This is a genomic window from Streptomyces sp. NPDC029151 (assembly GCF_055564315.1).
Genome location: NZ_JBVHWQ010000012.1, coordinates 106337 through 221679, shown reverse-complemented (window position 1 = coordinate 221679; position 115343 = coordinate 106337). Strand labels below are relative to the sequence as shown.

Annotated in this window: 95 protein-coding genes and 1 tRNA gene; 35 read left to right on the top strand and 61 right to left on the bottom strand. The window is 72.7% G+C overall.

Annotated features, from left to right (window positions below; translation table 11 throughout):
* Positions 1 to 167 precede the first annotated feature (167 nt).
* Entirely contained in the window at positions 168 to 2693 is a 2526-nt protein-coding gene (locus ACZ4VF_RS34015) for an ATP-dependent Clp protease ATP-binding subunit (protein WP_467930843.1), read from the bottom strand.
* 430 nt (positions 2694 to 3123) lie between these two features.
* Here ACZ4VF_RS34015 and ACZ4VF_RS34010 point away from each other — a divergent pair, with 430 nt between their 5' ends.
* Positions 3124 to 3795: an SCO3374 family protein gene (locus ACZ4VF_RS34010; protein WP_467930842.1), complete on the top strand. Its 672-nt coding sequence runs from the start codon at positions 3124 to 3126 to the stop codon at positions 3793 to 3795.
* Here ACZ4VF_RS34010 and ACZ4VF_RS34005 read toward each other — a convergent pair.
* The 10 genes from ACZ4VF_RS34005 to ACZ4VF_RS33960 all read right to left on the bottom strand — a co-directional run bounded on the left by ACZ4VF_RS34005 (position 3774) and on the right by ACZ4VF_RS33960 (position 13038).
* Positions 3774 to 4109 (bottom strand): histone-like nucleoid-structuring protein Lsr2, encoded by a 336-nt coding sequence (locus tag ACZ4VF_RS34005; protein ID WP_467930841.1) that lies wholly within the window; start codon positions 4107 to 4109, stop codon positions 3774 to 3776. The two genes, ACZ4VF_RS34010 and ACZ4VF_RS34005, sit on opposite strands and share 22 nt — an antisense overlap.
* A gap of 203 nt (positions 4110 to 4312) precedes the next feature.
* Positions 4313 to 4846 carry an amino-acid N-acetyltransferase gene (locus ACZ4VF_RS34000; RefSeq protein ID WP_467930839.1) on the bottom strand — a complete coding sequence of 178 codons (534 nt, stop codon included), beginning with the start codon at positions 4844 to 4846 and terminating at the stop codon, positions 4313 to 4315.
* A 9-nt stretch (positions 4847 to 4855) separates the two neighbouring features.
* Positions 4856 to 5278, bottom strand: a complete 423-nt coding sequence (locus ACZ4VF_RS33995) for a BlaI/MecI/CopY family transcriptional regulator (RefSeq protein WP_467930891.1) — start codon at positions 5276 to 5278, stop codon at positions 4856 to 4858.
* Positions 5279 to 5474: 196 nt separating this feature from the next.
* Positions 5475 to 5651 carry a hypothetical protein gene (locus ACZ4VF_RS33990; RefSeq protein ID WP_467930838.1) on the bottom strand — a complete coding sequence of 59 codons (177 nt, stop codon included), beginning with the start codon at positions 5649 to 5651 and terminating at the stop codon, positions 5475 to 5477.
* Between the two features lie 1109 nt (positions 5652 to 6760).
* On the bottom strand, positions 6761 to 7414 hold the full coding sequence (locus ACZ4VF_RS33985; RefSeq protein ID WP_467930890.1) for a hypothetical protein: 654 nt from the start codon (positions 7412 to 7414) through the stop codon (positions 6761 to 6763).
* Positions 7415 to 7574: 160 nt separating this feature from the next.
* Positions 7575 to 8372 carry a type III pantothenate kinase gene (locus ACZ4VF_RS33980; RefSeq protein WP_467930836.1) on the bottom strand — a complete coding sequence of 266 codons (798 nt, stop codon included), beginning with the start codon at positions 8370 to 8372 and terminating at the stop codon, positions 7575 to 7577.
* A gap of 5 nt (positions 8373 to 8377) precedes the next feature.
* Positions 8378 to 9355 carry a carboxylating nicotinate-nucleotide diphosphorylase gene (gene nadC / locus ACZ4VF_RS33975; protein ID WP_467930835.1) on the bottom strand — a complete coding sequence of 326 codons (978 nt, stop codon included), beginning with the start codon at positions 9353 to 9355 and terminating at the stop codon, positions 8378 to 8380.
* Between the two features lie 25 nt (positions 9356 to 9380).
* A complete protein-coding gene (locus ACZ4VF_RS33970) occupies positions 9381 to 11078 on the bottom strand; it encodes an L-aspartate oxidase (RefSeq protein ID WP_467930834.1) in 1698 nt (565 codons plus the stop codon).
* Positions 11075 to 12067, bottom strand: coding sequence for a pantoate--beta-alanine ligase (gene panC / locus ACZ4VF_RS33965; RefSeq protein ID WP_467930832.1), 993 nt, complete (start codon positions 12065 to 12067; stop codon positions 11075 to 11077). Before panC ends, ACZ4VF_RS33970 begins: the two co-directional genes overlap by 4 nt.
* Complete coding sequence (locus ACZ4VF_RS33960) at positions 12064 to 13038, bottom strand: Rossmann-like and DUF2520 domain-containing protein (protein ID WP_467930831.1); 975 nt, start codon at positions 13036 to 13038, stop codon at positions 12064 to 12066. The genes panC and ACZ4VF_RS33960 overlap by 4 nt, the downstream gene beginning before the upstream one ends.
* 183 nt (positions 13039 to 13221) lie before the next feature.
* Here ACZ4VF_RS33960 and ACZ4VF_RS33955 point away from each other — a divergent pair, with 183 nt between their 5' ends.
* Complete coding sequence (locus ACZ4VF_RS33955) at positions 13222 to 14448, top strand: threonine aldolase family protein (RefSeq protein ID WP_467930830.1); 1227 nt, start codon at positions 13222 to 13224, stop codon at positions 14446 to 14448.
* Here the strand turns inward: ACZ4VF_RS33955 and ACZ4VF_RS33950 are convergent.
* Complete coding sequence (locus ACZ4VF_RS33950) at positions 14445 to 14651, bottom strand: hypothetical protein (protein WP_467930828.1); 207 nt, start codon at positions 14649 to 14651, stop codon at positions 14445 to 14447. The genes ACZ4VF_RS33955 and ACZ4VF_RS33950 overlap by 4 nt on opposite strands.
* A gap of 164 nt (positions 14652 to 14815) precedes the next feature.
* On the opposite strand from ACZ4VF_RS33950, the gene ACZ4VF_RS33945 reads away from it, so the two are divergent.
* A complete protein-coding gene (locus tag ACZ4VF_RS33945) occupies positions 14816 to 15919 on the top strand; it encodes a DUF5937 family protein (protein WP_467930827.1) in 1104 nt (367 codons plus the stop codon).
* A 572-nt stretch (positions 15920 to 16491) separates the two neighbouring features.
* Here the strand turns inward: ACZ4VF_RS33945 and ACZ4VF_RS33940 are convergent.
* Both ACZ4VF_RS33940 and ACZ4VF_RS33935 read right to left on the bottom strand, forming a co-directional pair.
* The gene (locus ACZ4VF_RS33940; protein ID WP_356151294.1) at positions 16492 to 17163 is read right to left on the bottom strand and encodes a response regulator transcription factor; all 672 of its coding nucleotides are present in this window, start codon (positions 17161 to 17163) and stop codon (positions 16492 to 16494) included.
* Between the two features lie 51 nt (positions 17164 to 17214).
* On the bottom strand, positions 17215 to 18420 hold the full coding sequence (locus tag ACZ4VF_RS33935) for a sensor histidine kinase (protein WP_467930826.1): 1206 nt from the start codon (positions 18418 to 18420) through the stop codon (positions 17215 to 17217).
* A gap of 118 nt (positions 18421 to 18538) precedes the next feature.
* On the opposite strand from ACZ4VF_RS33935, the gene ACZ4VF_RS33930 reads away from it, so the two are divergent.
* The gene (locus ACZ4VF_RS33930) at positions 18539 to 19828 is read left to right on the top strand and encodes an SAM-dependent methyltransferase (protein ID WP_467930825.1); all 1290 of its coding nucleotides are present in this window, start codon (positions 18539 to 18541) and stop codon (positions 19826 to 19828) included.
* Between the two features lie 25 nt (positions 19829 to 19853).
* Here the strand turns inward: ACZ4VF_RS33930 and ACZ4VF_RS33925 are convergent, their stop codons facing one another.
* Positions 19854 to 21005: an NADH-quinone oxidoreductase subunit D gene (locus ACZ4VF_RS33925; RefSeq protein ID WP_467930824.1), complete on the bottom strand. Its 1152-nt coding sequence runs from the start codon at positions 21003 to 21005 to the stop codon at positions 19854 to 19856.
* A gap of 31 nt (positions 21006 to 21036) precedes the next feature.
* Here ACZ4VF_RS33925 and ACZ4VF_RS33920 point away from each other — a divergent pair, with 31 nt between their 5' ends.
* Together ACZ4VF_RS33920 and ACZ4VF_RS33915 are read left to right on the top strand one after the other, a co-directional pair.
* Positions 21037 to 21552, top strand: a complete 516-nt coding sequence (locus ACZ4VF_RS33920; protein ID WP_467930822.1) for a PH domain-containing protein — start codon at positions 21037 to 21039, stop codon at positions 21550 to 21552.
* The gene (locus ACZ4VF_RS33915; protein ID WP_467930821.1) at positions 21549 to 22886 is read left to right on the top strand and encodes a PH domain-containing protein; all 1338 of its coding nucleotides are present in this window, start codon (positions 21549 to 21551) and stop codon (positions 22884 to 22886) included. The genes ACZ4VF_RS33920 and ACZ4VF_RS33915 overlap by 4 nt, the downstream gene beginning before the upstream one ends.
* An 86-nt stretch (positions 22887 to 22972) precedes the next feature.
* On the opposite strand, the gene ACZ4VF_RS33910 is transcribed toward ACZ4VF_RS33915, so the two are convergent.
* Both ACZ4VF_RS33910 and ACZ4VF_RS33905 read right to left on the bottom strand, forming a co-directional pair.
* Positions 22973 to 24274, bottom strand: coding sequence for a hypothetical protein (locus ACZ4VF_RS33910; protein WP_467930820.1), 1302 nt, complete (start codon positions 24272 to 24274; stop codon positions 22973 to 22975).
* Positions 24275 to 24371: 97 nt separating this feature from the next.
* Positions 24372 to 25499, bottom strand: coding sequence for an alpha/beta hydrolase (locus tag ACZ4VF_RS33905; protein WP_467930818.1), 1128 nt, complete (start codon positions 25497 to 25499; stop codon positions 24372 to 24374).
* A gap of 225 nt (positions 25500 to 25724) precedes the next feature.
* Here ACZ4VF_RS33905 and ACZ4VF_RS33900 point away from each other — a divergent pair, with 225 nt between their 5' ends.
* The 6 genes from ACZ4VF_RS33900 (at position 25725) to ACZ4VF_RS33875 (ending at position 30972) form a co-directional block, all read left to right on the top strand.
* Positions 25725 to 27539, top strand: coding sequence for a phosphatidylglycerol lysyltransferase domain-containing protein (locus tag ACZ4VF_RS33900; protein ID WP_467930816.1), 1815 nt, complete (start codon positions 25725 to 25727; stop codon positions 27537 to 27539).
* A gap of 137 nt (positions 27540 to 27676) precedes the next feature.
* The gene (folP, locus tag ACZ4VF_RS33895; protein ID WP_467930815.1) at positions 27677 to 28651 is read left to right on the top strand and encodes a dihydropteroate synthase; all 975 of its coding nucleotides are present in this window, start codon (positions 27677 to 27679) and stop codon (positions 28649 to 28651) included.
* Positions 28648 to 29184 (top strand): nuclear transport factor 2 family protein, encoded by a 537-nt coding sequence (locus ACZ4VF_RS33890; protein WP_467930814.1) that lies wholly within the window; start codon positions 28648 to 28650, stop codon positions 29182 to 29184. The genes folP and ACZ4VF_RS33890 overlap by 4 nt, the downstream gene beginning before the upstream one ends.
* Before the next feature lie 227 nt (positions 29185 to 29411).
* Positions 29412 to 29771, top strand: a complete 360-nt coding sequence (gene folB, locus ACZ4VF_RS33885) for a dihydroneopterin aldolase (protein ID WP_467930812.1) — start codon at positions 29412 to 29414, stop codon at positions 29769 to 29771.
* The gene (gene folK, locus ACZ4VF_RS33880; RefSeq protein WP_467930811.1) at positions 29768 to 30379 is read left to right on the top strand and encodes a 2-amino-4-hydroxy-6-hydroxymethyldihydropteridine diphosphokinase; all 612 of its coding nucleotides are present in this window, start codon (positions 29768 to 29770) and stop codon (positions 30377 to 30379) included. The genes folB and folK overlap by 4 nt, the downstream gene beginning before the upstream one ends.
* Before the next feature lie 104 nt (positions 30380 to 30483).
* Positions 30484 to 30972 (top strand): DUF3180 domain-containing protein, encoded by a 489-nt coding sequence (locus ACZ4VF_RS33875; protein WP_467930809.1) that lies wholly within the window; start codon positions 30484 to 30486, stop codon positions 30970 to 30972.
* A gap of 52 nt (positions 30973 to 31024) precedes the next feature.
* Here ACZ4VF_RS33875 and folE read toward each other — a convergent pair whose 3' ends face one another.
* From folE to dacB, 6 genes are all read right to left on the bottom strand, one after another.
* A complete protein-coding gene (folE, locus tag ACZ4VF_RS33870) occupies positions 31025 to 31630 on the bottom strand; it encodes a GTP cyclohydrolase I FolE (protein WP_467930808.1) in 606 nt (201 codons plus the stop codon).
* A 151-nt stretch (positions 31631 to 31781) separates the two neighbouring features.
* Positions 31782 to 33821 carry an ATP-dependent zinc metalloprotease FtsH gene (gene ftsH / locus ACZ4VF_RS33865; protein WP_467930888.1) on the bottom strand — a complete coding sequence of 680 codons (2040 nt, stop codon included), beginning with the start codon at positions 33819 to 33821 and terminating at the stop codon, positions 31782 to 31784.
* A gap of 195 nt (positions 33822 to 34016) precedes the next feature.
* The gene (hpt, locus tag ACZ4VF_RS33860) at positions 34017 to 34577 is read right to left on the bottom strand and encodes a hypoxanthine phosphoribosyltransferase (protein WP_030342680.1); all 561 of its coding nucleotides are present in this window, start codon (positions 34575 to 34577) and stop codon (positions 34017 to 34019) included.
* 112 nt (positions 34578 to 34689) lie between these two features.
* Positions 34690 to 35745: a tRNA lysidine(34) synthetase TilS gene (gene tilS / locus ACZ4VF_RS33855; protein WP_467930806.1), complete on the bottom strand. Its 1056-nt coding sequence runs from the start codon at positions 35743 to 35745 to the stop codon at positions 34690 to 34692.
* A gap of 192 nt (positions 35746 to 35937) precedes the next feature.
* Positions 35938 to 37038 (bottom strand): zinc-dependent metalloprotease, encoded by a 1101-nt coding sequence (locus ACZ4VF_RS33850; protein WP_467930887.1) that lies wholly within the window; start codon positions 37036 to 37038, stop codon positions 35938 to 35940.
* A gap of 213 nt (positions 37039 to 37251) precedes the next feature.
* Complete coding sequence (dacB, locus tag ACZ4VF_RS33845) at positions 37252 to 38796, bottom strand: D-alanyl-D-alanine carboxypeptidase/D-alanyl-D-alanine endopeptidase (protein WP_467930886.1); 1545 nt, start codon at positions 38794 to 38796, stop codon at positions 37252 to 37254.
* Between the two features lie 124 nt (positions 38797 to 38920).
* Here dacB and ACZ4VF_RS33840 point away from each other — a divergent pair, with 124 nt between their 5' ends.
* Complete coding sequence (locus ACZ4VF_RS33840; RefSeq protein WP_208036714.1) at positions 38921 to 39412, top strand: inorganic diphosphatase; 492 nt, start codon at positions 38921 to 38923, stop codon at positions 39410 to 39412.
* 115 nt (positions 39413 to 39527) lie between these two features.
* Entirely contained in the window at positions 39528 to 41180 is a 1653-nt protein-coding gene (locus ACZ4VF_RS33835) for a threonine/serine exporter family protein (protein WP_467930805.1), read from the top strand.
* Positions 41181 to 41189: 9 nt separating this feature from the next.
* On the opposite strand, the gene ACZ4VF_RS33830 is transcribed toward ACZ4VF_RS33835, so the two are convergent.
* Positions 41190 to 42194 (bottom strand): DedA family protein, encoded by a 1005-nt coding sequence (locus tag ACZ4VF_RS33830; RefSeq protein ID WP_467930884.1) that lies wholly within the window; start codon positions 42192 to 42194, stop codon positions 41190 to 41192.
* Between the two features lie 160 nt (positions 42195 to 42354).
* Positions 42355 to 43119 (bottom strand): MerR family transcriptional regulator, encoded by a 765-nt coding sequence (locus ACZ4VF_RS33825; RefSeq protein ID WP_467930804.1) that lies wholly within the window; start codon positions 43117 to 43119, stop codon positions 42355 to 42357.
* A 112-nt stretch (positions 43120 to 43231) separates the two neighbouring features.
* Here ACZ4VF_RS33825 and ACZ4VF_RS33820 point away from each other — a divergent pair, with 112 nt between their 5' ends.
* Positions 43232 to 44515, top strand: a complete 1284-nt coding sequence (locus ACZ4VF_RS33820; protein ID WP_467930802.1) for an ion channel protein — start codon at positions 43232 to 43234, stop codon at positions 44513 to 44515.
* A gap of 21 nt (positions 44516 to 44536) precedes the next feature.
* Entirely contained in the window at positions 44537 to 45943 is a 1407-nt protein-coding gene (locus tag ACZ4VF_RS33815) for a glutamate decarboxylase (protein WP_467930800.1), read from the top strand.
* Here ACZ4VF_RS33815 and ACZ4VF_RS33810 read toward each other — a convergent pair.
* The 4 genes from ACZ4VF_RS33810 to ACZ4VF_RS33795 all read right to left on the bottom strand — a co-directional run bounded on the left by ACZ4VF_RS33810 (position 45940) and on the right by ACZ4VF_RS33795 (position 49649).
* The gene (locus ACZ4VF_RS33810) at positions 45940 to 46593 is read right to left on the bottom strand and encodes a PadR family transcriptional regulator (protein ID WP_467930799.1); all 654 of its coding nucleotides are present in this window, start codon (positions 46591 to 46593) and stop codon (positions 45940 to 45942) included. The two genes, ACZ4VF_RS33815 and ACZ4VF_RS33810, sit on opposite strands and share 4 nt — an antisense overlap.
* 24 nt (positions 46594 to 46617) lie before the next feature.
* On the bottom strand, positions 46618 to 47157 hold the full coding sequence (locus tag ACZ4VF_RS33805) for a DinB family protein (protein ID WP_467930798.1): 540 nt from the start codon (positions 47155 to 47157) through the stop codon (positions 46618 to 46620).
* Between the two features lie 119 nt (positions 47158 to 47276).
* Positions 47277 to 48737 (bottom strand): aldehyde dehydrogenase family protein, encoded by a 1461-nt coding sequence (locus tag ACZ4VF_RS33800; RefSeq protein WP_467930796.1) that lies wholly within the window; start codon positions 48735 to 48737, stop codon positions 47277 to 47279.
* 87 nt (positions 48738 to 48824) lie between these two features.
* A complete protein-coding gene (locus ACZ4VF_RS33795; RefSeq protein WP_467930883.1) occupies positions 48825 to 49649 on the bottom strand; it encodes a helix-turn-helix domain-containing protein in 825 nt (274 codons plus the stop codon).
* Positions 49650 to 49993: 344 nt separating this feature from the next.
* On the opposite strand from ACZ4VF_RS33795, the gene ACZ4VF_RS33790 reads away from it, so the two are divergent.
* Positions 49994 to 50491 (top strand): ATP-binding protein, encoded by a 498-nt coding sequence (locus ACZ4VF_RS33790; protein WP_467930795.1) that lies wholly within the window; start codon positions 49994 to 49996, stop codon positions 50489 to 50491.
* A 124-nt stretch (positions 50492 to 50615) separates the two neighbouring features.
* Here ACZ4VF_RS33790 and ACZ4VF_RS33785 read toward each other — a convergent pair whose 3' ends face one another.
* Complete coding sequence (locus tag ACZ4VF_RS33785) at positions 50616 to 50885, bottom strand: DUF397 domain-containing protein (protein ID WP_467930794.1); 270 nt, start codon at positions 50883 to 50885, stop codon at positions 50616 to 50618.
* A 640-nt stretch (positions 50886 to 51525) separates the two neighbouring features.
* Here ACZ4VF_RS33785 and ACZ4VF_RS33780 point away from each other — a divergent pair.
* Positions 51526 to 52044, top strand: a complete 519-nt coding sequence (locus ACZ4VF_RS33780; RefSeq protein WP_467930793.1) for a hypothetical protein — start codon at positions 51526 to 51528, stop codon at positions 52042 to 52044.
* Between the two features lie 162 nt (positions 52045 to 52206).
* Positions 52207 to 52722: a DUF4232 domain-containing protein gene (locus tag ACZ4VF_RS33775; RefSeq protein WP_467930791.1), complete on the top strand. Its 516-nt coding sequence runs from the start codon at positions 52207 to 52209 to the stop codon at positions 52720 to 52722.
* A gap of 1029 nt (positions 52723 to 53751) precedes the next feature.
* On the opposite strand, the gene ACZ4VF_RS33770 is transcribed toward ACZ4VF_RS33775, so the two are convergent.
* Positions 53752 to 54861: a DUF2786 domain-containing protein gene (locus ACZ4VF_RS33770; protein WP_467930790.1), complete on the bottom strand. Its 1110-nt coding sequence runs from the start codon at positions 54859 to 54861 to the stop codon at positions 53752 to 53754.
* A 137-nt stretch (positions 54862 to 54998) separates the two neighbouring features.
* Between ACZ4VF_RS33770 and ACZ4VF_RS33765 the strand changes: the two genes are divergently transcribed.
* Positions 54999 to 55760, top strand: a complete 762-nt coding sequence (locus tag ACZ4VF_RS33765) for a Clp protease N-terminal domain-containing protein (RefSeq protein WP_467930789.1) — start codon at positions 54999 to 55001, stop codon at positions 55758 to 55760.
* A 160-nt stretch (positions 55761 to 55920) separates the two neighbouring features.
* Positions 55921 to 57618 (top strand): bifunctional 3'-5' exonuclease/DNA polymerase, encoded by a 1698-nt coding sequence (locus tag ACZ4VF_RS33760; RefSeq protein ID WP_467930788.1) that lies wholly within the window; start codon positions 55921 to 55923, stop codon positions 57616 to 57618.
* A gap of 19 nt (positions 57619 to 57637) precedes the next feature.
* Here ACZ4VF_RS33760 and ACZ4VF_RS33755 read toward each other — a convergent pair whose 3' ends face one another.
* The 13 genes from ACZ4VF_RS33755 to bldG form a co-directional block, all read right to left on the bottom strand.
* Positions 57638 to 61303: an AfsR/SARP family transcriptional regulator gene (locus ACZ4VF_RS33755; protein ID WP_467930786.1), complete on the bottom strand. Its 3666-nt coding sequence runs from the start codon at positions 61301 to 61303 to the stop codon at positions 57638 to 57640.
* A gap of 441 nt (positions 61304 to 61744) precedes the next feature.
* Positions 61745 to 62638: a glycosyltransferase family 2 protein gene (locus ACZ4VF_RS33750; protein ID WP_467930785.1), complete on the bottom strand. Its 894-nt coding sequence runs from the start codon at positions 62636 to 62638 to the stop codon at positions 61745 to 61747.
* 218 nt (positions 62639 to 62856) lie between these two features.
* Positions 62857 to 62933 (bottom strand) — tRNA-Thr (locus ACZ4VF_RS33745).
* 107 nt (positions 62934 to 63040) lie between these two features.
* Positions 63041 to 64696, bottom strand: a complete 1656-nt coding sequence (locus tag ACZ4VF_RS33740) for an alpha/beta hydrolase (RefSeq protein WP_467930784.1) — start codon at positions 64694 to 64696, stop codon at positions 63041 to 63043.
* A gap of 234 nt (positions 64697 to 64930) precedes the next feature.
* On the bottom strand, positions 64931 to 66136 hold the full coding sequence (locus ACZ4VF_RS33735) for a DNA polymerase III subunit delta' (protein WP_467930782.1): 1206 nt from the start codon (positions 66134 to 66136) through the stop codon (positions 64931 to 64933).
* Between the two features lie 321 nt (positions 66137 to 66457).
* Positions 66458 to 69775 (bottom strand): dTMP kinase, encoded by a 3318-nt coding sequence (gene tmk, locus ACZ4VF_RS33730; RefSeq protein ID WP_467930781.1) that lies wholly within the window; start codon positions 69773 to 69775, stop codon positions 66458 to 66460.
* A gap of 439 nt (positions 69776 to 70214) precedes the next feature.
* Complete coding sequence (gene topA, locus ACZ4VF_RS33725) at positions 70215 to 73052, bottom strand: type I DNA topoisomerase (protein WP_467930779.1); 2838 nt, start codon at positions 73050 to 73052, stop codon at positions 70215 to 70217.
* 257 nt (positions 73053 to 73309) lie between these two features.
* Positions 73310 to 73507: a hypothetical protein gene (locus ACZ4VF_RS33720; RefSeq protein ID WP_467930777.1), complete on the bottom strand. Its 198-nt coding sequence runs from the start codon at positions 73505 to 73507 to the stop codon at positions 73310 to 73312.
* 488 nt (positions 73508 to 73995) lie between these two features.
* Positions 73996 to 75516 carry a DUF7059 domain-containing protein gene (locus ACZ4VF_RS33715; protein WP_467930776.1) on the bottom strand — a complete coding sequence of 507 codons (1521 nt, stop codon included), beginning with the start codon at positions 75514 to 75516 and terminating at the stop codon, positions 73996 to 73998.
* Positions 75517 to 75577: 61 nt separating this feature from the next.
* On the bottom strand, positions 75578 to 76207 hold the full coding sequence (locus ACZ4VF_RS33710; RefSeq protein WP_467930775.1) for a small secreted protein: 630 nt from the start codon (positions 76205 to 76207) through the stop codon (positions 75578 to 75580).
* Positions 76208 to 76438: 231 nt separating this feature from the next.
* Positions 76439 to 78844, bottom strand: coding sequence for a sodium-translocating pyrophosphatase (locus ACZ4VF_RS33705; RefSeq protein WP_467930774.1), 2406 nt, complete (start codon positions 78842 to 78844; stop codon positions 76439 to 76441).
* Between the two features lie 286 nt (positions 78845 to 79130).
* On the bottom strand, positions 79131 to 79562 hold the full coding sequence (locus ACZ4VF_RS33700) for an ATP-binding protein (protein WP_467930772.1): 432 nt from the start codon (positions 79560 to 79562) through the stop codon (positions 79131 to 79133).
* A 182-nt stretch (positions 79563 to 79744) separates the two neighbouring features.
* Positions 79745 to 80086 carry an anti-sigma factor antagonist BldG gene (gene bldG / locus ACZ4VF_RS33695; RefSeq protein WP_014674042.1) on the bottom strand — a complete coding sequence of 114 codons (342 nt, stop codon included), beginning with the start codon at positions 80084 to 80086 and terminating at the stop codon, positions 79745 to 79747.
* A gap of 79 nt (positions 80087 to 80165) precedes the next feature.
* Here bldG and ACZ4VF_RS33690 point away from each other — a divergent pair, with 79 nt between their 5' ends.
* Positions 80166 to 82649: a DEAD/DEAH box helicase gene (locus ACZ4VF_RS33690; protein WP_467930771.1), complete on the top strand. Its 2484-nt coding sequence runs from the start codon at positions 80166 to 80168 to the stop codon at positions 82647 to 82649.
* Positions 82650 to 82801: 152 nt separating this feature from the next.
* On the opposite strand, the gene ACZ4VF_RS33685 is transcribed toward ACZ4VF_RS33690, so the two are convergent.
* The 7 genes from ACZ4VF_RS33685 to ssd form a co-directional block, all read right to left on the bottom strand.
* Positions 82802 to 83269 (bottom strand): Rv3654c family TadE-like protein, encoded by a 468-nt coding sequence (locus ACZ4VF_RS33685; protein WP_467930770.1) that lies wholly within the window; start codon positions 83267 to 83269, stop codon positions 82802 to 82804.
* The gene (locus ACZ4VF_RS33680; RefSeq protein WP_467930882.1) at positions 83250 to 83639 is read right to left on the bottom strand and encodes a TadE family type IV pilus minor pilin; all 390 of its coding nucleotides are present in this window, start codon (positions 83637 to 83639) and stop codon (positions 83250 to 83252) included. The genes ACZ4VF_RS33685 and ACZ4VF_RS33680 overlap by 20 nt, the downstream gene beginning before the upstream one ends.
* A gap of 40 nt (positions 83640 to 83679) precedes the next feature.
* Positions 83680 to 83880: a DUF4244 domain-containing protein gene (locus ACZ4VF_RS33675; RefSeq protein ID WP_467930768.1), complete on the bottom strand. Its 201-nt coding sequence runs from the start codon at positions 83878 to 83880 to the stop codon at positions 83680 to 83682.
* Positions 83881 to 83968: 88 nt separating this feature from the next.
* Positions 83969 to 84751: a type II secretion system F family protein gene (locus tag ACZ4VF_RS33670; protein WP_467930767.1), complete on the bottom strand. Its 783-nt coding sequence runs from the start codon at positions 84749 to 84751 to the stop codon at positions 83969 to 83971.
* A gap of 94 nt (positions 84752 to 84845) precedes the next feature.
* The gene (locus ACZ4VF_RS33665; protein ID WP_467930880.1) at positions 84846 to 85691 is read right to left on the bottom strand and encodes a type II secretion system F family protein; all 846 of its coding nucleotides are present in this window, start codon (positions 85689 to 85691) and stop codon (positions 84846 to 84848) included.
* A gap of 221 nt (positions 85692 to 85912) precedes the next feature.
* Positions 85913 to 87103 (bottom strand): TadA family conjugal transfer-associated ATPase, encoded by a 1191-nt coding sequence (locus ACZ4VF_RS33660; protein WP_467930766.1) that lies wholly within the window; start codon positions 87101 to 87103, stop codon positions 85913 to 85915.
* Entirely contained in the window at positions 87100 to 88206 is a 1107-nt protein-coding gene (gene ssd, locus ACZ4VF_RS33655) for a septum site-determining protein Ssd (RefSeq protein WP_467930765.1), read from the bottom strand. The genes ACZ4VF_RS33660 and ssd overlap by 4 nt, the downstream gene beginning before the upstream one ends.
* A 591-nt stretch (positions 88207 to 88797) precedes the next feature.
* Here ssd and ACZ4VF_RS33650 point away from each other — a divergent pair.
* A complete protein-coding gene (locus ACZ4VF_RS33650; protein WP_467930763.1) occupies positions 88798 to 89628 on the top strand; it encodes an HAD family hydrolase in 831 nt (276 codons plus the stop codon).
* Positions 89629 to 89986: 358 nt separating this feature from the next.
* Here the strand turns inward: ACZ4VF_RS33650 and ACZ4VF_RS33645 are convergent, their stop codons facing one another.
* Positions 89987 to 90811 carry a Fic family protein gene (locus tag ACZ4VF_RS33645; protein WP_467930762.1) on the bottom strand — a complete coding sequence of 275 codons (825 nt, stop codon included), beginning with the start codon at positions 90809 to 90811 and terminating at the stop codon, positions 89987 to 89989.
* Between the two features lie 100 nt (positions 90812 to 90911).
* On the opposite strand from ACZ4VF_RS33645, the gene ACZ4VF_RS33640 reads away from it, so the two are divergent.
* The gene (locus ACZ4VF_RS33640) at positions 90912 to 91892 is read left to right on the top strand and encodes an ATP-binding protein (protein ID WP_467930761.1); all 981 of its coding nucleotides are present in this window, start codon (positions 90912 to 90914) and stop codon (positions 91890 to 91892) included.
* Between the two features lie 29 nt (positions 91893 to 91921).
* On the opposite strand, the gene ACZ4VF_RS33635 is transcribed toward ACZ4VF_RS33640, so the two are convergent.
* Positions 91922 to 93187, bottom strand: coding sequence for a polysaccharide deacetylase family protein (locus ACZ4VF_RS33635; protein WP_467930760.1), 1266 nt, complete (start codon positions 93185 to 93187; stop codon positions 91922 to 91924).
* Positions 93188 to 93527: 340 nt separating this feature from the next.
* On the opposite strand from ACZ4VF_RS33635, the gene ACZ4VF_RS33630 reads away from it, so the two are divergent.
* From ACZ4VF_RS33630 to ACZ4VF_RS33605, 6 genes are all read left to right on the top strand, one after another.
* Positions 93528 to 95966, top strand: coding sequence for a SulP family inorganic anion transporter (locus ACZ4VF_RS33630; RefSeq protein ID WP_467930758.1), 2439 nt, complete (start codon positions 93528 to 93530; stop codon positions 95964 to 95966).
* Between the two features lie 92 nt (positions 95967 to 96058).
* On the top strand, positions 96059 to 98014 hold the full coding sequence (gene acs / locus ACZ4VF_RS33625) for an acetate--CoA ligase (RefSeq protein ID WP_467930757.1): 1956 nt from the start codon (positions 96059 to 96061) through the stop codon (positions 98012 to 98014).
* A 247-nt stretch (positions 98015 to 98261) separates the two neighbouring features.
* Entirely contained in the window at positions 98262 to 99710 is a 1449-nt protein-coding gene (nhaA, locus tag ACZ4VF_RS33620) for a Na+/H+ antiporter NhaA (protein WP_467930756.1), read from the top strand.
* A 78-nt stretch (positions 99711 to 99788) separates the two neighbouring features.
* A complete protein-coding gene (locus tag ACZ4VF_RS33615) occupies positions 99789 to 100277 on the top strand; it encodes a phage holin family protein (RefSeq protein ID WP_467930755.1) in 489 nt (162 codons plus the stop codon).
* Complete coding sequence (locus ACZ4VF_RS33610) at positions 100274 to 101197, top strand: alpha/beta fold hydrolase (protein ID WP_467930754.1); 924 nt, start codon at positions 100274 to 100276, stop codon at positions 101195 to 101197. The genes ACZ4VF_RS33615 and ACZ4VF_RS33610 overlap by 4 nt, the downstream gene beginning before the upstream one ends.
* A 138-nt stretch (positions 101198 to 101335) precedes the next feature.
* The gene (locus ACZ4VF_RS33605) at positions 101336 to 101515 is read left to right on the top strand and encodes a hypothetical protein (protein WP_467930752.1); all 180 of its coding nucleotides are present in this window, start codon (positions 101336 to 101338) and stop codon (positions 101513 to 101515) included.
* 16 nt (positions 101516 to 101531) lie between these two features.
* On the opposite strand, the gene ACZ4VF_RS33600 is transcribed toward ACZ4VF_RS33605, so the two are convergent.
* The 3 genes from ACZ4VF_RS33600 to nth all read right to left on the bottom strand — a co-directional run bounded on the left by ACZ4VF_RS33600 (position 101532) and on the right by nth (position 104614).
* Complete coding sequence (locus tag ACZ4VF_RS33600; protein ID WP_467930750.1) at positions 101532 to 102731, bottom strand: MarP family serine protease; 1200 nt, start codon at positions 102729 to 102731, stop codon at positions 101532 to 101534.
* 13 nt (positions 102732 to 102744) lie between these two features.
* Entirely contained in the window at positions 102745 to 103440 is a 696-nt protein-coding gene (locus ACZ4VF_RS33595) for an NUDIX hydrolase (protein WP_467930879.1), read from the bottom strand.
* A gap of 88 nt (positions 103441 to 103528) precedes the next feature.
* Positions 103529 to 104614 (bottom strand): endonuclease III, encoded by a 1086-nt coding sequence (gene nth / locus ACZ4VF_RS33590; protein WP_467930749.1) that lies wholly within the window; start codon positions 104612 to 104614, stop codon positions 103529 to 103531.
* A gap of 362 nt (positions 104615 to 104976) precedes the next feature.
* On the opposite strand from nth, the gene ACZ4VF_RS33585 reads away from it, so the two are divergent.
* The gene (locus tag ACZ4VF_RS33585) at positions 104977 to 105651 is read left to right on the top strand and encodes a Crp/Fnr family transcriptional regulator (protein ID WP_014674022.1); all 675 of its coding nucleotides are present in this window, start codon (positions 104977 to 104979) and stop codon (positions 105649 to 105651) included.
* Between the two features lie 166 nt (positions 105652 to 105817).
* Positions 105818 to 106675, top strand: coding sequence for a nucleotidyltransferase domain-containing protein (locus ACZ4VF_RS33580; RefSeq protein ID WP_467930748.1), 858 nt, complete (start codon positions 105818 to 105820; stop codon positions 106673 to 106675).
* 218 nt (positions 106676 to 106893) lie between these two features.
* Here the strand turns inward: ACZ4VF_RS33580 and ACZ4VF_RS33575 are convergent, their stop codons facing one another.
* From ACZ4VF_RS33575 to ACZ4VF_RS33560, 4 genes are all read right to left on the bottom strand, one after another.
* A complete protein-coding gene (locus ACZ4VF_RS33575; RefSeq protein ID WP_467930747.1) occupies positions 106894 to 107724 on the bottom strand; it encodes an MBL fold metallo-hydrolase in 831 nt (276 codons plus the stop codon).
* Complete coding sequence (locus tag ACZ4VF_RS33570; protein WP_467930745.1) at positions 107721 to 108662, bottom strand: NUDIX hydrolase; 942 nt, start codon at positions 108660 to 108662, stop codon at positions 107721 to 107723. Before ACZ4VF_RS33570 ends, ACZ4VF_RS33575 begins: the two co-directional genes overlap by 4 nt.
* Before the next feature lie 71 nt (positions 108663 to 108733).
* Positions 108734 to 109198, bottom strand: coding sequence for a RidA family protein (locus ACZ4VF_RS33565; RefSeq protein WP_467930744.1), 465 nt, complete (start codon positions 109196 to 109198; stop codon positions 108734 to 108736).
* On the bottom strand, positions 109195 to 109365 hold the full coding sequence (locus ACZ4VF_RS33560) for a DUF4177 domain-containing protein (RefSeq protein WP_467930743.1): 171 nt from the start codon (positions 109363 to 109365) through the stop codon (positions 109195 to 109197). Before ACZ4VF_RS33560 ends, ACZ4VF_RS33565 begins: the two co-directional genes overlap by 4 nt.
* Before the next feature lie 107 nt (positions 109366 to 109472).
* On the opposite strand from ACZ4VF_RS33560, the gene bagA reads away from it, so the two are divergent.
* Entirely contained in the window at positions 109473 to 110450 is a 978-nt protein-coding gene (gene bagA / locus ACZ4VF_RS33555) for an ATPase BagA (RefSeq protein WP_467930742.1), read from the top strand.
* Positions 110447 to 111772, top strand: coding sequence for an ATPase BagB (gene bagB, locus ACZ4VF_RS33550; RefSeq protein ID WP_467930740.1), 1326 nt, complete (start codon positions 110447 to 110449; stop codon positions 111770 to 111772). Before bagA ends, bagB begins: the two co-directional genes overlap by 4 nt.
* Positions 111773 to 111987: 215 nt before the next feature.
* Here the strand turns inward: bagB and wblA are convergent, their stop codons facing one another.
* Positions 111988 to 112326 carry a transcriptional regulator WblA gene (wblA, locus tag ACZ4VF_RS33545; protein ID WP_356151450.1) on the bottom strand — a complete coding sequence of 113 codons (339 nt, stop codon included), beginning with the start codon at positions 112324 to 112326 and terminating at the stop codon, positions 111988 to 111990.
* A 504-nt stretch (positions 112327 to 112830) separates the two neighbouring features.
* Here wblA and ACZ4VF_RS33540 point away from each other — a divergent pair.
* Positions 112831 to 115191 (top strand): transglycosylase domain-containing protein, encoded by a 2361-nt coding sequence (locus ACZ4VF_RS33540; protein WP_467930739.1) that lies wholly within the window; start codon positions 112831 to 112833, stop codon positions 115189 to 115191.
* The last annotated feature ends 152 nt before the right edge of the window (positions 115192 to 115343 follow it).

Genomic DNA, 115343 nt, shown 5'->3' with positions numbered 1-115343 from the left:
CGCGCTCGGTGTCCCCGCGCACCATGACCGGGAGCCGGTTCCCCGTCTCGCGCGATGCCCGGTTCCTCCCGCAGGCGGACGTCTCCCCGCTCCGCCCCCGTGAACGCCGGAAGGGGCCGGTGCCCGAAGGCACCGGCCCCTTCCCGGTCGGCTGAACCGCCGGAGGCTTACGCGTCCTTGCTCAGGTTGGGCCCGGCCCCACCCGCGGCCTGCTCGATCGGCGGGACGTCGGGCAGCGCCGCCTTCTCCTCGCCGCGGAAGGTGAAGGTCTGGGAGTCACCCTCGCCCTCGGTGTCCACGACCACGATGTGACCGGGGCGCAGCTCGCCGAAGAGGATCTTCTCTGACAGCGAGTCCTCGATCTCGCGCTGGATCGTACGGCGCAGCGGCCGGGCGCCCAGCACGGGGTCGTACCCCTTCTTGGACAGCAGTTCCTTGGCGGACTGGGACAGCTCGATGCCCATGTCCCGGTCCTTCAGGCGCTCGTCCACCTTGCCGATCATCAGGTCGACGATCCGCAGGATGTCCGCCTGCGTCAGCTGCGGGAAGACGACCACGTCGTCGACGCGGTTGAGGAACTCGGGGCGGAAGTGCTGCTTCAGCTCGTCCGACACCTTGTTCTTCATGCGCTCGTAGTTGGTCTTCGTGTCACCCGAGGCGGCGAAGCCCAGGTTGAAGCCCTTGGAGATGTCCCGGGTGCCGAGGTTGGTCGTCATGATGATGACCGTGTTCTTGAAGTCCACGACCCGGCCCTGGGAGTCGGTCAGGCGACCGTCCTCCAGGATCTGCAGCAGCGAGTTGAAGATGTCCGGGTGGGCCTTCTCGACCTCGTCGAAGAGGACGACCGAGAACGGCTTGCGGCGCACCTTCTCCGTCAGCTGGCCGCCCTCCTCGTAGCCCACGTAGCCGGGGGGCGAACCGAAGAGACGCGACACCGTGTGCTTCTCGCTGAACTCCGACATGTCGAGGGAGATCAGCGCGTCCTCGTCACCGAAGAGGAACTCGGCGAGCGCCTTGGACAGCTCGGTCTTACCGACACCGGACGGGCCGGCGAAGATGAACGAACCACCCGGACGCTTCGGGTCCTTCAGACCGGCACGGGTACGGCGGATCGCCTTCGACAGCGCCTTGACGGCGTCGTCCTGGCCGATGACCCGCTTGTGGAGTTCCTCCTCCATGCGGAGCAGGCGGGAGGACTCCTCCTCGGTCAGCTTGAAGACCGGGATGCCGGTGGCCGTGGCGAGGACCTCGGCGATCAGCTCGCCGTCGACCTCGGCGACGACGTCCATGTCGCCGGCCTTCCACTCCTTCTCCCGCTTCGCCTTGGCGGCCAGGAGCTGCTTCTCCTTGTCGCGCAGGGAGGCGGCCTTCTCGAAGTCCTGCGAGTCGATCGCGGACTCCTTGTCCCGGCGGACGGCGGCGATCTTCTCGTCGAACTCGCGCAGGTCCGGCGGAGCGGTCATCCGGCGGATGCGCATCCGGGAGCCGGCCTCGTCGATCAGGTCGATCGCCTTGTCCGGCAGGAAGCGGTCCGAGATGTAGCGGTCGGCCAGGGTGGCCGCCTGGACCAGGGCCTCGTCCGTGATGGAGACGCGGTGGTGCGCCTCGTAGCGGTCGCGCAGGCCCTTGAGGATCTCGATGGTGTGCGGCAGGGACGGCTCGGCGACCTGGATGGGCTGGAAGCGGCGCTCCAGGGCCGCGTCCTTCTCCAGGTGCTTGCGGTACTCGTCCAGGGTGGTCGCACCGATGGTCTGCAGCTCACCGCGGGCCAGCATCGGCTTCAGGATGGAGGCAGCGTCGATGGCGCCCTCGGCGGCACCCGCACCGACCAGCGTGTGCAGCTCGTCGATGAACAGGATGATGTCGCCGCGGGTGCGGATCTCCTTGAGCACCTTCTTCAGGCGCTCCTCGAAGTCACCGCGGTAGCGGGAGCCGGCGACCAGGGCGCCGAGGTCCAGCGTGTAGAGGTGCTTGTCCTTGAGGGTCTCGGGCACCTCGCCCTTGACGATGGCCTGGGCGAGGCCCTCCACGACGGCGGTCTTGCCGACGCCGGGCTCACCGATCAGCACCGGGTTGTTCTTGGTACGGCGGGAGAGCACCTGCATGACCCGCTCGATCTCCTTCTCGCGCCCGATGACCGGGTCGAGCTTGGACTCACGAGCGGCCTGGGTGAGGTTCCGGCCGAACTGGTCCAGGACGAGGGAGGTCGAGGGGGTGCCCTCGGCGGGGCCGCCCGCGGCGGCGGTCTCCTTGCCCTGGTAACCGGAGAGCAGCTGGATGACCTGCTGCCGCACCCGGTTGAGGTCTGCACCCAGCTTGACCAGGACCTGGGCGGCGACGCCCTCGCCCTCGCGGATCAGGCCGAGCAGGATGTGTTCCGTGCCGATGTAGTTGTGGCCCAGCTGAAGGGCCTCGCGGAGCGACAGCTCCAGGACCTTCTTGGCACGGGGGGTGAAGGGGATGTGCCCGGACGGGGCCTGCTGGCCCTGGCCGATGATCTCCTCCACCTGCTGGCGGACCGCCTCAAGCGAAATGCCGAGGCTCTCCAGGGCCTTAGCGGCGACACCTTCGCCCTCGTGGATGAGACCCAGGAGGATGTGCTCGGTGCCGATGTAGTTGTGGTTGAGCATCCGGGCTTCTTCCTGAGCCAGGACGACAACCCGCCGCGCGCGGTCGGTGAACCTCTCGAACATCGTTAATCGCTCCTCAGAGCGGTCAGGCAGTGGGGGGAACTTCCCCTCCCTGTCCTTCCGCAGCTTAGTCCCGCAAGCGGGGACCGCTCATTCCAACTGCCGACACCGTCGATGGCCTCCTGACCCGTGACGCCGACATCTGCTCCAACCCGATGGTGCGAGACGATGTTCCCGCAGGCCAGGCAGTTACCCCAGTCGCCAGTACGCCGATGGCGAACGTGAGACGGCCTTTCCTGCGTGTCGCCCCCTCCCACTAGGCATGTCTTACCCGCAGGGACTGACACTCCATGCGGCGCGCACCGGTTCCCTCCGCTATGGGCGAACAACCTTGCGCCTCTCCGGACCCCCGAGCGCCCCCTTTTCCGGCACCGTGCGCAGTCGACAGTGCACCCAGCGTAACCCGGTGGGGGTTCGTGGGGTTGGACGGGGCATGGCCCGCTCGGTCCCCATGACCTCCACGGTCCCCCTTCCCCGCCGGCCCGTCGATCCGGACGCACCGGCCGCCGCTGATTCCTCCGCCGGCCCCGAGGCCCGGGTCCGGCACTGGTACGAGAACGATCTGGGCTGGCCGACAGTGCCCGGCCCGCCGGGACGGCCGCCGCGGCTGCTCACGGGGGTGCTGTTCGACGTGCTGGACGTTCCGGCCGAGGCGGGCGCAGGGGCGCTCCGGCATCTCGCACCGGGCTCACCGGTGGCCCTTCGGGGCGACCGGATGGAGCTGCTGGTGGCCGCGGGCAGCGCGGAGGAGCTGCCGGGGCTGCTGGACTGGCTGGAGTGGGGCGCCCTGCCCCTGGACCTGCGGGTGCTCGGGGCGGGCGGCTCGCTGGAGGCGCCGAGGCCGCCCACCGGGCCGGCCGCGGCGCCCGGGTCCGTGCAGGGGGCCGCCGTGTGGCTGCGGCCCCCCGGGCCGGGGCGCGGGGTCGAGGCCTCGCTGCCGGCCATGCCGGCCGGACCGGCCACTCCCGTGGGGCGCGAGGGGAGCGCCCCCGATCTCGTACGACTGGTGGACACGGTGGCAGCGCGGTGCCACCGGGTCCGGCTGCGGCGCGTGCGCGCCGGGCACCCCGCCGACCGGCGGGATCAGCCGTTGGCCTTCTCGTAGGCCTCGCGGATGGACGCCGGAACGCGACCGCGGTCGTTGACCTCGTAACCGTTCTCCTTCGCCCAGGCGCGGATCGCCGCGGTGTCCTGGTTGCCGCCGGAAGCGGCACGCGTCTTTCCACGACCACCGGAAGCACGGCCACCGGTACGCCGGCCGCCCTTCACGTAAGGATCAAGAAGGCTGCGCAGCTTGTCCGCATTGGCAGTCGTGAGATCGATCTCGTACGTCTTGCCGTCCAGCGCGAACGTCACGGTCTCGTCCGCCTCGCCGCCGTCGAGGTCGTCGACAAGAAGGACCTGAACCTTCTGTGCCACCGCATTTCCTTTCATCGATAACGTTGAGGACCAGGGGTGTGCGGCGTCCGCCGTTTCGCCGCCCCTGTTATATGCAGTACTGCAGTACGTCGGAAAGCAAACCGCTTTTGCCGGAAAAACACAAACCCTCGGGAGTGGACCAGCGGAGCGCCCACCTCCGGAAACATGCGCGTTTCGGACATAGGGAACCGGGGCAATGGCGATCACAGATGCAGAAGCATCCGACTGTTGCCCAAGGTGTTCGGCTTCACTCGTTCGAGACCCAGGAACTCCGCGACGCCCTCGTCATAGGAACGCAAGAGCTCCGCGTAGACATCGGTGTCGACCGGCGTCTCGCCGATCTCCACGAAGCCGTGCTTCCCGAAGAAGTCCACTTCGAAGGTCAGGCAGAAAACGCGCCGAACGCCGAGCCAACGCGCGGTCTGGAGCAACTTCTCCAGCACCTGATGTCCGACGCCGGCGCCCTTGAGGCCGGGCTTCACCGCCAGCGTGCGGACTTCCGCGAGGTCCTCCCACATGACGTGCAGCGCGCCGCAGCCGACCACCTCGGCGTTGTCGTCGCGTTCCGCGACCCAGAACTCCTGGATGTCCTCGTAAAGCGTGACGGTGGCTTTGTCGAGCAGGATGCGGTCGCGGGCGTAGGCGTCGAGGAGGCGGCGCACGGCGGGGACATCGCTGGTCCGGGCCCGGCGGACGGTGATGGCTTTTGCGGGGACTTCGGGACGCTCTGCTGACATGAGCGGACGCTATCGCCCGTCCGCGCCCTCCGCCGAGCCGGGGTTCTCCTCTCGGCGGGCATCCGGGGCTTCCTGCCGACGGGCTTCGGGGGCTTCCCGGGTTTCTTCCGGTCCCTGCACGATGCGTACGGCGTCCCTGAGGGCCTGGCGCTGTTCCTCGCTCATCATGCCGAAGAAGGCGACGAGTGCGGCGGCGGGGTTGTCGCTCTGCGACCAGGCGTCGTTCATGAGGGCGGCGGCGTACGCGGCGCGAGTCGACACGGCTTCATATCGATAGGCCCGGCCTTCCGCCTCGCGGCGCACCCAGCCCTTCTGATGGAGATTGTCCAAAACCGTCATCACGGTGGTGTACGCGATGGAGCGTTCCTGCTGGAGGTCTTCCAGGACTTCTCGAACGGTCACCGGGCGGTTCCACTTCCACACCCGCGTCATGACCGCGTCTTCGAGTTCTCCCAATGGGCGAGGCACACCTCAGAACAATAGTGGGAGATCCCGGCAATGGCGTGCCGGACGTGCACTAGGACCACAAACGCGAACAAAAAGGGCGTACGACCCGGGGGTGGCTCACCCGGTCACGCCCCTCGGGGACCGCCCGGTCACGCCCGCTCAGCAACCGCTCGTAAGTCGCTCAGGCATCGCCCGCGGAGGTCTTGGGAGCGGCCTCCGCGCGCGCGAGGGCGGCGTCGACGGCCGCGTCCTCCTTGGCCTTGGCGGCCCCGCCCTGGGTCTTCACGATCACCCTGACCACACCGATGAAGAACACGGCCATGACGACCGGGGGCACGAGCGCGGAGACATAGTCCATGCCTCCAGAGTAGCCAGGCCGAAAGCCCCGAAAGGTACGGGGTGCACCCGATCGCCGAAGCCCGGGAGGCCACACGGGTGAGCGGGCCGGCACACCCGGCCGACGGGGCACGGGGAGCCGTGCGGCGGGTCGGTCGGTGCGGCTGGTCGACGGAACCTGCGGGCGTCGTGCGGTGGGTCGGCCGGGGCGACTGATCGACGGGGCGCGGGGAGTCGTGCGCGGGCCGGCCGGTGCGGCTGGGTGACGGGGCGCGGGGAGCCGTGCGGCGGGGCGACCGATGCGGCTGGGCGACGGGCGCGGGGAGTCGTGCGGTGGGCCGGCCGGTGCGGCTGGGTGACGGGGCGCGGGGAGCCGTGCGGCGGGGCGACCGATGCGGCTGGGCGACGGGCGCGGGGAGCCGTGCGGCGGGGCGACCGATGCGGCTGGGCGACGGGCGCGGGGAGCCGTTCGGTGGGCCGGCCGGTGCGGCTGGGAAGCCATGCAGCGGGTCGGCCGATGCCGGGGCGACGGGGCGCGGGGAGTCGTGCAGCGGGCCGGCTGGTGCGGCTGGGCGACGGGGCCCGGGGAGCCGTGCGGCGGGCCGGCCGGGGCGACTGATCGACGGGGCGCGGGGAGCCGTGCGGCGGGCCGGCCGGGGCGACTGATCGACGGGGCGCGGGGAGCCGTGCGCGGGCCGGCCGGTGCGACTGGCCGACGGGGCCCGGGGAGCCATGCGCGGGCCGGCCGGTGCGACTGGCCGACGGGGCCCGGGGAGCCATGCGGCGGGCCGACCGGTGCGACTGGCCGACGGGGCCCGGGGAGCCATGCAGCGGGGCGACCGATGCGGCTGGGCGACGCAACCTTCGGGAGTCGTGCGGTGGGTCGGCCGGTGCGGCTGGCCGACGGGCCCGGAAAGCTGCACGGCGGCCGACCGGTGCGACTGATCGACGGGTCGCGGGGAGCCGTGCGGTGAGCCGGCCGTTGCGGCTGGCCGACGGGGCCCCGGGAAGCCATCCAGCGGGCCGACCGGTGCGACTGATCGACGAACCCCGGGAAGCCACACGGCGGGTCGGCCGGTGCGGCTGGGCGACGGAACCTCGGGGAGGCGTGCGGCGGGCGTCCGGCGGGGGCTAGCCCGCGGCCAGGCGGCGGGACTCCGGGTCGGACGGCGGGGCCGGCTTGCGGCGGGGGAAGACCTCGCCCGGGGTGGGGATGGGGCGCCTGGGGGCGGGGCGCTCCCCGGGGGCGGGGGCCGGCTGGGGGCCGGGCTTCTCCGCGGGCTCCTGCGGGGCCCTGGACGGCTCCTCGGCCTCGCCCTCGCCCTGGCGGGCCCCGGGGTCCCCCGCGCCGCCCGCAAGGGCCAGCAGGCGGGTCCGCGCGGGCGGTACGGCGGGCGCCGGCACCTTGCGGGCGCCCTGCGCGAACCGGGCCCTTACGTCCTGCTCGGCCAGCGCCCGGCAGCGGTCCAGCAGGGCCGCAGCCGCGGGGTTTCCGCGCAGCGCCCGCAGTGCGGCGAGGTCGTCCGGCGTCGGCCGGTGCCCGGCGCCGAGCGCCTCCTCCAGCAGGCCCAGGTAGCCGGTGGCGGTACCCGGCAGGGCGGCCCGGTAGCGGCCCAGGTCGGCCACCAGGAAGGCGCGCAGCCTGGCCCCCTCGCACATCGCCTCGTCGAGCGACTCGGCGAGGCGGAAACAGTCCTGCACGTCCTCGGCGGAGGCGTGGCCGGGGTGGAGGGCGAGGGCGAGGGCGCGGCGGAGCACACGCAGCTCCTCCACGCCGAACGCCATGCCGCCGCGGGATCCGTATGGCGTGGGCATGCGGCGACGCTACCGAACTAATCGGACAAAACTGACGAATCCGGATGTTGTTTCGCCGCGTGTCGCTCCGGGTTTCCCTCGTCCGGTGTCACCGCGGAAGACCGGCGCCCGTCCGGGCGCCGGCCGTCCCTCACAGCCGCGACACGTTCCGCTCGTAGACCAGGCGCAGCCCGATCAGCGTCAGCCACGGCTGGTGCTCGTCGATCACCGAGGACTCCCCCAGCACCACCGGTGCCAGCCCGCCCGTGGCGATCACCGTGACGTCGTCGGGGTCGTCGGCCAGCTCCCGGGCCATCCGGCCGACCACCCCGTCGACCTGCCCGGCGAAGCCGAACACGACGCCGGACTGCATGGCCTCCACGGTGTTCTTGCCGATCACGTTCCGCGGCCGGGCCACCTCGATCTTCCGCAGCTGCGCGGCCCTGATGCCGAGGGCCTCCACCGAGATCTCGATGCCGGGGGCGATGACCCCGCCGACGTACTCCCCGCGCGCGGAGACCGCGTCGAAGGTGGTCGCCGTGCCGAAGTCGACGACGATCGCCGGGCCGCCGTACAGCTCGTTCGCCGCGACCGCGTTGATGATGCGGTCGGCGCCGACCTCCTTGGGGTTGTCGAACTGGATCGGCACGCCCGTCTTCACACCCGGCTCCACGAGGACGGCGGGCACGTCGCCGTAGTACCGCCGGGTGACCTCGCGCAGTTCGTGCAGGACCGACGGGACGGTCGCGCAGATCGCGATGCCGTCGATGCCGTCGCCCAGTTCCTCGCCGAGCAGCGGGTGCATGCCCATCAGGCCCTTGAGCAGCACCGCCAGCTCGTCCGCCGTCCGGCGCGCGTCCGTGGAGATGCGCCAGTGCTCGACGATGTCCTCGCCGTCGAACAGGCCGAGGACGGTGTGCGTGTTGCCGACGTCGATCGTGAGCAGCATGGCCGTTACTCCGCCTCGCGCAGGTCCAGGCCGATGTCCAGGATCGGCGAGGAGTGCGTGAGCGCGCCCACGGCCAGGAAGTCCACGCCGGTCTCGGCGTACGCGCGCGCGGTGGCCAGCGTCAGCCGGCCGGAGGCCTCCAGCAGCGCCCGGCCGCCGACGATGCCGACGGCCTCCTCGCACTCGCCGGGGGTGAAGTTGTCCAGCAGGATCAGGTCGGCGCCCGCGTCCACGACCTCGCGCAGCTGGTGCAGGGTGTCGACCTCCACCTCGATCGGCACCTCCGGGAAGGCCTCCCGTACGGCCTTGAAGGCCTGTGCGACGCCGCCGGCGGCGACCACGTGGTTGTCCTTCACCAGGGCCGCGTCCGAGAGCGACATGCGGTGGTTGACGCCCCCGCCGCAGCGGACGGCGAACTTCTCCAGCGAGCGCAGGCCCGGGGTCGTCTTGCGGGTGTCGCGCACGCGCGCCTTGGTGCCCTCCAGCACGTCCGCCCACGCGCGCGTGGCGGTCGCGATGCCGGACAGCCGGCACAGGATGTTCAGCGCGCTGCGCTCCGCGGTGAGGAGGTCACGCGTGCGCGTGGTGACCGAGAGCAGCTTCTGCCCGGCCTCGATCCGGTCGCCGTCCTCGACGTGCCGCTCGACCTCGAACTCGTCCGTGCAGACCACGGAGAGCACGGCCTCGGCGATCCGCAGGCCGGCCACGACGCCCGCCTCGCGCGCGGTGAAGTCGGCGGTGGCCACCGCGTCCTCGGGGATGGTCGACACGGTCGTCACGTCCACGCCGCCGTCCAGGTCCTCCTGGATGGCGACGTTGGCGATGTCCTCGACTTCCACGGGGTCGAGTCCGGCAGCGGCCAGCAGCTCGGCGAGCGCGGGGTCGAGCCCGCACTCCGGATACTCCTCGTCGTTCTCCGCGCCGCAGGCGCAGCCGTCGCCGCAGCCGCCGGTCGGGACGAGGGGAAGGTCGTCGGTGCTCACGTCTGTCACTGCTCCTGGGGCGCTGTTACCGGATGGGAGGGAAGTCTGCGGTGTCGGTGGTGCGGACGGCCAGCGACCGGTCCGGGTTGAGCCGTACGACGATGTGGCGCCGCCAGCGGGTGTCGTCCCGCTCGGCGCGGTCCTCGCGCCAGTGGCAGCCGCGGGTCTCCTCGCGCAGCCGGGCCGCGGCGACCAGGACCCGGGCCACGCACAGGAGGTTCGTCGCCTCCCAGGTGTCCACGCCGGGCTCGGCGGTCTTGCCGTTCTCCTGGAGCGCGTCGCGGGCCTCGGCGTGCAGCTTCTGGAGCTGGTCCGCGGCCCTGGCGAGGGACTCCTCGGAGCGCAGCACACCGGCGCCCTCGGTCATGATCCGCTGGATGGCGAACCGGGTCTCGGGGGCGAGCAGCGGGTGCGCGGGCTTCCCGGGGTCCGGGACCGGTGCGGGCACGCGCGCGTGGAGGCTGTCGTCCGCGTGGGCGGCGGCGATGTCGGCGGCGATCCGCTCGGCGTACACCAGCCCTTCGAGGAGGGAGTTGGAGGCGAGCCGGTTGGCGCCGTGCACGCCGGTGCAGGCGACCTCGCCGCACGCGTACAGGCCGGGCACGGTGGTCCGGCCGCGGGCGTCGGTGCGGACGCCTCCGGAGGCGTAGTGGGCGGCCGGGGCGATCGGGATGGGCTCGGTGACCGGGTCGATCCCGTGGGCCCGGCAGGCGGCCAGGATGGTCGGGAAACGGTGCTCCCACATGTCCGCGCCGAAGTGCCGTGCGTCGAGGAACATGTGCTCGGCGTCCTGCTCCAGCATCCGCCGCAGGATGCCCTTGGCGACGATGTCGCGCGGCGCCAGCTCCGCCAGCTCGTGCTGTCCGACCATGAAGCGCACGCCGTCGGCGTCGACCAGGTGGGCGCCCTCGCCGCGCACCGCCTCGGAGACGAGCGGCTGCTGCCCCTCGGCATCCGGGCCGAGGAAGAGCACGGTCGGGTGGAACTGCACGAACTCCAGGTCGCTGACCTCGGCGCCCGCGCGCAGCGCCAGCGCCACGCCGTCGCCGGTCGACACCGACGGGTTGGTGGTCGCGGAGAACACCTGGCCCATGCCGCCGGTCGCGAGGACCACCGCGGGGGCGTGCACGGCGCCCACGCCGTCGTGCTGGCCCTCGCCCATCACGTGCAGGGTGACACCGGCCGTACGGCCCTCGGCGTCCGTCAGCAGGTCCAGCACCAGGGCGTTCTCGATGGTGCGCACCCCGCGCGCGTGGACGGCCTCGACGAGCGCCCGCGAGACCTCCGCGCCGGTCGCGTCGCCGCCCGCGTGCGCGATCCGGCGCCGGTGGTGGCCGCCCTCGCGGGTGAGGTGGATGTCGCCCTGGTCGTCGGTGTCGAAGTGGGCACCGGTGGAGATCAGCCGCCGTACGGCGTCGGGGCCCTCGGTGACGAGGATCCGTACGGCCTCCTCGTCGCACAGGCCCGCGCCCGCGACCAGGGTGTCGCCCAGGTGCTGCTCGGGGGTGTCGCCCTCGCCGAGCGCGGCGGCGATGCCGCCCTGCGCCCAGCGGGTGGAGCCGTCGTCCAGGCGGGCCTTGGTGACGACGACCGTGCTGAGGCCGGCCGCCTCGCAGCGCAGCGCCGCGGTCAGGCCGGCCACACCGGAGCCGACGACGACCACGTCCGCGGAAATGGCCCAGCCGGGCGCGGGTGCGTGCAGTCGTATGCCTGTGCTGGTCACGAGGCGGCTCCGAAGGTGAGAGGGAGGTTGTCGATCAGCCGGGTCGTGCCGACCCGGGCGGCGACGGCGAGGACGGCCTCGCCAGTGAAGTCGTCGCCGATCTCCGTGAAGTCGGCGGGGTCGACCAGCGCGAGGTAGTCCAGCCGCAGGGGCGGGTCGAGGCGGACGGCCTCGTCCAGCACCTGGCGGGCGGCGGCGCGGACGGCCGCGGGGCCGCCGGGCGCGGCGGTGGCCACCGCGTGCGCGTCGGCCGCAGCGCGGGACTCCCCTATGGCGCTCAGCGCCTCGGCACGCGCACGCGTGGAGGGCACTTCGCGGGCCCGCGCGCGCAGCGCCTCCTGCGCGGCGTGCCGGTCCCGGCCGGCGAACAGCGCGCGGGACAGCGCGAGCGCGGTACGGCGCTCGTCCGGCGAGAGGTAGCGGTTGCGGCTGGACAGGGCCAGCCCGTCCTCCTCACGCACGGTCGGTACGGCGACGATGTCGACGCCGAAGTTCAGGTCGCGCACCATGCGCCGGATCAGGGCCAGCTGCTGGGCGTCCTTCTGCCCGAACAGGGCGGCGTCGGGGCGGGTGAGATGCAGCAGCTTGGCGACGACCGTGAGCATCCCGTCGAAGTGCCCGGGCCGCGAGGCCCCTTCCAGGCGTTCGCCCATGGGGCCCGCGGAGACGCGCACCTGGGGCCGACCGCCCGGGTAGACCTCGTCCACGGAGGGCGCGAACACGGCGTCCGCGCCCGCCTCCTCGGCCAGCTTGAGATCGGCGTCGAGGGTGCGCGGGTAGCGGTCGAGGTCCTCCCCCGCGCCGAACTGCAGCGGGTTCACGAAGACCGTGACGACGACCTCGCCGTCCGGGCCGGCGGTCTCCCGCGCGGTGCGGATCAGGGTCGCGTGGCCCTCGTGCAGGGCGCCCATGGTCATCACGACGGCACGGCGGCCGCGGCGCACGCGCGCGTGCAGCTCTTCGGCGGTGCTCAGCAGGGCGGTGGTCATCGGTCGTTCCCCTCGGTGCCGGTCGTGCCGTCGGTTCCCTCGTCTCCCCGGCGTGTGTGGCCCGCGTGGCCTCCGTCGGCGAGTACCCCCAGGAGGTCCTCGGCGAGTTCCGGCTTCAGCAGGCCCTGGGCGAGCGCGCGGTCGGCGGTCGCGCGGGCCATCGCCAGGTAGCCCGCCACGGCCTGCGGGGCGTGCTTGCGCAGCTCGGTGACGTGCGCGGCGACCGTACCGGCGTCCCCGCGCGCGACGGGCCCGGTCAGGGCGGCGTCGCCGGAGCGCAGGGCGTTGTCCAGGGCGGCGCCGAGCAGCGGGCCGAGCATCCGGTCGGGTGCCTCCACACCGGCCGTGCGCAGCAGCTCCATGGACTGGGCGACCAGGGTGACCAGGTGGTTGGCGCCGAGGGCGAGGGCCGCGTGGTACAGCGGGCGGTTCTCCTCGCTGATCCACTCCGGCTCGCCGCCCATCTCGATGACGAGGGCCTGGGCGGCCAGCCGCAGCTCCTCGGGCGCGGTCACGCCGAACGAGCAGCCGGCCAGGCGCTGCACGTCGACCGGGGTGCCGGTGAAGGTCATCGCCGGGTGCAGGGCCATGGGCAGCGCGCCCGCGCGCAGGGCCGGGTCCAGCACCTTGGCGCCGTACCGGCCGGAGGTGTGCACGAGCAGCTGTCCCGGCCGGACCGCGCCGGTCTCGGCCAGGCCGGTGACCAGGCCGGGCAGGGCGTCGTCGGGGACGGTGAGCAGCACCAGGTCGGCACGCTGGAGCACCTCGGCGGGCGGCACCAGCGGGACGTCCGGGAGCATGGCCTCGGCGCGCCTGCGGGAGGCGTCGGAGACTCCGGAGACGGCGACCGGGCGGTGCCCGGCGAGCTGCAGGGACGCGGCCAGGGCGGGGCCCACGCGACCGGCGCCGACGACACCGACGGTGAGCCGCGCGGGGCGGTCCTTGAGGTCTGGCTGGTGGACTGTACTCACGCGACGGCGGCCTTCCCGTTCCAGTCCGCTCTGGGTACCGGACGATTTCTCGTCATGTTAACGCTATCGGGTGGCGCGGCGGCCGGCCGTCCACAGGCTGTGGGTTTCGCCACGCCGTCCCGGCGGTGCCGCCGGGCGCATATCCCGATGCCCCCGCCGGTCCGGCACGGCATGATCCACGGCATGACCGACACGGCTGAACAGCGCACAGGGCAGGACGGGCAGGACGGGCATGACGGACAGGACAGGCAGGACGGGCAGGACGGGGAGCAGGCGGCGCGGAAGCGGTTCGAGCGGCGGCGGACGGCCCAGCGGCAGGCGCGGCGCGCGCTGTCCCGCGCGGGCTGGTCGGGCACGCTCCGCGAGCGCCTCACGGAGCTGACGGAGGCGGCGGACGGGGTCTACGACCTGGACGAGCCGGCCGACGTCTACGGCGACCGCATCGTGGCCGCCCTGGAGGAGCGGGTCGCCGCGCTGCTCGGCGCCGAGGCCGCCGCGTTCTTCCCGACGGGCACCATGGCCCAGCAGGTGGCCCTGCGCTGCTGGGCGGCCCGCACCGGCGACCCGACGGTGGCCCTGCATCCGTCGGCCCACCCGGAGGTGCACGAACGGCAGGCGTTCAGCCAGGTCAGCGGGTTGCGTCCGGTGAGGGTGGGCGGTGGGCGCCGGCTGCCTACTGCGGCCGAGATACGCGACTTCGAAGAGCCCTTCGGCGCGCTGATGCTGGAACTGCCCCTGAGGGACGCCGGTTTCGTGCTGCCCACCTGGGAGGAGCTGACCGAGGCCGTAGAGGCGGCGCGGGAGCGCGACGCGGTGGTGCACTTCGACGGCGCGCGCCTGTGGGAGTGCACCGAGCACTTCGGGCGCTCCCTGGCGGAGATCGCCGGCCTCGCCGACAGCGTCTACGTGTCGTTCTACAAGTCCGTCGGCGGCTTCGGCGGCGCCGCGCTCGCCGGTCCGCGGACGCTGGTGGAGGAGGCGAAGACCTGGCGGCACCGGTACGGCGGCATGATCTTCCAGCAGTTCCCGACCGTCCTGTCCGCGCTCGTCGGCCTGGAGCGCGAAGTGCCCCGGCTGCCCGAGTACGTGCGGCACGCGCGCGTGGTGGCCGCCGCGCTGCGCGAGGGCTTCGCGGCGGCCGGGCTGCCCTGGGCCCGCGTCCACCCGGAGGAGCCGCACACCCACCAGTTCCAGGTTTGGCTGCCGTACGAGCCGGAGGTGGCGGCCGAGGCGGCTGTGCGCCAGGCCGAGGAGACCTCGGTGATGCTCTTCGCGAACGCCTGGGACGCCGGCGGGCCCGGGCTCGCGTTCACGGAGGTCGGCGTGCAGGCCGCGGGGCTCGAGTGGACGGCGGACGACGTGCGCGCGGCCGTACGGGACTTCGTGGACCGCCTGCCCGCAAGGGCCTAGAGGGCGCGGGGGCGCAGCCAGCGGGTCAGGGTGCGCCGGAGCCGCCCGTGCACCGGGCGTCCGGCGATGACCGCGCGGAAACGCCGGTGGTCGCGCACCTCGCGGACGAGGCGCAGGTCGTGGCGGCCCGGCGCGGGCGGCTCCGGCTCGCCGTGCACACGGGCGCGGTGGGTGTCGAGGAGGTACTGCTGGGTGATGCTCATGGCGAACGGCCTTCTCGGGACGTGTCTGATCGGTGACTGATCGGGCTCCGCGGCTGCCCCGGTGTCCCTCAACGCTGCCCCTGGCCGGCGCGGATGTCCCGTGGATTGACGGCTGCCGTCAATCCACGGGGGGCGCTGTCGGCGGCCCGGTGCACCATGGGGGCATGAGCGTGACCATCGACATCACCGGACTTCCCCCGGAGAGGGTCTCCGTCGTGCCCTCCCCCCTGGCGGAGCTGGGGATGGCGCTGCACGCGCTGAGCCAGCCCGGGCACCACCCGGAGCTGCAGGGCTGGGCCACCGCCGTGTCCACCCGGCTGGACCCGGGCCTGGCCGACCGGCTGTGCGAGGCGGACTTCCTGTGGCGTTCGACGTTCTCGGACGTCTTCGCCCCCTTCGCCGGCATCCCGGGCGGGCGCGCGCTGCCCGGAGCCACGCTCGCCGAGGAACTGGACCAGCTGGACAAGCTGACGGACGAACAGTTCGTCAACGCCGCCCTGGAGTTCACCTGCCAGCTGCGCTACGACGCCCAGGAGCCCGGCCCGCTGGGCGACCCGGAGCTGCGCCGGCGCTCCCTGGAGCTGGCCGCCGCGCGCGGTGCCGTACAGGAGCGGTTCACGCGCCGCCTGCTGGCGGACCCGCCCGCCGTGCGCGCCTGGTTCCGGCAGCTGATGCACGACTGCGACGACGCCTTCTTCGCCGACACCTGGGCCCGCATCCAGCCCCAGCTGGCCGCGGACGCCCGGCACAAGACCGAGCTGCTGCGCCGCAAGGGGCTCGGCGAGGCCCTCGCGTCCCTGTCCGGGGCCATCTCCCTGGACGAGGAGGCCGGGCTCGTCACGGTCGACAAGCTGCTGGTGGGCCACGCCGCCACCGGCGACGGCGGCCTGGTGCTGGTGCCGACCGGCCTCGGCTGGCCGCACGTGCTGGTCCTGCACCGGTACGGCTGGCAGCCCTCGATCACCTACCCCGCGAGCGGTTCCCGGCCGCAGGCCCCGTCCGTGGAGCAGCTCACGCGCCGGCTGGAGGCGCTGGCGCACCCGGTGCGGATACGGCTGTGCCGGCACCTCGCGCGCGCCCCGCACACCACCGGCGAACTGGCCGACGCGCACGGCATGTCGGCGCCCGAGATATCCCGCCACCTGAGCGTGCTGAAGAAGGCGGGCCTGATCACCGACTGCCGGCGCGGCCGGTACGTCCAGCATCAGCTGAACCTGTCCGCGGTGGCCCGGCTGGGCAGCGACTTCATCGAGGGCGTCCTGCGCTGAGCGGGCGCACCGGCCGTCCGGGCCCGAATCCGCACGTCCGCCGCCGGAGCCGGAGCCCGGGGTCGCAGCCGTCAGCCGTCCGCAACCGGGGCCCGCGCGGCAGTCGTCAGCCGTGTCCGCACGGACCCGAATCCGCACGTCCGCCGCCGAAGCCGGAGCCCCGGACGCCAGCCGTCCCCGCCGGAGCCCGGGGTCACAGCCGTCCCGCCGCAGCCCGGGTGGCAGCCGTCAGCCGTCCGAAACCGGGACCCGCGCGGCAGTCGTCAGCCGTGTCCGCACGGACCCGAATCCGCACGTCCGCCGCCGAAGCCGGAGCCCCGGACGCCAGCCGTCCCCGCCGAAGTCGGGGTCACAGCCGTCCCCGCCGGAACCCGGGCGGCAGCCGCCAGCGTCCGGACCGGGGCCCGCGCGGCCGCCGTCAGCCGTGTCCGCACGGACCCGAATCCGCACGTCCGCCGCCGAAGCCGGACCCCACGTCGCAGCCGTCCCCGCCGGAGTCAGGGTCACAGCCGTCCCCGCCGGAACCCGGGCGGCAGCCGCCAGCGTCCGGACCGGGGCCCGCGCGGCCGCCGTCAGCCGTGTCCGCCCGCCCGTACCAGCCCCGTCTCGTACGCCAGCACGACAACCTGCACCCGGTCGCGCAGCCCGAGCTTGGTCAGGATGCGGCCCACGTGGGTCTTCACGGTCGCCTCGCTCAGCACCAGCCGGGCCGCGATCTCCCCGTTGGACAGGCCCTGCGCGACCAGCACCATCACCTCGCGCTCCCGCTCGGTGAGCCGCCCCAGCTCCTTGTGCTGGGGCTCCTTGCCGGCGGAGGGCAGCATCGGCGCGAAGCGGTCCAGCAGGCGCCGGGTGGTGGAGGGCGCCACGACCGCGTCCCCGCTGTGCACGGCGCGGATGGCGGCGAGGAGGTCGCCGGGCGGCACGTCCTTGAGCATGAAACCGGAGGCGCCCGCCTTCAGCCCGGAGAAGGCGTACTCGTCCAGGTCGAAGGTGGTCAGGATGAGCACCTTCGGCGGGTTCGGGTCCGCGCAGATGCGGCGGGTGGCCTCCACGCCGTCGAGCTTCGGCATGCGGACGTCCATCAGGACCACGTCGACTGCGGTGGACCGCAGCACCTGGAGGGCCTCCACACCGTCGCCCGCCTCCGCGACGACCTCCATGTCCGGCTGGGCGGCGAGCACCATCCGGAACCCGGTGCGCAGCAACGCCTGGTCGTCGACGAGCATCACGCGGATCGTCATCGGGTCTCTTCCGTTCGGGATCTGGGAGGGGCGGGGAGGGACAGGGGTCGGTCAGTGCGCCGGTTTGAGCGGCAGCAGGGCGCTGATGCGGAATCCTCCGCCGGGGCGCGGGCCGGCGTCCAGGGTGCCGCCGACCATGCCGACACGTTCGCGCATGCCGATGAGGCCGTGGCCCTGTCCGTCGGCGCCGCCCTCCTCGTACAGCTCGTGCGGGGCGCCCTTGCCGTCGTCCTCGACCAGCAGGCCGAGCCCGTCGTCGAAGTAGACCAGGCGCACGCTCGCACCCGCGTTCGGCCCGCCGTGCTTGCGCGTGTTGGTGAGCGCCTCCTGCACGATCCGGTACGCGGTCAGCTCCACGCCGCTGGGCAGCGGGCGCGGGGTGCCCTCGACCTTGAAGTCGACCGGCAGGCCGGAGCTGCGGCACTGCTCGACGAGGTCGTCGATCTGCTCGACGTCGGGCTGCGGGACGTACTCCCCGCTCTCCTGGTGCTCACCGGTGCGCAGCACGCCCAGCAGGCGGCGCATCTCGGCCAGCGCCTGGCGGCCGGTGGAGGAGATCGTCTCCAGGGCCTTCTTCGCCTGGTCGGGCGCGGCGTCCATAACGTAGGCGGCGCCGTCGGCCTGCACCACCATCACCGACACGTTGTGCGCGACGACGTCGTGCAGCTCGCGTGCGATCCGGGCGCGCTCGGCGGCGACCGCGACCTTCGACTGCGCCTCGCGCTCCTTCTCCAGGCGGGCCGCGCGCTCCTCCAGCTGGGCGAAGTAGGCGCGCCGGGTGCGCATGGAGTCGCCCAGCACCCAGGCGAGGGCGAAGGGCACCGTCTGGAACACCGCTATCGCGATCTGCCCGGGGAAGCTGGCCTGCTCCTCCGGCCAGCGCATCTGCGCCACGGTCGCCGCGCAGAGGCTGACGACGAGGGCGAGCCGGGAGGCCCAGCGGGCGCCGACCGCCGCGACCGTGTAGGTGATCACGAGCATGGCGAAGTCGGCGACGGTCGTCTCGACGTCCAGGACCAGCTGGGCCAGTCCGATCACGAGCGCGACCAGCAGCATCGGCTCCGGGAAGCGGCGGCGCAGCGCCACGACGGCGGACAGGGCCACGGACACCGCCATGCCCTGGGGGACCGTCCCGTGGTGGCCGGGGGCCCCGTCGAGGTTGACCACGCTCACCGCGGACACCCCGAGCAGGGCGACGGCCCAGAAGGCGTCGACCCAGGCCGGGTGGCGGCGGAGGAAGTCATAAAGGCGCTGCACGTAACCCAGAGTAGGGAAACCGGATGCGTGCATGGGTCAACCGTTGGGCCGATCCGCGCTCGGCGCGCGTACTCCCCAAGGTGGATACCGTGATCATCGGTGTGCCTAGTCTGGTCCGGTGACGGATGAGACGACGGTGGAGGGTGGGCCCGGGAATCCCGGCCGGCGCGGCTGGCGCGCGGCGGCCGAGGCGGCCCTGTACGGCCCCGGCGGGTTCTACCGGCGCCCGGAGGGCCCGGCCGGTCACTTCCGGACGTCCGTGCACGCCTCCGCGCTGTTCGCCCGGGCCGTGGCGCGGCTGCTGTGCCGGGTCGACGCGGCGCTCGGCCGGCCCCCGGTGCTGGACTTCGTCGACATGGGCGCCGGACGGGGAGAGCTGGCCGGCGGGGTGCTCGCCGCGCTGCCGGCCGACGTGGCGGCACGCGCGCGCGTGTACGCCGTGGAGATCGCGGGCCGCCCGGCCGGCCTGGACGACCGGATCACCTGGCGCAGCGACCTTCCGGACGCGGTCACCGGGCTGCTGTTCGCCAACGAGTGGCTGGACAACGTCCCGGTGGACGTCGTGGAGGTGGACTCCGCGGGCGTGCCCCGGCTGGTGCTCGTGGCGGAGGACGGCTCCGAGCGGCTCGGGGAGCCCGTGACGGGCCCGGCGGCCGACTGGCTCGCTCGCTGGTGGCCGCTGCCGCCCGAGGAGGGGCTGCGGGCCGAGGTCGGGCTGCCCCGGGACCGGGCCTGGGCGGCGGCCGTGGACCGGGTGGCGCGGGGGCTCGCGGTGGCCGTGGACTACGCCCACACCGTGGACACCCGCCCGCCGTTCGGCACCCTCACCGGGTTCCGGGAGGGTCGCGAGACGGCACCCGTGCCGGACGGGTCGTGCGACATCACGGCCCACGTCGCCCTCGACGCGTGCGCCGCGGCGCCCGGCACGGGCCGGGCACCCTCGGGCACGGCGCGCACGTCGTACGGAACGGGTCGCGCTCCCACCCGGGAGCCGTCCGACACGGCGTGCACGGCGCCCGACACGGCGCGCGCTTCCTGCGAGGCGCCGCGCGACACGGCGTACGCGCCGCCCAGTCCGGCGCACGGTCCCTCTCACGCGCCCCGAGACCCGGCGCACGCGCCCCCGATCACGGCGCATGGGTCCCACGCAACAGCGCGCACGCTTCCGGCCGCGCGCCTGCTCACGCAACGCGCCGCTCTGCGCGCCCTGGGTCTCACCGGCGTACGCCCCCCGCTGGCGCTGGCCTCGACGGACCCGGCCGCCTACGTCCGCGCCCTGGCCGGCGCGGGCGAGGCCGCCGAGCTGACGGCTCCGGGCGGTCTCGGCGACTTCGGCTGGCTGCTCCAGCCGGTGGGCGTCACGGACCCCCTGGGGGCAGAGGACCCGCCCGCCCCGCAGGACCGGTGAACCACGGCCCCCAGGCCCCCGCCGCCTACTTGTCGATGTCTCCGACCACGAAGAACATCGACCCCAGGATCGCCACCATGTCCGCCACCAGCGTCCCCGGAAGGAGCTCGGTGAGCGCCTGGATGTTGTTGTAGGAGGCGGAGCGCAGCTTCAGCCGGTACGGGGTCTTCTCGCCCTTGCTGACCAGGTAGTAGCCGTTGATCCCGAGCGGGTTCTCGGTCCACGCGTACGTGTGTCCCTCGGGCGCCTTCAGCACCTTCGGCAGCCGCTGGTTGATCGGCCCGGGCGGCAGCTCGGCGATCCGGTCCAGGCAGGCGTCGGCGAGGTCCAGCGCGTTGTGGGTCTGCGCCAGCAGCACCTCGAAGCGGGCGAGGCAGTCGCCCTCGCTCCGGGTCTCGACCTTCAGCGTGTCCTGCAGCTCGCCGTAGGCCAGGTACGGCTCGTCGCGGCGCAGGTCGAAGTCGACGCCCGAACCACGCGCGATGGGCCCGCTCACGCCGTACGCGTGCACGGCCTCCGGTGCCAGCACGCCCACGTTCCGGGTACGCCCCCGGAAGATCTCGTTGCCGAGGACGAGGTCGTCGAAGACGTCCATGCGCGAACGCACGTCGGCGACGGCGGCACGCGCGCGTGCGGTCCAGCCGGCCGGCAGGTCCTCCTTGAGGCCGCCGACACGGTTGAACATGTAGTGCATGCGGCCGCCGGAGACCTCCTCCATGACGTTCTGCAGCACCTCGCGCTCGCGGAACGCGTAGAACACCGGCGTGATCCCGCCCAGCTCCAGCGGGTAGGAGCCGAGGAACATCAGGTGGTTCAGCACCCGGTTCAGCTCGGCGAGCAGGGTGCGCGTCCACACCGCCCGCTCGGGGACCTCCATGCCGAGCATCCGCTCCACGGCGAGGACCACGCCCAGCTCGTTGGAGAACGCCGACAGCCAGTCGTGGCGGTTGGCGAGCACGATGATCTGCCGGTAGTCGCGGGCCTCGAAGAGCTTCTCGGCGCCGCGGTGCATGTAGCCGATCACCGGCTCCGCGCGCACGATGCGCTCTCCGTCCAGCACGAGCCTGAGCCGCAGCACGCCGTGCGTGGACGGATGCTGGGGCCCGATGTTGAGCACCATGTCGGTGCTCTCCGCCGCGCCGCCGATGCCGACCGTGGTCTCCGTCGTAGGAGTCATGGCCCCAGTTTCCCCTACGTACGCTGGCCTCATGGAAACGGGGAGCGGAACGGGCGGCCCGGCAGGGGCCGGGGCGCCGGCGCGGCAGCCGGTGTGGCGCGGGCTGGAGCCGGGGCTGCTGAGGGTGCGCCGGCTGCTGCTGGTGGTGTGGGCGGGGGTGCTCGCGGTCGCCGCGGGCGTGCTGCCGGGGCTTTTCGCGGGGCCCGCGTGGGCGGCCTGCGCGCTGCTGCCGCCGGCCTTCGCCGCCTGGGGCTGGCGGCTGCTGGAGCGCAACTGGCGGTCCTGGCGGTACGCCGAGCGCGCGGACGACCTGCTGATCAGCCGCGGTGTGCTGTGGCGTGAGGAGACGGTGGTGCCGTACGGGCGGATGCAGCTGGTGGAGGTGACCTCCGGGCCGTTGGCGCGGCGCTTCGGGCTGGCCACCGTGCAGCTGCACACGGCCGCCGCCGCGACCGACGCGACCGTCCCCGGCCTGGACCCGGCCGAGGCGGAACGTCTGCGCGACCGGCTGACCGAGCTGGGCGAGGCACGATCGGCGGGCCTGTGACGACCCCCGGGCACACCGACGACGGCATACCGGAGCGCCCGCCCGTCACCGAGCGCCGCCTGCACCCGGTCACGCCCTTCCGGCGGGCGTGGGCGCCGCTCGCCGTGCTGGCCGGCTGGGCGGTGCACGACCCGAACGGCGCCCAGGAGCAGCTGACCCGGCTGACCGGCACCATGCTCCTGCTGGGGGTCGCGGTCCTGGTGCCGGCGGCCGGTCTCTACGGCTTCCTGTCCTGGTGGTTCACGCACTACGCCGTCACCGGCACGGAGCTGCGCATACGGACCGGGCTGCTGTTCCGGCGGACCGCGCACATCCGGCTGGAGCGGATCCAGGCCGTGGACGTCTCCCGTCCGCTCCTCGCGCGCGTGGCGGGCGTGGCGAAGCTGCGGATCGACGTCGTAGGGGCCGACGACAAGGACGAGCTGGCGTTCCTGGGCGAGCGGGAGGCGCGTGACCTGCGCGCGGAGCTGCTCGCGCGCGCGGCGGGTTTCGCGCCCGAGACGGCGCGCGAGGTCGGAGAGGCGCCGGCACGGGCACTGCTGCGCGTGCCGCCGCGCGAGCTGGCGCGCTCCCTGGTGCTGACGGGCGCCACCTGGGGTTCGCTGTGCGCCGCGCTGGTCGTCCCGACCGTGCTGTGGCTGGCCACCGGCAACCTGTGGACGGTCGTCGCGAGCGCCGTGCCCCTGCTCGGCACGGCCGGCGCGAGCAGTGCGGGGCGGTTCGTCACCGAGTTCGACTGGACGGTGAGCGAGTCCCCGGACGGGCTGCGCATCGACCACGGGCTGCTCGACCGTACGCACGAGACGGTGCCGCCCGGGCGGGTGCAGACCGTACGGATCGTGGAGCCGCTGCTGTGGCGCGGGCGCGGCTGGGTGCGGGTGGAACTGGACGTCGCGGGCTCCAAGAACTCGGTGCTGGTACCGGTCGCCCCGCGCGCGGTCGCCGAGGAGGTCGTCGCGCGCGTGCTGCCCGGCGTGACCGTGCCCCGGGAACTGTCGCGGGTGCCGCGCCGGGCACGGTGGTGCGTGCCGGTGTGGTGGCGCGGGCACCGGCTGGCGGTGACCGGCACCGTGTTCGCCGCCCGGAGCGGTCTGCTGTGCCGCCGGCTCTCGCTCGTCCCGCACGCGAAGGTGCAGAGCGTACGGCTCACCCAGGGGCCCTGGCGGCGCCGCTGGGGCCTCGCCGACGTCCATGTGGACACCGGGGCCGACAAGACGGTGACGGCCCGGCTGCGGGACGCCCAGGACGCCGCCCGGTTCCTGACCGACCAGGCGGAGCGCTCTCGCACAGGCCGCCGGCGCGCCCTGCCCGACCGCTGGATGACCACCGGCTGACCGGCATCCGCCCGTCGGAGACGCCACCGGCCCGGCTCCCTCTCGGGGAGACCGGGCCCGGTGTCCGTGATGGCGGCTGCGGCCGATCAGGATGCCGCGGTGCGCAGGCGGTGGACGTCGATCTGCTCGGTCTCGTCGTGTGCCGTCAGGTCGATGACCTGGCCGACCTCCTGGGACCGCGCGTCGGCCGGCTTGAACCCGGACTCCGACTCGGCCTTGTGCACGGCGAGCGCCTCCGGGCCGACCACGTCGGCGAGGTCCTCGTTCTGCACCGAGTCCAGCGTGGCCTTCGGCGCGCCCTTCTGGGTGCCGAAGAAGTCGAACCCGCCCTCGACCACCGGGCGCCGCGCGGGCGCCGCCGGTACGACGGCCACCGCGGTCGGCACCGTGAAGTGCCCGGCGGGCGGCTGCCCCGCGGGCTGGGCGGCCTCGACCGCCGGGGAGGCGTCCGCGCCGTCCGTCACGGCTGCCGTGGCGCCCTCTCCTTTGGCGACCGCCTCGCTCCCGGCGGCGGCGCTCTCCGCACCCTCCGGCTCGGACGCCTCCGACGGCTCGGACGCCTCAGAACGGCCCGATGCCTCCGGCCCGCCCGGTGCCTCCGGCCGCTGAGCCGCGACCGCCACCGCGCCCTCGGTGTCCGTGACGCCCTCGGCGTCCTCGGAGGCCGCCACGGGCTCAGCCGCTCCCGAGTCGACACGCCCGGCCCCGGAGTGAGCCTCCGCCCCGGCGGCCTCGGCCTGCACCTCCGCCTCGCTCTCGGCCTCGGCCTCGCCCGCAGTCCCCCCGCCGAACCGGGCCAGAGCCCTCAGCGCCAGCCCGTACAGCCGGGCGCCCTCGGGGGAGAACACCGCCGGCCGCTCCTCGGTGGCGGGCTCCGCCGGCGTCCCGGGCGCCGGCGGTTCCGCACTCCGCGCGGGCGGCAACGCGGGCACCGACGTCTCGATCTCCAGCAGCCGCCGCCCCTCCAGGGCGCTCGCGCGCTCGGTCTCCGCGGTGGCGTACCGGCGCAGCAGGGCCGCGTGCTCGTTGCGCAGGCCGGCCAGCTCCGCCCGCTTGGCGCGCAGCCGCTGCTCCAGCTTGGCGCGCAGTTCGCGGGACTCCTCCAGGTCGGTCTCCAGTTCGGCGACCCGTTCCTCGTGCCGCCACTCGTCGCCCGCACGCGCGCGCGTGAGTTCGGCGACCTGCTTGCCCGCCTGCGCGTCCCAGCGGCGCATCACGACCGCGCCGACGACCGCCGTCGCGGCGGCCGCCGCGGCCAGCGCGCGCAACACGGTGGCCTCGGAGAACACCCAGGGACCCAGCGCGCAGACGACGGAGACCCCGGCGATCGCCGAGGGGGGCAACAGCCGGTGCAGAGGCGGGGAATGGCGGTGGCGTCCACGTGGCATGGCCAGAAACTTACCGCGCGTAGGCGAATCATGGGCGCCCGCCCCGTAAAAACACAGCCATCCCGAAGGCGTCACGGGGTGTCAGGGCGCCGCCGGCTCAGCGGTCGGAGAGCCGGCCGCTGACCCACTGCAGGGTGGGCGGGATCTCGCGCCGCCAGGTGTTGAAGTTGTGACCGCCGCTCTCCAGGATGATCGAGGAGATCCGGGTCAGGTTCGTGGCCTGCACCTGCTCGATGAACTTCATGGTGGACGTGTAGTTGTGTTCGCCGACCTTGCTGCTGGTGACGAGCAGCGAGGTGTCCGGCGCCTCCTCGTGCTGCAGCAGCCAGAACAGGTCGGAACGGTTCCGCAGCTTCTTGTCGCCGTGGAAGAGGTCACCGGTGGTGGGGTCGATCGGCGCCTTGTAGTACGGCGAGAGGCCCGCGCCGGCGGTGTACACGTTGGGGTGGTGCATGGCGAGCTTGAGCGCGCAGTAGCCGCCCGTGGAGTCGCCGATCACACCCCAGCTGCCCGGCCGCTTGCCGGCCCGGTAGTGGCTGAGGACGGCCTCCGGCAGATCTTTGGCAAAAAACGTTTCCGCCTGCGGCCCGCCCGGCACGTCCACGCACTCGGTGTCCCGTGGCGGCGCCACGGTCGGGCGCATCATCACCAGGATCATCGGCTGCATCCGCCCGTCCTTGGCCAGCCGCTGCGCCGTGCTCGGGTAGTTCAGCTTGTCCACCAGCGACCGCGCGGTGCCCGGGTAGCCGGTCAGCACGACCGACACCGGGAACGTCCGGGTCCGGTACTGCGGCTGGAAGTACTCCGGCGGCAGGTACACGTACGCCGGGGTGACCATGCGGGTCGTACGGCCCACGATGTCGACCTTCTGGACCTGCCCGCCCGTCTCCGGCCGCGAGGCCCTCACGCCCGGCACGTCGGAGGTGGAGACCACCTGGAGCGGGCCGCCGGAGCTGCCGTGGGCCGAGTGGTCGATGACCACGCCCTGGTCGGTCTCCTTGCCGAACAGGTCGGCCCAGCTGGCGTAGAAGCCGAACGCCTGGTTCGCGGCGAGCCCGACACAGGCGAAGAGCGCCACCTGGGTGAACAGCAGCACGCCGATCCGTCCGGTGACGGCCCGCCAGCTCGTGCGCGCCAGGCGCGGCCACAGCCACACCGTGCCGATGAACAGCACGAGGGCGATCAGTATCGCCAGCACCAGCACTTTGTTGCTCGTGAGACCCATGGCTGCTTCCTGCCTGCGCTTTCCGCCCGTCCGCGGCCACGCTTCGTCGCGTGGACTTGCCCGGGGCTTTCCTTGGCCTTTGACCCGACTTTCCGGTGGGGAGTGAACCTCTCTCCCCGTGACACCGTCCTAGAGGGCGCAATGTCGCCGGACGCCCGCTCGGGCCCGGGTCCAAGGTCTCTCGCAGAACTACGGGATGCGATGTCTGTCAGGATAGATGGGGAAATGTCGGACGGGGTTCCGAGCCGATCAAGCCGGTCGCGGCGCATACTGCGCGGCCCGCGCCCCGAGGCCGTCCCCGTCTGGGTCGGCACGGCGGCCGCGCTCGTGGGCCTCCTGGACATCGCCGCCGGTGTCTTCCCGCGCTTCCGGCACAGCCGTATGCACGCCATCGCCGAGGTGCTGCCGGGCTCCTTCGGCCCGTTCGCGGCGGCGCTCTCGCTCAGCGCGGGCGTGCTGTTGCTGCTGCTCGCGCACGGGCTCAAGCGGCGCAAGCGCCGGGCCTGGCGGGCCGCGGTCGCGCTGCTCCCGGCGGGCGCGGCGGCGCAGTTCGCGTACCGGCACTCGCTCGTCGGCGTGCTCATCGCGGTCGCGCTGCTGGTGCCGCTGCTGCGCCACCGGGACCAGTTCGCGGCGCTGCCCGACCCGCGCAGCAGGTGGCGGGCGCTCGCCAACTTCGTGCTCATGAGCGCCGGTTCGCTCGCCCTCGGCCTGGTCATCGTCAGCGTCCACCCGAACCGGACGATCGGCGACCCGAGTCTGGCCGACCGGCTGACGCACGTCATCTACGGTCTGTTCGGCTTCGAGGGCCCGGTCGACTACCAGGGCAACACCTCCTGGACGGTCGCCTTCTCCCTCGGCGCCCTCGGCTGGATCACCGCGGTCACCACCATCTACCTGGCCTTCCGCCCCGAGCACCCGGCCGCGCACCTCACCGAGGAGGACGAGGTGAAGCTGCGGGCGCTGCTGGAGAAGCACGGCCGGCGCGACTCGCTCGGCCACTTCGCGCTGCGCCGCGACAAAGCGGTCGTGTTCTCGCCGAGCGGCAAGGCCGCCGTCACCTACCGGGTCGTGTCCGGCGTGATGCTCGCCAGCGGCGACCCCATCGGCGACGTCGAGGCCTGGCCCGGTGCCATCGAGCGCTTCATGGACGAGGCCCGGGCCCACTCCTGGACGCCCGCGGTCATGGGCTGCTCGGAGACGGGCGGTGAGGTGTGGACCCGCGAGACCGGCCTGGACGCCCTGGAGCTGGGCGACGAGGCGGTGGTCGACGTGGCGGATTTCTCGCTCGCCGGACGCGCGATGCGCAACGTGCGCCAGATGGTCAAGCGCATCGAGCGGGCCGGCTACGAGACCCGGGTACGGCGTGTCCGTGACCTCGGCGACGCCGAGCTGGAGCGGATCCGCCGGGCGGCGGAGGACTGGCGCGGCACGGACACCGAGCGCGGCTTCTCCATGGCGCTCGGCCGCGTCGGCGACCCCTCCGACGGTGACTGCCTGATCGCCACCGCTCACAAGGCGGACGACGCGCCGGGCGAGTACGGCGACCTGAAGGCGATCCTCCATTTCGTGCCCTGGGGCAAGGACGGCGCCTCGCTGGACCTGATGCGCCGTGACCGCAGCGCCGACCCGGGCATGAACGAGCTGCTGATCGTCGCCGCCCTGCAGGCCGCGCCGAAGTTCGGCATCACGCGCGTGTCGCTGAACTTCGCGATGTTCCGCTCCGCCCTCGCGCGCGGGGAGAAGATCGGCGCCGGTCCGGTGCTGCGCGCCTGGCGCGGGCTGCTGGTGTTCCTCTCGCGCTGGTTCCAGATCGAGTCGCTGTACAAGTTTAACGCCAAGTTCCAGCCCCGCTGGGAGCCGCGGTTCGTGGTCTACCGGGCCTCCGCCGACCTGCCCCGCATCGGCATCGCCGCGATGCAGGCGGAGGGCTTCGTCAACCTCGCCCTGCCGCTGCCGCGCTTCCTGCGCCGGCGCCGGCCGTCCGCCCAGCGCCCCTGCGCCCACGGTGTGGCCGAGCGGGACGTCAGAGCGGCCTGAGCAGCGTGAGCCGTCCCGCGCCGAGCGGTACGCCCCCGGGACCGGCCCGGGTGGAAGCCCCCTCCCCCTCCAGCACCGGGGGCTTCCGCCCGGGCCGCGGCGCGTTCCGGGGACCCCGCGGGGCCTACGCTGAACGTATGAACAACCTCAGCGGGCGCGGCCGAGTCGCCGGCCTTCCGGTATGGGACCGGTGCGCGGTCATGGGGGTCGTCAACGTGACCCCGGACTCCTTCTCCGACGGCGGCCGCTGGTTCGACACGACCGTCGCCGTCAAACACGGCCTGGATCTCGTCGCCGAGGGCGCGGACCTGGTCGACGTCGGCGGCGAGTCCACCCGGCCCGGCGCCACGCGCGTGGACGAGGCGGAGGAGCTGCGGCGGGTCGTCCCCGTGGTGCGCGGCCTCGCCTCCGAGGGAGTCGTCGTGTCGGTCGACACCATGCGCGCCTCCGTCGCCGAACAGGCCCTCGCGGCCGGTGCCGCCCTCGTCAACGACGTCAGCGGCGGCCTCGCCGACCCCGCGATGATCCCGGTGGTCGCCGCCGCGGACGCCCCGTTCGTCGTCATGCACTGGCGCGGCTTCCTCCAGGGCGGCAACGTGAAGGGCGTGTACGAGGACGTCGTCGGGGAGGTCGTGGACGAACTGCACGCGCGCGTGGAGGCCGTACGGGCCGGCGGCATCGCCCCGGAACGCATCGTCGTCGACCCGGGCCTCGGCTTCTCCAAGGAGGCCGGGCACGATCTCGCGCTCCTCGCCCACCTCGACCGCCTGCACGCCCTCGGCCACCCCCTGCTGGTCGCTGCCTCGCGCAAGCGGTTCCTCGGCCGGGTCCTGGCCGGCCCCGGGGGCGCTCCCCCGCCCGCCCGGGAGCGCGACGCGGCCACGGCCGCCGTCTCCGCCCTCGCGGCGCACGCCGGCGCGTGGGCGGTGCGCGTGCACGAGGTACGCGCCACCGCGGACGCGGTCCGGGTGGCGCGGGCCGTGGAGGAGGCACGCGAGGCCGGAACGGCCGAGGACGGGGCGCGCGAGGCGGGCGCCCGCGAACCGGGGGCGCGTGCGAGCGGAGCGGCGCCGGAAGCCGCAGCCGTGCGCGGGGCGGACGGAGACCGGTGAGCGCCCCCCACACCGACGTCGAGCAGGTGGAGTCCGCCAACACCGCCTTCTACGAGGCGCTCGAACGCGGCGACTTCGAGGAGGTCTCCTCCCTCTGGCTGACCCCCGCCGACCTGGGCGTGGACGAGACCTACCACGACCCCGCGGACAGCGGCGTGGTCTCGTGCGTCCACCCCGGCTGGCCGGTGCTCACCGGCCGCGGCGAGGTCCTCAGGTCGTACGCCCTGATCATGGCCAACACCGACTACATCCAGTTCTTCCTGACCGATGTGCACGTCTCCGTCACCGGTGACACCGCGCTCGTGACCTGCACCGAGAACATCCTCAGCGGCGGCCCCGCCCCGGAGGAGGGCGCGGAGCTGGGGCCGCTGGTCGGGCAGCTCGTCGTCGCCACGAACGTGTTCCGGCGCACCCCCTCCGGCTGGAAGCTCTGGTCGCACCACGCCTCCCCGGTGCTGGCCGAGACCGGCGACGACGACGATGACGACCAGCACGTGAACGGCGTGGATCCGGACGGCGGCCCGCTCGCCTGAGCCGGGAGTGGTTCGAATCACCTACCGCGGGGTAGGAGCGGCTACCAGTCCGTGACACGGCCGGGTTCCCCGGGGGAAACGCGCGGTGAACCCTCCGGGCGGGTGCCGGTGCCGGAGCCCCCGCGGCCCGGCTTTGCCGGGGCTCGCAGGTAGATTCGTCTGAGACCGGCGTGCCGCCCGCACGCGGTACCGGCCGGTCGTTCCCGACGATTGCAGGAGTGATTCGCGTGGATCGTGTCGCGCTGCGCGGCCTCAAGGCCCGCGGGCACCACGGTGTGTTCCCCAAGGAGCGCGAGGAGGGCCAGACGTTCATCGTGGACCTCGTCCTCGGCCTGGACACCCGGCCGGCCGCGGCCGACGACGACCTGGCGAAGACCGTGCACTACGGCATCGTGGCCGAGGAGGTCGTGGCCGTGGTCGAGGGTGACCCGGTGGACCTCATCGAGACCCTCGCCGAGCGGATCGCCCGGACCTGTCTGAAGCACGACGGGGTGCAGGAGGTCGAGGTCTGCGTCCACAAGCCGGACGCGCCGATCACCGTCCCGTTCGACGACGTGACCGTCACCATCACCCGGAGCCGAGCATGACCCGACCTTTCCGCCAGGGTCACAGCGACCCGACCGTCCAGCCGGTGCCCGCCTCGGTCGTCGAGAAGGTGGACGCCGCCGACACGACGCTGAGCAACCCCCAGTGGGCCGTGATCTCCATCGGCTCCAACCTCGGCAACCGCCTGGAGACCCTCCAGGGGGCCGTGGACGCCCTGGAGGACACCCCGGGCGTCCGGGTGAAGGCCGTCTCCCCGGTGTACGAGACCGAGCCGTGGGGCGTCGAGCCCGGCAGCCAGCCGTCGTACTTCAACGCGGTCGTGGTCCTCAAGACCACCCTGCCCCCCTCCTCCCTGCTGGAGCGGGCGCACGCCGTCGAAGAGGCCTTCCACCGCGTCCGGGACGAGCGCTGGGGTCCGCGCACGCTGGACGTCGACATCGTCGCCTACGCCGGCGTCACCTCCGACGACCCCGGGCTCACCCTCCCCCACCCGCGCGCCCACGAGCGCGCCTTCGTGCTCGCGCCCTGGCACGACGTCGACCCCGGGGCGCAGCTCCCCGGCCGGGGCACGGTGGCCGAGCTGCTGGCCGCCGTCACCCGCGAGGGTGTGGCGCCGCGCGCCGACCTGGAACTCCGGCTGCCCGAGTAGTCGTTAAGGTCAAGACGGGTCGCGTCGAGACGGTCAGGACGTCGAGACGGCAAAGACCAGGACGACCACCGTCCGGGACGGTCCGGGGGAACTGAAGGGACACCGTGAGAGAGCTGCGCATCAGGGTGCTGGCGGGCGTGTTCGTCGTGGCAGGCGTCCTGTCCTGGGCGGGCGCCCGCCTCTGGAACTCGGTCGGGACCCTTCCCAGCGTCCCCGTGGCCGCCCCCATCGTCCTCGCGCTGATCGCGGTGGTCCTGCTCTCGACGGCGCTCTCGCTGCGCGCCCGTCTCAGGGCCCAGCGCGAGCGCCGGCCCGGCGCCAAGGGCGTCGACCCGCTGATGGCCGCCCGGGCGGTCGTCTTCGGCCACGCCAGCGCCCTGGTGGCCGCCCTCGTCGCCGGGATGTACGGCGGCGCGGGCGTCTTCCTGCTGGAGCAGCTGGACATCCCGGCCCGCCGCGACCAGGCGATCTACGCCGGCTTCTCGGTACTCGCCGGTGTCGGCGTGATAGTGGCCGCCGTGTTCCTGGAACGGGTCTGCAAGCTTCCCGAGGACGACGACCAGAACACCCCCGGGGCGGAGCCGGCGGCCTGACCGCCGGCACCGTCCCGCGGCGCGCTGCGGCGCCGTCCGTTCCGTCGCGCCGTCAGCGCGCCATGATGAGGCTCATCGCCTCGTTGCGCGTCGCCGCGTCCCGCAGCTGACCGCGCACGGCCGAGGTTATGGTCTTCGCGCCCGGCTTGCGGATGCCGCGCATGGACATGCACATGTGCTCGCACTCGACGACGACGATGACACCGCGCGGCTCCAGGATCTCCATCAGGGAGTCCGCGATCTGCGTGGTCATCCGCTCCTGCACCTGCGGCCGGCGGGCGTAGACGTCGACCAGGCGGGCCAGCTTGGACAGGCCGGTGATCTTGCCGGTCTCGGACGGGATGTAGCCGACGTGGGCGACACCCCGGAACGGCACCAGGTGGTGCTCACAGGTCGAGTACACCTCGATGTCCTTCACGAGGACCATCTCGTCGTGCCCGAGGTCGAAGGTCGTCGTCAGGACGTCCTGCGGCTTCTGCCACAGGCCGGCGAAGATCTCCTTGTAGGCCCTCGCGACCCGGGCCGGGGTCTCCCGCAGCCCCTCGCGATCCGGGTCCTCACCGACGGCGATCAGCAGCTCCCGCACGGCGTTCTCGGCGCGCTTCTCGTCGAACTCGCCGATGCGTCCCTCGCCGTCCAGCGTCACCGGGTCGGTCATCTGGTCCCTCGTTCCTGTGCCTTGCACGCGCGTCTTCCTCGCGTTCCGTCTGCGGACATGCGAAATGCCGCGCCCTCCAGGCTAGAACCTGGGGGACGCGGCATTCATTCCGGCCCTGGCGGCCGGAACCGCTCTGCGCGCGACCGGCCGGTCAGCTCTCCGGACGGTCCTCCGGGGTCTGCTCCGTCACCGGGGCGGACTCCGACGCCGTGGACTTGGCCGTGCTGATCGACGCCGTCGCGCCGTTCGCACCGTTGGTCAGTGCCAGCTCCTTCGGGGAGAGCACCGGCGGGCGGGTGGACGGGGTGCGGCGGGAGGAACCCGTCCAGGCGGGCCGCGGCGGACGCTTGACGATCGGGGCGAAGATCTCGGCGATCTCCTCCTTGCCCAGCGTCTCCTTCTCCAGCAGCTCCAGGACGAGGTTGTCGAGCACGTCGCGGTTCTCGACCAGGATCTCCCAGGCCTCGTTGTGCGCGGTCTCGATCAGCTTCTTGACCTCCTCGTCCACCAGCGCGGCGACCTCCTCGGAGTAGTCGCGCTGGTGAGCCATCTCACGGCCGAGGAAGGGCTCGCTGTTGTCGCCGCCGAACTTGATCGCGCCGAGACGCTCGGTCATGCCGTACTGCGTGACCATCGCGCGGGCCAGGTTGGTGGCCTTCTCGATGTCGTTCGCGGCACCGGTGGTCGGGTCGTGGAAGACCAGTTCCTCGGCCGCCCGGCCGCCCAGCATGTAGGCGAGCTGGTCGAGCATCTCGTTGCGGGTGGTCGAGTACTTGTCCTCGTCCGGCAGGACCATCGTGTAGCCGAGGGCGCGGCCCCGGGACAGGATCGTGATCTTGTGGACCGGGTCGGAGTTCGGCGAGGCCGCCGCGACCAGGGCGTGACCGCCCTCGTGGTACGCGGTGATCTTCTTCTCCTTGTCCGACATGATCCGGGTCCGCTTCTGCGGGCCCGCGACCACGCGGTCGATCGCCTCGTCCAGCGCCTTGTTGTCGATCAGCTTCTGGTCGCCGCGGGCGGTGAGCAGAGCGGCCTCGTTCAGCACGTTGGCGAGGTCGGCACCGGTCATGCCCGGGGTGCGGCGGGCCACGGCGGACAGGTCGACGTCGGGCGCGACCGGCTTGCCCTTCTGGTGGACCTTGAGGATCTCCATGCGGCCCTGCAGGTCCGGCGGGTCGACCGCGATCTGCCGGTCGAAGCGGCCGGGGCGCAGCAGCGCCGGGTCCAGGATGTCCGGGCGGTTCGTGGCGGCGATCAGGATGACGCCGCCCTTGACGTCGAAGCCGTCCATCTCGACCAGCAGCTGGTTCAGGGTCTGCTCGCGCTCGTCGTGACCGCCGCCGAGGCCGGCGCCGCGGTGACGGCCGACCGCGTCGATCTCGTCGACGAAGACGATCGCCGGGGCGTTCGCCTTGGCCTGCTCGAACAGGTCACGGACCCGGGAGGCACCGACACCGACGAACATCTCCACGAAGTCCGAACCGGAGATCGAGTAGAACGGGACGCCCGCCTCGCCGGCGACGGCGCGCGCGAGCAGGGTCTTGCCGGTACCCGGGCGGCCGTAGAGGAGCACACCCTTGGGGATCTTGGCGCCGACGGCCTGGAACTTGGCCGGCTCCTGCAGGAACTCCTTGATCTCCTGGAGCTCCTCGACGGCCTCGTCACAGCCGGCGACGTCGGAGAACGTCGTCTTCGGGGTGTCCTTGGTGATGAGCTTCGCCTTGGACTTCCCGAAGTTCATGACCCGGGAGCCGCCGCCCTGCATCTGGTTCATCAGGAACAGGAAGACGACCACGATCAGGACGAAGGGCAGCAGGGAGAGCAGGACGCCGACGAACGGGTTCTGCTTGGACGGCGAGACCGTGTAGCCGTCCGTGATCTGCTTTTCCTGGTACTTGGTCTGCAGCGTCCCGGCCAGCTGCACGCCCTGGTCGCCGATGTAGCTCGCCTGGATCTTGGAGCTGCCCTCGACCTTGTAGCCGTCCTTGAGCGTGACCTTGATGCTCTGCTCGTCACCGGTGGTGAGCTTGGCCGACTCGACCTTGTTGTCGTTGATCGCCGCCACGACCTGGCCGGTGTCCACCGTCTTGTAGCCGCCGGACGAGCCGACGACCTGCATCAACACGACCACGGCAAGGACGGCCAGCACGATCCACATGACCGGCCCACGGAAGTATCGCTTCACGTCCATCCATACGGAGCGGTGCCGCCCCGTCCCTCCTGCCATAGTGAGTTTGATAAGACAGTTCTTCTGACGGTACCCCAGCATTGTTGCCCGAAGCCGCGCGGAGCCGTTTCGGCGGCTGGGGATCCCGTCTCTGCATGCTCCAACGGCCCGGGAGCCGCTGGGGTTCCCGATCATCCCGGCGCGCTTGCGCCGAGTGGCTCAGCCGCCGTAGACGTGGGGCGCGAGCGTACCGACGAACGGCAGGTTGCGGTACTTCTCGGCGTAGTCGAGGCCGTAGCCCACGACGAACTCGTTCGGGATGTCGAAGCCGACCCACTCGACGTCGATGGCGACCTTGGCGGCGTCCGGCTTGCGCAGCAGCGTGCACACCTTCAGGGAGGCGGGCTCGCGCGAACCGAGGTTGTTGATCAGCCAGGACAGGGTCAGCCCGGAGTCGATGATGTCCTCGACGATCAGGACGTGCCGGCCCTTGATGTCGGTGTCGAGGTCCTTGAGGATGCGGACGACCCCGGAGGACTGGGTGCCCGCGCCGTAGGAGGACACGGCCATCCAGTCCATGGTGACGGGGGTGGACAGCGCCCGCGCGAGGTCCGCCATGACCATCACCGCGCCCTTGAGCACGCCGACGATCAGCAGGTCCTTGCCCGCGTACTCCGCGTCGATCTTCGCGGCCAGCTCGGCCAGCTTCGCGTCGATCTCTTCCTTGGTGATGAGCACCTGCTGGAGGTCGGCACCCATGTCTTTCGCGTCCACCCGCATCACTTTCGGTCGTCCCGCACTTACGGCCGCGAGCGCGGCCACCGGCTCCGGCCGCACGCACGGCCTCCGGCCGCCCCCGCCCGCCGGAGCGTCGCTCCGGGAGGGTCGGGATTCAGCCTTGCCGAATCACCAGTCTGCCACCCTGCCGCTGGGCGACGACCCTGCCCGGGAGATTGATGGCTCCCTGGCCGCGCCAGCCGGTGATCAGACGGTCGATCTCCTCGATGTGGCGGGCGAACAGCGCGCCGGCCGGAGCACCGGCCTCGATGGCGGCGCGGCGCAGGATCCGGCGGCGTACGGCGGGCGGGAGGGCGTACAGCTTGGCGCACTCCAGCAGGCCGGCGGCGTCGCGTACCGAGGCCTCCGCCTGGCGGGCCCAGGCGTCCAGGGCGTCCGCGTCGTCGCGGGAGAGCTGGGCGGTGCGGGCGAGCGCCTCCACGACGCCCTTGCCGAGGGCCTTCTCCAGGGCGGGCAGGCCCTCGTGCCGGAGACGGGAGCGGGTGTAGGCGGGGTCGGCGTTGTGCGGGTCGTCCCAGACGGGCAGCGACTGGGCCATGCAGGCCTTGCGGGCGGTCTGCCGGTCGAGCTGCAGGAAGGGCCGCCGGTAGCGGCCGTCGGCCCCCGAGACCGCGGCCATGCCGGACAGGGAGCGGATGCCGGAGCCGCGGGCGAGGCCCAGCAGGACGGTCTCGGCCTGGTCGTCGCGGGTGTGGCCGAGCAGGATCGCGGCGGCGCCGTGGCGTTCGGCCGCGGCGTCCAGGGCGGCGTAGCGTGCGTCGCGGGCGGCGGCCTCGGGGCCTCCCTCGCGGCCGACGGTGACGGCGACGGACTCGGCCGGGTCGAGCCCGAGCCCGCGCAGTCGCAGGACGACCTCCTCGGCGCGGAGGTCGGAGCCGGGCTGGAGGCCGTGGTCGACGGTGATCCCGCCGGCCCGGACGCCGAGTTTGGGGGCCTCGAAGGCGAGGGCGGAGGCGAGGGCCATGGAGTCGGCGCCGCCGGAGCACGCGACGAGGACGAGCGGGGAGGGGGGCCGCTCGGGCGTCCGGTCCGGGTGCGCGCCGACGAGCTGCGGGCCCGGGCGCACGCGGGAGGTCTGGTCGTTGAGGATGTCGTGGAGGACGCGGCGGACCGCCAGGCGTATCGCCGCGACCGCAGGATGGGGACCCATGTCCGGTTCCCTTCATGAAGTTTTCCGGGGGGTGAGCCCGAGACGGTCACTCAGAGTGCGTCGATGGTGACAGAAGCGGGCCGTTCCCCGAGCATTGCACGCCTACGCATGGCTCACGGTCCCTCGGACGGGTGATTGGAGGGGCGTTCGCCTGCCGTCGGCCGGATTCGTTTCACGACCTCCCCGGGCCGTTCACGACTCCGCCTTGCGGTGCACCCGCGCGACCCAGTCCGCCGGTTTGGCGATCTCCGCCTTGGTGGGCAGGGTGTTGGGCGAGGTCCACACGCGGTTGAAGCCGTCCACGCCGACCTCGTCGACCACGGCCCGCACGAAGCGTTCACCGTCCCGGTACTGCTTCAGCTTGGCGTCCAGGCCCAGCAGTTTGCGCAGGGCGAGATCGAGCCGGGAGGCGCCCTTCGCGCGGCGCTGCTGGAACTTCTCGCGGATCTCCGCGACGGTCGGTACGACGCTGGGCCCGACGCCGTCCATGACGTAGTCGGCGTGGCCCTCCAGCAAGGACATCACGGCCGTCAGGCGGGCGAGGATCTCACGCTGGGCGGGGGTCTGCACCAGCTCCACGAGGGAGCGGCCGCCGTCCTCCTCCTCGCCGTCGGGACGGCCGCCGGCGAGGGACTGGGCGGCGTCCCGGATGCGCTCCAGGAACGTCATCGGGTCCACGTCGGTCTCCGCCAAGAACGACTGGATTTCGCCCTCCAGGTGGGCCCGCAGCCAGGGCACGGCGGTGAACTGCGTGCGGTGGGTCTCCTCGTGCAGGCACACCCAGAGGCGGAAGTCGTGCGGCTCGACGTCGAGTTCGCGCTCCACGTGGACGATGTTGGGCGCGACCAGCAGCAGCCGGCCGCCGCCGTTCTCGCCGGCCGGGAGGTCGCGGGTGGCGGGGGCGAAGGTCTCGTACTGACCGAGGACGCGGGAGGACAGGAATGACAGGAGCATGCCGAGTTCCACGCCGGTGACCTTGCCGCCGACGGCGCCGAGGACGGCGCTGCCCGGGTTGTTGCCGCGCCGTTCCTGCATCTTCTCCAGGAGCGGCCGGAGGATCTCCCGGAAGCCGGCGACGTTGGCCCGGACCCAGCCGGGGCGGTCGACGACGAGGACGGGGGTGTCGTGGGTCTCCTCGGTGCCCATACGAGTGAAGCCCCGGACGTGTCCCTCCGAGGCCTTCGCGTGCCGGCGCAGCTCCGCGACGACGGCCCTGGCCTCGTCGCGGCTGACGTCGGGACCGGGGCGTACGAGCCGTGTCGCGGTTGCCACCGCGAGGTTCCAGTCGACCATCCCGGGAGATGCGGTGCCGCCGAAGCCAGTCATGCTGTCAACCGTACGTGAGCGGCACCGGTTGGGGCAGCCGTCCGGGGGCGGCGGGACCGGAGGGCGCTCCCCGGCCGCCCGGTCCCGCGGGCCGTGCCCGGCCCCGCCCGGCCCGCCGATCGCCCGCCCGCGGGTGGTACGGCGGTTCGGCCGCCTGGCCGTGCGGTCCGCCGGCGCCGGTTACCCCGTCAGTGCCGTCGCGGCCTTGTCCAGGGCCGACTGGGCTTCCGTGGCGTTCGGGGTGTTCGAGGCGAGGAAGGCGAAGGCCAGGAGGTGTCCGGTCCGGTCCACGACCGTGCCGGCGAGGGTGTTCACACCGGTCAGGGTGCCGGTCTTGGCGCGGACGAGTCCGGAGGCGCCGTCGGTGTAGCGGGCGCTGAGGGTGCCGGTGAAACCGGCCACGGGCAGTCCGGTGAGGACGGGCCGCAGGCCGGGGCGGTGCGGGTCGCCCGCCTTGACCAGGAGCGCGGTGAGGAGGTCGGCCGTGAGCCGGTCGTCCCGGTCGAGGCCGCTGCCGTCGTGGAAGGCGGCGCCCGCCATCGGCAGGCCGAGCCCCCGCAGCTGGGTGGCGATGGCCTCGGCGCCGCCGTCGAAGCTGGCCGGCTGCCCGCTCGCCAGGGCCGTGTGGCGGGCGAGGGCCTCCGCGATGTCGTTGTCGCTGTTGGTCAGCATCCGCTCGACCAGCGCCGACAGCGGGGGCGAGGAGACGCTCGCGAGGGTCTGCGCGCGCGTGCTGGCCTTGGACGGGCCGGGGTGGGTGGTGCTGATGCCGGCGTCCTTCAGGAAGCCCGCGAACCTGGCCGCCGCGTCCGCCGCCGGGTCGGCCACGCGGGGCACCGGACCCCCGGCGGAGTCGTCGGTGCGGCCCTCGTCGACGGTGAGGGCGCTGACCGGGGCGAGGTTGTCGTTGACGCCGATGGGGTGCAGGGCGGGGCCGGTGAAGAGGGTGGTGTCGTAGGACAGGGTGATCCGGTGGATGCCGCGCTTGTCCAGCGCCTTCGCGGTGTCCGCCGCGAGCGTGCGCAGGCCGGCCCAGCCGTCGCCGCGGGGGTGCGCGGTGAGGGTGGGGTCGCCGCCGCCGACCAGGACGAGTTCCCGGGTGTCGGGTTCGAGGGCGGCGCGGGTGGTGAGGCGGTGGTCGGGGCCGAGCGCGGACAGCGCGGCGACCGCGGTGGCGATCTTGGTGGTGGAGGCGGGGGTGAGGGCCCGGCCGGCGTCGGCGCCGTACAGCCGTTCGCCGGTCTGGACGTCGACGACGGCCACCGCGTGGGCGTCGCCCAGCGCCGGGGTGTCGAGGAGGGGCCCCAGGGCGTCCGAGACGGCCTGTGCGCGCGGGGGCGCCTTCTTGGTGCCCACGGCGCCCGTGGTGCCGCCCAGGCTGGTCAGGACGGGTCCGGCGCTCGGCGCGGGCCGGGGCTCCCCCGCGGCCGTACCGGGGCGACCGTGATCTGCGCCACCTGCTCGCTCCAGGGCGGCGGCGCGGTCCCGCTCGGCCGTACGCTGACCGTTGGCGTCCCAGGGACCGGCCACGGTCACCACGCCGGCGGCCAGCGCCAGGCCGGCGGTGGCGGCGCCCGCGGTGTACTGCCAGGTCCTGACGGTCCGCGGACGGGGGAGGTGCACAGGCCCGACGCGCACGGCCCTCGCCAGCCGCGCGAGGCGCGGTCCGGCGGCCGTCACGGCGCTCGCCAGACGCGGTCGTACGGCGTTCGCGATCCGCCCCAACTGCGGTCTCGCGGCTCGCCAAGGCCTCAGCTCTGGCACGACCACCAGCCCCTTTCGCGATCACACACCTGCGTGAGGGACACTTAACCACCAGAACTATGTGTTGATCATGGAGGAGCCACCGGTGGAGTTCGACGTCACGATCGAGATTCCGAAGGGTTCGCGGAACAAGTACGAGGTGGACCACGAGACCGGTCGGATCCGCCTGGACCGTCGTCTCTTCACCTCGACCGCCTACCCGACCGACTACGGCTTCGTCGAGAACACCCTCGGCGAGGACGGCGACCCGCTGGACGCGCTGGTCATCCTGGACGAGCCGACCTTCCCGGGCTGCCTCATCCGCTGCCGCGCGATCGGCATGTTCCGGATGACCGACGAGGCCGGCGGCGACGACAAGCTGCTGTGCGTCCCGGCGACCGACCCGCGGGTGGAGCACCTGCGCGACATCCACCACGTGTCGGAGTTCGACCGCCTGGAGATCCAGCACTTCTTCGAGGTGTACAAGGACCTGGAGCCCGGCAAGTCCGTCGAGGGCGCCGACTGGGTCGGTCGCACCGAGGCCGAGGCCGAGATCGAGCGGTCCTACAAGCGTTTCAAGGACCAGGGCGGCCACTGACCGGCCGGTTTGCCTTCCGCGGGCCGCGGCACCCTGTGTGGGGTGGCGCGGCCCGTTTGCGTACCCATGCGCATACTGAGGCCTACGGAAGGTGTCGTTCAGGGAGCGGTGCGAGGTGACGGAGGCGGAGGACCGCAAGCCACGGTCCGACGAGGCGCGGTACGACCCGGAGATCACGTCCGAGTTCGCCATCCCCCGGGGTCTCGACGTTCCCCGGGGCGACGACTCGGAGACGACGTCCGAGTTCGCCGTACCGGAGGGGCTGCAGACGCCGCAGCCGCCGAGTGCCGAGCCGGAGGGGTCGGCGTTCAGCCTGCCGCGCACCTACAGCGCGAAGGAGGCGCCGACCGCGTTCACGCCGGCCACCGGGGTGCCGCTGGTCAGCCTGGTCAAGGACGCGCCGTGGCAGGACCGGATGCGCACGATGCTGCGCATGCCGGTGACCGAGCGGCCGGCGCCGGAGCCGGTGCAGCGCGAGGAGGAGGACGGCCCGGCCGTCCCGCGCGTGCTGGACCTGACCCTGCGTATCGGGGAGCTGCTGCTGGCCGGCGGCGAGGGGGCGGAGGACGTGGAGGCCGCGATGTTCGCGGTGTGCCGGTCCTACGGCCTGGACCGCTGCGAGCCCAACGTCACCTTCACGCTGCTGTCGATCTCGCACCAGCCGTCCCTGGTGGAGGACCCGGTGACGGCGTCCCGGACGGTACGGCGGCGGGGCACCGACTACACGCGGCTGGCGGCCGTCTTCCGGCTGGTGGACGACCTGACCGACCCGGAGACCCACGTCTCGCTGGAGGAGGCCTACCGGCGCCTCGCGGAGATCCGCCGCAACCGGCACCCCTACCCCGGCTGGGCGCTGAGCCTGGCGAGCGGGCTGCTCGCGGGTGCGGCCTCCGTGCTGGTCGGCGGTGACCTGATCGTCTTCGTGGCGGCCGCGGTGGGCGCGATGCTCGGCGACCGGCTGGCGTGGCTGTGCGCGGGGCGCGGGCTGCCGGAGTTCTACCAGTTCACGGTGGCCGCGATGCCGCCCGCGGCGATCGGGGTGGCGTTCGCGCTGGCCCACGTCGACGTGAAGGCGTCCGCCGTCGTCACCGGTGGACTGTTCGCGCTGCTGCCGGGACGGGCGCTGGTGGCCGGGGTGCAGGACGGGCTGACGGGCTTCTACATCACCGCCTCCGCCCGTCTGCTGGAGGTCATGTACTTCTTCGTCGGCATCGTCACCGGCGTCCTGGTCGTCCTGTACTTCGGCGTCAAGGTCGGCGGCAAGCTGAACCCGGACGCGGCGCTCATCATCAACGAGCGGCCCGTGGTGCAGATCGCCGCGTCGATGCTGCTGTCGATGACGTTCGCGGTGCTGCTCCAGCAGGAACGGTCCACCGTGCTCTGGGTGACCCTCAACGGGGGCGTGGCGTGGACGGTGTACGGCGCGATGCACTACGTCGCCGACATCTCGCCGGTGGCGTCCACGGCCGCGGCGGCGGGGCTGGTGGGGCTGTTCGGGCAGCTGCTGTCGCGGTACCGGTTCGCGTCGGCGCTGCCCTATACGACGGCTGCGATCGGACCGCTGCTGCCCGGGTCGGCGACGTATTTCGGGCTGCTGAGCATGGCGCAGAACGAGGTGGACAAGGGTCTGGTGTCCCTGGCGAACGCGGCGTCGCTGGCCATGGCCATCGCGATCGGGGTCAACCTGGGCTCGGAGGTCTTCCGCCTCTTCCTCCGGGTCGGTTCCGCCGGGAAGCGCCGGGCGGCGAAGCGGACGCGCGGGTTCTAGGCGCCGGCCCTACGGGGCGCGGTGGTCGCCCTGGCCGTAGTCGTACGGGTACGGCTCCTGGTCGTACTGCTGGTGGGGCTGCCGCTGGTCGTAGTACTGGTTGTCGTAGCCACCCTCGTTCCAGTACTGCTGCTGATGCTGGGGGTGGTGCGGGTACTGCTGCTGCCCCTGCGGGTACTGCTGACCTTGCGGGTACTGCTGCCCCTGCGGGTACTGCTGCTGCTCCTGGGGGTACTGCTGCTGGTCGTACCCGGCGGGGTACGGCTGCTCCGGCTCGATGCGCCGCAGGCGGGTCGTGGCGTCGTCCATGACCGGGTGCTGCTGGTGGGCGGGCTGCTGACGGGCGGGCTGCCGCGGGGGCTCGGGCCGGGCCTGCGGCCGGTTCTGCGCGGCCTTCTTCTCCTTGCCCCGGGCCCGCAGGAACTCGATCGCGATCGGGACCACCGAGACGAGGACGATCAGGATGAGGATCGCCTCGATGTTCTTCTTGACGAAGCCGATGTCGCCGAGCCAGGAGCCGAGCAGGGTGACGCCCGCGCCCCACAGGACGCCGCCGATGACGTTGAAGACCAGGAACGAGCGGTACTTCATGCCGCTGACGCCCGCGATGATCGGCGTGAACGTGCGCACGATCGGCACGAAGCGGGCCAGGACCAGCGACTTGGGGCCGTACTTCTCGAAGAACTCGTGCGCCTTGGTGACGTTCTCCTGCTTGAACAGCCGGGAGTCCGGGCGGTTGAACAGGGACGGGCCGACCTTCTTGCCGAACATGTAGCCCGCCTGGTCGCCGAGGACCGCGGCGAGGCAGATCAGGGCGATCGCGCCCCACAGCGGGAAGTCCAGGTCACCGGAGGTGATCAGCAGACCGCAGGTGAACAGCAGCGAGTCACCCGGCAGGAAGAAGCCGATGAGCAGGCCGGACTCGGCGAAGACGATGAGCAGCAGACCCCAGATGCTGTAGGTGCTGAGCAGATAGTTGGGATCCAGCCAGCTCGGGCCGAGGGCGAGTGTCATCACGGGTCCGGGCTCCTGAGGGGTGAAGGCGGCTACGGCGGCTGAACGTCGGGGGGGCGCCGTACAAAACTATCAACGTGGAGGGGCCGCCCCGGGTTCCAGCGCGGTGCCGACCGGTGTCCTGGCCCGGGAACGGGCCCCGGGCCAGGACGCCAGGACGTCAGGACGCCGCCCGCCGGTCCGCGTTGGCGAGGATCGCGTCGCGCAGGTGTTCGGCGAGGCCGGGGTGCAGGGAGTCGTAGAACGCCTTGAAGCGCTCGTCGGAGACGTACATCTCCCCGAAGCACCGGTGCATCTCGTACGGCACCTCGAAGTACCACCGGCTGATGTGCCGCCGGTGTTCCTCGGCCAGGTCCATGGCCGCCTCGCCGGCCGGCTGCTCACCGGCGGCGAGCAGGGCGGCGTACCGCGCGCCCCAGTCGTCGGACTCGGCCTGGATGCGCTTCCAGTCCTCCTTGCCGTAGGTCGCCGCGCGGCGCTGCGACTCGGCGTACGCCTCGGTGCCGCCCCAGCGCTGCTCAACCTCCTCCGCGTACTGCTCGGGGTCCTTGTCCCCGAAGACCTCGAACCGCTCCTCCGGCGTCAGGTCGATGCCCATCGTGCGTGCCTCCAAGGCGTGCTCCACGGCCGCGGCCATCTTCTGCAGCTTCTCGATCCGGGCGGTCAGCAGGTCGTGCTGACGGCGCAGGTGGGTGCGCGGGTCGGCGTCCGGGTCGTCCAGCAGGACCGCGACCTCGTCGAGCGGGAAGCCCAGCTCCCGGTAGAACAGGATCTGCTGGAGCCGGTCGAGGTCGGCGTCGCCGTAGCGCCGGTGGCCGGCGTACGTCCGCTCGCTCGGCACGAGCAGCCCGATCTCGTCGTAGTGGTGCAGGGTGCGCACCGTGACTCCGGCGAACCCCGCGACCTGTCCCACGGAGTAGCTCACTTTCCGCTCCTTGTCGTCGGTACGCCTCCACGCTGAGGCCTCACGTCACGTGAGGTGCAAGCCGGGTCCGGTTCGGGATGTTGCATGCGTTTCGTCCGCTTATGGTGAGCCAGTGGCCCAGGAGACGACGCAGGCACCCCCGAGCGCTCCGACCGCCCCGGCGCGGGCTCTGCTGCCGTTCATCCTGCCCGCCGCCGTCGTGGGCGTGGCCGCGAGCCTGGTCTTCGTCGGGGTGAGCACGGCGGGGGAGCGGCTCCAGCGAGTCCTGTGGGGGCCGCTGCCCCACGCGCTCGGGATGGGCCCGTACTCGGTGCCGTGGATGTTCATCATGCTCACGGCCACCGGTGTCGTCGTGGGGCTGGTGGTCTGGAAGGTGCCCGGGCACGCCGGACCCGATCCCGCCACCATGGGAATGGACGCCCGGGTCCTGCCGCCGGCGGTGCTGCCGGGCCTGGTGCTGGCCGCCGGGCTGATGCTGGCCGGCGGCCCGAGCCTCGGCCCGGAGAACCCGGTCATCGCCGTGAACGTGGGCCTCGCGGCCTGGCTCGGCGGGCGCTTCCTGCCCCGGACGCCGGGCACCCTGTGGCCGGTGCTGGCGGAGGCGGCGACGATCGGCGCGCTGTTCGGCACGCCGGTGGCGGCGGCGCTGGTCATCTCCGAGGCGCTGGTGGGACGGCCCGTACGGGGGCGGCTGTGGGACAACCTGTTCGCCCCGCTGACCGCCGGCGCGTGCGGGGCCGTCACGACGACCCTGGTGGCCCGTCCGACCTTCGACCTGGGCCTGCCGCCCATGGGCCACCCGCGCGCGGGTGACGTCCTGGCCGCGCTGGTGATCGCCTCGGCGGCCGCGGTGCTCGGTCTGTGCGCCGTGTACGCCTTCCCCCACGTCCACGCGGCCTTCCGGCGGCTGCGGCACCCGATGCTGATGCTCCCGGCCGGCGGGCTGGTCCTGGCGGCCCTGGCGGCGCTGGGCGGTCGTCTGACGCTGTTCAAGGGGCTGTCCGAGGTCGGGGAGCTGGCCCGTGACCCGCAGGGCTGGTCGGCGGGGCAGTTCGTGACGATGGCGGTGGTGAAGCTGGCCGCGCTGCTCGTTGCCGCGTCCTGCGGCTTCCGGGGCGGCCGGATCTTCCCCGCCGTCTTCGTCGGCACCGCGCTGGGCCTCGCCGCCCACGCGCTCGTCCCGGCCGTGCACCCCTCGGTGGGCGTCGCCACGGCCGTCCTCGGCATGCTCCTGGCGGTCACCCGGCAGGGCTGGGTGAGCCTTTTCACCGCCGCCGTGCTGGTCGCCTCCCCGGCGGTCATCGCCCTGCTGTGCATGGCCTCGCTGCCCGCCTGGCTGCTGGTGACGGGCCGCCCGCAGATGCAGCTGCGGGCGGACGGCACCCCGGTCCACTGACCCCTTCGAAAGGCACATCCCATGGCCCTGCACCAAGGTCCCGAGCGCGACGAGGCGCGGACGGTGTCGGTCAACCCGTTCTTCGGGGAGGCGGACCCCGTCGGCGGCATGACCGAGGCCCCGCCCACCCACCGGCTCCCGGACGCCCCGCTGCCCCCGGCCACGGCGTACCAGCTGGTGCACGACGAACTGATGCTGGACGGCAACTCCCGGCTGAACCTGGCCACCTTCGTCACCACCTGGATGGAGCCCCAGGCCGGGGTGCTGATGGGCGAGTGCCGGGACAAGAACATGATCGACAAGGACGAGTACCCGCGCACGGCCGAGCTGGAGCGCCGCTGCGTGGCGATGCTCGCCGACCTGTGGAACGCGCCGGACCCGTCGGCCGCCGTGGGCTGTTCCACCACCGGGTCGAGCGAGGCGTGCATGCTCGCCGGAATGGCCCTGAAGCGGCGCTGGGCGAAGCGGAACGCCGACCGGTATCCGGGGGCGCGGCCCAATCTGGTGATGGGGATCAACGTCCAGGTCTGCTGGGAGAAGTTCTGCGCCTTCTGGGAGGTGGAGGCCCGGCTGGTCCCCATGGAGGGCGAGCGGTTCCACATCGACCCGCAGGCCGCCGTGGAACTGTGCGACGAGAACACCATCGGGGTCGTCGGCATCCTCGGCTCGACGTTCGACGGCTCCTACGAGCCGGTCGCCGACCTGTGCGCGGCCCTGGACGCCCTCCAGGAGCGCACCGGCCTCGACATCCCGGTGCACGTGGACGGCGCGTCCGGCGGGATGGTGGCGCCTTTCCTGGACGAGGACCTGGTGTGGGACTTCCGGCTGCCGCGGGTGGCGTCGATCAACACCTCCGGCCACAAGTACGGGCTGGTCTACCCGGGCGTCGGCTGGGCGCTGTGGCGGGACCAGGAGGCGCTGCCGCAGGAGCTCGTCTTCCGGGTGAACTACCTGGGCGGGGAGATGCCGACCTTCGCGCTGAACTTCTCCCGGCCCGGCGCCCAGGTGGTGGCGCAGTACTACACGTTCCTGCGGCTCGGCCGCGAGGGCTACCGGGCGGTGCAGCGGGCGGCGCGGGACGTGGCGACCTCGCTCGCCTCCCGGATCGAGGCACTCGGCGACTTCCGGCTGCTCACCCGCGGCGACCAGCTGCCGGTGTTCGCCCTGACCACGGCCGACGACGTCACGTCGTACGACGTCTTCGACGTCTCCCGGCGGCTGCGCGAGGGCGGCTGGCTGGTGCCCGCCTACACCTTCCCGGCCCACCGCGAGGACCTGTCCGCGCTGCGGATCGTGTGCCGCAACGGCTTCTCCCACGACCTGGCCGACCTGTTCGTGGACGGCCTGACCCGTCTGCTGCCGGAGCTGCGCCGGCAACCGGGGCCGCTGACCCGGGACCGGGGCGCGGCGACCGGGTTCCACCACTAGGGGTTCCGGCGGCCGGGTCCGGGTCCGTCCTGATCCGGTCGGGACCCCTGGGGCGCCGCGTCCTCGGCGAGCAGGCCGGCGAACGGGTCGCCCTCGCCGGCGAAGGTGTGGGCGCCGTTCTCGACGCGTTCGACGAGCCCGCGGGTCCACTCGGCCTCGGAGTCGGCCGTGTGGACCCACATGTTCATGATCTCGCCGATGTGGCCCAGCTGTTCCGGACCGCCCTCGGGGATGTAGTGCTCGGTGACCGAGGACCGCCACGCGGCGATCCGCCGCATCCGCTCCTTCAGCAGGGCCACCGCCTCGGCCCTCGGCAGGTCCACCATGAAGCCGACGGCCGCCGTCTTCACGTCGCCGCGCTGGTCGTAGCCGACCAGCGCGTCCCGCAGCAGGGCGAAGTACTCGGCGGTGCCCTTGTCGGTGAGTTCGTACTCGGTGCGCGGCGGCCCGCCCGCCGTGGAGGGCGCGATCTCGTGCGCGTGCAGCAGTCCCTGCCTCGCCATCTGCTTCAGGGCGTGGTAGATCGAGCCCGGCTTGGCGTGGGACCACTCGTGCGCCCCCCAGTACTCCAGGTCGCCCCGGACCTGGTAACCGTGGGCCCGCCCGTGCCGGCGCACCGCGCCCAGCACGAGGAGACGGATCGCTGACATGCCGTCCAGGGTAGGGCCGTACGGCTACCGCCCCTGCTCCAGTGCCACCAGTTCGAACGCGGTCCTGCCGTCCAGGGACTCGCGGACGATGTCGGCGTGGCCGGCGTGCCGGGCGAACTCGCGGATCAGGTGCAGGCACAGCCAGCGCAGCGAGACGCGGCCCTCCGGCGGGAACCACGGGTCGGGCGGCAGCGGGAAGGTGTCGTCCAGGCTGGGCGCGGAGCGGATGAACCTCTCCGTCTCGGCGGCCACCTGCTCCCAGTACGCCAGCTGCGAGGCGACCGTCTCGTCCCCGACCAGCCGGAAGGTCTCGTGCCAGTTCGACTCGTCCCGGACCACCTTCGGCGGCTCCTGCTTCGCCCGGGCCAGCCAGCCCTGCTCGACCTCGACGACGTGCTTGAGCAGACCGCCCAGGGACAGTTCGCTGGCGCTGGGGCGGGTACGGGCCTGCTCCTCTGTCAGTCCGAGCAGGGCCCGGCGGATCCCGCCGCGCTGTTCCTCGACGAACGCCAGCAGTGCACCGCGCTCGTCGCCCGTCGCCTCCGCCGGAACGTGCGTGACCATGTCGTGCCGCCTTTCGTGGGACCGGGCCGCCGGGGGGCGTTTCCCCGACACCGAAGACACTACGGGCCATTGAGGACAGATATTGTCCTCAATGGCCCCGGTCACCGGAGAAGGTCCGGCTAGAACGGGAATCCGCTGCGACCGTGCTGCACCGAGATCCACTTGACGGTGGTGAACGCCTCCAGCGTCGTCTCGCCGTTGAGGCGGCCGAGGCCGGAGTGCTTCTCGCCGCCGAAGGGCACGATCGGCTCGTCGTGGACGGTGCCGTCGTTCACGTGGAACATGCCGGTGTCGATCCGCTTGGCGAAGGCCACGCCCCGCTCGATGTCAGCCGTGTGCACGGCGCCGCTGAGGCCGTACGGGGTGTCGTTGACGATCCGGACCGCCTCCTCCTCGCCGTCGAACGGGACGAGGAAGACGACCGGGCCGAAGACCTCCTGCCGGAGCAGTGCGGAGTCCGCGGGGACGCCGGTGAGCACGGTCGGCGCGACCAGGTTGTTGGTCCGGCCGCCGCGCACCAGGGCCGTGGCGCCCTCGGCGAGGGCCTGCTCGACGGTGCCGGAGACCGCGTTCGCCTGCGCGGCGTTGATCACCGGTCCGATCACGGTCTCCGGGTCGCGCGGGTCGCCCACCTTGAGGGTCTTCACCTTGGCGACGAACTTCTCGGTGAACTCGTCGGCGACGGAACCGTCCACGAGGACCCGGTTGGCGGCCATGCAGACCTGGCCCTGGTGCACGAACCGGCTGAAGACGGCCGCGTCCACCGCGTAGTCGAGGTCGGCGTCGTCCAGCACCACCAGCGCGCTGTTGCCGCCCAGTTCCAGGACCGCGCGCTTGAAGTGCCGGGCGCAGACGGTGGCGACGTGCCGGCCGACCTTGTCGGAGCCGGTGAAGGAGATGACCTTCGGGACCGGGTGCTCGAGGAAGGCGTCACCGATCTCGGCGATGTCGGTGACGACCACGTTGAGCAGGCCGCCGGGCAGCCCGGCCTCCTCGAAGATCTTCGCGAGCAGGGTGCCGCCGGCGATCGGGGTGTTCTGGTGCGGCTTGAGCACCACGGCGTTGCCGAGCGCCAGGGCCGGCGCGACCGACTTCAGGGAGAGCAGGAAGGGGAAGTTGAAGGGGCTGATCACGCCCACCACGCCGACCGGCACCCGGTAGACGCGGTTCTCCTTGCCCTCGGTCGGGGACGGCAGGATCCTGCCCTCGGGGCGCAGCGCGAGGTGGACCGACTCGCGCAGGAACTCCTTGGCGAGGTGCAGCTCGAAACCGGCCTTCACACGGGTGCCGCCCAGCTCGGCGATGATCAGGTCGGCTATCTCCTGCTCACGGTCCTCGATCAGCCGGAGCGCCCGCTCGAAGACCGCGCGCCGGGCGTAGGGGTTGGTCTCGGCCCACTTCTCCTGGGCACGGGCGGCGGCCCGGTAGGCCTGGTCGACCTCGTCGACCGTGGCCACCGTGATGGAGGCCAGCTTCTCGTCGTCGTAGGGGTTGAAGTCGATGACGTCCCACGAGCCGGTGCCCGGGCGCCACTCGCCGTCGATGTACTGCTGGGCCAGGTCGGTGAAGTAGGACGACATGTGATCCCTCAATCGCTAGCGGACACCAGATCCGTGCATGCCTGAGCGCACGTCATCCTACTTGCTGGTAAAGGGAGTTGGAGCGGGTCAGGACAGTTGCAGCAGGCCGCGCAGCAGGTCCCGGCTCTCGTCGGGCCCGGGGCTGTCCTGCTGCAGCTCCTTCAGGGCCTGCTCGTACTGGGCGACGTCCTCGCGTTTGTCCAGGTAGAGGGCGCTGGTCAGCTGCTCCAGGTAGACCACGTCGGACAGGTCGGACTCGGGGAAGCTGAGGATGGTGAAGGCGCCGCTCTCGCCGGAGTGCCCGCCGAAGCTGAACGGCATGACCTGGAGGCGCACGTTGGGCCGCTCGGAGATGTCGATCAGGTGCTGGAGCTGGCCGCGCATCACCTCGCGGTCGCCGTAGGGGCGGCGCAGGGCGGCCTCGTCCAGGACGATGTGGAACTCGGGGGCGTTGTCGGCGAGCAGGTACTTCTGCCGCTCCAGGCGCAGGGCGACCCGGCGTTCGACGTCGGCGGTGCTCGCGCCCTTCATGCCGCGCCGGACCACCGCGCGGGCGTACTCCTCGGTCTGGAGGAGGCCGTGCACGAACTGCACCTCGTAGGCGCGGATCAGCGCGGCGGCGCCCTCCAGACCCACATAGGTGGGGAACCAGCTGGGCAGGACGTCGGTGTAACTGTGCCACCAGCCCGCCACGTTGGCCTCCCGGGCGAGGGAGAGCAGCGACTCGCGCTCCGCGTCGTCGGTGATGCCGTAGAGGGTGAGCAGGTCCTCCACGTCTCTGGTCTTGAAGCTCACCCGGCCCAGCTCCATCCGGCTGATCTTCGACTCGGAGGCGCGGATCGAGTATCCCGCCTTCTCCCGCGTGATCCCCCGTGCTTCACGCAGTCGCCTGAGTTGCGAGCCGAGCAGCATCCGCCGCACCACCGATCCGGGCTCTCCCGCGCTCACGTTCGCCAGCCTCCCCAACCGTCTTCAGGGGCCGAAGTCTGCCACTAAAACACTCCGAGCAGTACTCGCACGGTTACGGAAACGGAAAGACCCCGGCCGTTTCTGCCGGATCCCGACCGGTGAGAGGTCCGGACCTCTGGAGGATCCCTGGGGAAGATGGCAGAAAAAATGGCCAAGAAGCGGTACGGGCAGTGCCATTTCGGTCGCGTGCACGTGCATCTGCCCTTGCATCTGCTCTGCGCTTCCGAAACCATGGTGCCGCGCCACCGCTGCATCGCAACGACCGCGAATTCCCGGGAGTGCCTCGCATGGGGACGAATGGATCGACCATGCTCAAGCCGTTACGGCAGGGCCTTCCGCCGCTGGATCCCGCGGCCGTGTCCGATGCCGCCTCCTGCGCCCTGCCGGCCCGCTTCGAGGCGGTGCGCGAGGCCCGGCGCTTCACCCGGACCACCCTCGACCAGTGGGACGTCGGCGACCGCTTCGACGACATCTGCCTCGTCGTCTCCGAACTCGTCACCAACGCCCTGCGGCACGCGGTGCCTTCCGCTCCCTGCCGTACCGAGCCGCACCAGCCGTGCGTGCGGCTGCACCTGATGCGCTGGAGCGAGCGGCTGGTGTGCGCGGTACGCGATCCGAGCCACGAGACCCCGGTCCCGCGCGACTCGGACGACTTCTCCGCCGAGTCGGGCCGCGGGCTGTTCCTGGTGGACTCCTTCGCGGACAGCTGGGGCTGGCACCCGCTCGCGGGCGCGCTCGACGGCAAGGTGGTCTGGGCGCTGTTCCGGCTGAAGGCGGCCGGCTGATCCGGTACGGCACCCGTGGACGCGTCGTGTCTACGCGCGTCCACTTTTCACGTGCATATACCTGTGCGGGCATCCGCCCGCGCGACATCGTTGCCAGGGACGTCGCGTGGACGAGGTGCCCGCGTCAGCTCGCTATCAGATGGTCGAACTCGCCGTCCTTGATGCCGAGCAGCATCGCCTCGATCTCCGCGCGCGTGTAGACGAGCGCCGGCCCGTCCGGGAAGCGCGAGTTGCGGACGGCGACGTCGCCGCCCGGCAGCCGCGCGAACTCCACGCAGGAACCCTGTGAGTTGCTGTGCCTGCTCTTCTGCCAGGCCACTCCGTTCAGCTGCGTGGCAGCCATGCCGTTGTACACGTCGTACCCCCCGTACACGCCGTCGACGTCGCGGTCCACAGGTCGCTCCCCGGTGGTGCACTGGCTGGTGAGGCCATAGATGCTCTGGTCAACTGACCCGGATCATAGCTCTGTTCACGTGCTGGTGCATGAGCAGATGCACGTGCACGAGGAGTGGTGCCGCGGTTACAGTCTTGACGTCCGCTTTACCGAACCGTTCCGCGCCTGCCCCGGAGCAGGCAGGACATGTCCGCTCCGGCCCCGCCCATGGTCTCGCGCTGCCGTCGGACCGGATCGTCCGGACCGAACCCCTCGTGCACTAGGAAGAGACGCGTACGGCGCCCTTCGTGTTCCAGGGTCCGGGTGACGGTCCTGTCGGCGGGACCGGCCGGATCGCGGTCCGTCCGGCGGAGGGACAGCGTCCGCTCGATGTCGTAGGCCGGTGCCCCCGTCTCTACGACGCCCGGGAAGCGGGCGCCCGGACGCGGGACGGAGGCCATCCGGTACCGCCGGCCGACCGGAGCCGCCTGTTCCGGGCGGGGTTGCGTGAGCAGGACCACCGGTGACGTCGGCCCGGAGTCCGGCGGTCCGTCGAGGACTCCTGGCAACTCCGCCGAGGACGCCCGGTAACCAGCTGGTAGCTTGCGCTGCGGGCCGTCGACGAGGGCGGCCGGCAGCTACCGCGGAGGGAGCTTTTCCGGTGACAGGTGCGACTGCTGCGAGGGTGCGGGGCGCGGTCTCGGCCGCGGGACTGGCGGGGGTGCTGGCGCTGGCGCTGACGGCGTGCAGCGGTGGTTCCGGGGACGACGGGTCCGGGGGTACCGGGTCCGGGGACAGGGGCGGTACGCCGGCCTCGTCCGGCTCTTCCCCGGGTACGGCCTCGCCGGGGGTCACCGGCGCGTCCGCCGACCTCCAGGGCAGCTGGATCACCACCGGCGGCGGCAAGATCGTGGCCCTGGTGGTCAACGGGAAGCAGGCCGGGGTCTTCGCCACCGGCGGGACCGTGTGCAGCGGGACCGCGGGCGCCGAGAACGGCATGCGGATGATCCACCTGACCTGCCCCGACGGCAGCAAGGACCGGACCACCGGCATGGTCGACTCGGTGGACGGTACGACGCTGAAGGTGACCTGGTCGGGCAAGGCCGGCCAGGAGACGTACACCAAGGCGGAGGGCGGCAAGCTGCCTTCGGGACTGCCGACGGCGCCCGTGAAGCAGTGAAGCGCCCCTCGGCGGTGAAGGCGCCCCCGAGGTGGTGATGGCGCCCCCCGAAGCGGTGATGGCGCCCCTGAAGCGGTGAATCGGGCCGGGGCGCGTGATCGCGCCCCGGGTGCAGGGGCCATGATGCGAGGAGACCGTCACTATCTCGATGGGAACCTGCTCATGCGCGCCATTCCGCTCACCGTCACCGCCCTCGCCGCCGCCCTGCTGCTGACCGCCTGCGACGGCGGCGGCGGTGACAAGAACGGCAAGAGCGGTTCCGCCTGCGAGATCGGCGGCGTCTCCGTGCAGATCGGCTCGGCGAGCGTGGCCCCGGCCGCCGGGGACACCGGCGAGATCCCGGTCAGCATCACCAACCAGAGCACCTCCTGCACCCTGGACCATTTCCCACAGGTCGTGCTGGGCGACGGCGCCGGCAACACCGCGGTGCCCGCGCTCAAGGGCGCGAAGGCCCAGAAGCTGAAGCTGGCCAAGGGCGACTCCGCGTCCTTCTCCATCAGCTACGTGCGCGGCGCGGACGGTGCCAAGACCTCCCTCGCCGCGAAGACCGTGAAGATCACCCTGCCCGGCACGGACACCGCCCGCACCTTCCCTTGGAAGTACGGCCCGGTCGCCGGCAAGTCCGACGGCAGCGGACCGGACGCCTCCGTGAGCGCGTTCCAGCAGGTCGGCGACTGAACCGCGGACTGGTCGGCCGGTGCCACCACGGCTCCGGCTCCGGACCGGCCGGTGTCACCACGGCTCCGGCTCCGGCTCCGGACGGCGGGTCGGCTCACTGGGGCTGCGCGGGCGGGGTGGGGGCGGGACGAGCTCTGGGGAGCCCGGGCTGGGTGGGCGCGGGACGAGCTCTGGGGAGCCTGGGTTGGGTGGGCGCGGGACGAGCTCGGGGGCCTGGGCTGAGTGGGCGCGGGACGAACTCAGGGGCCTGGGCTGGGTGGGCGCGGGACGAATTCGGGGGCCTGGGCTGGGTGGGCGCGGGACGAACTCAGGAGGCCTGGGCTGGGCGGGCGCGCTCCGACTCCGGGGGGTGGTGGCCTCGCTCCGGCACCGCTCCGGCTCCAGGTGCCTGGGGCCGGGGGCGCCGCTCCGGCTCCGGAAGCCTGGGGCCAGGGGCGGCGCTCCGGCTCCCGAACCCCGGGGACCAAGAGCTCCGCTCCGGCTCCAGACGCCTGGGACCAGGGGCGGCGCTCCGGCTCCAGACGCCTGGGGCCAGGGGCGGCGCTCCGGCTCCAGACGCCTGGGGCCAGGGGCGGCGCTCCGGCTCCGGAAGCCTGGGGACAAGGGCTCCGCTCCGGCTCCCAAACCCCCGGGGCCAAGGGCTCCGCTCCGGCTCCAGACGCCTGGGACCAGGGGCACCGCTCCGGCTCCAGACGCCTGGGGCCAGGGGCGGCGCTCCGGCTCCGGAAGCCCGGGGACAAGGGCTCCGCTCCGGCTCCCAAACCCCCGGGGCCAAGGGCTCCGCTCCGGCTCCAGACGCCCTGGCCCAAGGGCGTCGCTCTGGCTCCAGACGCCTGGGACCAGGGGCACCGCTCCGGCTCCAGACGCCCGGGACCAGGGGCACCGCTCCGGCTCCCGAAGCCCGAAGCCCGAAGCCAAGGGCACCGCTCCGGCTCCCGAAGCCCGGGCCCAAGGGCGCCGCACCGGCTCGCGAACCCCGGGGCCGGTGGTCTCACTATGGGTAGGAACCCGCACACCGGGCACGCACGTTCACTCCAGCCGTCGGCGGGCTCGGACCTGGGCCCGGTCCGCCGCGCGGGCGCCCTCGGTCCAGCCGGCCGCGTCGCTCACCCCGCGGAGCCGGGTCGTGGTGGTCTCCGGGAACATGCGCTCCAGGCGGCCGGTGACGGCTGTCTCGCGCGTGGCCAGTACCGGCAGCAGGTCCTGGGTCACCTGGGTCTCGGCGGCGGCCGCGAGCCGATCGCCCACCCGGTGCGCGTAGGCCGCGAGGAACGACTGCCGGAAGGTCTTGGTCCGCTTCCGCCCGCCGGCCCGCTGGGCCGCCTCCGCCTTGGTCATCGCGTGCGTGGCCTGCACCAGCAGCGAGGTGTAGAGCAGTTCGACCGCCTCCAGGTCCGCCTCGAAGCCGACGACCGTGGAGAAGCCGAACGGTTCGTTCCACACCGCGCGGCAGTGGTTCGCGGTGGCCACCGCGTCCAGCAGGACCGCCTTTGCCTGTTCGTACGGTGGCTCCACGCCGATGCGGCAGGCGCCGGGGGCGTCCGGCGCGGGCGCCCCGGCCGCGAGCAGCGCCTCGTCGACGCTGTGCCGGGCCATCAGTTCCTGCGCCTTGGCGGTGAGCGCCTCGGCCTCCTCCGGGTAGCCGGTCGCCTCGGCCTTGGCGAGCAGCGCGCGGATGCGGGTGAGCATGCGGGAGGCACCCGGGCCGGGGACACGGCGGGGCTCCTCCTCCAGGGGCTCCAGGGCGGGCAGCCGCAGCAGCAGGCGGTACAGCTGCAGGACGGCCGTGGCGTGCGAGAAGCGGTCGGCGGTGCGGTCCGGGCCGTCCGGCAGCGCGGCCAGCTGGCCGGTCCAGCGGTGCCCGCGCGGGCGGTCCCGTCCGGCCTGCGCGCGGATCAGCTCGGCGGCCAGGCCGACGTGCGCCTCGTCCAGTTCCCGCCGCACCAGCCGTACGACGTCGGCGGGCTGCCAGCCGCGCTGCCAGGCCGTCGCCACGAAGTCCTCCCCGCGACGCGCGAGTTCGGCGTCGGCGGCCGGGTCGGCGGCGAGCAGGGAGGCTCCCGTGTCGAGGCCGGTGTCGGTGTCGTCGTAGAGGGCGGCCCGGAAGGCCTGTTCGACGGTGCTGGCGGTACTGGTCACGCCGTCGATCGTGCCACGGACGGCCGACACCGGGAGATGCCCGTCCACAGCCTGTGGACAGCCGCCTCCCGCGAACGACGGAAAGGAATGTCAACCATCGGTTGACGCTCGCGTGTATGCAACCTACGGTTGACAGTATGGCGACCCAACCGAACATCACGGCATCCGTTCGCCTCGACGACCTCATCGAGGCGATCAAGAAGGTGCACCAGGAACCCCTCGACCAGCTCCAGGACGCGGTCATCGCCGCCGATCACCTCGGTGACGTGGCCGACCACCTGATCGGGCACTTCGTCGACCAGGCCCGCCGTTCGGGCGCGTCCTGGACCGACATCGGGCGAAGCATGGGCGTGACCCGGCAGGCGGCGCAGAAGCGGTTCGTGCCCAAGGAGTCCGCCGACCTCGATCCCAGCCAGGGCTTCAGCCGCTACACCCCCCGCGCGCGGAACGTGGTCATGGCCGCGCACAACGAGGCGCTGGCCGCCCGCAACGCGGAGGGCCGGCCCGAGCACCTGATCCTGGGGCTGCTGGCCGAGCCGGAAGGCCTGGCCGCGAAGGCGATCACCGCGCAGGGCGTCCCGCCGGACGCCGTACGCCAGGCCGCCGCAGCCGCGCTCCCGCCCGCGGCGGACGACGTCCCCGACCTCGTCCCCTACGGCCCCGGGGCCAAGAAGGTCCTGGAACTCACCTTCCGGGAGGCCCTCCGACTCGGCCACCACCACATCGGCACCGAGCACCTCCTGCTCGCCCTGCTGGAGCACGAGAACGGCCAGGGTGTCCTCAGCGGCCTCGGCATCACCAAGACGGGCACCGAGGAGTACGTCGCCAAGGTGCTGTCACTGCTGCTGGAGCAGAAGAAGCCGGAGACCGATGAAGGCGGGGAGGGCGGGGAGGGCTGAGAGGGCCGGAGGCGCCTAAGGGGCCGGGAGGAGTAGGAGGCGGCCCCTGAGGCCACAGCGGCCGCGGAGGTCCGTGCGGCCCCGACGCCCGGACACGCCTGGCACGGCCCGAGTCCGCAGGTCACAGCGTTTGTCAGACCCCCCTGCCACACTCGCACTCATGACCGACCGGTGGGCACTCGCACCGGCCGAGGACGGAGGCGTGGACGTCGCCCCCCTCGGCCCGGACGGGCTGCCCGCCGGGCCGGTGCGGCGGGAGAGCGATCCCGCCGAGGCGGTGCGGAGCCGCCCGGAGGTGACGCGCTGGGTGTGGCGGTCGACCCCCGAGGTCTATCCGCGACTGCTCGCCACGGGGGTGCGAGTGGAGCGGTGCTACGACATCGAGGACGCCGAGACACTCCTGCTGGGCCACGAGGGACGGCACGGCGAGCCACGCTCGGCCGCCGCCGCCCTGGCCCGCCTCCGCGGCGGCCCCGTACCGCCCGACCCGCCGCAGCGCGCGGCCGAACCGGGAGCGCAGTCCCCGCTGTTCGAACCCGCGGGCACCCGGCTGCCCCTGCCGGACCTGCTCGCGGTCTACGCCGAGCAGATGAAGCGGCACGAGAAGGCCGCCCACCCCGACCGGATGCGGCTGCTCACCGCCGCCGAGTCGGCGGGGATGCTGGTGGCCGCCGAGATGAACCGCGCGGGTCTGCCGTGGAGTGCCGAGGTCCACCGGGAGCTGCTGCTCGGTCTGCTCGGCGAGCGGTATGCCGGCGGGGGCGAGCCGCGCCGCCTCGCCGAGCTGGCCGAGGAGGTGTCCACGGCCTTCGGCCGCCGGGTGCGGCCCGATCTGCCCGCCGATGTGATCAAGGCCTTCGCGCAGGCCGGCATCAAGGTGAAGTCCACCCGCCGCTGGGAGATCCGGTCCGTCGACCACCCGGCCGTCGAACCGCTGCTGGAGTACAAGAAGCTGTACCGCATCTGGGTGGCGCACGGCTGGTCCTGGCTGCAGGACTGGGTGCGTGACGGCCGGTTCCGCCCCGAGTTCCTCGCCGGCGGCACGGTCACCGGACGCTGGGTGACGAACGGCGGGGGCGCCCTGCAGATCCCCAAGGTGATCCGCCGGGCCGTGGTGGCCGACCCCGGCTGGCGGCTGGTGGTGGCCGACGCCGACCAGATGGAGCCGCGGGTGCTCGCCGCGATCTCCCGCGACCCCGGCCTGATGGAGGTGGCCGGACGCGACAGCGACCTCTACCAGTCCGTCTCCGACCACGCCTTCTCCGGCGACCGGAACCAGGCCAAGATCGCCGTGCTCGGCGCGGTCTACGGCCAGACCTCCGGCGACGGCCTGAAGAACCTCGCCGCGCTCCGCCGCCGCTTCCCCCGGGCCGTCGCCTACGTCGACGAGGCGGCCCGCGCGGGCGAGGAGGGCCGGCTGGTGCGCACCTGGCTGGGCCGCACCTGTCCGCCGGCCGCCGGGGCGGGCGGGGACGCGGCGGAGGAGGCGGGCATCCCGATCGACACGGCCGGTGAGGAGGGGCGGGAGGACCAGGCCGCCTGGGTCCCGGGGTACGCCTCCACGAACGCCCGCGCGCGCGGCCGGTTCGCCCGCAACTTCGTGGTGCAGGGCAGTGCCGCCGACTGGGCCCTGCTGCTGCTCGCCGCGCTGCGCCGGTCGCTGTGGGACATGGCGGCCGAGCTGGTCTTCTTCCAGCACGACGAGGTGATCGTGCACTGCCCCGCCGAGGAGGCCGACGCCGTCGTCCGGGCCATCCGCGACGCCGCCGCCCTGGCCGGCCGCCTGACCTTCGGCGACACACCGGTGCGGTTCCCGTTCACGACGGCGGTGGTGGAGTGCTATGCCGACGCCAAGTGAGCTGTTCCGCGAGGCCAGGTCAGCCTTCCAGAAGCTCCAGGAGCTCGGCCAGCACCGCCTGCTCGTCCGTGCCGCCCAGCGCCTCGCGGGCCGCGCGCCAGGCGTCGTACGCCTCCGTCCGCCGCCCCTGTTCGCGCAGCAGCAGACCGTGCTGGTGCAGGGCCAGCCCGCCCATGTAGCGGTCGGCACGGGCGTCGGCCCGGCGCAGCAGCTCGGCGCACTCGCCGGCCGCCCGGTCGGTCTCCCCCAGCTGCCGCAGCGCGCGGACCAGGCCGAGCCGGGTCTGGGACTCGCCGTGCCAGTCGCCGTGGCCGCCCAGGATGCGCAGGCTCTCCTCGAAGTGCCGGGCGGCCGCGTCCGGTTCGCCGAGGGTGAGATGGGCGTAGCCGATGTTGCAGTGCGCCGAGTGCTGCACGATGACCGCGCCGATCGCGTCACCGATGGCCAGCGAGCGCCGGTGCTGCTCGATGGCGGCGCGCGGGTCGGTGTGTTCGTAGAGGTTGCCCAGGTGGCTGCGGGTGACAGCCTCGCCGTAGGGGTCGTTGAGCAGCCGCGAGTAGGCGAGGCTCTGCCGCAGTGCCTCCCCCGACTCCTCGAACCGGCCGAGCCCCTCCAGCAGCAGCCCGCGGTTGTTCAGGCAGCGCCGTATCCGGGAGGTCCTGCCCAGCCGCTCCCAGATCCGCAGGGCCTGGTCGGTGAGGGCGAGGGCGTCTTTCTGCCGGCCGTTCAGGAACTGCAGACCCGCCAGGTCACCGAGGGCGTAGGCCTCGGCCGCCGGGTCCCCGAGCCGCCGCGCCGCACCGAGCGCGGCCCGCCCCAGCACCTCCATCTCCGCGACCCGGCCGCTGCGCTGCACATAGGGGAACAGCAGCCGTACGAGCGCCGAGAGGGCCGCGGCCGTGCGCGGGTCGCCGGTCTCCGCGTTCCGTTCCACCAGCGCGACGACGTTCTCCAGCTCCATCTCACCCCAGGCGAAGGCCTCCTCGGCCGACTCGAAGGGCGCCAGCGCGGCCACGTCCGCCGCGTGCCCCTCCGGCTGCGCCTCGGTCGGCTGCCGCCGGTCGTCCTGATCGAGCCCGGGCTCCACGATCGCGTCCAGCACCCGCTCGGCCACGGCGGCGTACCAGCGCAGGGCGGTCACGTCGGGCGAGCCCGGAGCTCCCGGCGGGCCGGCCGGATCCGTGGCCGTCCGTGAACCACCGGCACTCCCGGCGCCCGAGGGGTGGGCGCGGTTCTCGGTGTGCTCCAGGTTTTCGGGGTTCGCCGCGTCCCCGATGCCCTGGTCGTCCTCGGTGACCTTGGCGTCCTTGAGGCCCTGCGCGCCTTCGAGGCCCTGCGCGTCCTTGGGGCCCTGCGCGTCCGCCAGTTCGCGGGCGAAGTCGCGGACCAGGTCGTGCGGTGCGTAGCGGCCGTACGCCGTCTCCTCAAGGAGGGCGACGTCGACCAGGCGGTCCAGGGCGGCCTCGGCGCGGCGCTCGTCGGTGCCGGTGAGGCGGGCGATCAGCGGGGCGCCGTAGGTCGGCAGGTCGAGCGCGCCGATGTGGCGCAGCGCGAGGGCCGCGTCCCGGTCGGCCTCGCGCTCCGCGGCGGCGAGCGCGTCATGGGCAACGGCCAGGGAGCGTCGGACGCTCAGGTCGTCGTACTCCAGGTGACGCAACCGGCCGCCGGTCTCGGCGAGTTGTCCGGCGAGGACGTCCGGGGTGAGGGCGCGGCGGGCAGCCAGCCGGGCGGCGACCACGCGCAGGGCCAGCGGAAGCCGGCCGGTCAGCTCGACCAGCGGGTGGCCGGGGTGCAGCCCCGCGCGCCCGCTCACCGCGCGCAGCAGAGCCGCGCTGTCCTCGCCGGTCAGCGGGGAGAGCGGGAAGCGCCGGGCGCCGTCGAGCGCGGTGAGGGGGGAGCGGCTGGTGACGATCACCGCGCAGCCGGGACCGGCCGGCAGCAGGGGCCGCACCTGGGCCGCGTTCGCCGCGTCGTCCAGCACCAGCAGCACGCGGGCGGGCGCCAGCAGCGAGCGGAGCAACGCGGCGGCGGCATCCGGGTGTTCCGGGATGGTGCGCGGCTCGACACCCAGGTCGCGCAGCAGCGCGGCGAGCGCCTGCGTCGCGCTGAGCGGGGTCATGCCGGGGGTGGCGCCGTGCAGGTTGACGTAGAGCTGGCCGTCGGTGAAACGTTCCCTCGTCTCATGCGCCACATGCAGGGCCAACGCGCTCTTGCCGACGCCGGCCATACCGCTGATCACCGCGACGGCAGGGGCCGGAGCAGCCGGCTCGGTCAGCGCCCGCCACAGCTCCCGGCGTACGTCGGCACGGCCGGTGAAGTGGGCGGGGGGAGCCGGAAGCTGGGCCGGGCGAGGGGGCTGGTGCGCGGTCGGCTGGTCAGGGTCCGGAGCAGGGGCGGGGGCCGCCGGGGAGACGGAGGTCCCGGGGAACGCGGCGGCCTCGGGGGGAGTGGGGGACGCAGGTGACGCTGAGGGTGCGGGCGTCTCCGGGGACGTGGGGTCACCGGTGGCGGCGGCACCCCCCGCGGCGCCGGCGGGGAGGCCGGCGCCCTGCTGCGGTTGCCCGTTCCGTTGGCGCTGCCCGTCCGGCCATGACCGCTCGTCCTGCCGCGACCGCTCGTCCTGCCGCGGCTGTCGGCCCCGGCCCGGCCGTGCGCCCTGCCGCTGCCGCGCCCGGCCGTCCCGGTCGGCCGGGTCCGCAGTGCCGTACCCCTCCTCCCGACCGGCCGGATCCGCAGTGCCGTACTCCTCGTCCCACCGGCCCGCGCCGCTGTCCCGCAGCACCTCGACATGGGCCTCGCGGACCGCCGGGCCGGGTTCGATGCCGAGCTCCTCCACCAGGCGGGCGCGCAGGTCGCGGTGGACGGCGAGGGCCTCGGCCTGGCGGCCGGTGCGGTGCAGGGCGAGCATCAGCTGACGGTGGTACGCCTCGCGCAGCGGATACTCCGCGACCAGCGCGGCCAGTTCGGGAGTGAGCGCGGCCAGGCGGGCGCCGCCGAAGGCGAGTTCGGCGTCGTACCGCCACTCCAGCAGGAGCAGCCGGGCCTCCTCCAGGCGTTGCACCAGGGCGTAGCCGCCGATGTCGGTGGGGAGCCCGCTGAGCGGGGTGCCGCGCCAGAGCGCGAGCGCGTCGGCACAGGCCCGCGCGACGCCCGCCCAGTCGCGCCGGGCGTGCGCGGACCGCGCCTCGGCGACCCGGGCGTCGAAGACGTGCACGTCCAGCTCCCCGTGGTCGACCCGCAGGACGTAGCCCGGCGGTACGGCCTTGAGCCGCTCGGGGTCGTCCAGGAGCCGGCGCAACCGGGTGACGTGGTTGTGCAGGGAGGCCTGCGCGGAGACGGGCGGTGCGCCGCCCCACAGCGCGTCCTTCAGGGCCTGGACCGACACGACTCGGCCGGGCTCCAGCAGGAGGCTGGCGAGCAGGGCGCGGACCTTGGGGCTTCCGATGGCCCGGAGACCGTGATCGGGGCTGTCGTCGGCGCTCCCGCGGGGCCCCTGGCAGGAGGTGCCTCCGGCGTGACCGGAACTCGGTGCGGAGGTGCCCGCGGTGTCGCCGGCGGTCCCTGTGGAGGCGCGTCCGGTGTCGTCGGCGGTTCCCGCGGAGGGGTCGTACGAGATCTCGTACGACGGTCGGCCGTAGAGGACCGGCGGTCCCAGCAGTCCGAAGCGCAGCTCGCACCGCCGCATCACGCCGCTCCACTGCCTTCCCGCGCGGCCGGGGCCGGCCGCGCTCCGCGGTGGGCGGGTGCCCACCGTCGCCTGGCGGAAATCCGCCTGTCCTGGGCGGTTTCCCGCCACTTTCCGCCGGCCGGCCGGCCGCCGGCCGACCCCGGAATTCACCGGTCCGGACGGGCTCTTGGCGATGCCGCCGGACGACTTCCGGCCAACCGCTCCGCTGCTCGCCGACGAACCGTTGGCCACATGTTAGCGATCCGTTGGCGAATCCTGATGTGATCATCCCATCGGATCTGGCCCGACGGCGCGCGCGTACGACGCGTAACTCGGGGGAGTGTCGCCGCAGGCTGGGTCCGGGGACGATCAGGGCCCCGGCCGGCGGAGGTGAACGACCGGGGCCCCGTCCCGTTCTCCCCTCTCTCCACCCTCGGCCACGGCACGCCGCCGCGCGGCTCAGATCACCGGCGGGCGCCCCAGCCGGGTCAGCCGCCAGACCGTCCGCCAGCGCATCGGCCGCCGCTCACCGGCCGGTTCCCGCAACCCCTCGGCGAATCCGCCGAACCACGCCTTGAGCCCCGGGAGTGAGCGGGTGCGGGCGAGGGTGAGGAGCGTCCACAGCCCCAGGTGCACCGGGATGAGCGGCAGCGGCAGCCGGCGCCGGACAAGCCAGACGCGGTTGCGGGCGTTGACCCGGTAGTAGATGGCGTGGCGGGCCGGGGAGGTCTTGGGGTGCCGCAGGAGCAGCTCGGGAGCGTAAAGGATCTTCCACCCCGCATCGGCGGCCCGCCAGGCGAGGTCGGTCTCCTCGTGGGCGAAGAAGAACTCGGCGGGCCAGTCCCCGATTTCGGCGAGCATCGCCGTCCGCAGGGCGTGCCCGCCGCCGAGGAAGCCGGTGACGTAACTGCCGCGCATCGGGTCGGACCTGCCCACGCGGGGCACGTGCCGCTGCTGGGTCTCGCCGTGCTCGTCGGCGATGCGGAAGCCGACGATCCCGAGGCGTGGATCGGCGGCGTACAGGTCCCGTACGCGCCGCAGCACATCGGCGTCCACGAGCAGCCCGTCGTCGTCCAGCTCCACGACGACGTCGACGTCCCCGAACTCCCGCAGCCGGGCGAGCGCGACGTTCCGGCCCCCCGGGCAGCCGAGGTTCTCCTCCACGTCGATGGTGGTGACCTCGCCGGGCAGGGAGAGCCGGCGGGCGAACTCGGGCAGCCGGCAGCCGTTGCCGACGATCACGATCCGGGTGGGGGCGAGGTCCTGCTTGGCCACGGACTCCAGCAGGGCGTCGACCTCGGCGGGCCGGTTGCCCATGGTCACCACCGCGACCGCGATCCTCGGCTCCACCACGTCCCTCACCCCATCCGGCCGGCGAAGACACCACGCGCCGACCGCGCGATGCCCGCTGTTCACCAAGATGTTGCCTCGGGTCCGCGGGTTCACCATGCGAGCACATTCGTACGGGACATACCGGGACCACGGACAGTCGTGCGACCCGCACGCGGCGCCGCCGTCGCGTCCGCTGAACGAGAAAGCCCAGCTCAGACAATGTCTGGGCTGGGCTTCAGTGGAGCCGCTTTCGGGATTCGAACCCGAGACCTACGCATTACGAGTGCGTTGCTCTGGCCATCTGAGCTAAAGCGGCGCGCTGCCCGCACCATGGTGCGATCGGCAACGTCGGTAAGTCTACACAGTTTCCGGGGGTGCTCAGAACCGGCCCCGGAGCGGAGGGCTCCGGGGCCGGGGCAGGGGCTATGAGCAGCGCTTCCCGGGGGAGGGCGGGGTGCCGTGGAGGAGGTAGGTGTCGATCGCCCTGTCGATGCAGGCGCTGCCCCGGCCGTACGCCGTGTGACCGTCGCCGTCGTAGGTCAGGAGGCGGCCGGAGGAGAGCTGGGCGGCCAGGGCGCGGGCCCAGCGGTACGGGGTCGCGGGGTCGCGGACCGTGCCGACCACCACGATCGGTGCCGCTCCCTTCGCCTCGATGCGGTGCGGCTCACCCGTCGCCCGCACCGGCCAGTACGCGCAGGTCAGCGTGGCCCAGGCCAGGCCCCGGCCGAAGACCGGAGACGCCTTCTCGAACTCGGGGAGGGCCTTTTGGACGTTCTCCGGGCCGGTGAAGGCCGGCGGCAAATCCAGGCAGTTCACGGCGGCGTTGGCCATCATCAGATTGCTGTAGCGGCCGTCCGCGTCCCGTTCGTAGTAGCTGTCGGAGAGGGCCAGCAGACCGGCGCCGTCGTTCTCCTTCATCGCCGAGGCCAGCGCCTCGCGCAGTTGCCCCCAGGACCCCTCGTCGTACATCGACGCGATCACCCCGGTGGTGGCCAGCGCCTCCCCCAGCTTGCGGCCGTCCGGGTCGCCCGCCGGGACGGGGTGGGCGTCCAGCTTGCGGAAGAACGCATCCAGGTGCGCGCCGGCCTGCGCGGGCGTCGTCCCCCTCCCGCCGAGGGGGCAGTCGGCGTGCCGTACGCAGTCCTTCGCGAAGGCCCGGAACGCCGTTTCGAAGCCCGCCGTCTGGTCCAGGTTCAGCCTGCGCGCGTCCAGGGACGGATCCATCGCCCCGTCCAGCACCATCCGGCCGACCCGCCCGGGGAACAGTCCGGCGTACGTCGCCCCGAGGAAGGTGCCGTACGACGCCCCGACGTAGTTCAGTTTCCGGTCGCCGAGCACCGCCCGCAGAATGTCCATGTCGCGTGCCGCCTCGACGGTGGAGACGTGCCGCAGCAGCCGTGCCGAGCGGGCCCCGCAGCTCTCCGCGAACTTCCGGTCGGCCGCGACCAGGGCGTCCCGTTCCTTCTGGTCGTCGGGGGTCTGGTCCGTCTCCGTGTACGCGTCCATCTGCCGTCCGCCGAGGCATTCGACGGGCTCGCTGCGGGCGACGCCCCGAGGGTCCATCGCCACCATGTCGTAGCGGGCGCGGACCTCCTGCGGGTAGCCGACGCCGGCGTACTGCTGCAGGTACTGGACCGCCGAACCGCCCGGACCGCCCGGGTTCACCAGCAGCGAGCCGAGTGGCTCGCCCTTGCCGGTGGCCTTCTTGCGGGCTACGGCGAGCCGGATGTCCCCCGCGTCGGGCTTGTCGTAGTCCAGCGGGGCCTTCATCGTCGCGCACTGGAATCCGGGGGCACCGCAGTCGCGCCACCGCAGCCGCTGGGCGTAGTACGACGTCAGCGCCGACGGCGTCGAACGCGGCAGCGCGGCGAGCGCCGCCTCCACGGGCTCGCCCGCCGATGCCGTCGAGGTCCCGGGGGAACAGCCCGTCACCAGCAGGGCGGCGGCCGCCAGGAAACCGGTCGCCAGACGGATCACCGGCCGGGGCAGGGTGCGGATGCCCGTACGGGTGCCCGTGCCGGTGCCGGTGCGGGTGCTGCGGTGCCGACGGGGCGGACGGGGGGTTGGCCTGGTCTGCATCGCACGAGCGTAACCCTGAGCGATGTGGTGAGTGCGCTGCGTGGTGATTATGGCTCGTACGGAGGACGCGGGAGGACGCCGGGTCTTCGTCGCCCGTACGAGGGACGGCGCTGACGAGCTGCGGGGCCGGGCAGGGGCGGGTGGTGCGGGGAGGGAGGGACGGCCGGGGCGCGGAGGACGGGCCGGGTGCGTCGAGGGAGGTGCCCCGGGGACGGGACGGTGCGTGGGGGCGCCTCACCCCGCTCGCAGGGCCATCGTCATCGCCTCCACCGCCAGCAGCGGCGCCACGTTCCGGTCCAGGGCGTCGCGGCACGCGGCGATCGACTCGATGCGGCGCAGCGTGGACTCCGGGGTGCTGGCGCGGGCCAGCCTCTCCAGGGCGTCCTCGGCGTCGGCGTTCGCGATCGCGACGCGCGTGCCGAGCTGCAGGGCGAGGACGTCGCGGTAGAAGGCCGTGAGGTCGCCGAGCGCGATGTCCAGGCTGTCGCGCTGCGTACGGGTTCTACGGCGCTTCTGCATGTCCTCCAGGTCCTTCATCACCCCCGCCGTGCCGCGCGGCATCCGGCCGCCCTGGGCCGCGCCGAGCGCCGCCTTCAGCTCCTCGGTCTCCTTGCCGTCCACCTCCTCCGCGAGTTGCTTGGCGTCCTCTGCGGCCGCGTCGACCAGTTCCTGGGCGGCCCTGAGGCAGGCGCCGACCTCGTCCAGCCGCAGCGGCAGCTTCAGCACGGCGGCACGGCGCTCGCGGGCCGCCGGGTCGGTGGCCAGGCGGCGGGCCCGGTCGACATGACCCTGGGTGGCGCGGGCGACCGAGGTGGCGACCTCGGGCTCGATGCCGTCACGCCGTACGAGCATGTCGGCGACCGCCTCGACGGACGGGGTGCGCAGGTTGAGGTGGCGGCAGCGGGAGCGGATGGTCGGCAGGACGTCCTCGATGGACGGGGCGCACAGCAGCCAGACCGTACGGGGTGCGGGCTCCTCCACCGCCTTGAGGACGGCGTTGGCCGACTTCTCGTTCAGCCGCTCGGCGTCCTCGACCAGGATGATCTGCCAGCGGCCGTTCGCCGGGGAGGTGAAGGACTTGCGGACCGTGTCCCGCATGTCCTTGACCAGGATCTCGGCGCCGACCGCCGCGACCGTCGTGACGTCCGCGTGGGTGCCGAGCAGCGCGGTGTGGCAGCCGTCGCAGAAGCCGCAGCCGGGGGTGCCGCCGAGCGCGCGGTCGGGGCTCACGCACTGCAGGGCGGCGGCGAAGGCCCGCGCCGCCTGGTTCCGGCCCGCGCCGGGCGGGCCCGTGAACAGCCACGCGTGCGTCATCTTCGACGCCTCGGGCAGCGGTTCGTCCGCGGCGGCGGCCGTGACGAGGGCGTCGGCGTCCCGCGCGGCGGCGTCGAGCACCGCGCTCACCTTCTCCTGCCCGACGAGGTCGTCCCACACGCTCACGGGTCACGCCGCCCTTCCGTCACACTCCGCCTCACGGAATCCATTGTGAGGGTGTGCACTGACAACGGGGGGCGGTCGTGGGGGTGAGGGGGCCGGAGGTGACGAAGCCGACGCCGGGGGGCGGGCCCAGGGAACCGACGGGGTGACGGAGCCGACGGTCGTGCGCGCGCCCGGGTGCCACCGACAGCAGATGGCGACGACCCTGCGCTCCCCGGACACCGCGGGCAGTGGCGGGCCGTCGGTCGTCTTCGGTGCCCTGGAGCACCGGTCGGCCGGCCTTCCGGGTCACCGGCGCGCGGCAACCCGGAAGGCGCGCACCGGTCAGCCTCGGCGGCCCCGGCCGCGTCCGCGGCCGTTGCGGTCCTGCTCCTCGCCGCCGGGCCGGTCGCCGTGCTGCCCCTCGTCGTACGAGCCCAGCAGCTCGTCGGCCAGTGTGGGCAGGTCGTCCAGGGGGGTCTCCTCGGCCCAGTCGGAGCGCGGTCGGCCGCGCGGGGTGCCGTCGGCGTCGATCTGGGGCATCTCACGCGTGCGCGGCTCGGAACCGTCGGGTCCCGGGGCGGGCCGCTCGTCGCGGAAGAAGCCGGGCGGTACCCGGTCCGCCGGGATGTCGCTCCGTACGGGCGGCAGGACGGCGGTCTCGTCGGCCGCGCCCGGGGCCACCGCGGGCAGCTCGGCCGTCTCGTCGGCGGACACCTGCGGCAGTACGGCCGTCTCGTCAGCCGCGCCCGGCGGCACCGGCGGCAGTACGGCGGTCTCGTCGACCGCCCCGGAGGGCGCCGGAGGCTGCGGCAGCTCGGCGGTCACCTCGGATTCGGCAGGGCCGCCGCGCTCCTCGCGCACCGGCCGCAGCACCGTCGTGTCGTCGTCCGTGCCCCGCGTGCCCGTGCCGCGTGCGGCCGCCCCGGGCGACACCACCGGTGTGGGGACCGTCGTCGCGTCGGGGACCACGACCGGTGCCTTGGGCAGGGGGGCGCTGGGCCTGCGGGCCGCGTCGTCGGCGGCCGCAGCGGCCGCGGCGGCCTGCCGGCGGGCCTCCTCCGCGCGCAGCAGCGCCTCCTCGGCCTTGCGCTGCGCCTCCAGACGCCGGGCCTCCTCCTCGGCACGCAGCCGGGCCTGGCGGGCCTCCTCCTCGGCACGCAGCCGGGCCTCCTCCTCGGCCTGCCTGCGGCGCCGCTCCTCCTCGGCCCTGCGGCGGGCCTCCTCCTCGGCGCGTGCCTTCTCCTCGGCGAGCAGCCGCTGCCGCTCCTCCTCCGCGCGCCGGCGCGCTTCCTCGGCCCGCTGCCGGGCCTCCTCCGCCTGCCGTTCGGCCTCGCGCCGCTGCGCCTCCTCCAGCTCGCGGCGCTTGCGCTCCTCCTCCTCGGCGCGCAGCTTGGCGAGCTGCTCCTGGCGCTCACGCTCCAGGCGCTCCTCCTCGGCCTTGCGGGCGGCCTCTTCCTCGGCCTTGCGGCGGGCCTCCTCCTCGGCCTTCCTGCGGGCTTCCTCCTGGGCCTTGATCTCGGCCTCGGAGAGGGGCAGCACGGTGTCCAGGCGGTGCCGGATCACGGTGGTGACGGCCTCGGGCTCCTGCCCGGCGTCCACGACCAGGTAGCGGCCCGGGTCGGAGGCGGCGAGCGTCAGGAAACCGGCCCGCACGCGCGCGTGGAACTCGGCCGGCTCCGACTCCAGCCGGTCCGGCGCCTCGGTGAACCGCTCGCGCGCGGTCTCCGGGGAGACGTCCAGCAGGACGGTGAGGTGCGGGACGAGCCCGTTGGTGGCCCAGCGGTTGATGCGGGCGATCTCGGTCGGGGACAGGTCGCGCCCGGCGCCCTGGTAGGCGACGGAGGAGTCGATGTACCGGTCGGAGATCACCACGGCCCCGCGCTCCAGGGCGGGACGTACGACCGTGTCGACGTGCTCGGCGCGGTCGGCGGCGTACAGCAGCGCCTCCGCGCGGTGCGACAGGCCCGCCGAGGAGACGTCCAGCAGGATCGAGCGGAGCCGCTTGCCCACCGGGGTGGCGCCGGGCTCGCGGGTGAGCACGACCTCGTGTCCCTTGCCGCGGATCCACTCGGCGAGGGCCTCGGCCTGGGTGGACTTGCCGGCGCCGTCGCCGCCCTCCAGGGCGATGAAGAAGCCGGTGGCCGCCGGGGCGGTGACCGGGTCGTCGCCGCCGAGCAGGGCGTCCTTGAGGTCCTGGCGCAGCGGTACGCCGGAACGGTCGTCGACCTTGGCGAGCACCAGCGCGGCCACCGGCAGCAGCAGCGCGCCGACCAGCATGAGGGTGAAGGCGGCACCGCCGTGCGCGAAGACGAACCGGCCGTTCTCCAGCCGGTGCGGGCCGATCAGCGCGGCGACCAGGGGCGCGACCAGGGCACCGAGCGCTATGAAGACGCGGACCACCGCGTGCAGGTGCTCGGTGGTGCGCGCCCGGCGGTAGTCCTCGGTCTCCTGGTCGAGCAGCGTGTGCCCGGTGTTGGCGGCCACGCCCGCGGCGGCACCGGCCAGCGTGACGATCAGCAGGACCGTGGTGACGTCCGGGACCAGCCCGGCGGCCAGCAGCGCGATGCCGGTGACGGCGATCGCCAGGGCCAGGAGGCGGCGGCGGGAGAGCGAGGGCAGCAGCGCGGGGGCGGTACGGACACCGACGGCGACACCGCCGGTCAGGCCCAGCACCAGCAGGCCGTAGAGCACCGGTCCGCCGCCGAGGTCCTTGGCGTGCAGCACGCACACCGAGACGGCCGCGGCGATCGCGCCGGCGACTCCGGCACAGGCCGGGACGAGCAGCGGGATGGCGCCCGTACGGCCCTTGTCAACGCCGGTTCCGGTACGCGGACGGCGCAGGCCCTCCAGGGGGGACCGCGCGCGCGGGGTGCGCGTGTCGGGCAGTTCCAGGTAGGTCAGCACGGACAGCGAGGCGGCGAAGAGGCCCGCCGCCACATACGAGCCGAGGGCCGCCTGGTGCTGGTCGAACCAGGCCATGCCCGTGCCCAGCAGGTTGTTCAGCAGGGCGGCGACGACCAGGGCGGCGGCCGCCAGCGGCACCGCCAGGAAGGTCGTCCGCAGCGACAGGCGGCGCAGCGCGTCCAGGTGGTCCGGCAGGGGTCGTACCGTCGCGCCCTCCGGGGGCGGCCCCGGCAGCAGGGCGGGGGCGGCACTCTCCCGGCACACGGTCCACAGCCGCTCGGCGACGCCGGTGACGAAGGCGGTGACCAGCAGGAAGGCGAGCGCGTTGTGCTGCGTCCAGTCGATCCACAGGGGCGCGACGATCAGCAGGGCGGCGCGCACGCCGTCGGCGCCGACCATGGTCCAGCGGCGGTCGAGCGGGCCCTCCTGGGCGGTGAGCGAGGTCAGCGGGCCGAGGAGGACGGCGCCGAAGAGCAACGCGGCGAGGATGCGCGCCGCGAAGACGATCGCCACTGCGAACGCCACGCCCCGGTATCCACCGCCGAAGGCCCCTTCCGCTATGGCCGCCTGGAGGACCAGGAGGACCAGCACGAGGAGGGACAGGGTGTCGCCGACACCGCTCACCAGCTGCGCGCTCCACAGGCGCCTCAACTGCGGTCGGCGCAGCAGGGAGCGGACGGCGCGCTCGCGGGAGTCCGCGACCAGGGCGTCGTCCGGTGCTGTGGTGTGGGCCGTTGGCTGCTCGGCTCGCGTCATGCGTTCAGCCTATCCGCAGCCGCTGACACCACACCTCGCGTGTCCGGCCGTCCGCCCGCCCCTGCGCCGGACGACGCCGGCCCGCTCGCTCGGCGAACCCGGAAGGACACCCACCGAGCTCGCGAGGAGACCGGCGGGCTGGTGGCGGTCGGCAGCCCGCCGGGAAGGCCTCACGACTCGGTGGGAGGGCGCGCGGCCCGTGTGGGAGGAGGGCGAGCGGCCCGGTGGGAACGCCTCAGCCGCTCGGCGGGAACACCTCAGCGGCTCGGCGGGAACACCTCAGCGGCTCGGCGGGAACGCCTCAGCGGCTCGGTGGCGAAGTCCGCGGCCCCGCGAGGACGGGGGCGTTCATCGGGCCCTGCCATCAGTCCCCCGCGCCGTCCCCGCCTTCGGGCCCCGCGCCGGGACCCATGTCAGGTCCCCGGCGCGGGTTCCTCCGTCAGTCCTCCGCGTCGGAAGCCGCCGTCTTGGAAGCCGTCGCCTTCTTGGCGGTGGTCTTCTTCGCCGTCGTCTTCTTCGCGGCAGCGGTCGTCGTCTTCTTCGCGGCCGTCTTCTTGGCGGCCGTCTTCTTCGCCGGGGCGGTCTTCTTCGCCGCCGCCTTCTTCGCGGTCTTCTTGGCCGGAGCCTTCGCCCGCTTCTCGGCGAGCAGCTCGAAACCGCGCTCCGGAGTGATCGTTTCGACACTGTCGCCGGAGCGGAGGGTCGCGTTCGTCTCGCCGTCGGTGACGTACGGGCCGAAGCGGCCGTCCTTGACCACGACCGGCTTGCCGGAGACCGGGTCCTCGCCCAGCTCCTTCAGCGGCGGCTTGGCGGCGGCCCGGCCACGCTGCTTCGGCTGGGCGTAGATCGCCTGCGCCTCCTCCAGCGTGATCGTGAAGAGCTGGTCCTCGGACTGCAGCGAGCGCGAGTCCGTGCCCTTCTTCAGATAGGGGCCGTACCGGCCGTTCTGCGCGGTGATCTCCACGCCGTCGGCGTCGGTGCCGACGACCCGCGGCAGCGACATCAGTTTCAGCGCGTCGTCGAGCGTCACCGTGTCGAGTGACATCGACTTGAAGAGCGAGGCCGTCCGCGGCTTGACCGCGTTCTTGCCGGTCTTCGGGGTGCCCTCGGGGAGGATCTCCGTGACGTACGGGCCGTAGCGGCCGTCCTTGGCGACGATCGTGTGGCCGGTGGCCGGGTCGGCGCCCAGCTCGAAGTCACCGCTGGGCTTGGCCAGCAGCTCCTCGGCCAGTTCGACGGTCAGCTCGTCCGGCGCCAGGTCGGCCGGGATGTCGGCGCGCTGGTGCTGCTCGGTGTCCTTCTCGCCGCGCTCGATGTACGGGCCGTAGCGGCCGACCCGCAGCACGATGTCGTTTCCGACCGGGAACGAGGACACCTCGCGCGCGTCGATCGCGCCCAGGTCGGTCACCAGCTCCTTGAGACCGCCGAGGTGGTCCCCGTCGCCGTTGCCCGCCTCGGCGGCGCTGCCGACGCCGTCGTGGCCCTCGCCGAAGTAGAACCGCTTCAGCCACGGCACGGCCTGGGCCTCGCCCGCGGCGATGCGGTCGAGGTCGTCCTCCATCTTGGCGGTGAAGTCGTAGTCGACGAGCCGCCCGAAGTGCTTCTCCAGGAGGTTGACCACGGCGAAGGACAGGAAGGACGGCACGAGGGCCGTGCCCTTCTTGAAGACGTAGCCGCGGTCCAGGATCGTGCCGATGATCGACGCGTAGGTCGACGGGCGGCCGATCTCGCGCTCTTCCAGCTCCTTGACCAGGCTGGCCTCGGTGTAGCGGGCCGGGGGCTTGGTGGCGTGGCCGTCGACGGTGATCTCCTCGGCGGACAGCGCGTCGCCCTCGGTGACCTGGGGCAGCCGGCGCTCACGGTCGTCCAGCTCGGCGTTCGGGTCGTCGGCACCCTCGACGTAGGCCTTCAGGAAGCCGTGGAAGGTGATCGTCTTGCCGGAGGCGCTGAACTCGGCGTCGCGGCCGTCGGCCGCCGTGCCGCCGATCTTCACCGTCACGCTGTTGCCGGTCGCGTCCTTCATCTGGGAGGCGACGGTCCGCTTCCAGATCAGCTCGTACAGCTTGAACTGGTCGCCGGTCAGGCCGGTCTCCGCGGGCGTGCGGAAACGATCGCCCGAGGGGCGGATCGCCTCGTGGGCCTCCTGCGCGTTCTTGACCTTGGCGGCGTAGGTGCGCGGCTGCGGCGGCAGGTAGTCGGCGCCGTACAGCTGCGTGACCTGGGCGCGGGCCGCGGAGACCGCGGTGTCGCTCAGGGTCGTGGAGTCCGTACGCATGTACGTGATGTAGCCGTTCTCGTACAGCTTCTGGGCGACCTGCATGGTCGCCTTCGCGCCGAAGCCGAGCTTGCGGCTGGCCTCCTGCTGCAGCGTCGTCGTACGGAACGGGGCGTACGGCGAGCGGCGGTACGGCTTGGACTCGACGGACCGCACGGAGAAGCGGGTGTTCTCCAGGGCGGCGGCGAGGGAGCGGGCGGTCGCCTCGTCGAGGTGGAGGGTGTTCGCGCTCTTGAGTTGTCCGAGGGAGTCGAAGTCGCGGCCCTGCGCGACCCGCCTGCCGTCGACGGTCTGCAGGCGGGCGACCAGCGACGACGGGTCCGACGGGTCTCCGGCGCGGCCGGTCGCGAAGGTGCCCGTCAGGTCCCAGTACTCAGCGGAACGAAAAGCCATGCGCTCGCGTTCCCGCTCCACGACGAGTCGTGTGGCGACGGACTGCACGCGGCCGGCCGACAGCCGGGGCATGACCTTCTTCCACAGCACCGGGGAGACCTCGTAGCCGTAGAGGCGGTCGAGGATGCGGCGGGTCTCCTGGGCGTCGACCAGCTTCTGGTTGAGCTGGCGCGGGTTGGCGACGGCCGCGCGGATCGCGTCCTTGGTGATCTCGTGGAACACCATGCGCTTGACCGGGATCTTCGGCTTGAGGACCTCCTGGAGGTGCCAGGCGATCGCCTCGCCCTCCCGGTCCTCATCGGTGGCGAGGAAGAGCTCGTCGGACTCCTTCAGGAGGTCCTTGAGCTTCTTGACCTGGGCCTTCTTGTCGGCGTTGACCACATAGATCGGCTGGAAGTCATGGTCGACGTCCACACCGAGGCGACGCACCTCACCGGTGTACTTCTCGGGCACCTCCGCGGCGCCGTTGGGAAGGTCGCGGATGTGCCCGACGCTCGCCTCGACGATGTAGCCGGGGCCGAGGTAGCCCTTGATCGTCTTCGCCTTGGCAGGCGACTCGACGATGACGAGTCGGCGACCGCCCTGTGCGGTCTCGCTGGTCGGGGACAACTTCGCTCTTCTCTCCGGTCGACGCTGGGGCCTCCCCAGGCCTTCGTCCCGGGGTCGCGGCGTACTACTGGCTCGTGTGACGCTGCGGAGTGTGACGCTACATCCCGCCCCCGTGTCAAACGGGAAAAGCCCACAACGGCCACTCGAACGGTAACCCGACTACCGCCATTCCTGCCGCCCGGACTGCCACGCCAACCCTGCACCCCTGTCCGGAGCGTGACGCTCCCCTTACCGCGCGGACATGGCGCCGACCGGTCTCAGAGCCGGGTCAGGCAGTACACACCGAGGGCCAGCGCCAGCGTTCCGGCCGCGCTCGCGGACACGGCCGATGCGACGCGACTCACACCGAGGGCGACCGGTTCCCGGCGCCTGAGGCGGGTGCCGGTCCAGGCCAGCAGACCGCCCCCGAACAGGGCGAACACCACTCCCGCGAAGATCGCCGGACCACTCTCCATCGCCCGCCCGCCCCTTCTCTGCCACCGGCTCCGCCCAGCGCCGGGAGGGTGGCACGCGCGGGAGACGGGCAGGCGACTTCGGAGTGAACGGACGGCCGACACCTATTCGAACGTTCGGTCGAACGGGGGCGTGCGAGGCACGGCGCACATATTTTTCCGGCCGTTTTGCGAAAGGGGCCCGGTGCCGGCCACAGCAGGCCCCGTCTCCGGTCCTATGCCCCCGGCATACGACGACGCCGGCGCCCGCTCGGAAGACGAGCGCGCCGCGCCTACGACGGCACACGGGCTCCCCCGGGCACGTGACATCGGGGGAGCACCCGGGGGACGCCGGCGGAGCGGCGCCCCGGGGACGAACCGAGCACGCGAAACAGGCGACAGTGAGCAGCGCCCCGGCTACGGCACCGGAGCAGCGCCGGTCCCCGGCGGGGCTGCGCCGCTCCCCGCAGAGGTGCCCCGGTCCCCGCGGGGCTCCCGCCCCCGCGCCCCGCTCAGCGCACCGGCTCCAGGAAGCCCTGCTCCACCAGCAGCCTGATCTGCGCGGGCGTGCGGTCGCGGAGCAGCACGGGGTCCTCGCCGACGAGCTGCGCGATGGCGTCCAGGATGCGGCCCGCGCTCAGCGTGCCGTCGCACACGCCGGCGAACCCGGCCCCGACCGTGTCCACCTTCGTCGCCCGGCGCATCCCGCGGTGCTGGCGCAGCACCACATGCTCCGGGTCCTCGGCGCCGGGCAGCCCGACCTGCTCCTGGACCACCTCGGGGGCGAGCTTGAAGTGGCTGTCCAACAGCGCCGCGTCGTCGTGCGTCCGCAGGTAGTCGAGCCGGTCGAAGTGCGCCCGGATCGTCTCCCCGAGCGGCTGCTCCACCGGGTGCGGCCACTCCTCCACGGTGACCACGGGTTCGGCGGACCCGGTCCTGCGCAGGGTGATCCAGCCGAAGCCGACCGCCTTGACCTTGCGCGCCTCGAACTCGTCGAGCCAGGCGTCGTACCGCGCCTGGTACTCCGCCGGGTCCCCGCGGTGGTCCCCGGCGTCCCTCAGCCACAGCTCGACGTACTGGGTGACGTCCTGCACCTCGCGCTGCACGATCCAGGCATCGCACCCGCGCGGCACCCATGACCTGAGCCTGTCCTGCCAGTCCTCCCCTGCCACGTGCTGCCAGTTCGCGAGGAACTGCGCGAACCCGCCCTCGTTCAGCCGTTCCCCCGCCTCCTGAACGAGCGAGCGGCACAGATCGTCCCCGCCCATGCCGCCGTCCCGGTACGTCAGCCGGGCGCGCGGGGAGATCACGAACGGCGGGTTGGAGACGATCAGGTCGAACGTCTCGTCGTCCCGGACCGGTGCGAACAGCGAGCCCTCGCGCAGGTCGGCGGCGGGCGCGCCGGAGAGCGCCAGCGTGAGCGCCGTGATGTGCAGCGCGCGCGGGTTGAGGTCGGTCGCCGTCACGCGCGTGGCGTGCTGGGCGGCGTGCAGGGCCTGGATGCCGGAACCGGTGCCGAGGTCGAGTGCGGAGGCGACGGGTGTGCGGACGGTGATGCCGGCGAGGGTCGTCGAGGCGCCGCCGACGCCCAGCACGACGCCCTCCGCGCGCTGCCCGATGCCGCCGGCCCCGCCGACCGCGCAGCCGAGGTCGGAGACGATGAACCAGTCCTCGCCGCCGGGACCGCCGTAGGGCCGTACGTCCACGGTGGCGGCCACCTCGTCGCCGCCCACGCGCGCGAGCCAGCCGGCCTCCACGGCCTCCTCGACCGGCAGTACGGCCGCCACGCGCGCGTGCGGCACCGGCTGCTGCAGCAGGAACAGCCGTACGAGCGTCTCCAGCGGCGTGTCGCCGCGGGTCACCCGGAGCGCGGGCACGGTCTCGCTGCGGGCCAGCGCCGCGTAGGCGGCGGCGCCGAGCAGGTCGAGCAGCCCGTCGGCGGTGAAGGAGGCGGCGAGCAGCGCGTCCCTCAGACGCGCGGCGATGTCGGGCCGGTCGGAAGCGGGCAGGGGAGCGAGTCCGGAGTCAGTCACGTCCCCATTGTGGCCCGGGGCGGCTGCCCGGGGCCGACTGCGCGCGCGGCGTCCTCCGACGTCAGCCCGAGGTCGCCGGTGCCGGCGCGGAAGCGGACGAGGAGGCGGCGACCTTGCAGCTGGGCTGCTTGGCCATGGCCTTCTTGACGTCCTCCTGCTCCAGCCGCTTCAGCGCCTGCGTGCCGCTGTCGCTCTGCTTGCCGATCTCCTTCGACTGGGCGGCGACCTCCTTGAGACCACGGGCGAACTTCCCCTGGTCCTTGGTGTCGAGCCCGTCGACCTTCTTCTTCAGGTCGGCGTACGACGTGGCCAGACCGGCGAGGTTCTTGGCCGCGTCCTTCTGCAGCTTGGCGCCGCCGTCGACGCCGGGGGGCGCGCCAGCGGTGTCGAGGGCGTCCGCGAGCGCCTTGTAGCCGTCGGCCATGTCCTGGAAGGCGGCGGCGTACGTCTTCTGCGCGTTCTTGGGCGGGAGGTTGCTGTCCGTGGCGATGGCCGCTATCTGGGCGTTGGCCGAGCGGATCTTGGCGTTGGGGCCGGGCACCGCGTCGCACACCGTCTTGGCCCAGGACACCAGCTTGGGGTCGGGCCCCTTCTCACCGCTGCTGCCGCATCCCGACACCGCCATTACCAGTACCGCACCGCCGGACAGTGCGGCCGCGAGCTTCTTGTTCACCGGATCGGTCCCTTCCATGGCTCTCGGCCCCCGGAATCTACACGGCGAACGCACCCGCTCCCCCAGCCGAAGGTGTCGTAAGTCGGCTTTTGTGACTATTCGCACCACGGGAGACAAGGCTCACGACACCGGTGCGCGCCGCCGGCCCGCGACACCGGTCCCGGACGGTGCGGGCACACACGGAGCGGGCGGGCGGCGCGTCAGTACGCGCCACCCGCCCGCCCGTTGGCCAGGCCTACTCGACCGCGGCTACGAAACCACCGCGGCGCCCGGTGACTTGGCGACCCGCTCAGCGCTCTCGTCGTCGCCGACGGCGATCCCGCGCCGCTTGGAGACGTACACGGACACGACGATCACCAGGAGCGCGAGGACCGCGATCCCGATCCGCACGCCGAGGTTCTTGTCGTTCCCGTAGGAGAACTTGATCACCGCGGGTGCGATGAGCAGCGAGACCAGGTTCATGACCTTCAGCAGCGGGTTGATCGCGGGCCCGGCGGTGTCCTTGAAGGGGTCGCCGACCGTGTCGCCGATCACCGTGGCCGCGTGGGCCTCGCTGCCCTTGCCACCGTGGTGACCGTCCTCGACCAGCTTCTTGGCGTTGTCCCAGGCGCCGCCGGAGTTGGCGAGGAACACCGCCATCAGCGTGCCCGCGCCGATCGCCCCGGCGAGGTAGGAGCCGAGCGCGCCGACGCCGAGCGTGAACCCGATGAAGATCGGGGCCATGACGGCGAGCAGACCGGGCGTGGCCAGCTCCCGCAGGGCGTCCTTGGTGCAGATGTCGACGACCTTGCCGTACTCGGGCTTCTCGGTGAAGTCCATGATCCCGGGCTTCTCGCGGAACTGCCGCCGCACCTCGAAGACCACCGAACCCGCCGAACGCGACACCGCGTTGATGGCCAGTCCGGAGAAGAGGAAGACGACCGCGGCGCCCGCGACCAGGCCGACGAGGTTGTTGGGCTGCGAGATGTCCAGCGACAGGCTGAGCGGCGCGCCCGGACCGGTCAGCTTCGCGCCGACGTCGTGCACGTTGGTGGTGATCGCGTCGCGGTACGACCCGAACAGCGCCGACGCGGCGAGGACGGCGGTGGCGATGGCGATGCCCTTGGTGATGGCCTTGGTGGTGTTGCCGACCGCGTCCAGGTTGGTGAGCACCTGCGCGCCCGCGCCCTGGACGTCGCCGGACATCTCGGCGATGCCCTGGGCGTTGTCCGAGACCGGCCCGAAGGTGTCCATGGCGACGATCACCCCGACCGTGGTGAGCAGTCCGGTGCCGGCCAGGGCGACCGCGAACAGCGCCAGCATGATCGACGTACCGCCGAGCAGGAACGCGCCGTACACGCCGAGCCCGATCAGCAGCGCGGTGTAGACGGCCGACTCCAGGCCCACCGAGATGCCGGAGAGGACGACGGTGGCGGGGCCGGTGAGGGAGGTCTTGCCGATGTCCCGCACGGGGCGGCGGTTGGTCTCGGTGAAGTAGCCGGTCAGCTGCTGGATGACGGCGGCGAGCAGGATGCCGATGGCCACCGCGACCAGCGCGAGGAGACGCGGGTCGCCGTCCTTGCCCTTGATCGCCGCGTCGGTGACGCCGTCGAGGTCGGCGTACGTCGACGGGAGGTAGACGAAGACCGCGACCGCGACCAGTGCCAGCGAGATCACCGCGGAGATGAAGAAGCCGCGGTTGATCGCGCTCATGCCGCTGCGGTCGGCGCGGCGCGGGGCGACCGCGAAGATGCCGATCATCGCCGTGATCACGCCGATGGCGGGCACCAGCAACGGGAAGGCCAGCCCCGAATCGCCGAAGGCGGCCTTGCCGAGGATCAGCGCGGCCACCAGGGTCACGGCGTACGACTCGAAGAGGTCGGCCGCCATGCCCGCGCAGTCGCCGACGTTGTCGCCCACGTTGTCGGCGATGGTCGCGGCATTGCGCGGGTCGTCCTCCGGAATGCCCTGTTCGACCTTGCCGACCAGGTCGGCGCCGACGTCGGCGGCCTTGGTGAAGATGCCGCCGCCCACGCGCATGAACATCGCGATCAGGGCGGCGCCGAGGCCGAAGCCCTCCAGCACCTTCGGGGCGTCCGCGGCGTACACCAGCACCACGCACGAGGCGCCCAGCAGGCCGAGCCCCACCGTGAACATGCCGACGACGCCGCCGGTGCGAAATGCGATCTTCATCGCGGTGTGCGAGACGGTGGTGAGATCCTTTTCCGGTTCGCCTTCCGCCGGAGTTGCCTCCCTGGCCGCCGCGGCGACCCGCACATTGCTGCGCACGGCGAGCCACATGCCGATATAGCCGGTGGTCGCCGAGAACACCGCGCCGATCAGGAAGAACACCGAGCGGCCGGCTCGCTGATTCCAGTCGTCCGCGGGCAGCAGCATGAGCAGGAAGAAGACCACGACGGCGAATACGCCGAGCGTGCGCAGCTGCCGTGCGAGATACGCCTTGGCGCCTTCCTGGACCGCCTCGGCGATCCGTTTCATGCTGTCGGTTCCCTCGCCCGCCGCCAGTACCTGGCGCACCAGGATCCCCGCGACCACCAGAGCGGCCAGGGCGACGGCCGCGATGACGGCCACGATGATCCGATTGTCGTCGGTCAGTACCGCGGCTGCGAGGGATGAGGGGTGACCCAACTGCTCTGGGGTAGAAAGCCCCGCCATTCGTCCTCCTTGACGCTTGGGCTGAGCTCAAGATGTGGACGGATTGTAGGTACCCGTGAGTGATCTAAACAGGGGACGGTAAACGGAATTGGCCTGCATGCACGGACAGCGAACCCGAAAGAAGTAATGCCTCAAAACCGTTGACGATCAGATGGGTGCTTGATCAAATTATCGGGGTTTTGATCGTGAATTCCTTCACGAATTGAGAAGAGGCTGGAAAACAGGCCGCCGGGAACGCGACAGGGGCCCTGCTCAGGCAGGGCCCCTGTCGGGTCGTGCTGGGGGGTCAGGCGAGTGCGGTGGCCGGCGGTGCGGTCGGCCAGGTCATGCGGATCAGACCGCCGCCCTGCCCGGTGGTGACCTCCACGTCGTCAACGAGGCCGCTGATGACCGCGAGGCCCATCTCGTCCTCCTCGACGTCCGCGTCTCCGTCCTGCGCGCCGGGCGTGTCGCCGCCCGGCGTGGCATGCGGGGCCTCGTCGCCGACCTCGATGGAGAACTGTTTCTCGTCTTCGATCAACGCCACCTTCACCGGTGCCGTGACGCCGCTGATCTGGTGCAGTCCGACGGCACGGGAGCAGGCCTCGCCCACGGCGAGCCGCACCTCGTCCAGGACGGCCTCGTCCACTCCGGCCCTGCGCGCCACCGCTGCCGCCACCAACCGGGCGGTACGAACGTGCTCGGGCAGCGCGCTGAATCGGAGTTCGACGGTGGCCATGCATCCCCCTCGCGACTACGGGCGTGCGGTCGGGGGCGGGGTCGCCGAGCGCCCGCACCCCCTGGTGTACATCTGTACCCCGGACCGGCGCGTCGGCACCGGCCCAGGACGGGACCGGCCGACGCCCGGCCCCTGGCAGGGGCCCGACGCCGGCGACCGGTCCGGGATCGGTCGGTGGCCGATCAGTCGGTGGCCGCCACCGCTTCCTCGACCGTGGTGTGGATCGGGAACACCTTGGTGAGGCCGGTGATGCGGAAGATCTTGAGAATGCGCTCCTGGTTGCAGACCAGGCGCAGCGAGCCCTCATGGGCACGCACCCTCTTCAGGCCGCCGACCAGAACGCCGAGCCCGGTGGAGTCGAGGAAGTCCACGCCCTCCATGTCGACGACGAGGTGGAAATTCCCGTCGTTCACCAGCTCGACCAGCTGCTCGCGCAGCTTGGGCGCGGTATATACGTCGATTTCGCCACCGACCTCGACGACCGTACGATCGCCGACGGTACGGGTCGACAGGGACAGGTCCACGGATCCTCCAGCACCTTGCTATCGAGCGGTCGCCCTAGGGCACTCGGCTTACGGCCCCCGGGACGCTTCGCCAGCCGCGATGGCATTCAATCACTTACGGACGGGCGTGCACGACGCCTTGACTCCATTGTCCGTCACTCCAGTGACACACTCGGTGCCAATGGCCAAGAATCACCGATCCGATCGACCCCAGGCCCACGCGGCGTCCCGCCCGTCTCCGGGCACGGTCCTGGACCGGCTCGCCTCCGGGCCGAGCCGGGCTGCGCGCATCACTCATACGGAGCACTTGCCCCCGCGGGCGGGTCGCCATGCCCTGTGGCCTCACCGGATTCGGTCCGAGGTGATCGCGGCCGTGCAGGCCTGCGGCATCGAGCACCCCTGGGCGCACCAGGCGCTGGCCGCGGAGCACGCCCTGGACGGCGACTCGGTGGTCGTCGCCACCGGCACCGCCTCCGGCAAGTCCCTCGCCTATCTGATGCCCGTCCTGTCCACCCTCCTGGACGGTGCCGAGGCCCCGAACGGCCGCGGCGCCACCGCCCTCTACCTGGCCCCCACCAAGGCGCTCGCGGCGGACCAGCGCCGATCGGTGAAGGAACTTTCACAAACTCTCGGCACCTCGGTACGCCCAGCCGTGTACGACGGCGACACTCCGTTCGAGGAACGGGAGTGGATCCGCCAGTACGCCAACTACGTCCTCACCAACCCCGACATGCTGCACCGCGGGATACTCCCCTCCCACCCGCGCTGGTCCTCCTTCCTGAAGTCCCTCCGCTACGTCGTCATCGACGAGTGCCACACCTACCGCGGCGTCTTCGGCTCCCACGTCGCCCAGGTGCTGCGCCGGCTACGCCGCCTCTGCGCCCGCTACGGCTCCTCCCCCGTATTCCTGCTGGCCTCGGCGACCGCCGCCGAACCCGCGGTCGCCGCCCGCCGGCTGACCGGCCTGCCGGTCGTGGAGGTCGCCGACGACGCCTCCCCGCGCGGCGAACTGGTCTTCGCCCTCTGGGAGCCCCCGCTCACCGAACTGCAGGGCGAGAAGGGTGCACCCGTACGGCGTACCGCCACCGCCGAGACCGCCGACCTGCTGACCGACCTCACCGTGCAGGGCGTGCGCTCGGTCGCCTTCATCCGCTCCCGGCGCGGCGCCGAACTCATCTCGGTGATCGCCCAGGAGAGACTCGCCGAGGTGGACCCCTCACTGGCCCGGCGTGTCGCGGCCTACCGCGGCGGCTACCTCCCGGAGGAGCGCCGCGCCCTGGAACGCGCCCTGCACTCCGGTGAACTCCTCGGCCTCGCCGCCACGACGGCCCTGGAGCTGGGCGTGGACGTCTCGGGCCTGGACGCGGTGGTCATCGCCGGCTACCCGGGCACACGCGCCTCCCTGTGGCAGCAGGCGGGCCGCGCGGGCCGCTCCGGGCAGGGCGCCCTCGCGGTCCTCGTCGCCCGTGACGACCCGCTGGACACCTTCCTCGTCCATCATCCCGAGGCCCTGTTCGCCCAACCGGTGGAATCGACCGTCCTCGACCCCGACAACCCCTACGTCCTCGCCCCGCACCTGTGCGCGGCGGCCGCGGAGCTGCCGCTGACCGAGGAGGACCTGGACCTCTTCGGTCCCACCTGCGCGGACGTGCTGCCGCAGCTGGAGGCCGCGAAGCTGCTCCGCCGCCGCACGAAGGCCTGGCACTGGACCCGCCGGGAGCGGGCCGCCGACCTCACCGACATCCGCGGCGCCGGCGGCCGTCCGGTGCAGGTCGTCGAGGCCGGCACGGGCCGCCTGCTCGGCACCGTCGACGCGGGCTCCGCGCACTCCGCGGTCCACGAGGGCGCCGTCCACCTGCACCAGGGCCGCACCTACCTGGTGCGCGCCCTGGACCTGGAGGACTCCGTCGCCCTGGTCGAACAGGCCGACCCGCCCTACTCGACGGTCGCCCGCGACACCACGGCGATCTCCGTCCTGGACACCGACACCGAGATCCCCTGGGGCTCCGGCCGCCTGTGCTACGGCTCCGTCGAGGTCACCAACCAGGTGGTCTCCTACCTCCGAAGACGCCTGATCACCGGCGAGGTGCTGGGCGAGACGAAACTCGACCTCCCTCCTCGTACGCTGCGCACCCGCGCGGTGTGGTGGACGGTCACCGAGGACCAGCTGGACGAGGCCCGGATCACCCCGGAGATCCTCGGCGGCTCCCTGCACGCCGCCGAGCACGCCTCCATCGGCATGCTGCCCCTCTTCGCGACCTGCGACCGCTGGGACATCGGCGGCGTCTCGGTCCCGCTGCACCCCGACACCCTCCTGCCCACGGTCTTCGTCTACGACGGCCACCCCGGCGGTGCGGGCTTCGCCGAGCGCGCCTTCCACACCGCCCGCGGCTGGCTCACCGCCACCCGCGAGGCCATCGCCTCCTGCGAGTGCGACTCCGGCTGCCCGTCCTGCATCCAGTCCCCCAAGTGCGGCAACGGCAACGACCCCCTGCACAAGCGGGGCGCTGTACGACTCCTCACGACACTGCTGCGAGGGGCGCCGGAGGAGAAGCCGGCGAGGGATCCAGAGGGGGTCGGCTGAGGCGGGACGGCGAGGAAGGGATGCGCAGGCGCCTGGGCAGGCGAGGGGGATGGATGGCGGCGCCGCCGGGTCGGCACCGTCGGGGTGCCACCGCCGGTGTGCCACCGCCGGTGTGGCACCGTCGTCATGGCACCACCGGGTGGGGAGCCTCCTCACGGCCCGGGTCGCTCATCGCCTCCCGGAGCGGGACCCGCGGGCGGCGCGGGTACGGCGGCCGGTGGCACGAACCTGGTCCCGTCGGGCCCGCCAGGCGATACCGGCCCCGCCGGACCCGCTCTCGCCCTGACCTGAGCCGCGAACGGCCCCCGCCCCGCGGCCGCCGTCACGTCCGAGGTGTCGCCCTCGACCGCGCACCGCACCAACCGCACCCCCTGGGCCGCCGCCAGCCGCCCGGCCCGGGCGCAGGCCGCCGTGCCGCCCTCGGCCCAGTGGTCCGCCGCCGCGAGCGCTGCCAGGTCGGCACCGCCGGCCGCCCGGTGCCGTACGACGACGGCCTGTCCGACAGCGAGCACGGCGCCGAACACCACGCACAGCACAGCGATCAGCCCGAGACTCCACACGGTGGCGGATCCCCGGTCCAGGTCCTTCCGCTCCGGTCCCTCAGGAACCCGGTCCCGCACCCTCGCGCACCCCTCCCACACCCTCACGCACCCCTCCCGGCCCCTCAGCACCGTCCCCGGTCCCCACTTCCGCCACCGACTCCTCGGCCAGCGCCACAGCCTCCTCCCGTAGCTCGAACGGCAGTCCGTTCAGCAGTGGCGGCCTGGCCACCACCGTCACCCGGACCCGGTCGCCCTCCCGGGCGACGGTCACCCGTGCTCCCCGCGGTGCCGCTCCCCGGGTCACCGTGACCACCACGTCGGCCGGATCCTGACGGGCGGCGGCCCGGGCGCCCGCGCGGGCCGCGTCCACGCACTTGATCTCTGCCGCCGCCACGAGCAGGATCCAGACCAGCGCCATCGTGAACGCCACCAGCACGGACAGCACCATGGCCGCCTCCGCGGTCACGAACCCGCGGTCTCCCCCTCGCTCACATCCGCGCACCGAGGGCCCGCTTCACGATCGCCTGCAACTCCGCCTGTACCTGGCCGCTGTGAACGACCTTGTAGAGCACCAGCGCGAACGCGACGGCCGCGATGATTCCCATGGCGTACTCGGACGTCACCATTCCGGCGTCCTGCCGACCCGCCCCGAGCAACCGGACCGCCGCTTTCCTGATCTTGCTGAACATTCCAACCCCCGTGAGGTTCTCGTCTGTTGTCGATTTCTTCGGCACTCGCCCTGTATCCCTCCGCACGCCCACGTCCGCTCCCGCCGTCTCACCTCCCCTCCATCAGCCCGCCCGCCAGTCCGATCACGACGGGCAGCACCCCGACCGCGATGAACGCGGGCAGGAAGCAGAGGCCGACCGGTGCGGAGATCAGCACCGCCGCGCGGCGCGCCCGTACCGTCGCCGTACGCGCCCACTCCGCGCGCGCGTCCAACGCGAGACGGGTGACCGGGCCGGCAGCGGGCAGCCCTGACTCGCCGGCCCGCTCCAGCAGCCGCGCCAGCGGACCCGCACCGGGCAGCGCGGCCAAGTTCCGCCAGGCGTCCGCCGGTTCACCACCGAGCCGGACCTCCGCCGCGCCCCGCGCCAGCGCCTGCCCGACGGGTCCGCCGAGGGCTTCCCCGACGGCCTGGGCGGCGATCACGGGGCCGGCACCGGCGGTGATGCAGGCGGCCAGGAGATCCGCGGCGAGCGGGAGTCGGCGCGTGGCCTCGGCGGTGTCGATCTCCCCTTCCCGGCCGGCCGACGAGGCCTGCCGGACCCGCCGGCGTGCGAGCACGACACCGACGCCCAGCCCCAGCACGACCCCGGTGACGCCGCCGATCAACACCCACACGCCGCACCCCGCGGCGACCGGAGGCAGCCTCCGTCGCACCACATCCGGGATCACCAGGGGCTTTACGGCCGTGGGTACTTCGAGCCCCAACAGCTCCGCCACCCGGCGCCGCGTCCGCCGTCGCCGCCGCGCCGACTCCAGTCGCCCGGCACCCCAACCGAGGGCCAGCATCACGGCCGCCGTCATCCCCAGCCTGTGGACGACCTCCCCGCTCATGCCGTTCGCTCCCTTCCCCGCCGTTCGGACACCCGCCCTGCTCTGCTCATCCCCATCACCTCGCTCGCACCGCCTCGGCACCCACTTCGCTGCCTCACACCGCCTCCGCCCGCCGCACGATCCGCACCGCCCACCACATCCCGGCCGTCTCGAACACCGCCCCCGCCGTCAGGCAGCCGAGGCCGGCTCCGGTGTGCAGGAGGACCCGCAGCGGGTCCCCGCCCAGGGCCGTGCCGAGGAGCAGGCCGAGGGTGGGCAGTGCGGCGAGCAGGACCGTGGTGGCGCGGGCACCCGACAACTGCGCACGCAGGTCGGCCCGCTGGTCGCGCTCGGCACGCAGGGCCCCCTCCAGCCGGTCCAGGCCGGCGGCGAGTCCCGCGCCCCGGTCCACGGCCACCCGCCAGCAGGCGGCGAGTCCGAGCAGGCCCTCGGCGCCCGGCTGACGTGCCGCCGCGGCGAGCGCACCGGGCACGTCTCCGCCGAACCGGGCCGCCGCCACCACGGCGGCCTGCGTGTCACCGAGTCCGCCGGAGTCCCGCGCGGCCCACAGCAACGCCTCCCCGGGCTGCCGTCCCGCCCGCACCTCCCCGGCGAGCGCCCCGCACAGGGCGATCACCGCGTCCGCCCGCCGCCGGCGGGCCAGCCGGGCCGTCCGCGCCAGCCGTACCCGGCGGAGCACCGGCACACCGGCCGCCCCCGCGACGGCCGGGATCACCGAGGCGCCCAGCAGGGCGACCACCAGTCCGGCGAGGAGCGCCCACCACTCGGCTCCCCACCTGCCGCACCGCAGCCGCAGTCCCGCGAGGACCTGCTCCCAGGCGGGAGGCCCGGTCGCCACCACCCCACCGCCGGCCATCAACAGCCGCGCCCGCCGCACCCCCTGGTGCCGTCCGCCCTGCGTCCAGACCAGCGCGCCGAGACAGACCAGCGCGGCCCCCATGGACGTCTCACCGATCACTTCGGTCACCTCTCCGCTCACTCCCCAACGTCACGTCAGAACCTCACGCCCGAACCTCACCGCCGGCTGCGCCCCGGCCCTCTCCACCCACTCCGCTCCGGCCCACACCGCGGCCCCACTCCCGCGCTCACCGCCCGCCCCCCCTCCGGCCCGTACCGCGCGCTCCGCCTGCGCACGAACCCACCACCGCCCCCCGCCGCACCTCACTCGCTCCCGGCCCCCGCCGGCTCGCCCAGCAGGTGCCGCAACCGCTCCCACCCCCGCTCCCGCGCGAACGCGCGCTCGCCCCAGCGCAGCGCCGGTACCGTCCGCACCAACCCGGTGGCGTCCCGCTCCAGCACATGGATCTCGGCGATCCGGCGCCGCCCGGACCGGCCCCGCACCAGGTGCACCACCACCGAGAGGGCGGCCGCCAGCTGGCTGTGGAGCGCGGCCCGGTCCAGCCCGGCGGCCGTTGCCAGCGCCTCCAGCCGGGCGGGTACGTCCCCGGCGGCATTGGCGTGGACCGTGCAGCACCCGCCCTCGTGGCCGGTGTTGAGGGCCGCGAGCAGGTGCACGACCTCCGGCCCGCGCACCTCGCCGACGACCAGCCGGTCCGGGCGCATCCGCAGCGCCTGCCGCACGAGGTCCTCCAGGGTGACCAGGCCGGCGCCCTCCTGGTTGGCCGGTCGGGTCTCCAGCCGGACGACGTGCGGATGGTCCGGCCTCAGCTCGGCCGAGTCCTCGGCGAGCACGATCCGCTCCCCCGGCCCGACGAGCCCCAGCAGGGCGCTCAGCAAGGTCGTCTTGCCGCATCCGGTGCCGCCGCTGACGAGGAAGGACAGCCGGGCCGCGAGCAGTGCCCGCAGGATCCGGTCACCGCCCGGCGGAACCGTGCCCGCCGCGACGAGTTCCTCCAGCGTGAAGGCCCGGGGCCGGACCACCCGCAGGGCCAGGCAGGTGCAGCCGACGGCCACCGGGGGCAGCACCGCGTGCAGCCGGGTGCCGTCGGGCAGCCGGGCGTCCGCCCAGGGGCGGGCGTCGTCCAGCCGGCGTCCGGCGACGGCGGCCAGCCGCTGCGCGAGACGTCGTACGGCCGCCGCGTCGGGGAAGGTCACCGGGGTCAGCTCCAGGCCGCCGCCACGGTCCACCCACACCCGGTCCGGCGCGGAGACCAGGACGTCGGTCACGTCCGGATCGGCGAGCAGTGGCTCCAGGGGGCCGGTGCCGACCAGCTCGGACCGCAGGTGTGCGGCCGCGCCGAGGATCTCCGCGTCGCCGAGCACCCGGCCCTGTTCGCGCAGTGCCTGGGCCACGCGCGCGGGGGTGGGTTCGGCACCGCTCTCGGCGAGCCGGCGGCGGACGCCGTCGAGCAGGGCCGCGCCGTCGGCCCGGTCGAGTCCGGGCAGGGTCATCGGATGCCTCCGGCCTCGACCAGCGCGCGCTCCCAGAAGTTCCCGCAGAAGCGGGCGAGCGGACCGCGCCCGGACGCTCCCGGGGGTTTCGCGCCGCCCCGTGGGCGCAGCAGCGCCGGTTCGACGGGCACCTCCCCGGCCAGCGGCAGATCGAGCAGCCGGGCCACCTCGTGACCGTCCAGACCGGGTGCGTACGGTCCGCGGACCGCCACCCGCAGATCGCGTACGACCATGCCGACGGCGGAGGCGACGCGGCCCGCGGCGGCGAGCGCACGCAGTTCGGCCGGGACGACGAGCAGGGCGAGGTCGAGCTGGGCGAGGACTTCGGCGACCCCGTCGTCGAGCCGTCGGGGCAGGTCGACCACGACCGTGCCGCCGCGCCGCCGGGCGGCGGCCAGCACCGCGCGGACCGCGGGGGCCGGAACGGCCACGCAGTCGCCGCGGTCCCAGCTGAGCAGGCGCAGGGAGTGCAGTTCGGGCAGCGACTCCTCCAGGGCGCCGCCGCCGACCCGGCCTCGGGAGGCGGCGAAGGCGGGCCAGCGCAGCCCCTCGGCACTCTCGCCGCCGAGGAGTACGTCGAGTCCGCCACCGAGCGGATCGGCGTCCACGAGGAGGGTGCGCAGTCCCTCGCGCGCGGAGGTGACGGCGAGCGCGCACGCGAGCGTGGACGCGCCGGCGCCGCCCCGGCCGCCGATCACCCCGACGGTGAGTGCGGGGCGGCCGATGCCCTCGGCGACGTCGGCGATCCGGTCGACCAGCCACGCCTCGCCGTCGGGGAGCATCAGGACGTGGTCGGCGCCGATCTCGACGGCTCGTTTCCACACCCCCGAGTCGTCCTGGTCACGGCCCACCAGCACCACACCGGGGCGGCGGGCGGCCCCGCGCGCCCGGCGGGCGGCGTCGTCGCCGACGAGTACCAGCGGGGCGGCCGCCCAGCCGTCGCCGGATTCCGGTACGCCATGGTGAACCTCGGGCGTGGCGCCCGCCGCGGCGCACAGGCGCAGCAGATCGTCCAGGAGTACGGCGTCCTCGGTGACGATGAGCGGTCGTCCGGGCCGCTCCGCCGAGCCGGGCGGCGGGTCGTGGGTGACGGTTCCGGTCATGGCTGTTCCCCCTTCACTGCGCGGGCCGCGCAGCCCCCGCGGCCACGCGATTCCCCAAGGTGTGGAGAACCGGCAAGCGGCCTCCATATGAACGGCCGACAGGAACCGGCCATACGCACTCCGGCAATCGGAACCGGCCATGAACTCGCCGCGGCGGGAGTGCGCTGGAATCACGGTGCGGTGATCCGCGAAATAATGTGGATCTTGGTGGAAAACTGTGGACAACCCCGGCCCCTGTGAATATCTCCGTCACCCATACCGGTGATCCCAGTACGGTCCGTGTGCGACTTCCACAGAGCAGTCCGACAATTACTCTGCGTAGCGGATCACGGACATGCAGGAGGCGCGGCCACGGCGGCGCACTGCCGGCCGTAGGACCGCGGAAAGAGGGGGGAGGAGCGGAAAACGCATCCGGACATGCGACGACCCCCGCCGGGGGGGAGAGCGGGGGTCGTCCCCACGGCCGACTCGGGGGGGGAGGAGTCGGGCCGGGTTAGCACGGTCGCGAACGATCCGTGACTTCCATGGTGTACCCGAGAGCCCTCTCAGGCAAACCCACGCGCCACACCTTACGCCGAATGGTGGGCGCCTATGCTCAAGGGCGTGGAAAACCACTCCTTGCCTCGCGCAGCGGCCTTCTTTGACCTGGACAAGACGGTCATTGCGAAGTCGAGCACCCTCACCTTCAGCAAGTCCTTCTACCAAGGCGGGCTGATCAACCGCAGGGCCGCTCTGCGCACCGCATACGCCCAGTTCGTGTTCCTCGTCGGCGGCCTGGACCACGATCAGATGGAGCGGATGCGCGAGTACCTCTCCGCGCTGTGCCGCGGCTGGAACGTCCAGCAGGTGCGGGAGATCGTCGCCGAGACCCTGCACGAGCTGATCGACCCGATCATCTACGACGAGGCCGCCTCCCTCATCGAGGAGCACCACGCGGCCGGGCGGGACGTGGTCATCGTGTCCACCTCGGGCGCGGAGGTGGTCGAGCCGATCGGCGAGCTGCTGGGCGCCGACCGGGTGGTCGCCACCCGCATGGTCGTCGGCGAGGACGGCTGCTTCACCGGGGAGGTGGAGTACTACGCCTACGGCCCGACCAAGGCCGAGGCCATCAGGGAGCTGGCCGCGTCCGAGGGCTACGACCTCGACCGGTGCTACGCCTACAGCGACTCGGCGACGGACCTGCCGATGCTCCAGGCGGTCGGGCACCCGCACGCGGTGAACCCGGACCGTGCACTGCGCCGCGAGGCACTCGCGCGCGGGTGGCCGGTCCTGGCCTTCCGTCGCCCCGTCCCGCTCAAGAAGCGGCTCCCCGCGTTCTCCGTCCCGCCGCGCCCGGCCCTGGTCGCGGCGGCGGCCGTGGGAGCGGCGGCGGCGACCGCCGGCCTCGTCTGGTACGCCAGCCGTCGCCGCGGCACCGCCTGAGCGGGCCCGTTTTCACGTCGTTTGAACCTAAAAGTAAAGAAGTGTGGGCTGGGGTTCCACTTCCTCCCGGCTCGCGGTACAAAGAACGTAGGCCCGCGAGACCAAAGGACATCCGCGAGGATCCCCTACCACTACGCACTTGGCCCCACGGACCCCGCATGAACACCGGGCACCCACGCGACGTCGACCCGTCGATTACGGGCCAGCCGCACCAGGTGACGGGCAAAGCATCCCGGCCTGATGGGCGCATATCGAGGACGCTTGGTAACCCGGTGAGCATGCCAGCGGCGGTACGAGCATTCGTACCGCCGCAACCCTTTTCCCGGAGCCCGGGCCTCCCTGCCCTCCGGACGCCTCCTCAGGCCGCGCCGCGCTGCAGCGCCTCGCACACCGCGGTCGACTCCCGTACGCCCAGCTCCACCGCCCGGCCGCAGTGGGCGATCCAGGCGGCCATGCCCTCGGGCGTGCCGGAGACGTACCCGTCCAACGCCGCCAGGTAGGCGGCGCGGCCCAGTTCGGCGTGGCCGGCCTCGGCCGGGCAGATCGCCTTCGGGTCCAGGCCGCTGCCGATCAGCACGATCCGCTCGGCCGCGCGCGCGACGAGGCCGTTGTGGGACGTGAAGGGACGCAGCGCGAGGAGCTCACCGTGGACCACGGCGGCCGTCACCAGCGCGGGCGCGGACGTACCGGCGATGATGAGGTCCGCCAGCCCCTCCAGTCGGCCTGACACCTCTCCGGCCTGCGGCAACGGCAGCTCGACCAACGGTTCGTCCACCGGCTCGCCGGCCTGGCGCGGCCTGCCCACCTGGTCGTCACCGCTCGCGGCGGCCACCAGGTGCAGCCGGGCCAGCACCCGCAGCGGCGACTGGCGCCAGATGGACAGCAGCTGCCCCGCCTCGGCGCTGAGCCGCAGGGCCGCACCCACGACGCGGGCCTCGGGGTCGGCACCGAAGTCGGTGCGCCGACGCACTTCCTCCAGGGCCCAGTCCGCGCCGGACAGCGCCGCCGAACCGCGGGCGCCGCGCAGGGCGGCCTCGGAGGTGATCGCATTGCTGCGGCGCCGCATGATCCGGTGCCCGTAGACCCGGTCCACGGCCTTGCGCACGGACTCAACGGACTCGGCCACGCCGGGCAGCGAACCCAGGGCCGAGAGAGGGTCGGCGGTCGCGCCTGTCGTACTCATGAGTACGACACTACGCACCCCACCGGCCGACCCCACGAAGGAGTGGTCTTCTTCACGCCCCCTGACACGCAGAGCAAGGGAGCCACTACGCTTGGTGAACATGAAAATTGCTTTCGTCGGGAAGGGCGGCAGCGGCAAGACCACGCTCTCGTCCCTCTTCATCCGCCATCTGGCAGCCGCCGGTGCCCCGGTGGTCGCCATCGACGCGGACATCAACCAGCACCTCGGTCCCGCGCTCGGCCTCGGCGAGGAGGAGGCCGCGGCGCTGCCCGCGATGGGCGGACAGCTCCCGCTGATCAAGGAGTACCTGCGCGGCAGCAACCCGCGCATCGCCTCGGCCGCGACGATGATCAAGACCACGCCGCCCGGCGAGGGCTCGCGGCTGGTGAGTGTGCGCGAGCCCAACCCGGTCTACGACGCCTGCGCACGTCCGGTGGAACTCGACGGCGGTGCCGTCCGTTTGATGGTCACGGGCTCCTTCACGGACGCCGACCTGGGGGTCGCCTGCTACCACTCCAAGACCGGAGCGGTGGAGCTGTTCCTGAACCACCTCGTCGACGGCCCCGACGAGTACGTGGTGGTCGACATGACCGCCGGCTCGGACTCCTTCGCCTCCGGCTTGTTCACCCGCTTCGACATGACGTTCCTCGTCGCCGAGCCGACCCGGAAGGGGGTCTCCGTCTACCGCCAGTACAAGGAGTACGCCCGCGACTTCGGCGTGGCCCTGCAGGTCGTCGGCAACAAGATCCAGGAGCCGGACGACGTCGACTTCCTGCGCGCGGAGGTCGGCGACGACCTGCTCGTGACCGTCGGGCGCTCCGACTGGGTGCGCGCCATGGAGAAGGGCCGCCCGCCCCGGTTCGACCTCCTGGAAGAGGCCAACTCCCGCGCCCTTCAGACGCTTCGGGCCGCCGTCGACGCCACCCATGAGCGGCGCGACTGGGAGCGGTACACCCGCCAGATGGTGCACTTCCACCTGAAGAACGCCGAGTCGTGGGGCAACGAGCGCACCGGGGTCGACCTGGCGGCGCAGGTCGACCCCCATTTCGTGCTCGGCGAGAGCGTGGCGACACCGGTCTGACGCCGGCCTGCCTCCGTTGGTACAGGCGGTTACGGCTTGTCCGCCGGCGCCCCTGGCACGCCCTTGGGCGCCGGAGCCGGGCGGCCGGACAGGAAGGACGCCCAACCCTGCCGGGGTGCCTCGCCGACCTCCAGGGTGCGCAGCTTCGCCAGGACGTTCGGGTCCTGGGCGTCCAGCCAGTCGGCCAGCTGACGGAAGGAGACACAGCGCACGTCCGGCTTGGCGCACACCTCCTTCACCACCTCTTCGACGGCGCGCATGTAGGTGCCGCCGTTCCAGGACTCGAAGTGGTTGCCGATGATCAGAGGCGCGCGGTTGCCGTCGTAGGCGCGGTAGAAGCCCTTGAGGAGGCCGTCACGCATCTGGTCGCCCCAGTAGTCGAACTTGTCGGGGTCGCCCTGGGTCTCGGTGCCGGACTGGTTGACCATGAAGTTGTAGTCCATGGTCAGCTGCTCATAGGTGTGGCCCGGGAAGGGCACCAGCTGCATCGACAGGTCCCACAGGCCCTCCTTCTTCTTGGGCCACACCTGGTCGTTGACCCCGCTGGAGTCGTAGCGGAAGCCGAGCCGGCGGGCGGCCTTCACGAAGTTCTTCCGCCCCTCCAGGCAGGGGGTACGGGCGCCGATCAGCTCCTTGTCGTAGTCGAAGGGCAGTGGGGCCGCCTGCTTCATGCCGGTGTTGGTCTTCCAGGACTTCACGAACTCCTTGGCCTGGGCGACCTCGCTCTCCCACTCGTCCACCGACCAGGTGCCGACCCCGCCGTCGGGTCCGCAGAAGTGGCCGTTGAAGTGGGTGCCGATCTCGTTGCCCTCCAGCCAGGCCAGCCGGACCTGCTTCAGGGTGTCGGTGATGCCCTGCTCGTCGTTGAAGCCGATGTCGGAACTGCCCGGGTCGTGCTGGGGCGGCTTGTACAGGTCGCGTTTCTCCTTCGGCAGCATGTACACGCCGCTGAGGAAGTACGTCATCGTCGCGTTGTTCTCCTTGGCGACCTTGCGGAAGTGCGAGAACAGCTTCTGGCTGTCCTCACCCGCGCCGTCCCACGAGAACACGACGAACTGCGGGGGCTTCTCTCCGGGACTCAGGCGCTCGGGCCTGGTCAGATGCGGCTGGGACCCGGTGTACGCGGTGGATCCGTCGCCGATCAGCCGCAGCACGCTGCCCGGCGCCGGCGCCCCCTGGTCCGGGCCGGGCGCCCCTTCTCTCGTGCCGCTGGAGTCGGTCGCGCAACCGGCGAGCGACACCGCACAGGCCGTGGCGACCATGGCGCCGACGGCGATCCTCTGGGTGGCGGCCATGTTCCGCCCACCTTCTTCCTTCTCTCAGGCACACGTTGACGAGGGCCGTTCTGTGATGGGATGCCGGGTTTGCACCGGCAGCCCGGCCAAGGTCCCACGGGGACCGAGAGGGAATTAATACGACAAGCCGATGAAATGCTCGCTTCACCCCAGTGAGCGATCGCGTACCCCATTTGCCCCGGAAAGATATGCTCTAGCTTTACTTGGCATTACGGTTCTTTTACCGAACGAGGATCCATCCCGCCGCTGCACGCCGTGACCCACGGCCGCGACCGAGCCCGCCCATCGCCGCGGGCCCCCACCCAGTCCGCGACCGCGCCGCCCCGGAGGAGACGGGAACATGCCAGCCTGCGCACCCCCTCACATCGAGCACCCCCGCCCGCCGCACGGCCCCGCACCCGCTCGCCGCCGCTTCCCCGTAGCCGGCGCCGACGTGTCCGCGGCCGTCGCGGTCTTCCTGATCGCCCTGCCGCTCTCCCTCGGCATCGCCCTGGCCACCGGCGCCCCGCTCCAGGCGGGCCTCGTCGCCGCCGCGGTCGGCGGGATCGTGGCCGGCCGGCTGGGAGGCTGCCCGCTCCAGGTCAGCGGGCCGGCTGCCGGACTCACCGTCGTCACCGCCGACCTGATCCACCGTTACGGCTGGCGGGCGACCTGCGGCATCACCGTCCTCGCCGGCCTCGCCCAGCTCGGCCTCGGCTGCCTGCGGGTGGCGCGTGGCGCACTCGCGGTCAGCCCGGCCGTGGTGCACGGCATGCTCGCCGGCATCGGTATCACCATCGCGGTCGCGCAGCTGCACATCGTGCTCGGCGGCAGCCCCGACAGCTCCGTCCTCGCCAACGTGCGGGCCCTGCCCGCGCAGTTGGCCCACCTGCACCCGGCGGCCGTGGCGACGAGCGTGCTCACCCTGACCCTGCTGCTGGCCTGGCCGCGCCTGCCCGGCCGCGCCGGACGGCTGCTGCGCAGGGTGCCGGCCGCCCTGGTCGCCGTCACCGGAGCCGCCGCGACCGCCGGCCTGGCCGGCCTTGCCCTGCCCCGGGTCGAACTGCCCTCCTGGCACAGCCACGCCCTGGCCGGACTGCCCGACGGCCCGGTGCTCGGCGTCGTCGCCGCCGTGCTGACCACGACCCTGGTGTGCAGCGTGCAGTCACTGCTCGGCGCGGTGGCCGTGGACAAGCTCATCGCCGCCCGCCCGGGCCCGCAGCACCGTCCCGGCCCGCAGTCCCGCCCCACCCCGCACCACCGTCTCGGCCGCTCCGACCTGGACCGCGAGCTCCTCGGTCAGGGCGCCGCCAACATCGTCTCCGGGGCCCTCGGCGGACTGCCGATCGCGGGGGTGGCCGTGCGCAGTACCGCGAACGTGAAATCAGGTGCCCTCAGCCGGAACTCCACGATGTTGCACGGCGTTCTCGTAGTAGTCGCCGCGCTGCTGATGGTCCCGATCCTGGAGGAGATCCCGCTCGCCTCCCTCGCCGCCCTGGTGATGGCCGTCGGCATCCAGATGGTGTCCCTGCACCACATCCGCACGGTGACGCGCCACCGTGAGGTGCCGGTCTACGCCGCGACCACACTCGGCGTGGTGTTCCTCGGCGTCCTGCAGGGCGTACTCCTCGGTGTCGCCGTGGCGGTCGCCCTCGCCCTGCGCCGCCTCGCCCGCACCCGTATCACCCACGAAGAGAAGGAAGGAGTCCACCACGTACGTGTCCGAGGCCAGCTGACCTTCCTCGCGGTGCCCCGGCTCAGCAGAGCCCTGCATCTCGTGCCCCAAGGCGCCCAGGCGGTAGTGGAGTTGGACGGTTCGTTCATGGACCACGCGGCGTACGAGTCACTGCAGGACTGGCGCACCGCCCACACCGCACGGGGAGGCACGGCCGAACTGGCGGGCCGGCGCGGCGGAATCCGGACCGCCGGGCGGGCCCCGTCCACCGGGTGCCGGTGCCACCCCTGGACCCCCTGGCGCAACCACCAGTCCTGCTTCACCGCGGCCCCCGCCGCTCCGGCGGGCCGGGAGGCGGGCCACGAACTGGCCCGTGGCATCAGCTCGTTCCAGCGCAACACCGCGCCGCTGGTACGGGAGGAGCTGGCGCGGCTCGCCCGGGAGGGCCAGCGCCCGTCCCAGCTCTTCCTCACCTGCGCCGATTCCCGGCTCGTCACGTCGATGATCACCGCCAGTGGTCCGGGTGACCTGTTCGTCGTCCGCAATGTCGGCAACCTGGTGCCGCCGCCCGACGAGGGGCACGGCGACGACTCGGTGGCCGCCGCCATCGAGTACGCGGTGGAGGTGCTCGGGGTGCGCTCCATCACCGTCTGCGGGCACTCGGGCTGCGGGGCGATGCAGGCGCTGCTGGCCGGTGGGACCGGGCAGGAGGCCACCCCGCTGCGGCGGTGGCTGCGGCACGGGCTGCCGAGTCTGGCCCGCATGTCCGGCGACGGCCGGAGCGGGGCCCGGCTGGCCGGGCGGGACCCCGCGGACGCGGTGGAGCTGCTCTGCCTGACCAACGTGGTCCAGCAGCTGGAGCACCTGCGGGTGCACCCGCCGGTCGCCCGGGCTCTGGCGAGGGGCCGGCTGGAGCTGCACGGCATGTATTTCCACGTGGGCGAGGCACAGGCGTACCTGCTCGCGCGCACGGAAGGAGGAACGGTGTTCGAGGACGTCGCGGAGGGCGTCGGGGGCGTCGGCGGAGGTACGGGCGGGGGCGTCGGCGAAGGTGCCGGGGGAAGCGTCGAGGGAGGTGAGGAGGCATACGGGCGGGTGCGGACGGCGAGTCCGAGACAGGTCTAAACCAATTTTCCGGTCGACCCTTGTCATCCGACCCCCGCGTCTGATGAGCTGTGGCCTGGGACACAACGGACACCCTTGGAAAGGGAGATGTCGTGAGCAACGAGAGCCTGGCCAACCTGCTCAAGGAAGAACGCAGGTTCGCGCCGCCCGCCGACCTGGCAGCGCACGCCAATGTCACCGCGGAGGCGTATGAACAGGCCAAGGCTGACAGGCTCGGCTTCTGGGCCGAGCAGGCCCGCCGGCTGACCTGGGCCGAGGAACCGACCGAGACGCTGGACTGGTCGAACCCGCCGTTCGCGAAGTGGTTCAAGGACGGCCGGCTGAACGTCGCGTACAACTGCGTGGACCGGCACGTGGAGGCCGGGCACGGGGACCGCGTCGCCATCCACTTCGAGGGGGAGCCCGGCGACAGCCGCGCGATCACCTACGCGGAGCTGAAGGACGAGGTCTCCAAGGCCGCCAACGCCCTGCTGGAGCTGGGTGTGCGCAAGGGCGACCGGGTCGCCATCTACATGCCGATGATCCCGGAGACCGCGATCGCGATGCTGGCCTCGGCCCGGATCGGCGCGGCCCACTCGGTCGTCTTCGGCGGCTTCTCGGCCGACGCGCTCGCGACCCGGATCCAGGACGCGGACGCCAAGGTCGTCATCACCTCCGACGGCGGCTACCGGCGCGGCAAGCCGTCCGCCCTCAAGCCGGCCGTGGACGAGGCGATCGGCAAGGTCGACAACGTCGAGCACGTGCTGGTGGTGCGCCGTACGGGCCAGGAGGTCGCCTGGACCGAGGGCCGCGACCTGTGGTGGCACGAACTGGTGGACCGCCAGTCCGCCGACCACACCCCGGAGGCGTTCGAGGCGGAGCACCCGCTGTTCATCCTCTACACCTCCGGTACGACGGGGAAGCCGAAGGGCATCCTGCACACCTCCGGCGGCTACCTCACCCAGACGGCCTACACCCACTGGGCGATCTTCGACCTCAAGCCGGAGACGGACGTGTACTGGTGCACGGCCGACGTCGGCTGGGTCACCGGGCACTCGTACATCGTGTACGGCCCCCTGGCCAACGGCGCGACGCAGGTCATGTACGAGGGCACGCCGGACACCCCGCACCAGGGCCGGTTCTGGGAGATCGTGCAGAAGTACAAGGTCACGATCCTCTACACCGCGCCGACCGCGATCCGGACGTTCATGAAGTGGGGCGACGACATCCCCGCCAAGTTCGACCTGTCCTCCCTGCGTGTCCTCGGCTCGGTGGGCGAGCCCATCAACCCCGAGGCGTGGGTCTGGTACCGCAAGCACATCGGCGCCGACCGGACGCCGGTCGTGGACACCTGGTGGCAGACCGAGACCGGCGCCATGATGATCTCGCCGCTGCCCGGTGTCACCGAGGCCAAGCCGGGCTCCGCCCAGCGTCCGCTGCCCGGCATCAGCGCCACCGTCGTCGACGACGAGGCGAACGAGGTACCGAACGGTGGCGGCGGCTACCTGGTCCTGACCGAGCCGTGGCCGTCGATGCTGCGCACCATCTGGCGCGACGACCAGCGGTTCCTCGACACCTACTGGTCCCGCTTCGAGGGCAAGTACTTCGCCGGGGACGGGGCGAAGAAGGACGACGACGGGGACATCTGGCTGCTGGGCCGGGTGGACGACGTGATGCTCGTGTCCGGGCACAACATCTCCACCACCGAGGTGGAGTCGGCGCTCGTCTCGCACCCGTCGGTCGCGGAGGCCGCCGTCGTGGGCGCCGTGGACGAGACCACCGGCCAGGCCATCGTCGCCTTCGTGATCCTGCGCGGCACCGCCTCGGAGAACGAGGCGCTCCTCGGTGAGCTGCGCGACCACGTCGGCGCCACGCTCGGCCCGATCGCCAAGCCCAAGCGGATCCTGCCGGTGGCTGAGCTGCCGAAGACCCGCTCCGGCAAGATCATGCGCCGGCTGCTGCGGGACGTCGCCGAGAACCGCCAGCTGGGAGACGTCACCACCCTGACCGACTCCACGGTCATGGACCTGATCCAGGCCAAGCTGCCCGCGGCGCCCAGCGAGGACTGAGCGACACGGGACTGAGCGTCCCCCCGAGGGGCACCCGGACGGCGAACGTGCCGGGTGCCCCTCGGGCGTCTACGGTGAAGATCACCGGACCCGCGTCACCGAATCCGTGGGACCAGCGCCACCGGGCCTCGCTCCGGCACTTTAGGTAAAGTAAACAAAGTGCCGTACGTGCCCTACGACGCGGCACGCAAGGTGCGCCGGGAAGTCTGGTCGGCAAGTGAGTTCCGCCTGCCCCCGGAGGTCTCCCGTGACCGCGCCCCGCACCGCCTCCCACACCGTGGCCCGCAAGGTCCTCGGCCGTCTGTCCCTGCCCGAGCGGACCTTCGTCACGGACGCCCTGCGCACCGAGACCGTCGGCGGCGTACTGCTGCTCCTCGCCGCCCTGGCAGCGCTGGCCTGGGCGAACGTACCCGGCCTGCAGCACGCCTACGAGACCGTCGCCGGCTTCCACTTCGGCCCCGCCGCCCTGGGACTGCACCTCTCCGTCGCCCACTGGGCCGCCGACGGGCTGCTCGCCGTGTTCTTCTTCGTCGCCGGGATCGAGCTGAAGCGCGAGCTGGTCGCGGGCGACCTGCGCGACCCCAGGGCGGCGGTGCTGCCCGTGGCGGCGGCGCTGTGCGGGATGGCCGTACCGGCGCTGGTGTACACGCTCACCAACGTCACCGGAGGCGGCTCGGTCCGGGGCTGGGCGGTGCCCACCGCCACCGACATCGCCTTCGCGCTCGCCGTCCTCGCGGTCATCGGCACCTCGCTGCCCAGCGCCCTGCGCGCCTTCCTGCTGACCCTCGCGGTCGTCGACGACCTCTTCGCGATCCTGATCATCGCGGTCTTCTTCACCGACCGGCTGAACCTCGCCGCGCTCGGCGGGGCCGTGGCCGGCCTCGTCCTCTTCTGGCTGCTGCTGCGCAGCGGCGTACGCGGCTGGTACGTGTACGTGCCACTCGCGGTCGTCGTCTGGGCGCTGATGTACAACAGCGGCGTGCACGCCACCATCGCCGGTGTGGCGATGGGCCTGATGCTGCGCTGCACCACCCGGGAAGGTGAGGAGCGCTCGCCGGCCGAACACGTCGAGCATCTGGTGCGCCCCCTGTCGGCCGGGCTCGCCGTACCGCTGTTCGCGCTGTTCAGCGCCGGTGTGTCGATATCCGGCCCGGCGCTCGGGGACGTGTTCACCCGGCCGGAGACGCTCGGCGTGGTGCTCGGCCTGGTCGTGGGCAAGACGCTCGGCATCTTCGGCGGCACCTGGCTGACCGTCCGCTTCACCCGGGCGCAGCTCAGCGACGACCTGGCGTGGGCCGACGTCTTCGCGGTGGCGTCGCTCGCCGGGATCGGCTTCACGGTCGCGCTGCTCATCGGCGAGCTGGCCTTCGACGGCGACACGGTGCTGACCGACGAGGTCAAGGCGGCCGTCCTCACCGGCTCGCTGATCGCGGCGGTGTGCGCCACAGTGCTGCTGAAGCTGCGCAACGCCAAGTACCGCAGGCTGTGCGCGGAGGAGGAGCGTGACGAGGATCTCGACGGCATCCCGGACATCTACGAGCAGGACGACCCGGCGTACCACCTCCGGATGGCCGAGATCCACGAGCGCAAGGCCGCCGAACACCGGCGGCTGGCCGCCGAGCGGGCGGCCGAGGGGCGCCACGGGCTTGCCGAAGTACCGGGCGGGGCAGGCGAGGAGGACGGTCGTCCGGCATGATCTGACGAGACGGTACAAATCAAGACGGTACGCAAGACGGTACGTAGGACCCACGAGAGACCTCTGAGGGAGAACGCGATGAGCGCACCCGACGGCAGCCCGGTCGGCGCCGAACGCAGCATCGGCCAGCTGTTCGCCTCGGCGACGACCGAATTGTCGGCGCTGGTGCACGACGAGATCGCGCTGGCCAAGGCCCAGCTGAAGCAGGACGTGAAGCGCGGCGCGGTGAGCGGCGGCGCCTTCTCCGTGGCGGGCGCGGTGCTGGTGTTCTCCCTGCCGATGCTCAACTTCGCGCTGGCGTACGGCATCCGCACCTGGAGCGGCTGGAACCTGGCCGTCTGCTTCCTGCTGTCCTTCGCGGCCAACGTCCTGGTCGCCGGCCTCCTCGCCCTGATGGGCGTGACGTTCGCGAAGAAGGCGAAGAAGGGCCAGGGGCCGCAGAAGGTGGCCGCCTCGATGAAGGAGACCGCGGGCGTCCTGCAGAACGCCAAGCCGCACCCGCGCCGGGAGCTGCCCGAGGAGCAGGGTCCCGCCGCCATCGAGGCTGTGGCACGCTCGTCGTCATGACGGACCCCGCCGCCCCCTCGGCCGTACGGATCGAAGGTCCCTGGAGTCACAGGGACGTCGCCGCCAACGGCGCGCGCTTCCACATCGCCGAACTCGGCGACGGCCCCCTGGTGCTGCTCCTGCACGGCTTCCCGCAGTTCTGGTGGACATGGCGGCACCAGCTGACCGCGCTGGCCGACGCGGGCTACCGGGCGGTGGCGATGGACCTGCGGGGCGTCGGCGGCAGCGACCGTACGCCCCGCGGGTACGACCCCGCCAACCTCGCGCTGGACGTCACCGGTGTCATCCGCTCGCTCGGCGAGCCGGACGCGGCGCTGGTCGGCCACGACCTCGGCGGCTATCTGGCGTGGACGGCGGCGGCCATGCGGCCCAAGCTCGTACGGCGCCTCGCCGTGGTGTCGATGCCCCATCCGCGGCGCTGGCGCGCGGCGATGCTGCGGGACGCCCGGCAGACGGCCGCCAACTCCTACATCTGGGGGTTCCAGCGGCCCTGGATCCCCGAGCGCCAACTGACCGCCGACGACGGCGCGCTGGCGGGCCGGCTGATCCGGGACTGGTCCGGGCCGCGGCCGCCGGAGGACGCGGCCGTGGAGGCGTACCGGCGGGCGATGTGCATCCCCTCGACCGCGCACTGCGCGATCGAACCGTACCGCTGGCTGGTGCGTTCGCTGGCCCGCCCGGACGGGGTGCAGTTCTACCGCCGGATGAAGCGGCCGGTGCGGGTGCCGACGCTGCATCTGCACGGCTCGCTGGACCCGGTGACCCGTACGCGCAGCGCGGCCGGTTCGGGCGAGTACGTCGAAGCGCCGTACCGCTGGCGGCTGTTCGACGGTCTCGGTCACTTCCCGCACGAGGAGGACCCGCGGGCGTTCTCCACCGAGCTGATCAACTGGCTCGGGGATCCCGAGCCCGACCGGTGACGGTCGGGTGCCGGAACTGTGCGGGGAGTATCCGGTTCCTGGACAGTTGTCCCCCGAACGGCCACATGCCTGCCGCATAGGCCAATTGGGGGGCGCGCGGGCGGTTATCGACCTTGGGGCGGGGGCACACGTCGGGGTATGGGCTGGACGCACGACTACAGTGACGCACCCCGCACCCGTCGCTCGGCCACAGGCCTGGGCACGGCTCAGCGCGGCACCCCGCAACTCGCGGAAACCGACCTCCGGGTGGGAATCCCGCGCATCCTGCGCCGCCGGGCCCGCTGGGTCTCGGTGCGCCTGCGTCACCCGCGGGGCTGAACGCCCCCGCGTCGTCCTACAGGGCGCAGCTGTCCGTACCCACCTGCTCGTTCGCCGTACGGCCCCGCTCGATGTCGGACCGGATCTCGTCCACCGTCAGGGCGTAGCCGGTGTCCGCGTCGTCGAGGGACTTGGCGAAGACCACGCCGTACACCTTGCCGTCCGGCGTGAGCAGGGGGCCGCCGGAGTTGCCCGGACGGACGGTGGCGTACAGGGAATAGACGTCCCGGCGGACCGTGCCGCGGTGGTAGATGTCCGCCCCGTCGGCCTCGATGCGCCCGCGCACGCGCGCGGCGCGCACGTCGTACGCGCCGTTCTCCGGGAAGCCCGCGACGATCGCGTCGTCGCCGCCGGTCGCGTCCTGGGTGCTGAACCGCAGCGCGCTCGCCCTCAGGTCCGGTACGTCGAGTACCGCGATGTCGCGCCTCCAGTCGTACAGCACGACCCGCGCGTCGTACTTTTGGCCCTCTCCGCCGATCTGCACGCGGGGCGCGTCGACCCCGCCGACGACGTGGGCGTTGGTCATCACGCGGCGGTCGGCGAAGACGAAGCCGGTGCCCTCCAGGACCTTGCCGCAGCTCTGGGCGGTCCCGGTGACCTTGACGATGGAGCGCTGGGCGCGGAAGGCGACCGGGCTGTGCGCGAGGGCCGGGTCGGGCGGCCGGACGTCGGGAATGGGCTCGTTGGCGAAGGGGCTGAACACCTGCGGGAAGCCGTTCTGCGCGAGGACCGCGGAGAAATCGGCGAACCAGGTGTCGGCCTCGGCGGGCAGCGCCCTGCGGACCCCGTGGAGCACCTGGGAGCCGCGGACCTCGTTGCGCAGTGTGGGCAGGGTCGAACCGGCGAGGGCGGAGCCGATCAGCCAGGCGACCAGCAGCATCGCCACGACGTTGACCAGCGCGCCGCCGGTGGCGTCCAGGGTGCGGGCGTGGGTCCAGGTGATGTACCGCCGGAGCTTGTTGCCGAGGTGCGTGGTCAGGGCCTGGCCGACGGAGGCGCAGACGATGACGACGACCACGGCGATGACGGCGGCGGTGGTGCCGACGTCCGCCTTGTCGGTCGCGGCGTCCCAGACCACGGGAAGCGTGTACACGGCGACGAGGCCACCGCCCAGGAACCCGATCACCGACAGGATGCCGACGACGAAGCCCTGGCGGTAGCCGACGACCGCGAACCACACGGCCGCGACCAGCAACAGGATGTCCACCACGTTCACAAGCGACACCCTGTCATGCGCGCCAGTCGAGCGGGACCTCACGCCCCCGGTCCCAGGGCCGCTCCCAGCCCGCGAAGTGCAGCAGGCGGTCGATCACTCCGGCAGTGAACCCCCAGACCAGGGCCGATTCGACCAGGAACGCCGGACCGGTGTGGCCACGGGGGTGGACCGCGGTGACGCGGTGGGCGGGGTCCGTGAGATCCGCCACGGGGACGGTGAAGACCCGCGCGGTCTCGTTCGGATCGACCACGCCGACCGGGCTGGGCTCACGCCACCAGCCGAGCACCGGCGTGACGACGAAACCGCTGACCGGGATGTACAGCCGCGGCAGCACGCCGAAGAGCTGCACACCCGACGGGTCGAGCCCGGTCTCCTCCCGCGCCTCGCGCAGCGCGGCCCGCAGGGGGCCGTCGCCCTGCGGATCGCCGTCCTCCGGGTCCAGCGCGCCGCCCGGGAAGGACGGCTGCCCGGCATGGGAACGCAGCGACCCCGCGCGCTCCATGAGCAGCAGCTCGGGACCGCGCTCCCCCTCGCCGAACAGGATCAGCACGGCCGACTGCCGGCCCGAGCCGTTCTCCGGCGGCAGGAAGCGGCTCAGCTGGAGCGGCTCGACCGTCTCGGCGGCCCGCACGACGGGCTCCAGCCAGTCCGGCAGGCCTTCCTTGCTGAGCGTCACCGGACCGCCCTGTGTCTCGCTCGCCCTCGTCATCGCCACCCCCGTCGCTCCACCCTCTCCAACGCCCCAGGCCTCCGAGATCGTTCCGTCTGCCACGCCGGAGGCCTCCGAGACCGCTGTGTCACGCGGCCCCCAGCGGGGGCGCAGGAGTACCGCCCGCGTCGAGGTACGCCTGCGGGGGCTTGAGCCGCTGCCCCGGGAAGCCGCCCTTCTCGTACTTCAGCAGCTTCTTCGCCTTCTCGGGGTCGGTCTCGCCCTCGCCGTAAGCCGGGCAGAGCGGTGCGATGGGGCAGGCGCCGCAGGCGGGCTTGCGGGCGTGGCAGATGCGGCGGCCGTGCCAGATCACGTGGTGGGACAGGTCCGTCCAGTCGCTCTTCGGGAAGAGCGCGCCGACGGCGGCCTCGATCTTGTCGGGGTCGGTCTCGTCGGTCCACTGCCAGCGCCTCACCAGCCGCTGGAAGTGGGTGTCCACGGTGATCCCGGGGCGGCCGAAGGCATTGCCCAGGACGACGAAGGCGGTCTTGCGGCCCACGCCGGGCAGCGTGACCAGCTCCTCCAGCCTGCCGGGCACCTCGCCGCCGAAGTTCTCGACGAGCGCCTTGGAGAGCCCTATGACCGACCTGGTCTTGGCACGGAAGAAGCCGCAGGGGCGCAGGATCTCCTCGACCTCCTCCGGGTTGGCGGCGGCGAGGTCCTCGGGCGTGGGGTACCTGGCGAAGAGGCCCGGGGTGGTCTGGTTGACGCGCAGGTCGGTGGTCTGGGCCGACAGGACGGTGGCGACCAGGAGCTGGAAGGGGTTCTCGAAGTCCAGCTCGGGGTGGGCGTACGGGTACACGTCGGCCAGCTCGCGGTTGATCCGGCGGGCGCGGCGGACCAGGGCGGTGGAGGACTCGCCGGACGGCGGCGTGACGGCGATCTTCTTGACCGTGGCGGCCTTCTTGGCGGGCTTCCCGACGGTTGCGTCCGTCTTCACGGCGACGGGGGGCTTCTTCGCCACGGCGGGGGTCTTCGTCACGCCGGCGGGGGCTTTCTTGGCGGCGGGGGGCTTCTTCGCGCCGGCGGCAGCCTTCTTCGCGCCGGCGGCAGCCTTCTTCGCGCCGGCAGGAGTCTTCTTCGCGGCGGCGCGAGCCGGGGCCTTCGCGCCCGCGGCCGAGGTCTTCCCGGCGGCGGCCGGGGTCTTCTTCGCCGCCGGCGGAGCCTTCTTCACCTCGGTCGAAGCCCCCTCCTCGACAGCAGGAGTCTTTTCAGATGATTTGCCTGTTTTATTACTTCCTCCGGGGTTCTGTTCGCCCACAGCGGAATCCCGACGTGCAACCACCCGCCCAGCCCCCTTGGCCTGTGCTCTCACCGGCTTTTTGGACACCCGGCCAGCCTAAAGCCCGGCACCGACATCCGCCCCGGGCCCGTCCCAGCGGCCCCCGATTGGACCCCTGACGCTTACCCCGGGACACCTGTGCGGCATCCTTGTGACAGATCACACTGTTTGGACCGTCCGGCAAAATGGGGAACACGGTCCCCTGGCACACGGGGGAGCAAGATCCCCTGAGCAGGTCGACAAGGAGAGAACTCGTGGACGACGTTCTGCGGCGCAACCCGCTCTTCGCGGCTCTCGACGACGAGCAGGCCGCGGAGCTTCGCGCCTCCATGAGTGAGGTGACCCTCGCCCGCGGCGACTCGCTGTTCCACGAGGGCGACCCCGGGGACCGGCTGTACGTCGTCACCGAGGGCAAGGTCAAACTGCACCGGACTTCCCCCGACGGCCGCGAGAACATGCTCGCCGTCGTCGGCCCCGGCGAGCTGATCGGCGAGCTGTCGCTGTTCGACCCGGGCCCCCGCACGGCCACCGCGACGGCGCTGACCGAGGTCAAGCTGCTCGGTCTCGGCCACGGCGACCTCCAGCCCTGGCTGAACGCCCGCCCGGAGGTGGCCGGCGCCCTGCTGCGCGCCGTCGCCCGCCGTCTGCGCAAGACCAACGACGCCATGTCCGATCTGGTCTTCTCCGACGTCCCCGGCCGTGTGGCGCGCGCCCTGCTGGACCTGTCCCGCCGTTTCGGCGTGCAGTCCGAGGAGGGCATCCACGTCGTCCACGACCTCACCCAGGAGGAGCTGGCCCAGCTGGTCGGCGCCTCCCGCGAGACCGTGAACAAGGCACTGGCGGACTTCGCCCAGCGCGGCTGGCTCCGCCTGGAGGCACGGGCCGTGATCCTGCTGGACGTGGAGCGGCTCGCGAAGCGCTCCCGCTGACCCCAGCGGCCCGCCGGGCGCTCCCGCCGCCCCCGGTCCCGGCCGTACGCCCCGGGGGCCCGCTTCACGGAAGCCGGCCCCCGCTGTCGTGACCACGGGCGGCCGTCGGCCGCCCGCGCCGGAAAACCGCCTGCCTCAGGGCCTGGGCGGAGGGCACAGTGGCCCCATGCCCGACACCGCCCCCGTGCCCGAGCCCGGCCCCGCGCCCGGAACCACGCCCCGCCCGGGCCTCGACGCCCAGGGGTACTTCCTCCGCGAAGGCTCCCTCGCGCGCGTGCAGCCCGCCTTCGACGCGGTCGTGGCAGCCGCCCGCGACCGGCTGCCGGCCGTTCTCGGCGCCCGTCTGCACAGTGCCTACCTCTACGGGTCGATCCCGCGCGGCACCGCGCGCGTGGGACGCAGCGACCTGGACCTGCTGGTCGCCCTGCGCGAGGAACCGGACGACGCCGACCGGGCCGCCGTACGCGCCCTCGGCGAGGCGCTCGACGAGGAGTTCGAGCAGATTGACGGCGTCGGCACCCTGCTGTACAGCCGGGAGCGGCTGCTCAGCGACCTGGAGCGGTACGACCTGGCCTGGTTCGTCGCCTGCCTGTGCACCCCGCTGCTCGGCGACGACCTCGCCGCGCACCTGCCCCGCTACCGCCCCGACTCCCTGCTGGCCCGCGAGACCAACGGCGACCTCGCACGCCGGCTGCCCGGCTGGCGGGAGCGGATCGACGCCGCCGCGGACACCGAGGAGGCCCGCCGGCCCCTCGTACGGTTCATGTCCCGGCACCTCGTACGCACCGGTTTCACGCTCGTCATGCCCCGCTGGCAGGGCTGGACCAGCGACCTGCGGGAGATGGCCGGGGCGTTCGCCGCTTACCACCCCCGGCGCGCCGCACACCTGCGTACGGCGGCGGAGTACGGCTACGAGCCCGTCGGCGACCCGGACGTCCTGCGGTCCTACGTGGACGACCTCGGGCCCTGGCTCGCCGGCGAGTACGCGCGCGTGCACGGCACCAAGGCGCCCCGCCCGGACTAGGGCCTCTCCTTCGGATCAGGCCGGCTCCGGGCGACGGTGCCTGTCGGCCGACCCGAGCGGGGTCTGGTGCGTGCAGCCGCAAGGCGGAGGAGGGCGTCGACGCGAGGGGGGTCCCCCCGCGCGAGCGACGTCGAGCGTGGGACAGCCGGCAACCGACGACAACGCCGCAGATGCGCGTGCCAGACCCCGCGACCCCGGCAAGATCCGGAAGAAAGGCCCTAGATCAGCCCGTGCTCGCCGAGGTAGTCCATCTGGGCGCGGACCGACAGCTCCGCCGCCGGCCACAGCGAGCGGTCCACGTCGGCGTAGACGTGGGCGACGACCTCGGCCGGGGTGCGGTGGCCGTTCTCGACCGCGGTCTCCACCTGGGCGAGCCGGTGGGCGCGGTGGGCCAGGTAGAACTCGACGGCGCCCTGGGCGTCCTCCAGGACCGGACCGTGGCCCGGCAGGACGGTGTGCACGCCGTCGTCCACCGTGAGGGACCTCAGCCGCCGCAGGGAGTCCAGGTAGTCACCGAGCCGTCCGTCGGGGTGCGCCACGACCGTCGTACCGCGTCCGAGGACGGTGTCACCGGTCAGCACGGCCCGGTCGGCCGGGAGGTGGAAGGACAGCGAGTCCGCGGTGTGCCCGGGTGTCGGTACGACCCTCAGCTCCAGGCCGCCGACGTCGATCACGTCCCCGGCGGCCAGGCCCTCGTCGCCGAGCCTCAGTGCCGGGTCGAGGGCACGCACGCGCGTGGCGGTCAGCTCGGCGAAGCGGGAGGCGCCCTCGGCGTGGTCGGGATGGCCGTGGGTGAGCAGGGTCAGGGCTATGCGCTTGCCGGCCTTCTCGGCCGTGTCGACGACGTTGCGCAGGTGGCCGTCGTCCAGCGGGCCCGGGTCGATCACCACGGCCAGGTCGGAGTCGGGCTCGGCGAGGATCCAGGTGTTGGTGCCGTCCAGGGTCATCACGGAGGCGTTGGGCGCGAGCACGTTGACGGCCCGTTCGGTGGCCGGGCCCGAGAGCACACCGCCCCGGGGCTGGCCCGGCAGGACGTTCGCGTCGGTCATGCGGGGCCTCCACCGGTCGTCTCGGCGGGCGTCCCGGCGATCGCCTCGGCGGTCGGCCCGGCGGTCGCGGGAGCCTTCGTCGGAGCGGTCGGGACGTGCTTGGTGAACTCGTCGTGCCCGGGCCAGGACAGGACGATCTCGCCGTCCCTGAGGCGGGCCCGGGCCAGCACCGGGGTCATGTCGCGCGCGGGCGCGGCGGCCAGCGCCTCGGCCGCGGTGCCGTACGGGAGCAGCTGGCGCAGGGTCGCGACGGTCGGCGGCATCATCAGCAGCTCGCCCTTGTCGTACCCGGCGGTGGCGTCCCCGGGGCGGATCCACACCGTGCGGTCGGCCTCCGTGGAGGCGTTCCGGGTGCGCTGGCCCTCGGGGAGGGCGGCCACGAAGAACCAGGTGTCGTAGCGGCGGGCCTCGAACTCCGGGGTGATCCAGCGGGTCCAGGCGCCCAGCAGGTCCGAGCGCAGCACCAGGCCGCGCCGGTCGAGGAACTCGGCGAAGGACAGCTCCCGGGCGACCAGGGCGGCGCGGTCGGCCTCCCAGTCGTCGCCGGTGGTGTCACCGACGACCGAGTCCGGGTCGGGCCCGGCGAGCAGGACGCCGGCCTCCTCGTACGTCTCCCGCACGGCCGCGCAGACGATCGCCTGGGCGCCCGCCGCGTCGACGCCGAGCCGCTCGGCCCACCACGCGCGCGGGGGGCCCGCCCAGCGGACCCGGCGGTCGTCGTCCCGCGGGTCGACACCGCCCCCGGGGTACGCGTACGCGCCTCCGGCGAAGGCCATGGAGGCGCGTCTGCGCAGCATGTGGACGACCGGCCCGTCCGGGGTGTCCTTCAGCAGCAGCACCGTCGCCGCGCGCCTGGGGGACACCGGGGTCAGAGTGCCGTCCGCGAGCGCGCGGATGCGGTCGGGCCACTCCGGGGGGTACCACTGACCGTTCGCCATGGCCGGAGGCTATCCCGTGTAGGGCGAATGTTCGAGAGGTACCCGGGGCCCGTGGGAGCCGCCCCGGAGGACTACGGGACCAGCTCGACCTGGATCTCGACCTCGACCGGAGCGTCGAGCGGCAGCACCGCCACACCGACCGCGCTGCGGGCGTGCACGCCCTTGTCGCCGAAGACCGCGCCGAGCAGCTCGCTGGCACCGTTGAGGACGCCCGGCTGCCCGGTGAAGTCGGCGGCCGAGGCGACGAAGCCGACGACCTTCACCACGCGCGCGATGCGGTCCAGGTCGCCGACGACGGACTTCACGGCGGCGAGCGCGTTCAGCGCGCAGGTGCGGGCCAGGTCCTTGGCCTCCTCCGGCGTGACCTCGGCGCCCACCTTGCCGGTGACCGGCAGCTTGCCCTCCACCATCGGCAGCTGGCCGGAGGTGTAGACGTACACCCCGGACTGCACGGCCGGCTGGTACGCGGCCAGCGGCGGTACGACGTCCGGCAGGGTCAGTCCCAGTTCGGCCAGCTTGGCCTCGACCGCGCTCACGCGCCCTGCTCCGGCTTCTCCCGCTTCAGGTACGCCACGAGCGACTCCGGGTTGGGCCCGGGCACGACCTGGACCAGCTCATAGCCCTGGTCGCCCCAGCTGTCCAGGATCTGCTTGGTGGCATGGATGAGCAGCGGCACGGTCTGGTATTCCCACTTCTTGGTCATGGGGGCGACTGTAGCCGCTGTGACCCGGGGGGCCCGGCCGGCCACCACGCCCCCGTTATCCACAGCCTCCCGCGTGAGTGTCGGCCGGACTGGTTAGTCTCGAATACGTGAGCAGGCTCCAGGTCGTCAGCGGCAAGGGCGGGACCGGAAAGACGACGGTCGCCGCCGCACTCGCGCTGGCCCTCGCGACCGAGGGGAAGCGGACGCTTCTCGTCGAGGTCGAGGGTCGGCAGGGCATCGCCCAGCTCTTCGAGACGGAGGCACTTCCCTACGAGGAGCGGAAGATCGCGGTCGCTCCGGGCGGCGGCGAGGTGTACGCCCTCGCCATCGATCCCGAACTGGCCCTTCTGGACTACCTCCAGATGTTCTACAAGCTCGGCGGCGCGGGCCGGGCGCTGAAGAAGCTCGGCGCGATCGACTTCGCCACCACCGTCGCGCCCGGGCTCAGAGACGTCCTGCTGACCGGCAAGGCGTGCGAGGCCGTGCGCCGCAAGGACAGGTCCGGGAGGTTCGTGTACGACTACGTCGTCATGGACGCCCCGCCGACCGGCCGCATCACCCGCTTCCTGAACGTCAACGACGAGGTGGCGGGCCTCGCGAAGATCGGCCCGATACACAATCAGGCGCAGGCGGTGATGCGCGTGCTGAAGTCCCCGGAGACGGCGGTGCACCTGGTGACGCTGCTGGAGGAGATGCCGGTCCAGGAGACCGCCGACGGGGTCGCCGAACTGCGCGCGGCACGGCTCCCGGTCGGCCGGGTCATCGTGAACATGGTGCGGCCGGAGGTGCTGGACGCGGCCGATCTGGAACTCGTACGGACCGTGGAGCGTTCATCGGTGGCAGAGGCGCTCTCGGCGGCCGGTCTGGGCGGGGCCCGGCGCGGCGGGAACGCCGAGCGCCTGGTGGACCCGCTGCTGGAGCAGGCCGCGGAGTACGCCGAGCGGTACGCGCTGGAGCACGAGCAGCGCGCGGCCCTCGGCGAGCTGGACCTGCCGCTGCACGAACTGCCGTTGTTCGCCGAGGGCATGGACCTCGCGGGCCTGTACCAACTCGCCACCGAGCTGCGGAAGCAGGGGTTGTCATGAGTGCGGAGGAGACCAAGGCCCAGGACGCCGCCCGCCCTCGTCTCTCCCCCGCGCGCGTGCTCGACATCGACTCGCTGCTGGACGACCCGACGACGCGGATCGTCGTGTGCTGCGGCTCGGGCGGGGTCGGCAAGACGACGACCGCGGCGGCCCTCGGTCTCCGGGCGGCCGAGCGGGGCCGCAAGGTGGTCGTCCTGACCATCGACCCGGCCAGGCGGCTGGCCCAGTCGATGGGCATCGACTCCCTCGACAACGTGCCGCGCAGGGTCAAGGGCACCGACGGCGACGGCGAGCTGCACGCCATGATGCTCGACATGAAGCGCACCTTCGACGAGGTCGTGGAGGCGCACGCGGACCCCGAGCGGGCCGCCGCGATCCTGGCGAACCCCTTCTACCAGTCGCTCTCGGCGGGCTTCGCGGGCACGCAGGAGTACATGGCGATGGAGAAGCTGGGCCAGCTGCGGGCGAAGGACGAGTGGGACCTGATCGTGGTCGACACCCCGCCGTCCCGTTCGGCGCTGGACTTCCTCGACGCGCCCAAGCGGCTCGGCTCCTTCCTGGACGGCCGCCTCATCCGCCTGCTGACCGCCCCGGCCAAGCTCGGCGGGCGCGCGGGCATGGCGTTCCTGAACGCCGGCATGTCGATGATGACCGGCACGCTGGGCAAACTGCTGGGCGGTCAGCTGCTCAAGGACGTACAGACCTTCGTGGCCGCGATGGACACCACCTTCGGTGGCTTCCGTACGCGCGCGGACGCCACCTACAAGCTGCTCCAGGCGCCCGGCACGGCGTTCCTGGTGGTGGCGGCGCCGGAACGGGACGCGCTGCGCGAGGCCGCCTACTTCGTGGAGCGGCTGGCCGCGGAGAAGATGCCACTGATGGGCCTGGTCCTCAACCGGGTCCACGGCAGCGGCGCCGGCCGGCTGTCGGCCGAGCGGGCTCTCGCCGCCGCGGAAAATCTTGAGGACCCCCGCATTGTGGATCAGGCGGACGGGAAAGCTGGACTTCGTAACTCTCCCGACACGTACGGCAGTTCACAACCTCCCGCACCCGAGACCGCAGTCACCGCTTCCGAGGAAGGCTCCCCCGCCGACACGGACAGCTCCGTCGACCGGCTCACCGCGGGCCTGCTGAGACTGCACGCCGATCGCATGCAGGTGCTCTCCCGTGAGCAGCGCACGCGTGACCGTTTCGCCGCCCGCCACCCCGAGGTGGCGGTGGTCGAGGTGCCCGCGCTGCCCGGCGACGTCCACGACCTCGCGGGCCTCCGCGACATCGGACACCGCCTGGCGGCCGGACGACCGGAAGACACGGAGGCGTAGGCCAGGCGGGCGCGAGGCGGGCGCGCGGTACGCACCACGTGCGCAGTGGGCGCGGCGCGCACGGCACACGGACAGCACAGGGTTACGCGTGGGTGCTTCCGCGCTTTCGCGTGGCGTGGCGCGTGCGGCGGGCACGGCGCAGACAGCTCGCGGCGGCCGCCCCAAGGACTATGGGCCCGTGATGTGCCCGGGGACTACGCCCCGGGTGCGTGCCCTCAGCTGACCGCGGCGTAGTTCTCGTACACCTCGTCGTTGTCGAGGGGCACGATGCCGACGCCCCGCTCGTACTCCGAGCGGGCGGTTTCCAGCAGCCTGCGCCACGAGGTCACGGTGGGCCGCCGGCGCAGCAACGCGCGCCGCTCCCGCTCCGTCATGCCTCCCCACACGCCGAACTCGACGCGGTTGTCCAGCGCGTCCGCCAGGCACTCGGTGCGTACCGGGCATCCGGTGCACACCGCCTTGGCCCTGTTCTGCGCTGCTCCCTGAACGAACAGTTCATCCGGATCGGTAGTGCGGCAGGCAGCCTGCGCACTCCAGTCGGTTACCCAGCCCATACCGGCGCCGTCCTCTCCCGAATCGAGGCTCCCCCACGGCGGCAGCGGCATATTCACCGCCGCCAGTTGAGGACGTTACGGAAGGTGGGGACAGCGCAACACCCCCTGCGGGCCCAATCTTGAATGGCCCGAACGGACTATGGGTAAGCGGCAGATCACCCGCGGGAGTGAGCTGGCGACATACGCGATCTACCCGGCAAACGGGGACACTCGTGGTACGTCACACCGGACGCCAGGTGACACACGCGGCGGAACCGGACTCGCCCCTCTCAGGAGACGGAGCCCGTCCCCTGGGTGCGCCCTGGGAATCTCGGGCTACGTCCGGAACGATTCGGGGTAGCCGGACGTATGGATGGACGACCGCGCTGCTGTGACAGTCGAGAGCAGCTTAGGCCAAGGCCTGCGCGCGTGTCCGGCGAATGGGTACGGAGAGCCCGCCACTTTGCCGTGCCGTGACGCGGTCGCTCCTTCGGAACGCTCAACAGTACGGATTAGGCTGCCCCCATGCCAAAGAAGCGCCCGGGCGGCGGTTTGTCGCCCATGCAGCAGGCCGCCAAGTTCCTCGGCGTCAGTGTGCTCGCCGGAGCCGTGATGGCCGGTATCGCGCTGCCCGCTGCCGGTGCGCTGGGCCTCGCGGCCAAGGGCTCGGTCAAGGGCTTCGACGAGATCCCGGCCAACCTCAAGAGCCCGCAGCTGAGCCAGCGCACCACGATCCTGGACAGCCGGGGCGGCCAGATCGCGACCGTGTACTCCCGCGACCGCACGGTGGTCGACCTCAAGGACATCTCGCCGTACATGCAGAAGGCGATCGTCGCGATCGAGGACTCGCGCTTCTACAAGCACGGCGCCGTGGACCTCAAGGGCGTCCTGCGCGCCGTGAACAAGAACGCGCAGGAGGGCGGGGTCGCCCAGGGCGCCTCCACCCTCACCCAGCAGCTGGTGAAGAACTACTTCATCGAGGAGGCCGGCGACGACCCCACCAAGGTCGCCGAGGCCACCCAGCAGACCCTGGGCCGCAAGATCCGCGAGCTGAAGTACGCGATCCAGATCGAGGACAAGCTCGGCAAGAAGAAGATCCTCGAGAACTACCTGAACATCACCTTCTTCGGCGAGCAGGCCTACGGCGTCGAGGCCGCCTCCCAGCGCTACTTCTCCAAACACGCCAAGGACCTGAACGTCCAGGAGTCGGCGCTGCTGGCCGGCATCGTCCAGTCCCCGAGCCGGTACGACCCGGTGAACGACGAGGCGGAGGCCACCAAGCGGCGCAACATCGTCCTGCAGCGCATGGCCGAGCTGGGCGACATCTCCCAGAAGGAGGCCGACCAGGCCAAGGAGAAGCCGCTCGGCCTGCACACCAGCCGCCCCAAGAACGGCTGCATCACTGCCGCCAAGGGTGCCGGCTTCTTCTGTGACTACGTCCGCCAGGTCGTCCTCACCGACCCGGTCTTCGGCAAGACCAGGGAGCAGCGGGCCAAGCTCTGGAACCAGGGCGGCCTGACGATCCGCACCACGCTCGACCCGCAGGCCCAGAAGTCGGCGCAGGCCTCCATCAAGGACCACGTCTACAAGAGCGACGCGGTGGCCACCGCCGCGACCGTCGTCGAGCCCGGCACCGGCAAGATCCTCGCCATGGGCCAGTCCCGGCCGTACGGCGTCAACGTCAAGAACGACGAGACGACGATCAACCTGTCCGTGAACTCGGACATGGGCGGCGGCGCCGGCTACCAGCCCGGTTCCACGTTCAAGCCGATCGTCGCCGCGGCGGCCGTCGAGGGCGGCAAGCCCCCGACACAGGAGTACTCGTCGCCGTACGAGATGCCGTACCCGAGCCCGATCTCCGCGTGCGACGGCAAGGTGTGGCGCAACGACCCGTACCGGCCGGCCAAGCTGAAGAACGAGAACGAGTCCGAGCGCGGCCCGTACGGCATGGAGGAGGCGACCGCCAAGTCGGTCAACACCTACTACGTGCAGCTGATCAGCGACATCGGCATCTGTCCGGTCATCGACATGGCCAAGAAGATGGGGGTGAAGCGGGCCGACGGCCGCAAGATCGACCAGGCGCCGTCCATCGCCCTCGGCACCCAGGAGATGTCCCCGCTGACCATGGCGAACGCGTACGCCACCTTCGCCGCGCGCGGGATGTACTGCACCCCGGTCGCCATCGAGTCGGTCATGCGCAAGTCCGGCAGCGAACAGAAGTCCCTCCAGGTGCCCAAGTCGACCTGCTCGCGGGCGATGTCGGAGAACACCGCGGACACGGTCAGCACGCTCCTCAAGGGCGTGGTCGAGGACGGCACAGGCCAGGAGGCCGGCCTCGGCAGCCGCCCGAGCGCGGGCAAGACGGGTACGACGGATGAGCGCTTCGCGGCCTGGTTCGTCGGCTACACCCCGAACATGGCGGGTGCGGTGTGGGTCGGCGACCCGCAGCACAAGCGGAAGATGACCAACATCACCATCGGCGGCGTCCCGCACGCCAAGGTCTACGGCGGTGAGGTCCCGGGCCCGATCTGGCGCGACATGATGAGCGGCGCGTTGGAGGGCCAACCCGTGGAGGACTTCCATCTGATCGACATCCCGGACGACACCCACGAGGGGGATGATCAGGGAAAAGGACGCCGGGGGGACGACGGGAACAACGGGGACAACGGGGACACGACGGGACAGCTGATCGGCGGACTGATCGGCGGTCCGACGCAGGGGGGAGCGGCCGGCGGGGCAACCACGGGTGACGCGACCTCCGGTACGACCACCGGCACGACCGGCGGCACGTTCCCGACGCCGACGTTCTCCCTCCCCGAGCACTTCATCGAGGGCCAGACGAACGGCGGCAACAACGGGAACGGCAACGGCGGCGGCCGGCGCTGACCCGTTCGCCGTACGAGTTCGCCGTACGAGTTCGCTGCCACGACGGCGGGGGGGGGGGGGGGGGGGGGGGGGTGGGTGGGGGGGGGGGGGGGGGGGGGGGGGGGGGGGAGGGGGGGGGGGGGGGGAGGGGGGATGGGGGGGGGGGGTGTGGG

Bases quoted from the DNA above. Each gene is read 5' to 3' on its own strand.
- ACZ4VF_RS33760 (WP_467930788.1), top strand. From the start codon at position 55,921: ATGACCGACCGGTGGGCACTCGCACCGGCCGAGGACGGAGGCGTGGAC.
- tilS (WP_467930806.1), bottom strand. From the start codon at position 35,745: ATGGGTCCCCATCCTGCGGTCGCGGCGATACGCCTGGCGGTCCGCCGC.
- ACZ4VF_RS33920 (WP_467930822.1), top strand. From the start codon at position 21,037: ATGGAAACGGGGAGCGGAACGGGCGGCCCGGCAGGGGCCGGGGCGCCG.
- ACZ4VF_RS33645 (WP_467930762.1), bottom strand. From the start codon at position 90,811: ATGAGTACGACAGGCGCGACCGCCGACCCTCTCTCGGCCCTGGGTTCG.
- folE (WP_467930808.1), bottom strand. From the start codon at position 31,630: ATGACCGACCCGGTGACGCTGGACGGCGAGGGACGCATCGGCGAGTTC.
- ACZ4VF_RS33900 (WP_467930816.1), top strand. From the start codon at position 25,725: ATGTCGGACGGGGTTCCGAGCCGATCAAGCCGGTCGCGGCGCATACTG.
- ACZ4VF_RS33595 (WP_467930879.1), bottom strand. From the start codon at position 103,440: ATGACGAGGGCGAGCGAGACACAGGGCGGTCCGGTGACGCTCAGCAAG.
- ACZ4VF_RS33665 (WP_467930880.1), bottom strand. From the start codon at position 85,691: ATGGGGGCCGCGCTGGTCTGTCTCGGCGCGCTGGTCTGGACGCAGGGC.
- ACZ4VF_RS33795 (WP_467930883.1), bottom strand. From the start codon at position 49,649: ATGCTGCTCGGCTCGCAACTCAGGCGACTGCGTGAAGCACGGGGGATC.
- ACZ4VF_RS33680 (WP_467930882.1), bottom strand. From the start codon at position 83,639: ATGGTGCTGTCCGTGCTGGTGGCGTTCACGATGGCGCTGGTCTGGATC.
- ACZ4VF_RS33705 (WP_467930774.1), bottom strand. From the start codon at position 78,844: ATGGCGGGGCTTTCTACCCCAGAGCAGTTGGGTCACCCCTCATCCCTC.
- ACZ4VF_RS33995 (WP_467930891.1), bottom strand. From the start codon at position 5,278: ATGACGCGGGTGTGGAAGTGGAACCGCCCGGTGACCGTTCGAGAAGTC.
- ACZ4VF_RS34015 (WP_467930843.1), bottom strand. From the start codon at position 2,693: ATGTTCGAGAGGTTCACCGACCGCGCGCGGCGGGTTGTCGTCCTGGCT.
- ACZ4VF_RS33815 (WP_467930800.1), top strand. From the start codon at position 44,537: ATGGCCCTGCACCAAGGTCCCGAGCGCGACGAGGCGCGGACGGTGTCG.
- ACZ4VF_RS33765 (WP_467930789.1), top strand. From the start codon at position 54,999: ATGGCGACCCAACCGAACATCACGGCATCCGTTCGCCTCGACGACCTC.
- ACZ4VF_RS33740 (WP_467930784.1), bottom strand. From the start codon at position 64,696: ATGCAGACCAGGCCAACCCCCCGTCCGCCCCGTCGGCACCGCAGCACC.
- ACZ4VF_RS33940 (WP_356151294.1), bottom strand. From the start codon at position 17,163: ATGACGATCCGCGTGATGCTCGTCGACGACCAGGCGTTGCTGCGCACC.
- ACZ4VF_RS33615 (WP_467930755.1), top strand. From the start codon at position 99,789: ATGAGCGCACCCGACGGCAGCCCGGTCGGCGCCGAACGCAGCATCGGC.
- ACZ4VF_RS33850 (WP_467930887.1), bottom strand. From the start codon at position 37,038: ATGGTCGACTGGAACCTCGCGGTGGCAACCGCGACACGGCTCGTACGC.
- ACZ4VF_RS33980 (WP_467930836.1), bottom strand. From the start codon at position 8,372: ATGCTGCTCACGATCGACGTCGGCAACACGCACACCGTCCTCGGCCTG.
- ftsH (WP_467930888.1), bottom strand. From the start codon at position 33,821: ATGGACGTGAAGCGATACTTCCGTGGGCCGGTCATGTGGATCGTGCTG.
- ACZ4VF_RS33700 (WP_467930772.1), bottom strand. From the start codon at position 79,562: ATGGCCACCGTCGAACTCCGATTCAGCGCGCTGCCCGAGCACGTTCGT.
- bagB (WP_467930740.1), top strand. From the start codon at position 110,447: ATGAGTGCGGAGGAGACCAAGGCCCAGGACGCCGCCCGCCCTCGTCTC.
- ACZ4VF_RS33945 (WP_467930827.1), top strand. From the start codon at position 14,816: ATGAGCGTGACCATCGACATCACCGGACTTCCCCCGGAGAGGGTCTCC.
- folP (WP_467930815.1), top strand. From the start codon at position 27,677: ATGAACAACCTCAGCGGGCGCGGCCGAGTCGCCGGCCTTCCGGTATGG.
- ACZ4VF_RS33605 (WP_467930752.1), top strand. From the start codon at position 101,336: ATGGGCTGGACGCACGACTACAGTGACGCACCCCGCACCCGTCGCTCG.
- ACZ4VF_RS33800 (WP_467930796.1), bottom strand. From the start codon at position 48,737: ATGTCGTCCTACTTCACCGACCTGGCCCAGCAGTACATCGACGGCGAG.
- ACZ4VF_RS33990 (WP_467930838.1), bottom strand. From the start codon at position 5,651: ATGGACTATGTCTCCGCGCTCGTGCCCCCGGTCGTCATGGCCGTGTTC.
- hpt (WP_030342680.1), bottom strand. From the start codon at position 34,577: ATGCGGGTGGACGCGAAAGACATGGGTGCCGACCTCCAGCAGGTGCTC.
- ACZ4VF_RS33775 (WP_467930791.1), top strand. From the start codon at position 52,207: ATGCGCGCCATTCCGCTCACCGTCACCGCCCTCGCCGCCGCCCTGCTG.
- ACZ4VF_RS33570 (WP_467930745.1), bottom strand. From the start codon at position 108,662: ATGGCGAACGGTCAGTGGTACCCCCCGGAGTGGCCCGACCGCATCCGC.
- ACZ4VF_RS33910 (WP_467930820.1), bottom strand. From the start codon at position 24,274: ATGCCACGTGGACGCCACCGCCATTCCCCGCCTCTGCACCGGCTGTTG.
- ACZ4VF_RS33610 (WP_467930754.1), top strand. From the start codon at position 100,274: ATGACGGACCCCGCCGCCCCCTCGGCCGTACGGATCGAAGGTCCCTGG.
- ACZ4VF_RS33925 (WP_467930824.1), bottom strand. From the start codon at position 21,005: ATGACTCCTACGACGGAGACCACGGTCGGCATCGGCGGCGCGGCGGAG.
- ssd (WP_467930765.1), bottom strand. From the start codon at position 88,206: ATGACCGGAACCGTCACCCACGACCCGCCGCCCGGCTCGGCGGAGCGG.
- ACZ4VF_RS33755 (WP_467930786.1), bottom strand. From the start codon at position 61,303: ATGCGGCGGTGCGAGCTGCGCTTCGGACTGCTGGGACCGCCGGTCCTC.
- ACZ4VF_RS33580 (WP_467930748.1), top strand. From the start codon at position 105,818: ATGCCCGACACCGCCCCCGTGCCCGAGCCCGGCCCCGCGCCCGGAACC.
- ACZ4VF_RS33955 (WP_467930830.1), top strand. From the start codon at position 13,222: ATGACCGACACGGCTGAACAGCGCACAGGGCAGGACGGGCAGGACGGG.
- tmk (WP_467930781.1), bottom strand. From the start codon at position 69,775: ATGACGCGAGCCGAGCAGCCAACGGCCCACACCACAGCACCGGACGAC.
- ACZ4VF_RS34000 (WP_467930839.1), bottom strand. From the start codon at position 4,846: ATGTCAGCAGAGCGTCCCGAAGTCCCCGCAAAAGCCATCACCGTCCGC.
- ACZ4VF_RS33950 (WP_467930828.1), bottom strand. From the start codon at position 14,651: ATGAGCATCACCCAGCAGTACCTCCTCGACACCCACCGCGCCCGTGTG.
- ACZ4VF_RS33830 (WP_467930884.1), bottom strand. From the start codon at position 42,194: ATGACACTCGCCCTCGGCCCGAGCTGGCTGGATCCCAACTATCTGCTC.
- wblA (WP_356151450.1), bottom strand. From the start codon at position 112,326: ATGGGCTGGGTAACCGACTGGAGTGCGCAGGCTGCCTGCCGCACTACC.
- ACZ4VF_RS33985 (WP_467930890.1), bottom strand. From the start codon at position 7,414: ATGGCGTTCGGCGTGGAGGAGCTGCGTGTGCTCCGCCGCGCCCTCGCC.
- ACZ4VF_RS33640 (WP_467930761.1), top strand. From the start codon at position 90,912: ATGAAAATTGCTTTCGTCGGGAAGGGCGGCAGCGGCAAGACCACGCTC.
- ACZ4VF_RS33690 (WP_467930771.1), top strand. From the start codon at position 80,166: ATGGCATTCAATCACTTACGGACGGGCGTGCACGACGCCTTGACTCCA.
- ACZ4VF_RS33805 (WP_467930798.1), bottom strand. From the start codon at position 47,157: ATGGTCACGCACGTTCCGGCGGAGGCGACGGGCGACGAGCGCGGTGCA.
- ACZ4VF_RS33635 (WP_467930760.1), bottom strand. From the start codon at position 93,187: ATGGCCGCCACCCAGAGGATCGCCGTCGGCGCCATGGTCGCCACGGCC.
- ACZ4VF_RS33720 (WP_467930777.1), bottom strand. From the start codon at position 73,507: ATGGAGAGTGGTCCGGCGATCTTCGCGGGAGTGGTGTTCGCCCTGTTC.
- ACZ4VF_RS33710 (WP_467930775.1), bottom strand. From the start codon at position 76,207: ATGGAAGGGACCGATCCGGTGAACAAGAAGCTCGCGGCCGCACTGTCC.
- ACZ4VF_RS33540 (WP_467930739.1), top strand. From the start codon at position 112,831: ATGCCAAAGAAGCGCCCGGGCGGCGGTTTGTCGCCCATGCAGCAGGCC.
- ACZ4VF_RS33650 (WP_467930763.1), top strand. From the start codon at position 88,798: ATGCTCAAGGGCGTGGAAAACCACTCCTTGCCTCGCGCAGCGGCCTTC.
- panC (WP_467930832.1), bottom strand. From the start codon at position 12,067: ATGACCACCGCCCTGCTGAGCACCGCCGAAGAGCTGCACGCGCGCGTG.
- ACZ4VF_RS34010 (WP_467930842.1), top strand. From the start codon at position 3,124: ATGGCCCGCTCGGTCCCCATGACCTCCACGGTCCCCCTTCCCCGCCGG.
- ACZ4VF_RS33905 (WP_467930818.1), bottom strand. From the start codon at position 25,499: ATGGGTCTCACGAGCAACAAAGTGCTGGTGCTGGCGATACTGATCGCC.
- ACZ4VF_RS33670 (WP_467930767.1), bottom strand. From the start codon at position 84,751: ATGAGCGGGGAGGTCGTCCACAGGCTGGGGATGACGGCGGCCGTGATG.
- ACZ4VF_RS33675 (WP_467930768.1), bottom strand. From the start codon at position 83,880: ATGTTCAGCAAGATCAGGAAAGCGGCGGTCCGGTTGCTCGGGGCGGGT.
- ACZ4VF_RS33660 (WP_467930766.1), bottom strand. From the start codon at position 87,103: ATGACCCTGCCCGGACTCGACCGGGCCGACGGCGCGGCCCTGCTCGAC.
- ACZ4VF_RS33790 (WP_467930795.1), top strand. From the start codon at position 49,994: ATGGGGACGAATGGATCGACCATGCTCAAGCCGTTACGGCAGGGCCTT.
- ACZ4VF_RS33560 (WP_467930743.1), bottom strand. From the start codon at position 109,365: ATGACCAAGAAGTGGGAATACCAGACCGTGCCGCTGCTCATCCATGCC.
- ACZ4VF_RS33575 (WP_467930747.1), bottom strand. From the start codon at position 107,724: ATGACCGACGCGAACGTCCTGCCGGGCCAGCCCCGGGGCGGTGTGCTC.
- ACZ4VF_RS33810 (WP_467930799.1), bottom strand. From the start codon at position 46,593: ATGTCAGCGATCCGTCTCCTCGTGCTGGGCGCGGTGCGCCGGCACGGG.
- folK (WP_467930811.1), top strand. From the start codon at position 29,768: ATGACCCGACCTTTCCGCCAGGGTCACAGCGACCCGACCGTCCAGCCG.
- ACZ4VF_RS33630 (WP_467930758.1), top strand. From the start codon at position 93,528: ATGCCAGCCTGCGCACCCCCTCACATCGAGCACCCCCGCCCGCCGCAC.